This is a genomic window from Nocardioides sp. (assembly GCF_964228225.1).
In the GTDB taxonomy this organism is placed as follows: domain Bacteria; phylum Actinomycetota; class Actinomycetes; order Propionibacteriales; family Nocardioidaceae; genus Nocardioides.
The window spans coordinates 112,979-196,140 of record NZ_CAXQZB010000016.1 but is presented as its reverse complement, the minus strand read 5'-3'; the positions used below and the strand labels follow the sequence as shown (position 1 = coordinate 196,140).

At 75.1% G+C, this 83,162-nt stretch carries 79 protein-coding genes and 1 riboswitch (1 of these 80 cut by a window edge); of the genes, 45 read left to right on the top strand and 34 right to left on the bottom strand.

Annotated elements, in window-relative coordinates:
* Positions 1-92 precede the first annotated feature (92 nt).
* Positions 93-3,851, top strand: a complete 3,759-nt coding sequence (locus ACERUJ_RS04500) for a hypothetical protein (RefSeq protein WP_370247253.1) — start codon at positions 93-95, stop codon at positions 3,849-3,851.
* Positions 3,852-3,881: 30 nt separating this feature from the next.
* Here ACERUJ_RS04500 and ACERUJ_RS04495 read toward each other — a convergent pair whose 3' ends face one another.
* Complete coding sequence (locus ACERUJ_RS04495; protein ID WP_370247252.1) at positions 3,882-4,874, bottom strand: GNAT family N-acetyltransferase; 993 nt, start codon at positions 4,872-4,874, stop codon at positions 3,882-3,884.
* 117 nt (positions 4,875-4,991) lie between these two features.
* Between ACERUJ_RS04495 and fdxA the strand changes: the two genes are divergently transcribed.
* Genes fdxA through ACERUJ_RS04475 form a run of 4 tightly spaced genes read left to right on the top strand, consistent with a single transcriptional unit; the run spans position 4,992 to position 9,213 of the window.
* On the top strand, positions 4,992-5,318 hold the full coding sequence (fdxA, locus tag ACERUJ_RS04490) for a ferredoxin (RefSeq protein WP_370247251.1): 327 nt from the start codon (positions 4,992-4,994) through the stop codon (positions 5,316-5,318).
* A gap of 49 nt (positions 5,319-5,367) precedes the next feature.
* Positions 5,368-6,477: a succinyldiaminopimelate transaminase gene (dapC, locus tag ACERUJ_RS04485; protein WP_370247250.1), complete on the top strand. Its 1,110-nt coding sequence runs from the start codon at positions 5,368-5,370 to the stop codon at positions 6,475-6,477.
* The gene (locus ACERUJ_RS04480) at positions 6,474-7,334 is read left to right on the top strand and encodes a hypothetical protein (RefSeq protein WP_370247249.1); all 861 of its coding nucleotides are present in this window, start codon (positions 6,474-6,476) and stop codon (positions 7,332-7,334) included. The genes dapC and ACERUJ_RS04480 overlap by 4 nt, the downstream gene beginning before the upstream one ends.
* Before the next feature lie 16 nt (positions 7,335-7,350).
* On the top strand, positions 7,351-9,213 hold the full coding sequence (locus ACERUJ_RS04475) for a prephenate dehydrogenase/arogenate dehydrogenase family protein (RefSeq protein ID WP_370247248.1): 1,863 nt from the start codon (positions 7,351-7,353) through the stop codon (positions 9,211-9,213).
* Here ACERUJ_RS04475 and ACERUJ_RS04470 read toward each other — a convergent pair.
* From ACERUJ_RS04470 to ACERUJ_RS04460, 3 genes are all read right to left on the bottom strand, one after another.
* A complete protein-coding gene (locus ACERUJ_RS04470) occupies positions 9,148-10,116 on the bottom strand; it encodes a hypothetical protein (RefSeq protein WP_370247247.1) in 969 nt (322 codons plus the stop codon). The genes ACERUJ_RS04475 and ACERUJ_RS04470 overlap by 66 nt on opposite strands.
* A 98-nt stretch (positions 10,117-10,214) precedes the next feature.
* A complete protein-coding gene (gene dapD, locus ACERUJ_RS04465; protein WP_370247246.1) occupies positions 10,215-11,195 on the bottom strand; it encodes a 2,3,4,5-tetrahydropyridine-2,6-dicarboxylate N-succinyltransferase in 981 nt (326 codons plus the stop codon).
* A gap of 20 nt (positions 11,196-11,215) precedes the next feature.
* Positions 11,216-11,995 carry an aspartate/glutamate racemase family protein gene (locus ACERUJ_RS04460; RefSeq protein ID WP_370247245.1) on the bottom strand — a complete coding sequence of 260 codons (780 nt, stop codon included), beginning with the start codon at positions 11,993-11,995 and terminating at the stop codon, positions 11,216-11,218.
* Positions 11,996-12,066: 71 nt separating this feature from the next.
* Between ACERUJ_RS04460 and ACERUJ_RS04455 the strand changes: the two genes are divergently transcribed.
* Entirely contained in the window at positions 12,067-13,020 is a 954-nt protein-coding gene (locus ACERUJ_RS04455; protein ID WP_370247244.1) for a LysR family transcriptional regulator, read from the top strand.
* A gap of 34 nt (positions 13,021-13,054) precedes the next feature.
* On the opposite strand, the gene ACERUJ_RS04450 is transcribed toward ACERUJ_RS04455, so the two are convergent.
* A complete protein-coding gene (locus tag ACERUJ_RS04450) occupies positions 13,055-13,546 on the bottom strand; it encodes a hypothetical protein (protein WP_372715298.1) in 492 nt (163 codons plus the stop codon).
* 7 nt (positions 13,547-13,553) lie between these two features.
* The gene (locus ACERUJ_RS04445) at positions 13,554-14,090 is read right to left on the bottom strand and encodes a DUF664 domain-containing protein (protein WP_370247242.1); all 537 of its coding nucleotides are present in this window, start codon (positions 14,088-14,090) and stop codon (positions 13,554-13,556) included.
* Positions 14,091-14,149: 59 nt separating this feature from the next.
* Between ACERUJ_RS04445 and ACERUJ_RS04440 the strand changes: the two genes are divergently transcribed.
* From ACERUJ_RS04440 to ileS, 3 genes are all read left to right on the top strand, one after another.
* The gene (locus ACERUJ_RS04440; RefSeq protein ID WP_370247241.1) at positions 14,150-15,034 is read left to right on the top strand and encodes a hypothetical protein; all 885 of its coding nucleotides are present in this window, start codon (positions 14,150-14,152) and stop codon (positions 15,032-15,034) included.
* Positions 15,035-15,116: 82 nt separating this feature from the next.
* Positions 15,117-15,740 (top strand): AAA family ATPase, encoded by a 624-nt coding sequence (locus tag ACERUJ_RS04435; protein WP_370247240.1) that lies wholly within the window; start codon positions 15,117-15,119, stop codon positions 15,738-15,740.
* Positions 15,741-15,966: 226 nt separating this feature from the next.
* Positions 15,967-19,245: an isoleucine--tRNA ligase gene (ileS, locus tag ACERUJ_RS04430; protein WP_370247239.1), complete on the top strand. Its 3,279-nt coding sequence runs from the start codon at positions 15,967-15,969 to the stop codon at positions 19,243-19,245.
* On the opposite strand, the gene ACERUJ_RS04425 is transcribed toward ileS, so the two are convergent.
* From ACERUJ_RS04425 to ACERUJ_RS04415, 3 genes are read right to left on the bottom strand one after another with little or no spacing between them, the layout of a single operon-like run.
* Positions 19,226-20,044 carry a hypothetical protein gene (locus ACERUJ_RS04425; RefSeq protein ID WP_372715297.1) on the bottom strand — a complete coding sequence of 273 codons (819 nt, stop codon included), beginning with the start codon at positions 20,042-20,044 and terminating at the stop codon, positions 19,226-19,228. The two genes, ileS and ACERUJ_RS04425, sit on opposite strands and share 20 nt — an antisense overlap.
* Positions 20,022-21,341 carry a hypothetical protein gene (locus tag ACERUJ_RS04420; RefSeq protein WP_370247237.1) on the bottom strand — a complete coding sequence of 440 codons (1,320 nt, stop codon included), beginning with the start codon at positions 21,339-21,341 and terminating at the stop codon, positions 20,022-20,024. Before ACERUJ_RS04420 ends, ACERUJ_RS04425 begins: the two co-directional genes overlap by 23 nt.
* A gap of 44 nt (positions 21,342-21,385) precedes the next feature.
* Entirely contained in the window at positions 21,386-21,559 is a 174-nt protein-coding gene (locus tag ACERUJ_RS04415; protein WP_370247236.1) for a DUF5999 family protein, read from the bottom strand.
* A gap of 172 nt (positions 21,560-21,731) precedes the next feature.
* On the opposite strand from ACERUJ_RS04415, the gene dapE reads away from it, so the two are divergent.
* The 4 genes from dapE to ACERUJ_RS04395 are packed head-to-tail and all read left to right on the top strand — an operon-like array spanning position 21,732 to position 24,330.
* Positions 21,732-22,820 carry a succinyl-diaminopimelate desuccinylase gene (gene dapE, locus ACERUJ_RS04410; RefSeq protein ID WP_370247234.1) on the top strand — a complete coding sequence of 363 codons (1,089 nt, stop codon included), beginning with the start codon at positions 21,732-21,734 and terminating at the stop codon, positions 22,818-22,820.
* The gene (locus tag ACERUJ_RS04405; protein ID WP_370247233.1) at positions 22,817-23,536 is read left to right on the top strand and encodes a TIGR00730 family Rossman fold protein; all 720 of its coding nucleotides are present in this window, start codon (positions 22,817-22,819) and stop codon (positions 23,534-23,536) included. Before dapE ends, ACERUJ_RS04405 begins: the two co-directional genes overlap by 4 nt.
* A gap of 7 nt (positions 23,537-23,543) precedes the next feature.
* Positions 23,544-23,867 (top strand): DivIVA domain-containing protein, encoded by a 324-nt coding sequence (locus ACERUJ_RS04400; RefSeq protein ID WP_370247232.1) that lies wholly within the window; start codon positions 23,544-23,546, stop codon positions 23,865-23,867.
* Positions 23,868-23,892: 25 nt separating this feature from the next.
* On the top strand, positions 23,893-24,330 hold the full coding sequence (locus ACERUJ_RS04395; RefSeq protein WP_370247231.1) for a hypothetical protein: 438 nt from the start codon (positions 23,893-23,895) through the stop codon (positions 24,328-24,330).
* 15 nt (positions 24,331-24,345) lie between these two features.
* On the opposite strand, the gene ACERUJ_RS04390 is transcribed toward ACERUJ_RS04395, so the two are convergent.
* Positions 24,346-25,161, bottom strand: coding sequence for an enoyl-CoA hydratase/isomerase family protein (locus ACERUJ_RS04390; RefSeq protein WP_370247230.1), 816 nt, complete (start codon positions 25,159-25,161; stop codon positions 24,346-24,348).
* 151 nt (positions 25,162-25,312) lie between these two features.
* Between ACERUJ_RS04390 and ACERUJ_RS04385 the strand changes: the two genes are divergently transcribed.
* Both ACERUJ_RS04385 and ACERUJ_RS04380 read left to right on the top strand, forming a co-directional pair.
* The gene (locus ACERUJ_RS04385; protein WP_154614071.1) at positions 25,313-25,480 is read left to right on the top strand and encodes a DUF3117 domain-containing protein; all 168 of its coding nucleotides are present in this window, start codon (positions 25,313-25,315) and stop codon (positions 25,478-25,480) included.
* Positions 25,477-27,072, top strand: coding sequence for a M17 family metallopeptidase (locus ACERUJ_RS04380; protein ID WP_370247229.1), 1,596 nt, complete (start codon positions 25,477-25,479; stop codon positions 27,070-27,072). Before ACERUJ_RS04385 ends, ACERUJ_RS04380 begins: the two co-directional genes overlap by 4 nt.
* A 31-nt stretch (positions 27,073-27,103) precedes the next feature.
* Here the strand turns inward: ACERUJ_RS04380 and ACERUJ_RS04375 are convergent, their stop codons facing one another.
* Positions 27,104-27,751, bottom strand: coding sequence for an O-methyltransferase (locus ACERUJ_RS04375; RefSeq protein WP_370247228.1), 648 nt, complete (start codon positions 27,749-27,751; stop codon positions 27,104-27,106).
* Between the two features lie 151 nt (positions 27,752-27,902).
* On the opposite strand from ACERUJ_RS04375, the gene sigE reads away from it, so the two are divergent.
* The 3 genes from sigE to ACERUJ_RS04360 all read left to right on the top strand — a co-directional run bounded on the left by sigE (position 27,903) and on the right by ACERUJ_RS04360 (position 30,450).
* A complete protein-coding gene (gene sigE / locus ACERUJ_RS04370) occupies positions 27,903-28,514 on the top strand; it encodes an RNA polymerase sigma factor SigE (protein ID WP_370247227.1) in 612 nt (203 codons plus the stop codon).
* Entirely contained in the window at positions 28,511-29,050 is a 540-nt protein-coding gene (locus ACERUJ_RS04365) for a hypothetical protein (RefSeq protein WP_370247226.1), read from the top strand. The genes sigE and ACERUJ_RS04365 overlap by 4 nt, the downstream gene beginning before the upstream one ends.
* 107 nt (positions 29,051-29,157) lie before the next feature.
* Positions 29,158-30,450 carry a trypsin-like peptidase domain-containing protein gene (locus tag ACERUJ_RS04360; RefSeq protein ID WP_370247225.1) on the top strand — a complete coding sequence of 431 codons (1,293 nt, stop codon included), beginning with the start codon at positions 29,158-29,160 and terminating at the stop codon, positions 30,448-30,450.
* A gap of 25 nt (positions 30,451-30,475) precedes the next feature.
* Here the strand turns inward: ACERUJ_RS04360 and ACERUJ_RS04355 are convergent, their stop codons facing one another.
* A complete protein-coding gene (locus tag ACERUJ_RS04355) occupies positions 30,476-30,703 on the bottom strand; it encodes a helix-turn-helix domain-containing protein (protein WP_370247224.1) in 228 nt (75 codons plus the stop codon).
* A gap of 120 nt (positions 30,704-30,823) precedes the next feature.
* On the opposite strand from ACERUJ_RS04355, the gene ACERUJ_RS04350 reads away from it, so the two are divergent.
* Both ACERUJ_RS04350 and ACERUJ_RS04345 read left to right on the top strand, forming a co-directional pair.
* Positions 30,824-31,576 (top strand): hypothetical protein, encoded by a 753-nt coding sequence (locus ACERUJ_RS04350; protein ID WP_370247223.1) that lies wholly within the window; start codon positions 30,824-30,826, stop codon positions 31,574-31,576.
* Between the two features lie 8 nt (positions 31,577-31,584).
* Complete coding sequence (locus ACERUJ_RS04345; RefSeq protein WP_370247222.1) at positions 31,585-32,958, top strand: CpaE family protein; 1,374 nt, start codon at positions 31,585-31,587, stop codon at positions 32,956-32,958.
* Here the strand turns inward: ACERUJ_RS04345 and ACERUJ_RS04340 are convergent.
* Positions 32,921-34,348 carry a hypothetical protein gene (locus ACERUJ_RS04340; RefSeq protein ID WP_370247221.1) on the bottom strand — a complete coding sequence of 476 codons (1,428 nt, stop codon included), beginning with the start codon at positions 34,346-34,348 and terminating at the stop codon, positions 32,921-32,923. The genes ACERUJ_RS04345 and ACERUJ_RS04340 overlap by 38 nt on opposite strands.
* A 7-nt stretch (positions 34,349-34,355) precedes the next feature.
* Positions 34,356-34,751, bottom strand: a complete 396-nt coding sequence (locus tag ACERUJ_RS04335; RefSeq protein ID WP_370247220.1) for a hypothetical protein — start codon at positions 34,749-34,751, stop codon at positions 34,356-34,358.
* A 132-nt stretch (positions 34,752-34,883) separates the two neighbouring features.
* Here ACERUJ_RS04335 and ACERUJ_RS04330 point away from each other — a divergent pair, with 132 nt between their 5' ends.
* The 3 genes from ACERUJ_RS04330 to pruA all read left to right on the top strand — a co-directional run bounded on the left by ACERUJ_RS04330 (position 34,884) and on the right by pruA (position 38,434).
* Positions 34,884-36,374 carry a wax ester/triacylglycerol synthase family O-acyltransferase gene (locus tag ACERUJ_RS04330; RefSeq protein ID WP_370247218.1) on the top strand — a complete coding sequence of 497 codons (1,491 nt, stop codon included), beginning with the start codon at positions 34,884-34,886 and terminating at the stop codon, positions 36,372-36,374.
* Positions 36,374-36,736, top strand: a complete 363-nt coding sequence (locus ACERUJ_RS04325; protein ID WP_370247217.1) for a hypothetical protein — start codon at positions 36,374-36,376, stop codon at positions 36,734-36,736. Before ACERUJ_RS04330 ends, ACERUJ_RS04325 begins: the two co-directional genes overlap by 1 nt.
* Before the next feature lie 69 nt (positions 36,737-36,805).
* Positions 36,806-38,434, top strand: coding sequence for an L-glutamate gamma-semialdehyde dehydrogenase (gene pruA / locus ACERUJ_RS04320; protein WP_370247216.1), 1,629 nt, complete (start codon positions 36,806-36,808; stop codon positions 38,432-38,434).
* A gap of 72 nt (positions 38,435-38,506) precedes the next feature.
* Here pruA and ACERUJ_RS04315 read toward each other — a convergent pair whose 3' ends face one another.
* The 3 genes from ACERUJ_RS04315 to ACERUJ_RS04305 are packed head-to-tail and all read right to left on the bottom strand — an operon-like array spanning position 38,507 to position 40,603.
* Complete coding sequence (locus ACERUJ_RS04315) at positions 38,507-38,992, bottom strand: DUF2505 domain-containing protein (protein ID WP_370247215.1); 486 nt, start codon at positions 38,990-38,992, stop codon at positions 38,507-38,509.
* 1 nt (position 38,993) lies between these two features.
* A complete protein-coding gene (locus ACERUJ_RS04310; protein WP_370247214.1) occupies positions 38,994-39,464 on the bottom strand; it encodes a DUF2505 domain-containing protein in 471 nt (156 codons plus the stop codon).
* On the bottom strand, positions 39,461-40,603 hold the full coding sequence (locus ACERUJ_RS04305) for a PT domain-containing protein (RefSeq protein ID WP_370247213.1): 1,143 nt from the start codon (positions 40,601-40,603) through the stop codon (positions 39,461-39,463). Before ACERUJ_RS04305 ends, ACERUJ_RS04310 begins: the two co-directional genes overlap by 4 nt.
* Before the next feature lie 143 nt (positions 40,604-40,746).
* Between ACERUJ_RS04305 and ACERUJ_RS04300 the strand changes: the two genes are divergently transcribed.
* From ACERUJ_RS04300 to ACERUJ_RS04270, 7 genes are read left to right on the top strand one after another with little or no spacing between them, the layout of a single operon-like run.
* Positions 40,747-45,939: an NAD-glutamate dehydrogenase gene (locus ACERUJ_RS04300; protein ID WP_370247212.1), complete on the top strand. Its 5,193-nt coding sequence runs from the start codon at positions 40,747-40,749 to the stop codon at positions 45,937-45,939.
* A 46-nt stretch (positions 45,940-45,985) separates the two neighbouring features.
* Positions 45,986-47,605 (top strand): FHA domain-containing protein, encoded by a 1,620-nt coding sequence (locus ACERUJ_RS04295; protein ID WP_370247211.1) that lies wholly within the window; start codon positions 45,986-45,988, stop codon positions 47,603-47,605.
* The gene (locus ACERUJ_RS04290; RefSeq protein ID WP_370247210.1) at positions 47,602-48,543 is read left to right on the top strand and encodes an SDR family NAD(P)-dependent oxidoreductase; all 942 of its coding nucleotides are present in this window, start codon (positions 47,602-47,604) and stop codon (positions 48,541-48,543) included. Before ACERUJ_RS04295 ends, ACERUJ_RS04290 begins: the two co-directional genes overlap by 4 nt.
* Positions 48,544-48,568: 25 nt before the next feature.
* Positions 48,569-49,186 carry a DUF6801 domain-containing protein gene (locus tag ACERUJ_RS04285; protein WP_370247209.1) on the top strand — a complete coding sequence of 206 codons (618 nt, stop codon included), beginning with the start codon at positions 48,569-48,571 and terminating at the stop codon, positions 49,184-49,186.
* 46 nt (positions 49,187-49,232) lie between these two features.
* On the top strand, positions 49,233-50,408 hold the full coding sequence (locus ACERUJ_RS04280; RefSeq protein ID WP_370247208.1) for a cysteine desulfurase family protein: 1,176 nt from the start codon (positions 49,233-49,235) through the stop codon (positions 50,406-50,408).
* The gene (gene mnmA, locus ACERUJ_RS04275) at positions 50,405-51,544 is read left to right on the top strand and encodes a tRNA 2-thiouridine(34) synthase MnmA (RefSeq protein ID WP_370247207.1); all 1,140 of its coding nucleotides are present in this window, start codon (positions 50,405-50,407) and stop codon (positions 51,542-51,544) included. The genes ACERUJ_RS04280 and mnmA overlap by 4 nt, the downstream gene beginning before the upstream one ends.
* Positions 51,541-52,632 carry a methionine synthase gene (locus ACERUJ_RS04270; RefSeq protein ID WP_370247206.1) on the top strand — a complete coding sequence of 364 codons (1,092 nt, stop codon included), beginning with the start codon at positions 51,541-51,543 and terminating at the stop codon, positions 52,630-52,632. The genes mnmA and ACERUJ_RS04270 overlap by 4 nt, the downstream gene beginning before the upstream one ends.
* Before the next feature lie 60 nt (positions 52,633-52,692).
* Here the strand turns inward: ACERUJ_RS04270 and ACERUJ_RS04265 are convergent, their stop codons facing one another.
* The 3 genes from ACERUJ_RS04265 to ACERUJ_RS04255 all read right to left on the bottom strand — a co-directional run bounded on the left by ACERUJ_RS04265 (position 52,693) and on the right by ACERUJ_RS04255 (position 55,882).
* The gene (locus ACERUJ_RS04265) at positions 52,693-54,327 is read right to left on the bottom strand and encodes an MFS transporter (protein WP_370247205.1); all 1,635 of its coding nucleotides are present in this window, start codon (positions 54,325-54,327) and stop codon (positions 52,693-52,695) included.
* 83 nt (positions 54,328-54,410) lie between these two features.
* A complete protein-coding gene (locus tag ACERUJ_RS04260) occupies positions 54,411-55,037 on the bottom strand; it encodes a TetR/AcrR family transcriptional regulator (RefSeq protein ID WP_370247204.1) in 627 nt (208 codons plus the stop codon).
* Positions 55,038-55,207: 170 nt separating this feature from the next.
* Positions 55,208-55,882, bottom strand: a complete 675-nt coding sequence (locus ACERUJ_RS04255) for an alpha/beta hydrolase (RefSeq protein WP_370247203.1) — start codon at positions 55,880-55,882, stop codon at positions 55,208-55,210.
* Between the two features lie 76 nt (positions 55,883-55,958).
* On the opposite strand from ACERUJ_RS04255, the gene ligA reads away from it, so the two are divergent.
* Both ligA and ACERUJ_RS04245 read left to right on the top strand, forming a co-directional pair.
* Entirely contained in the window at positions 55,959-58,043 is a 2,085-nt protein-coding gene (gene ligA / locus ACERUJ_RS04250) for an NAD-dependent DNA ligase LigA (protein ID WP_370247202.1), read from the top strand.
* Positions 58,044-58,054: 11 nt separating this feature from the next.
* Positions 58,055-58,579: a MarR family winged helix-turn-helix transcriptional regulator gene (locus ACERUJ_RS04245; RefSeq protein WP_370247201.1), complete on the top strand. Its 525-nt coding sequence runs from the start codon at positions 58,055-58,057 to the stop codon at positions 58,577-58,579.
* A gap of 22 nt (positions 58,580-58,601) precedes the next feature.
* On the opposite strand, the gene ACERUJ_RS04240 is transcribed toward ACERUJ_RS04245, so the two are convergent.
* From ACERUJ_RS04240 to ACERUJ_RS04225, 4 genes are read right to left on the bottom strand one after another with little or no spacing between them, the layout of a single operon-like run.
* A complete protein-coding gene (locus ACERUJ_RS04240; protein WP_370247200.1) occupies positions 58,602-59,666 on the bottom strand; it encodes an ABC transporter ATP-binding protein in 1,065 nt (354 codons plus the stop codon).
* Complete coding sequence (locus tag ACERUJ_RS04235; RefSeq protein ID WP_370247199.1) at positions 59,663-60,535, bottom strand: ABC transporter permease; 873 nt, start codon at positions 60,533-60,535, stop codon at positions 59,663-59,665. Before ACERUJ_RS04235 ends, ACERUJ_RS04240 begins: the two co-directional genes overlap by 4 nt.
* Positions 60,532-61,470: a hypothetical protein gene (locus ACERUJ_RS04230; RefSeq protein ID WP_370247198.1), complete on the bottom strand. Its 939-nt coding sequence runs from the start codon at positions 61,468-61,470 to the stop codon at positions 60,532-60,534. Before ACERUJ_RS04230 ends, ACERUJ_RS04235 begins: the two co-directional genes overlap by 4 nt.
* On the bottom strand, positions 61,467-62,765 hold the full coding sequence (locus ACERUJ_RS04225; RefSeq protein WP_370247197.1) for an ABC transporter substrate-binding protein: 1,299 nt from the start codon (positions 62,763-62,765) through the stop codon (positions 61,467-61,469). Before ACERUJ_RS04225 ends, ACERUJ_RS04230 begins: the two co-directional genes overlap by 4 nt.
* A 189-nt stretch (positions 62,766-62,954) precedes the next feature.
* Between ACERUJ_RS04225 and ACERUJ_RS04220 the strand changes: the two genes are divergently transcribed.
* A complete protein-coding gene (locus ACERUJ_RS04220; protein WP_370247196.1) occupies positions 62,955-63,599 on the top strand; it encodes a CDP-alcohol phosphatidyltransferase family protein in 645 nt (214 codons plus the stop codon).
* A gap of 56 nt (positions 63,600-63,655) precedes the next feature.
* A complete protein-coding gene (locus ACERUJ_RS04215) occupies positions 63,656-64,336 on the top strand; it encodes a TVP38/TMEM64 family protein (protein ID WP_370247195.1) in 681 nt (226 codons plus the stop codon).
* A gap of 32 nt (positions 64,337-64,368) precedes the next feature.
* On the opposite strand, the gene ACERUJ_RS04210 is transcribed toward ACERUJ_RS04215, so the two are convergent.
* From ACERUJ_RS04210 to ACERUJ_RS04180, 7 genes are all read right to left on the bottom strand, one after another.
* Positions 64,369-65,544 (bottom strand): NAD(P)/FAD-dependent oxidoreductase, encoded by a 1,176-nt coding sequence (locus ACERUJ_RS04210; RefSeq protein ID WP_370247194.1) that lies wholly within the window; start codon positions 65,542-65,544, stop codon positions 64,369-64,371.
* Between the two features lie 8 nt (positions 65,545-65,552).
* Positions 65,553-67,040, bottom strand: coding sequence for an NAD(P)/FAD-dependent oxidoreductase (locus ACERUJ_RS04205; protein ID WP_370247193.1), 1,488 nt, complete (start codon positions 67,038-67,040; stop codon positions 65,553-65,555).
* A 313-nt stretch (positions 67,041-67,353) separates the two neighbouring features.
* Positions 67,354-67,581, bottom strand: a complete 228-nt coding sequence (locus ACERUJ_RS04200) for a ferredoxin (protein ID WP_370247192.1) — start codon at positions 67,579-67,581, stop codon at positions 67,354-67,356.
* Positions 67,578-68,774 carry an NADH-ubiquinone oxidoreductase-F iron-sulfur binding region domain-containing protein gene (locus tag ACERUJ_RS04195; RefSeq protein ID WP_370247191.1) on the bottom strand — a complete coding sequence of 399 codons (1,197 nt, stop codon included), beginning with the start codon at positions 68,772-68,774 and terminating at the stop codon, positions 67,578-67,580. The genes ACERUJ_RS04200 and ACERUJ_RS04195 overlap by 4 nt, the downstream gene beginning before the upstream one ends.
* Positions 68,771-69,355, bottom strand: coding sequence for a ferric reductase-like transmembrane domain-containing protein (locus ACERUJ_RS04190; protein ID WP_370247190.1), 585 nt, complete (start codon positions 69,353-69,355; stop codon positions 68,771-68,773). Before ACERUJ_RS04190 ends, ACERUJ_RS04195 begins: the two co-directional genes overlap by 4 nt.
* The gene (locus tag ACERUJ_RS04185; RefSeq protein ID WP_370247189.1) at positions 69,352-70,368 is read right to left on the bottom strand and encodes an FAD:protein FMN transferase; all 1,017 of its coding nucleotides are present in this window, start codon (positions 70,366-70,368) and stop codon (positions 69,352-69,354) included. The genes ACERUJ_RS04190 and ACERUJ_RS04185 overlap by 4 nt, the downstream gene beginning before the upstream one ends.
* Complete coding sequence (locus tag ACERUJ_RS04180) at positions 70,365-70,733, bottom strand: hypothetical protein (RefSeq protein ID WP_370247188.1); 369 nt, start codon at positions 70,731-70,733, stop codon at positions 70,365-70,367. The genes ACERUJ_RS04185 and ACERUJ_RS04180 overlap by 4 nt, the downstream gene beginning before the upstream one ends.
* Before the next feature lie 100 nt (positions 70,734-70,833).
* On the opposite strand from ACERUJ_RS04180, the gene ACERUJ_RS04175 reads away from it, so the two are divergent.
* Positions 70,834-71,295 carry a hypothetical protein gene (locus ACERUJ_RS04175; protein ID WP_370247187.1) on the top strand — a complete coding sequence of 154 codons (462 nt, stop codon included), beginning with the start codon at positions 70,834-70,836 and terminating at the stop codon, positions 71,293-71,295.
* Positions 71,292-71,666 (top strand): hypothetical protein, encoded by a 375-nt coding sequence (locus tag ACERUJ_RS04170; protein WP_370247186.1) that lies wholly within the window; start codon positions 71,292-71,294, stop codon positions 71,664-71,666. Before ACERUJ_RS04175 ends, ACERUJ_RS04170 begins: the two co-directional genes overlap by 4 nt.
* Before the next feature lie 6 nt (positions 71,667-71,672).
* Here the strand turns inward: ACERUJ_RS04170 and ACERUJ_RS04165 are convergent, their stop codons facing one another.
* Both ACERUJ_RS04165 and ACERUJ_RS04160 read right to left on the bottom strand, forming a co-directional pair.
* The gene (locus ACERUJ_RS04165; RefSeq protein ID WP_370247185.1) at positions 71,673-72,632 is read right to left on the bottom strand and encodes an esterase/lipase family protein; all 960 of its coding nucleotides are present in this window, start codon (positions 72,630-72,632) and stop codon (positions 71,673-71,675) included.
* Positions 72,633-72,689: 57 nt separating this feature from the next.
* Complete coding sequence (locus ACERUJ_RS04160; protein WP_370247184.1) at positions 72,690-73,898, bottom strand: DUF222 domain-containing protein; 1,209 nt, start codon at positions 73,896-73,898, stop codon at positions 72,690-72,692.
* Positions 73,899-74,165: 267 nt separating this feature from the next.
* On the opposite strand from ACERUJ_RS04160, the gene ACERUJ_RS04155 reads away from it, so the two are divergent.
* Together ACERUJ_RS04155 and ACERUJ_RS04150 are read left to right on the top strand one after the other, a co-directional pair.
* Positions 74,166-74,447: a hypothetical protein gene (locus tag ACERUJ_RS04155; RefSeq protein WP_372715296.1), complete on the top strand. Its 282-nt coding sequence runs from the start codon at positions 74,166-74,168 to the stop codon at positions 74,445-74,447.
* A 124-nt stretch (positions 74,448-74,571) separates the two neighbouring features.
* Positions 74,572-74,940 (top strand): hypothetical protein, encoded by a 369-nt coding sequence (locus ACERUJ_RS04150; protein WP_370247181.1) that lies wholly within the window; start codon positions 74,572-74,574, stop codon positions 74,938-74,940.
* 234 nt (positions 74,941-75,174) lie between these two features.
* On the opposite strand, the gene ACERUJ_RS04145 is transcribed toward ACERUJ_RS04150, so the two are convergent.
* Positions 75,175-76,326, bottom strand: coding sequence for an acyl-CoA dehydrogenase family protein (locus tag ACERUJ_RS04145; protein WP_370247179.1), 1,152 nt, complete (start codon positions 76,324-76,326; stop codon positions 75,175-75,177).
* A gap of 114 nt (positions 76,327-76,440) precedes the next feature.
* Between ACERUJ_RS04145 and ACERUJ_RS04140 the strand changes: the two genes are divergently transcribed.
* The 7 genes from ACERUJ_RS04140 to ACERUJ_RS04110 form a co-directional block, all read left to right on the top strand.
* Positions 76,441-77,121: a TetR/AcrR family transcriptional regulator gene (locus ACERUJ_RS04140; RefSeq protein WP_370247177.1), complete on the top strand. Its 681-nt coding sequence runs from the start codon at positions 76,441-76,443 to the stop codon at positions 77,119-77,121.
* A 470-nt stretch (positions 77,122-77,591) separates the two neighbouring features.
* Positions 77,592-77,990 (top strand): hypothetical protein, encoded by a 399-nt coding sequence (locus ACERUJ_RS04135; protein WP_370247176.1) that lies wholly within the window; start codon positions 77,592-77,594, stop codon positions 77,988-77,990.
* Positions 77,991-78,012: 22 nt separating this feature from the next.
* Positions 78,013-78,495, top strand: a complete 483-nt coding sequence (locus tag ACERUJ_RS04130) for a hypothetical protein (protein WP_370247175.1) — start codon at positions 78,013-78,015, stop codon at positions 78,493-78,495.
* A 140-nt stretch (positions 78,496-78,635) separates the two neighbouring features.
* Entirely contained in the window at positions 78,636-78,935 is a 300-nt protein-coding gene (gatC, locus tag ACERUJ_RS04125) for an Asp-tRNA(Asn)/Glu-tRNA(Gln) amidotransferase subunit GatC (RefSeq protein ID WP_370247174.1), read from the top strand.
* Positions 78,932-80,473, top strand: coding sequence for an Asp-tRNA(Asn)/Glu-tRNA(Gln) amidotransferase subunit GatA (gene gatA, locus ACERUJ_RS04120; protein WP_370247173.1), 1,542 nt, complete (start codon positions 78,932-78,934; stop codon positions 80,471-80,473). Before gatC ends, gatA begins: the two co-directional genes overlap by 4 nt.
* The gene (gene gatB, locus ACERUJ_RS04115) at positions 80,470-81,969 is read left to right on the top strand and encodes an Asp-tRNA(Asn)/Glu-tRNA(Gln) amidotransferase subunit GatB (RefSeq protein ID WP_370247172.1); all 1,500 of its coding nucleotides are present in this window, start codon (positions 80,470-80,472) and stop codon (positions 81,967-81,969) included. Before gatA ends, gatB begins: the two co-directional genes overlap by 4 nt.
* A gap of 103 nt (positions 81,970-82,072) precedes the next feature.
* Positions 82,073-82,190: riboswitch (cobalamin riboswitch) on the top strand.
* 71 nt (positions 82,191-82,261) lie between these two features.
* Positions 82,262-83,162 carry the 5' portion of a prenyltransferase/squalene oxidase repeat-containing protein gene (locus tag ACERUJ_RS04110; RefSeq protein ID WP_370247171.1) on the top strand. Its footprint extends 740 nt past the window's final position, so the window shows 901 of its 1,641 coding nt (coding positions 1-901); the start codon lies at positions 82,262-82,264; the stop codon falls past the right edge of the window.

The window sequence follows — 83,162 nt, the reverse complement described above, 5'->3', positions numbered from 1 at the left end:
CCGGGGGCGCCCCCCCCGCGCCCGGGGCCGGTCCCGTTCCGCTGCGCCCACCCGCCCCGCCTTCCCCCTCCCGTCGAGACTCCGAGGTCCTCGTGAACCGACTCCCCGCTCCCACCCGCCGTCCCCGAGGCCTCGTGCTGCGCCTGCTGGGTGCCGCCCTGCTCGGCGTCACCCTGCTCGCCGTACCCCCGGCCGCGCCCGCCACGGCCGCGACCGCCCCGGAGACGTACCTGCTCGCGGTGCCGCCGACCTCGTCGACCCAGGCGATCGCGTACTTCTACTTCGGGAGTGACCGGACCACCGACGTCAAGTACGACTGTCGGGTGTCGATCAACGGGACGAACCCGTTCGTCTTCACCGACTGCCCCCGCGCCTTCGGCTTCCTCCACCACAATCCCGGCGACACGGTGACGGTCACCGTGGCCGCGTACTCACCGTCCTCTGGCCTCCAGGACCCGACGCCCGCGACCTACGAGTTCGAGCGGCTCACCGGGACCGAGCAGGCGCCCACCCAGTTCCTGTCCGGACCCGAGGCCCGGGACTTCTCCACGGACGCGACGTTCTCCTTCTCGGGAGGGACGCCGTACGTGTGCAGCCTCGACGACGCGCCGTACGGCGCCTGCACCTCGCCGCTCACCGTCTCGGGCCTCTCGCTCGGCGATCACCGACTCCGGGTCCGGTCGACCAGGTTCGACGGCGTGCTGGCCGATCAACCCTCCACCTACCGCTGGACGGTGGTCCCCGACACCGCGGTCCGACCGCCCACCTACATCCTCAGCGGGCCACCGGCGTCCGGGCCGGGCACCACCGCCGGATTCGTGCTCGCGAGCAACGGCGACGACGTGACCTTCCAGTGCGACCTCGTATCTGGACCGGCGAGCCAGACGACCGGGCCGACCTCCGGGGCGCCCTGCGCCCGCGCGGTCCAGTTCGGACCGCTCGCCCCCGGCACGTGGACACTGCGGGCCGCAGCGGTGCGTGACGGCAACCGGGATCTCACCCCGGCCACCTACGAGTTCGTGATCACCGGTGACACGCCCCAACCCTCGGTTTACTTCACCTCCGGCCCGCCGCGCATCACAGCGGAGGAGCAGTCCGTCCTGTCCTTCACGGCCGTGCCCGCCGTCGACGGCTTCGAATGCGCCTTCGACGGTCGGCCCTTCACCGCTTGTTCCTCGCCCCACACCACCGTCCCCGCCGCTGCCGGCGGCCACCGTCTCCAGGTCCGTGCCGTCGTGAACGGCTTCCCCCAGCCCGCTGTCACCTCCTACGAGTGGAACAGCGTCCCGTTCTACGAGACGCCCACGGTCACCGCATCCGGCGGGAACTCGGTAGACCAGACCTTCACCTGGGCCCAGGACCCCAGCTTCGTCACCTTCGACTGCCGCCTCGACACCGCGGCCTTCGCCCCGTGCTCGCCGCCGGTCACCATCACCGGCTTGGCTCCGGGCACGCACACGTTCGAGGTGCGCAGCGGTGACCTCTATCGCGCGCCGTTCGATCTGGAGTACTTCCGGTTCGTCGACCCGACACCCTCGAGCGTCACGGTCACGGTCGGGGCCCCGGACACGAGCATCACCCTGGCCCCCGCGGCGGTCAGCGCCCTCACCTCCGCCTCCTTCCAGTTCGGGTCCGACACCCCCGGCGCGACCTACGAGTGCTCCTTGGACGACGCCACCGAGTCCGCCTTCGCCGCCTGCGTCTCGCCGCGCACCTACACGGGCCTCGCACCCGGCGACCACACGTTCCGGGTTCGCGCCGTCGTGGCCGGATTGCCGGATCCGACGCCGGCGACCCACGTCTGGCGCATCGCGCCCGTCCCCGAGACGACGCTCCTCACCCGGCCCGCGGCGGTGACCGGCGCCTCGACCGCGACGTTCACGGTCTCCTCCGACCTCGCGGGCGCGACCTTCGAGTGCTCGCTCGACGATGCCGCCTTCGCCGCCTGCACCAGTCCCCGTGCGCTCACCGGCCTCGCGCCCGGCGCCCACTCCTTCCAGGTGCGGGCCACGCTCAACGGGCAGACCGACGCCACGCCGGCGTCGTACACCTGGACGATCACGGGCACCCCGGACACGACGATCACCGACGGCCCGCCGGCCACCACCGGGGCCACGACCAACAGCGTGAGCTTCGGCTCCGACCTGCTCGGCGCGACCTTCGAGTGCTCGCTCAACAACGCCGCGTACGCCGCCTGCACCTCCCCGCGCACGCTGCGCAACCAGGTGCCGGGCACGTACACGCTGCGGGTGCGGGCCACCCTCAACGGCAACGCCGACGCCACCCCCGCGAGCCGCAGCTGGGAGGTGCTGGCGGTCCCGAACACGACCATCCGCACCAGGCCGGCGGCCAGCAGCACCGCGACCACGGGCACCTTCACCTTCGACGCCAGCGTCGCCGGATCCACCTTCGAGTGCGCTCTGGACGGCGAGGCGTTCTCGGCGTGCACGAGCCCGGTGTCCCTCACCGGCCTCGACGTCGGGTCGCACACCTTCGACGTGCGAGCCCTCAACCGCAGCGTGCCCGACCCGACGCCCGCGACCTACACCTGGTCGGTGACCGCGCCCCCACGCGCGCCGCAGACCACGATCCTCACGGGTCCGGAGTCGCCGTCGGCGAGCCGGACGGCGGGGTTCACCTTCGAGGCCGACGTCGCCGGCGCCACCTTCGCCTGCTCGCTCGACCAGGCGGCCTTCACCGCCTGCACCTCGCCGTACTCGGTCACCTCCCTCGCCGAGGGCGACCACACGCTGCGGGTACGGGCCACCGCTGGCGGCCTCACCGACGCCACGCCCGACTCCTTCGCCTGGACCGTCGACCTCGCGCCGACGGTGACCCTGGGCTCGCGGCCCGCGAAGACGACCGGCAGCACCGAGGCGGCCTTCACCTTCAGCAGCGGCGACCCCCAGGCCACCTTCGAGTGCGAGCTCGACGACGTCGTCGACGACTGCACCTCGCCGTTCAGCGCGTCGGTGGACCTGGGCGACCACACCTTCGGCGTCACCGCCGTCGACGCCGGCGGTCTGCGCAGCGCCCAGGCGGTCTACACCTGGACCGTGGAGGAGGTCGTGGTGCCGGAGGCGCCCGACACCCTCATCACCGTCGGGCCGGTGCTCCTCAGCAACAGCCGCACCGCCACCTTCGAGTTCGCCGCCGGCGGCGACGCCACCGGCTACGAGTGCCGCCTCGACGGTGCCGCGTTCACCGACTGCGCCTCGCCGTACGAGGTGAGCGGGCTGGCCGACGGCGGGCACACCCTGCAGGTGCGCGCCCGCAACGGCGACCTCGTCGACGCCACCCCGGCCGGCTACACCTGGGACGTCGACGCCACCGGACCGCGGGTGCGGATCAGCGGGCTCAACGGCGAGGTGCTGCAGGGCACCCGGGTCACCGCGGTGTTCTCCAGCCGCGACCTCGACGTCGTCGAGTACCGCTGCGCCCTGGACGACGCGCCGCTGGTCACCTGCGCCTCACAGGTGACCTACGCCGACCTCGCCCCCGGCCGCCACCGCATCACCGCCGTCGCCGTCGACCGGCTCGGCAACGTGACCCCGCAGGTGGAGGAGCGCGGGTTCACCGTCGAGGTGAAGCTGCCCGAGACCCGGCTGCGTGGGATCGACGGCGCCCGCTTCGCCGGGGGCGTCGTGGTCGGGCAGGTCGCCAGCCCGGCCGACGACGTCCGGTTCTACGAGTGCCGTCTCGACGGTGGCGCGTGGCAGCGCTGCGGGGCCCCGCGGGTGCGGTTCACCGGCGTCGCCCCGGGGCGCCACGTGCTGCTGGCCCGCGCGGTCGACGGACGCGGCTACCGCGACGCCACCCCGGCCCGCGCGAGGTTCCGCATGGGGGCCTGAGGACGGGATCCCCGGGGGTCGGGGCCGGGCTCAGCCCGGTCCCGGCACCCCCGGCACCCCCGGCACCAGGTAGCGGTAGACGTGATGGGTGCGGAACCCGAGGCGCTCGTAGAGCGCGACGGCGGGGTCGTTGTCGGCGCGCACCTGCAGGTGCACGGTGTGGGCCCCGGCGGCGCCGGCCCAGTCCACGAGCTCGGCCAGGATCGCGCGGGCCAGGCCGCGACGACGCTCGGCGGGCGCCACATGCAGCCCGCCCACCACGAGCCAGTCCTCGGCCAGCCCGCCGCGCCCCGACGCCGCCGCCGCGACGCGCGCGACGGCCGCGGTGGGGGAGTGCTCCTCCACCACGACGTCGTCGTGCCGGGGGGCGTCGCGCAGGGCGCGGGCGAGGGTCGCCAGGGACGCGACCTGCACCAGCACCGGCGGCTCGTCGGCCTCCTCCGGCGTCCAGCCGGCGGAGCGGAACAGCTCCTCCTCGGCCGAGTCCGCCACGACGGTCACGCGCGGACCGTGCGGGGCGGGCACGGCGTGCGCCGCGGCGGCGACCAGGCCGGGACGGTCCGGGGGCGTCAGCGCGAGCACCGTGCGGGCCCGCCGCGGGCTGGTCGACGCCGAGGACGGGTCCAGCCGGGTCCACCAGTCGGCCGAGTCCGCCAGCGGCGTGTCGACGGCGTCGGGGAACAGCGCCCCGGCGCGGCGGTGCACGGCCTGCGGGGGCACCCGGTCGCGCACCGAGGCGCGCGGCGGCACGGGCTTGCCCGAGACGATGTCGGCGATCGGCACCCGGCGCACCTCGCCGTCCTCGCGCCGGATCACGCACGCGCCCCCCGACGACTCCTCCCACGCCTCGCAGGTGCCGAGCACGTCGGTGAGCGCCGGTCCGCCGGAGGGGCCCCGCCGTCCGGGCAGCAGGTGTCGCACGACCACGCGCAGACCCACGACGTGGGGACCCAGACCGTGGCGACCCGGGCGGTGCTCGGCGGCCTCGGCGGGCCCCGGGTCCGACGCGCCGGGCGTGTTCACCTGATGGGGTTCTGCCGACTGCGTCACATCGACACACTAGGCTCAGCATCGCTCTCGCACTGCTGTGTCCCACCCGGGGCCGGCATCCCGCCCCCTCGCCTGTGTTCGGAGGAATCGATGACCTACGTCATCTCGCAGCCCTGCGTCGACCTGAAGGACCGTGCCTGCGTCGACGAGTGCCCCGTCGACTGCATCTACGAGGGCAAGCGCATGCTCTACATCCACCCCGACGAGTGCGTCGACTGCGGTGCGTGCGAGCCGGTGTGCCCCGTCGAGGCCATCTTCTACGAGGACGACGTGCCGGAGGACTGGAAGGAGTTCCACACCGCCAACGTGGGCTTCTTCGACGACCTCGGCAGCCCCGGCGGTGCCGCCAAGAAGGGCGTCATCGAGAAGGACCACCCCTTCGTGGCCGCGCTGCCGCCGCAGGAGCACGACCACTGAGTTGAGCCCCTCGCTCTCGCGTCGGCTCCCGGTTGCCGTCCAGACCGCCGTGGCGCTCCTGCGGGAGCGCGCGGCGGCCCAGGGTGGCCCCGTGGTCGACCTCTCCATCGGTGCGCCCGTCGATCCGACCCCCGAGGTCGTGCGGCGGGCGCTCGGCGTTCACGCCGACTGGCCGGGCTACCCCCTCACCACCGGCACCCGCGCCCTGCGCGAGGCCCAGCTGGGGTGGCTGGCGCGCCGGCACGGCGTCGTCGGCGTCACCGGGCTCGACGCCGCGGCGGTGCTGCCGGTGCCCGGCACCAAGGAGGTCATCGGCTCCCTGCCGCTGCACCTGGGCCTGACCCCCGACGACGTCGTCGCCCTGCCGCGCCTGGCCTACCCCACCTACGCCGTGGGGGCCGCGGTGGTGGGCGCGCGGATCGAGCGGGTCGACGACCTCGCCGACCTGCAGGCGCTGGAGGCCGCCGGCGTCGTGCCGCGGCTGCTGTGGCTCAACTCCCCGAGCAACCCGACCGGCCGGGTGCAGCCCGCCGCCGCCCTGGCGGCCCTCGTGGCCTGGTGCCGCGCCCGCGGCACGCTCGTGGTCAGCGACGAGTGCTACCTCGACCTCGGCTGGGAGGCCACGCCGGTGAGCGTGCTGCACCCCGACGTGAGCGGCGGCGACCCCGCCGGCCTGCTCGCCGTGCACTCGCTGTCCAAGCGCTCCAACCTCGCCGGCTACCGGATCGGGTTCGTCACCGGCGACCCCGCCCTGGTCGCCGACCTCACCAGCATCCGCCGCAACCTCGGCCTCGGGGTGGCCGGTCCGCAGCAGGGCGCGGCCGTCGCCGCCCTCGAGGACGAGGACCACGTCACCGCCCAGCGCGCCCGCTACGCCGCCCGTCGGGCGGTCCTGCTGCCGGCGCTGCGCCACGCCGGTTTCCGGGTCGAGCACAGCGAGGCCGGCCTGTACCTGTGGGCCACCCGCGACGAGCCCGCCACCGTCACCCTCGACGCCCTCGTGGGCCTCGGGATCGTGGCCATCAGCGGCGCGGAGTACGGTCCGGAGGGCGCCGCGCACGTCCGCTTCGCCCTCACCGCCCCCGACGCCGACGTCGCGCTGGCCGCCCGCCGGCTCGCCGACGCCCCCGCACCCCGCTCTCCCGAGGAGTCCGCATGAGCACCCCGACCCTCCCGCTCGCCGTGGCGCGCTCGCTGGCCCACCCGGCCACCGACCCGCCCACCCTCGTGGCCCGCGTGCGCGAGGCCCTGGGCTGGCAGGGCAGCGACTTCCTGGTCGGGCTGGCCGGCTACGACGAGCTGATGGCCACCCTCGACGTCGCCTCCGACCTCGAGGCGATCGTGCGCATCGGCGACCCCACCTCCCCGCCGCTGCGGCTGCTGCGCGCGCTCAACGCCGCCGACCCCGCGGTGCGGCTGGTCCGGGTCACCGCCGTGCCCGCCCCGTGGCGCTGGACCCGGCTCGGCGGCGGCGCGGGCGATGCCGAGGGCGTGGCGCTGCGCCAGCAGACCTACTCCGACGTCGTGGCGGCGATGGGCCGGGCCGGCGTCGCGTTCCGCGTGCTGCCCGACGACACCACCGCCGAGGAGCTCCTCGCGATCGGTGCCGAGCTGGGCTCGGCCGTGGTCGACGTCGACGAGCTGCGCCCCGAGGACCTGCTCATCGTGGGGTTCCTCGAGCTGCAGCCCGACCTCACCTACGGCCTGCTCAGCCGCGACCACGCGGTGTCGGTGGCCGCGGGCGAGCGCGCCCAGGTGTGGCTCTCGATGAGCGCCGCCCAGGAGTCCGCCGGCACCCTGATGACCGCCCTGGAGCGGATCAGCGCCCTCGGCATCGACCTCGACTTCCTGCACAGCGACCCGGTCCCGCAGGCCGGCGGCGTGGGAGGGGACACGGCGCGCCACCACTTCCACCTCGGCTTCCGCTCCGACCTCGCCGTGCTCCCGCAGCTGCAGGCCGCCCTCGCGGCGGTCGGGTTCGCCAGCCGGGTGCTGGCGACCTTCGGCCCCGTCTGAGTCCGCGGGCGCGGCGATGGCGCGGGCGGTCACGACCTTCCTCGGCCCGGAGGGCACCTTCACCCACCAGGCCGTCGTCGCGCTGCGCCCCCACGACGCCGCCCGGGCCGTGGCCACCGCGGCCGACGCCCTCGACGCGGTGCTGGCCGGCGACGCCACCCACGCGGTGGTGCCGATCGACAACGCCGTCAACGGCGTCGTCGTGCCGACCCTCGACGCCCTGCTCGACCGGCCCGCGCTGGCCGTGGTCGACAGCGTGGTGGTGCCGATCTCCTTCGACGCCTTCACCCCGGCCGGTTCTGATCCCGCGCAGGCGACGGTGGTCGTGAGCCACCCGCACGCCCTCGCCCAGTGCCGGGCCTGGATCGAGGCGCGCGGCCTGGCCACCCGCGAGGCCACCTCCACCGCCGCCGCCTGCCGCGACCTCACCGACGGCGAGATCGGGCTGGGGCCGGCGCTGTGCGCCGACCTGTACGGCCTCGACGTCGTCGACCGTGCGGTCGAGGACAACGCCGGCGCCCACACCCAGTTCGCCCTCGTGGCCGCCGACTCGCTGCCCCGCGACGCGGCCGGGGACGTCGGGCTGCTGGTCTCGCTGGTGCCCGACGAGAACGCCCCCGGCGGGCTGCGGCGGCTGCTCGCGGTGCTGGAGGAGCGGGGGGTCAACATGACCAACCTCGTCACCCGGCCGCTGCCGCACACGCCGGGACTGTTCCGCTTCCTGCTCTTCCTCTCCGGTTCCTTCACCGCCGACGACTTCGCCGCGCTCGCCGCCGCTTGGCGCGCCCTGGGCGCGGAGGCCCGCGCCATCGGCCGGATCGCGCCCCTGCACGAGCTGGTGGAGCGTCGCGCCGAGCCCGACCGCGTGCCGAGCGGGCCCCGTAGCGCCGATCCCGGCTTCGCCCGCGTCGCGGTGGTGGGCGGCGGCCTCATCGGCGGCTCGGTCGCGCTGCGCCTGCAGGCCCTGGGCCACGACGTCACGCTGGTCGACCCCGACGACGTCACCCGGCGCCGGGCCGAGTCCGCGGGGCTGCGCAGCGCGCTCGCCGCCCCCGCCGACGCCGACCTGGTCGTGGTGGCCACGCCGCTGGACGTGCTCGAGCAGGTGTTGGGCGAGGTCGCCCGGCAGGCGCCGCACGCCACCGTCGTCGACCTCGGGAGCGTGAAGGCCGGCGTGGCGCGGGCCGCCGCCCGCGCCGGCCTCGGCGAGCGCTACGTCGGGGTGCACCCGATGGCCGGCACCGAACGGTCCGGGTTCGCCCACGCCAGTGCCGCGCTGCTCGTGGGCGCCACCTGGGCGGTCACCCACGGTGCCGACCAGACCGCACCCCCGCCGCGGGTGGCGGCGGTCGTCGCCTGGGTCACGGCCTGCTTCGCCGCGCGGGTGGTGGTGCTCGACGCCGCCGAGCACGACCGCGCCGTCGCGCTGGTGAGCCACACCCCCCACGTCCTGGCCCACGTCCTGCTCGGCCTCGCCGAGGACGCCACGGTGCCGGCCGCCCGCTTCCTCGCCGCCGGCTCCTTCGACAGCGGCACCCGCGTGGCCGGCCGCAACCCCGTGCGCACCTACAACATGCTGGCCGACAACGCCGAGGCGCTCGCCGTCGTGCTCGCCGACGTCGCGGCCAGCCTGGCCGCTTACACCGACGCGGTGCGCCGCCCCGACGACGGCCGCCTTACCCGCCTGCTCACCGCGGTCGCCGACCGCGCCGCGGAGGTGCGCGAGGCGAGCGCGGTCGGCGCGCCCTGCGCCGACCTCGCGCAGGCGGTCGACCAGGCCCGCGCGCAGGGGCGCACCCTGCTGGTGAGCCGGTCAGTCGACGACGTCGACGTGCACGTGGTCGCGGTGCTCCAGGACGGCCCGGTCGCCGGCGCGTGACGGCGCGTCGTAGTCGCGCCAGGAGTCGTCCTTCCCGGCCACCCAGATGCGGTCGTCGAAGATGACCGTGCGCACGTCGAGCCGGTCCGCCTGACTCACCAGGTACTGCGCCACGGCCCAGCCGCGGCGCTGGTTGGCCTCGGTGATCGGGCGGAAGAACACGTCGATCGCCCGACCGTCGTAGTGGGCCGAGCCCGCCATGTGGCCGGTGCTGACCCCGCCGGGTTCGAAGCCGCCCAGGGACAGGTCGCCGAAGACGCCGTCGAGGTCGTCCAACACCCGCTGGGCCCGCGGCACCAGGCCCGAGCGGGTCAGCTCGTCGGACCCGGCGGCGGCGTTGCCGGCGATCGAGCAGGCGAACGCGCCGGGGGAGTAGCCGGTCAGGGCCGAGGCCAGCACCCGGGCGTCGTCCTCGTGGTCGGCGTAGGCGCCGGGGAACGCCGAGCGCTGCACCTCCTGCGCGGCCACCGTGATCTCGAGGTCGGCGTAGCCGGGCACCCGCTCCAGGGCGTCGTAGAAGGCGTTGGCGGCGTAGACCGGGTCCTGCACCTGGGCCGGCGTGCCCCAGCCCTGCGACGGACGCTGCTGGAACAGGCCCAGGGAGTCGCGGTCGCCGTAGTCGATGTTGCGCAGGTCCGACTCCTGGTAGGCCGTGGCCAGCGCGATCGAGACCGCCCGGGCGGGCAGGCCCCGCGCCACCGCGATCGCGGCGATCACCCCGGCGTTCTCAGCCTGCTCGAGGTCGAGCGTGACCGACCGGCCGTCCGCCGTCGCGGTGCAGGTCTCGGAGGCGAACAGACCCGGCGCCACCTGGCGCAGCGTCACGAACGCGAGCCCCGCCACCAGGGCGAGGCTCGCGACGACGACGATCAGCGGGAAGGCGGCCCGGCCGGGAGCGCTCATGCAGCCAGTGTGGCCAGCGGTGCCAAGACCGTCCGGCTCCCGGCGCGGCGCGTCGGGAGCCGGGCCCGGCGGGCCCGGCGGGCCCGGAGGCCGTGCCCTCAGTTGGCGTGCAGGTCGGCGTTCAGCGCGATGCCGGCGCCCTTCCACGGCACGGCCTCGATCGCGCCGGTCACCGAGTTGCGGCGGAACAGCACGTTGCTGGCCCCGGACAGGGTGAGTGCCTTCACGACCTCCGGCGCCTGGTCGCCACCGCGGTGCAGGGTCACCTTGGTGCCGGCGGTGACGTAGCAGCCGGCCTCGACCACGCAGTCGTCGCCGAGCGAGATGCCGATCCCGGCGTTCGCCCCCAGCAGGCAGCGCTCGCCGATGGAGATCACCTGCGTGCCACCGCCGGACAGGGTGCCCATGATCGAGGCGCCGCCGCCGATGTCGGAGCCGTCGCCCACCACGACGCCGGCCGAGATGCGGCCCTCGACCATCGAGGCGCCCAGCGTGCCGGCGTTGAAGTTCACGAACCCCTCGTGCATCACCGTGGTGCCCTCGGCCAGGTGGGCGCCCAGCCGCACACGGTCGGCGTCGGCGATCCGCACGCCGGCGGGCACCACGTAGTCGACCATGCGCGGGAACTTGTCGACGCCGTACACCGCCACGGGACGGCCCGCGGCGCGCAACCGGGCGCGGGTGAGCTCGAAGCCGGCCACGGCGCAGGGGCCCTGCGAGGTCCACACCACGTTGGTGAGCAGCCCGAAGACCCCCTCGAGCGACTGGCCGTGCGGGCGCACCAGCCGGTGCGAGAGCAGGTGCAGGCGCAGCCACGCCTCCGCGGCGGACGTCGGCGCGGCGGCGAGGTCGGCGATCTCGACCAGGCGCACCTCGCGGGTCACCCCGCGCGCCTCGTCGGGCGTGGCCAGCGCCGCGAGCTCGGCCGGGGTCGCGGCGCCGCCGCGCTCGCCCAGGGCGGGGGCGGGGAACCAGCAGTCGAGCAGGGCGCCGTCGGCGTCGAGGGTCGCGAGGCCGAAGCCCCAGGCACTGGTCGGGGCACCGGTCGGAGCGGAGGTGGGCGTCGAGGAAGTCGTCACGGCCCCGGACTCTACGGAAGTCACGCCGGCACCTCCGACCACGTCCCTGGCCGCGGGACCGGCGGGAGGACCGGCGGGAGGACCGGCGGGCGGGCCGGGGACGGGCCCGGGGCCCGCAGCGCCCAGGCCGCCGCGTACTCGGCGTGCACGCGCAGGGAGTCCAGCAGTGGCAGCGGCGACGTCGCCGGCGTCACGGCGAGCTGGATCTCGGTGCACCCGAGGATCACGGCGTCCGCGCCCCGGCCGCCGAACTCGTCGAGCAGCCGGTCGAAGGTGGCCCGGCCGCGGGGGCTGACGACGCCGAGGGTCAGCTCCTCGAAGACCAGCCGGTCCACCTCGGCGCGGTCGGCGGCGTCCGGGGTGAGCACCTCGAGGCCGCCGGCGCGCAGGGCGTCGAGGTAGAACGCGCCCTCCATCGTGCCGCGGGCGCCGAGCAGCCCCACCCGCCGGTGACCGTCGTGCTGCGCCCGCGCGGCGAGGGCGTCGGTGATGCGCAGCAGCGGGACGTCGAGCCCGGCCTGCACGTGGTCGGCCACGCGGTGCATGTAGTTGGTGCAGATCAGCACGGCCTCCGCGCCGGCGTCGCGGGTGCGGCGGGCGGCGTCGAGCAGCAGCGCGGCGGCGTCGTCCCACCGACCCTCCACCTGCAGGGCCCGCACCTGCGCGAAGTCGAGCGACTGCACCGCCAGGGGCGCGGAGGCATGGCCGCCACGGGCGGCGTGGGCGATCTCGTTGAGGACGCGGTAGTAGTCGACGGTGCTGTGCCAGCTCATGCCGCCGAGGAGTCCGAGGGTGCGCATGGCACCAGCGTCACGGATGTGGTGACCCAAGAGAATCCTCGATCTGGTTCGGTCTGCCATTATCTGTGCTTATGACTGAGATCGTCGCCGACGCCGGGCCCGCCGAGGAGGGGCCGGCGGGCCTGGATCCGCGCCGCGTGCTGCTGTTCCGCGACGTCGTGCGGGCGGGGTCGATCTCCGCCGCCGCCCGCGCCCGGGGCTGGACCCAGCCGGCGCTGAGCCAGCACCTCGCGGCCCTGGAGCGGTCGATCGGCACACCGCTGCTGCTGCGTGGTGCCGGCGGCGTGCGGCCCACCGACGCCGGGCGGCTGCTGCTGGCGCGCGCCGACACCATCGCCGGCGAGCTGCACCTGGCGGCCGAGGAGCTGGCCGCCGTCGCGGGAGGGCGGCGCGGCCGGGTGCGCATCGCCGCCTACCCCTCGGGCGCCGCCACGCTGCTGCCCCGGGCCCTCGCGGCGCTCCAGGCCACCCGTCCCGACCTCGACGTCGCCGTGGTGGAGGCCGAGCCGCCCGAGGCGCTGGCGGCCCTGGAGGCCGGGGAGGTCGACCTCGCCCTGGTCTTCGACTATGACGGCGACCTGCGCCCCGGCCCGCCGGACGACCGGGGCGGGCGCACCCGCGTCGCCCTGGGGGAGGAGCCGGTCGACCTGGTGCTGCCGCCCGGGCACCCCCTTGCCGACGTCGTGCCGCTGCGCCTGGCCGATCTCGCCGACGCCCCCTGGATCGTGGGCTGCGCCCGGTGTCGGCGTCACACCGACGAGCGCTGCGCGCAGGCGGGCTTCGTCCCGCGGGTGCGCCACGTCAGCGACGACTACGTCGTGGTCCAGCGGCTGGTCGCCCTCGGCGTGGGCGTCAGCCTGCTGCCCCGCTCGGCGCTGGAGGCCTACCGCGCCCCGGAGGTCGTGGTGCGCGCCGACCCCGCCCTCGGCAGCCGCGGCTACGGGGTGGTGCTGCGCACCGGCGCGCTCGCCGGGCCCGCCGTCGCCGCGCTGGTGGCGGAACTGCGTGCGGCCGCCGAGCACTGAGCCGGCCCGCTGCGGCGCGTGGGGAGGTAGACCCTCAGCGGGAGTCGCGCGTGCCGCAGCAGGCGGCGCGGGCCGCCGGGCCGCGGTTCTCGCAGACCCAGCACGAGGGACCGTCGTCCGCCACGGGGGACGCGGCCGCCTCGACCGCCGGCACCCGCGCGGCGGCGGCCAGCGCCAGGCCCGTCGCCGACCCCACCGCGACCCCGGACAGCACCACCGTCGCCGCGACGATCCCGACCTCGATCCCGGCCTCGATCCCGGCCCGGGCGCCCGCGAGCGCGCCCGCACCCGTGGCCTCGGCCAGTGCGAGCAGGCCGAGAGGGGCCCGCGGCCACGGCGGCAGGCCGCGCCACAGCGGCACCGCCACCGCGTGCGCGATCGCGATCACGACGAAGGCGATCACGGCGTCGCGGTGCGGCGCCTCGGCGAGGTCGCGACCGGACGCGCCGACCGCGGCCACGCTGGATCCTGCGGCGAGCAGCAGGCCGCCCACCGCCCGTCCCCTGCGGCCCTGGGCGGGTCTCACCGGGCCCTCACTGGCCCACCCGGCCGTCCACGCACTCGCGCAGCAGGTCGGCGTGACCGCAGTGGCGCGCGTACTCCTCGATGAGGTGCACCAGGATGTCGCGCACCTGCGTGCCCTCCCCGCGCACGTCCACCACCTCGTCGAGCCCGCGCGTGGCCAGGTGCTCCTGCGCGGCCGCCACCTCGCGGCGCCAGACCTCCCAGGCCTGCGCCACGACGGCGTCGTCGGCCACCGCGCCGTCGAAGTCGGCGTCGCGCACGTCGTCGCAGCCGTAGAGCCGCGGCTCGGGTCGCGCCTGCAGCATGATCACGTTCCAGACGTGCTCGACCTTGCCGAGGTGGCGCAGCAGCCCCAGCAGCGACAGGGTCGACGGCGGCACCGCACGCCGGGCGAGCTGCGCGGCGTCCAGGTCGGCCAGCTTGGCCTCGAAGGTCAGCCGGAAGTGCCGCAGGTAGTGCTCCAGCACCGCGCGTTCGCCGCGCAGCGGCGGGGCGGGGGCGAAGCGCGGATCGGTCGTGGGGTCGGTGAAGAAGTCGGCGGGCACGCACCAGACATACCCCCGCCCGCCTGCGTCCCATGCCTCGGCTGCCCTAGCGTGCCCCCATGGCCCGCCCCCCGATGCCGTCCGCGCCGTCCTCCACCCCCGGTCCGCGCCCGCAGGGCCGCCGCCACACCGCCCTGGTCGGTCCTCTGGTCGGTGCTCTGGTCGCCGGCTTGGTCGCCGCCCCGCTCGACGCCGCCGCCCCGGCCTCCGCCGCCGCACGCCCCGAGCCCGGACCTGCCGCCACGTGGACCCTCACCCGGCCCGCCGGCACCTCGCCGGTCTCCGCCGACGCCTCGCAGCAGTTCGCCGGCACCCTCGACGTGCCGCCCGTCGGCGTCGGCGAGGTCGTCACGCTCCTCGTCCGGCTGGCCGGCACGCCGACCCGGGAGAGCCGCACCGTGCTGGCCTTCGGCTTCGGCGACGTCGTCGACGGCGACTGCGTCGCGGGTGCCGTCACCACCGCCCCCACGTGGCGGCGCCGTGGCGACGACGACGTCGTGCGGCTGGAGCACGTGCGCCTGCGCAACGACGGCCCGTGCGCCGTCGCCGAGCTGCGCGACCGTCGCACCGGGGCCCTGCTGGACCGCCTCGTCGACCTCACCCCCACGCAGGCCCCGCCGGCGGCTCTGGCCGAGGTGGTCCGCACCCTCGGCGTGCGCCCCGACCTCGGCGTCAGCGACGTGCTCCAGGTGGTCGTGCGCACCCTCGACGTCCAGCGCGGACTGCGCAGCGTGACCATCGGCGGTCACCGCGCCCCCGGGGTCACGGTCGACCCGACCCGCTGGGACGCCCGTGCCGAGTCCGGCGAGCGGTTCCGCGTGCGCCTGGACGTGCTCGTCACCCGGCCCCGCCCGGTGCTCGTGCCGCTGCGGGTGCGCGTGCAGGACGGTGCCGGGCGCGTCGAGGTCGTCGACATCCAGGTGACCCTCACCCCGCAGGCCTGACCGGCCTGCTCCCGTGGGGCCGACAGCCCCCCGCGACGCAATCGCGTTGCGCGACCCCACCGGGTCGCGTGAGGGTGGCGGGGTGGGTGAGCGGGACGGGGAGCTGCTGCTGATCATCGGTCCGCCGGCTGCGGGCAAGATGACGGTGGGGCGCGCACTGTGCGCGGCCTCGGACTTCCGGCTGATGCACAACCACCACACCATCGAGCCGCTGCGCGAGATCTTCGGTCACGGCACCCGCGCGTTCGGGGTGCTCAACGACGAGTTCCGGTGCCGCGTGGTGGCCGAGGCCGCCGCCGACGGCCTGCGGTTGGCGTTCAGCTTCGTGTGGGACCTCGCCCTGCCCGAGGACGTCGCCGCGGTGACCCGGCTCGTCGCGCCCTACCGCGACGCCGGACGGCGGGTCTCGGTGGTGGAGCTGGTCGCCGACCTCCCCACCCGGCTGGCGCGCAACGGCGGCGCCGACCGGCTCGCGGCGAAGCCCTCCAAACAGGACCTGGCGTGGTCCGACGCCCACGTGCGCGAGATCGAGGGGGAGTGGCTGATGAACCTCCCCGACGGCCACGACCCCGCGCGGGGCGCGCTGCCTGCCGACGCGCTGCTGGCGACGACGCCGCTGCTGCGCCTGGACACCGCCGCGCTGGCGCCCGAGGAGTCCGCCGCTGCGATCCTGGCCTGGCTGGACGGAATCGATTCGCGGGGGTGAGCGAGCGCGCCCTACGATGGCGCCACAGGCGTTCGAGCCGTCATCAGCGGCGAGCCTCCGGAAGAACGGCCCGCCCGGCGGGCCCAGTAGAACCGGACGGGTGGGCCCGTCACAGCCCGCGAACGAGTGGTCCGTCGCCCCCGGGCGTCGGGCAATCGAGGTGGTACCGCGGCACACGTCGTCCTCGAACCGGTCCGGTTCGACCCACGTGACGCAGGAGCCCCCGATGACCTACCCCAAGGCCAGCACCGACCCCGCCGGCCCGTCCGCCGTCCCCTCCTCCCCGCGCTTCCCGGCGCTGGAGGAGCAGGTGCTGGCCTACTGGGACGCCGACGGCACCTTCCAGGCCAGCATCGACGCCCGCGACGCGGGGGAGAACGGCGCCAACGAGTTCGTGTTCTACGACGGCCCGCCGTTCGCCAACGGCCTGCCGCACTACGGCCACCTGCTCACCGGCTACGTCAAGGACCTCATCCCGCGCTACCAGACCATGCGCGGCAAGCGGGTCGAGCGCCGCTTCGGCTGGGACACCCACGGCCTGCCCGCCGAGCTCGAGGCGATGCGCCTGAACGGCATCAAGACCACCGACGAGATCGTCGAGATGGGCATCGACCGCTTCAACGCCGCGTGCCGCGAGTCGGTGATGACCTACACCGGCGAGTGGCGCGACTACGTGACGCGCCAGGCCCGCTGGGTGGACTTCGAGAACGACTACCGCACCTACGAGCCCGGCTACATGGAGTCGGTCATGTGGGCCTTCAAGTCGCTCTTCGACCAGGGCTACATCTACGAGGGCTTCCGTGTGCTGCCCTACTGCTGGAACGACGAGACGCCGCTGTCCAACCACGAGCTGCGCATGGACGACGACGTCTACCAGCAGGTGCAGGACCCCGCCGTCACCGTCGGCTACCGCCTCGACGACCTCGGCACCGACCCGGTGCTGGACGGCGCCCACATCCTCATCTGGACCACCACGCCCTGGACGCTGCCGAGCAACCTGGCGGTGATGGTGGGCTCCGACATCGACTACGTGGTGGTGGAGGCCGCCGTCCCCGGGGCCGCGGACACCGGGCGGACCGCCCGGTACGTGCTCGCCGAGGCGCGCCTGGGCGCCTACAAGCGCGAGCTGTTCCCCGACGCCGAGGAGCCCACGATCGTGGGCCGCTACCGCGGCGTCGACCTGCTGGGCCGCACCTACACCCCGCCGTTCGCCTACTACGCCGGGCACCCCAACGCCTTCCGCGTGGTGGCCGCCGACGACGCGGTGACGACCACCGACGGCACGGGCGTGGTGCACACCGCCGGCGCGTTCGGTGAGGTCGACAAGGAGGTGACCGACCGCGAGGAGATCGAGGCGGTCATGCCGGTGGGCAAGGACGGCCGGTTCACGGCCCCCGTCGTCGACTACGAGGGCCTGCAGGTCTTCGAGGCCAACCTGCAGATCATCGACCACCTCAAGGCCGCCACCCGCGGCGAGGGCGCCACCGGCTCGGTGAGCCCCGGCACGATCCTGCTGCGCCGCGAGACCTACGACCACTCCTACCCCCACTGCTGGCGCTGCCGCGAGCCCCTGATCTACAAGGGCGTGTCGTCGTGGTTCGTCGAGGTCACCGCCATCAAGGCGCGGATGCTCGAGCTCAACCGCGAGATCAACTGGGTGCCCGACCACATCCAGCAGGGCCAGTTCGGCAAGTGGCTGGAGAACGCCCGCGACTGGTCGATCACCCGCAACCGGTTCTGGGGCAGCCCCGTGCCGGTGTGGAAGAGCGACGACCCCGCCTACCCCCGCCTCGACGTCTACGGCTCGTTCGAGGAGATCGAGCGCGACTTCGGACGGCTGCCGCTCAACAACGACGGCGAGCCGGACCTGCACCGGCCCTTCATCGACGACCTCACCCGCCCCAACCCCGACGACCCGCGCCCCGAGGGCGAGCGCTCCACCATGCGCCGGGTGCCCGACGTGCTCGACGTGTGGTTCGACTCCGGGTCGATGTCGTACGCGCAGGTGCACTACCCCTTCGAGAACGCCGAGTGGTTCGAGCACCACTTCCCGGCCGACTTCATCGTGGAGTACATCGGCCAGACCCGCGGCTGGTTCTACACCCTGCACATCCTGGCCACCGCGCTGTTCGACAAGCCGGCGTTCAGCAACTGCATCAGCCACGGCATCGTGCTGGGCAGCGACGGCAACAAGATGAGCAAGTCGCTGCGCAACTACCCCGACGTGCGGGAGGTCTTCGACCGCGACGGCGCCGATGCGATGCGCTGGTTCCTCATGAGCAGCCCCATCCTGCGCGGCGGCAACCTGATCGTCACCGAGCAGGGCATCCGCGACGCCGTGCGCCACGTGATGATCCCGCTGTGGAACAGCTGGTACTTCTTCCAGCTGTACGCCAACGCCGCCGGCCACGACGCGCGGGCCGCGACCGACTCGACCGACCCGCTGGACCGCTACCTGCTGGCCAAGTGCCGCGACTACGTCGTGGAGATGACCGAGGCCCTGGACACCTACGCCGTCGCCGAGGCGTGCGAGGCCACCCGCGGCTTCCTCGACGTGCTCACCAACTGGTACATCCGGCGCAGCCGTGACCGGTTCTGGGGCGACGCCCCGGCCGCGTTCGACACGCTGTTCACGGTGCTCGAGACGGTCTGCCGCACCACCGCGCCGCTGCTGCCGCTCACCACCGAGGAGGTCTGGAAGGGCCTCACCGGCGGCCGTTCGGTGCACCTGGCCGACTGGCCGGTGGCCGACGACCTCCCCGCCGACCCCGCCCTGGTGGCGGCGATGGACCAGGTGCGCGAGGTGTGCTCGGCCGCCTCCGCGCTGCGCAAGGCCGCCGGCCTGCGCAACCGGCTGCCGCTGGCCTCCCTCACCGTGGTCGTCCCCGACCCCGCCGCGCTGGCGGGCTTCGAGGGCATCGTCGCCGACGAGCTCAACGTCAAGGCCGTGCGCCTGGTGGCCGTCGACTCCGAGGAGGCGGCCGGCTACGGCGTCGAGCAGCGGCTCACCGTCAACGCCCGCGCCGCCGGTCCGCGGCTGGGCAAGGACGTGCAGACGGCCATCCGGGGCAGCAAGAGCGGCGACTGGTCGGTGCAGCCCGACGGCACCGTGGTCGCGGGCGGCCTGCCGCTCGTGGAGGGCGAGTACACCCTCGAGACCGTGGCCGGTGCCGGTGCGTCCGACGACGTCGCCACCGGCGTGCTGCCCGGCGGCGGGTTCGTCGTGCTCGCCACCGCAGTCAGCCCCGAGCTGGCGGCCGAGGGCCTGGCGCGCGACCTCGTGCGTGCGGTGCAGCAGGCCCGTCGCGACGCCGGCCTGGAGGTCTCCGACCGGATCGTGCTCACCCTGGACGGCACCGAGGCCGCCCTCGCGGCCGCCCGCGCCCACGAGGAGCTGATCGCGGCCGAGGTGCTGGCCACCACCGTGACCCACGCGCCGCTCGACGCGACGGAGGTCGCCCTGGCCGACGGCGAGTCGGTGCGGATCAGCGTGACCCGCGCCTGACCACGCGCCCCAGCAGGCCGCGGCGCCCGTCCGTGTCCCCACCCGGCTTCCCGCCCGGCTCTCCGTCGACCTCCGGGTCGGCGGGGAGCGGGCGGCGCCAGTCGCGCAGGTGCACCAGGACCCGCTCCTCGCCCGAGCCCGACCACGCGACGTCCAGCCCGTGGCGCCGCAGGGTGCCCGCGACGAGCTGGCCGGTCATCGTGGTCCAGGCGTCCATGGCCTCGCGGCGGGCCGCCGCGCGGTCGGGGGTGTCGGCCTCGGCGTACGCGCGGGCGAGGATCCCGGGGTCCACCTCGGGCCAGGGACCGAACGCGCCGAAGGCCAGGAAGAGGGTGCCGTCGGGGATCCGCTCGGTGTCCTGGCGGTGGAAGAAGGCGTAGCCGCGCTCGCGGCGCTCCGGGCCGCGCTCGTCGCCGATCTCGTCGTGCCCGCAGGTGGAGCAGCAGGTGAAATCGGGGCGCACGAGGATGGTGTCGCGGGCCAGGTCGGCCACCGCCGCCTCGAAGCGGGCGTGGTCGTCGGGTCCCGTCGCGCTCGCCTCCGCGGCCCGCAGCTCCGCCTCACGGGCGCGCCACGCCTCCTCCACGACCGGGACCACCCGCCGCTCGTCGTCGGGCCCGGTGAGGTCGAAGTACTCGAGCATCGCCTCGACGACCTCGGCCCGGGTGAGGAACCCCGGGAACACCAGCGTCCGGGCGTGGGACCGCAGCTCGTCGAACGGGGTGCCGGCGCCTCGTCGTCGCTCATGACGGTGCTGGTGCCCGTTCCGGGTGCGATCACACCCCGGCGGGCAGGTCACCGGCCAGGGGGTGTCGCCAGTCGGGGACGAGGACGCGCAGGCGGGGCTCCTCCGGTGTGCCGGTGTCGTCGGCGACCACTGTCAGGCCGGCCTGCTCCAGCCGCGCCGCCACCAGGGCGAGCACCGCCGTCGCCGAGGCCGACCGCTCGGGGAACGCGCCCACGCTCAACGTCAGCGGGCCCGCCGCCGAACCCGCCGCCAGCGCGTCGGTGTCGCCGGCGTGGAAGGAGGTGTAGCCGATCTCCTCGCGGGACGGTCCGCGCTCGTCGCGGATCTCCACCCGGCCGCAGCCCTCACAGCACGTGAAGTCCATCCGGCCCACCACACCGTCGGCGCTGAGGGCGGTGAACGCGGCGCGCAGACGGGCGCTGTCGTCGGGTTCGTCGGGGTCGTCGGGGTCGTCGGGGCCCGTCCGCTGCGCCGTCACGGCGACGTGTCGGCGTCGCTGCTCCCAGGCGACGAGCACCTCGTGGCGGACCCCGCGCGCCTGCTCGCGCGGCACGGCGACGGCCCGAAGCACCTCCGACACGATCCGGTCCGGTCGCCGCAGGCCCGGGAACACCGCCGCGCGGACCCGGTCGAGGGCCTCGGGGGAGTCCAGCACCGCGGGCCAGGGCGGACGGCGGTCGTCCAGCGGCGGGCGACGGCGCCAGTCGGGCACGGCGATCTCCACGACGTCGTCGTGCTCCGCGGTCACGCTCAGGCCGACCTGGTCCAGTCGTGCCACCAGCGCCCGGCGCAGCAGGTCGGTCGCGAGCCGCTCGACCTCGTCACGCGCGGCGTCGCGGGTCGGCGGATCGGGGTCGTGGCGGGCCCGGGCCACCAGGTCCGCGGGGAGGGCGTCGAGGGGGATCGCGGTGAGCATCAGCGTGAGTGCGAGCCGGCCGTCGGGGAGCGTCGCGCGCTCCTGCCGGGTGGTGTAGACGACGCCGACGCCGTCGAACTCCGCGCGCTCGAGGGCGTCCGCGGCGCAGGTGTGACAGCACTCGAGGTCGAGCAGGCCGATCATGCCGTCCTCGGCGAGCAGGTCGAGCGCGACCGCGAGCCGGTCGTGGTCGTCGGGGACGGCCGGGTCCTCACGCTGCGCCAGGTGCGCGTCCCGCGCGTCCCAGGCCGCCCGGGCGATGCGGGCCAGGGCCGTCCCGGCGGCGCCGCCGGCCGTCTCGTCGAGGTCCAGGCCGCGGTCGATCAGCATCCGTTCGACGAAGGTCTCCCGGTCGTCGAACCCGGCGAGGGCGGCGCGGTCGCACGCTCGTGCCAGGGCGGCCGGGTCGGGCTCCGCCGGCGGTGGGGTCATGGCGCCGTCGTTCCCCCGCGAGGTGCGGGGAAACCGGGCGTCGCTCAGCTGGCCAGCATCAGGGCGCGTCCGTCAGGGGTGAGGTACCAGCCGTCGTCGAAGAGGATCACGCCGTTGCACAGCCGGCACCAGCCCTGCTCGCTGTGGTCGGCCACGACGTGGGCGCGGCAGCAGGCGGTGGAGGTGGTGTCGGGACAGGCCGGGGTGTGATCGCACATCGTCGAGCTCCTTCGTCGTGACCGCCCCGGGGGTGGTGGGACGGGATCGGGTTCTGGTGCTTCCATGAGACGCCCGTCACGTCCGGCGCGCAGCAGGTTGGGCGCATTCGCGCTCACCGCGGGGGAGAACCACCCGATCGGGCCAGGTGGGGATGGCTGGTTGACTACTGGTGTGGAACTCGATCTGGCCGCCGACCCCGTGACGCTGACCCGACACCTGGTCGACATCGAGTCGGTGTCGCACCACGAGGGGCCGATCGCCGACGCCGTGGAGGCCGCACTGCGCCGGTGCGGGCACCTGGAGGTCGTGCGTCGCGGCCACACGATCGTCGCCCGCACCCGGCTGGGCCGGCCCGAGCGCGTGGTGATCGCGGGCCACCTCGACACCGTGCCGGTCAACGGCAACCTCCCGAGCCGGCTGGACGAGGAGGCCGGGATCCTGCACGGCCTGGGCACCTGCGACATGAAGGGCGGCGACGCGGTGCTGCTCCACCTCGCCGCCACCCTGCCCGAGCCCAACCGCGACCTCACCTTCGTGCTCTACGACGGCGAGGAGGTCGCGTCGGTGCACAACGGCCTGCGCAAGCTGGCCGAGTCCGAGCCCGACCTGCTCGCGGCCGACTTCGCGATCCTGATGGAGCCCTCCGACGGCGTCGTCGAGGCCGGCTGCCAGGGCACCCTGCGGGTGGAGGTGCGCACGCGCGGCGAGCGCGCCCACTCCGCGCGCTCGTGGCGCGGCGTGAACGCCATCCACGCGGCCGGCGAGGTGCTGGCCCGGCTGGCCGCCTACGAGCCCCGCCAGCCGGTCATCGACGGACTGCGCTACCACGAGGGTCTCAACGCCGTGCGCATCCGCGGCGGCGTCGCCGGCAACGTCGTGCCCGACGAGTGCGTGGTCGAGGTGAACCACCGCTTCGCCCCGGACCGCTCCGAGGCCGAGGCGCTGGCGTTCGTGCGCGACTTCTTCGACGGCTTCGAGGTCGAGCTCACCGACACCGCCCCCGGCGCGATGCCCGGGCTGGACCGGCCGGCCGCGCGGGCGTTCCTCGCGGCCGTGGGCGGGGTGGCCAACCCGAAGTTCGGCTGGACCGACGTCGCCCGCTTCACCGTGCTCGGGGTGCCGGCGGTGAACTTCGGCCCGGGCGACCCGCTGTTCGCCCACAAAGCGGACGAGCACGTGCCGATCGCGCAGATCCGCCACTGCGAGCAGGTGCTGCGGTCCTGGCTCACGGCGCCGCTCCCCGAGGGCCCGGGCGCATGACCCGCTCGCACCGCAAGGGCCCGGTCACCCAGCGCCGCGACCGGATCGACCCCACCACCACCGACCAGCGGCTGCTGGACTCCCACGGCCGGCTCGACACGCACTCCGACCACTGGCGCGTGCTCCGCATCCAGGCCGAGTTCGTGGAGGGCTTCGACGCCCTGGCCGACCTCGGTCCCGCGATCGGCGTGTTCGGCTCGGCCCGCACGGCGCCCGAGGACCCCTTCTACGCCCGGGCCGAGGCCGTGGGCCGGGGCCTCGCGGAGGCCGGCTTCGCGGTGATCACCGGCGGCGGGCCCGGCGTCATGGAGGCCGCCAACAAGGGCGCGAGCCTCGCCGGCGGGCTCAGCGTCGGGCTCGGCATCGAGCTGCCCTTCGAGTCCGGCCTCAACGAGTGGGTCGACATCGGGGTGGACTTCCGCTACTTCTTCGCCCGCAAGACCATGTTCGTCAAGTACGCCCAGGGGTTCATCGTGCTGCCCGGCGGGCTCGGCACCCTCGACGAGCTCTTCGAGGCCGTCACCCTGGCCCAGACGCAGAAGGTCACCACCTTCCCCGTCGTGCTCGTCGGCGTGGCGTACTGGTCGGGGCTGATGGCCTGGCTGCGCGACACCGTGCTGGCCGACGGGAAGATCTCCGCGGCCGACCTCGACCGCTTCGTGCTCACCGACGACCCCGCCGAGGCGGTCGCGCTGATGGGGGAGCCGCGGGCATGATCGCCCGATGATCTGGCTCGCCGCGATCGTGGTCGTGCTCGTGCTCGGCGGCGTCGCCCTGGCCGCCGCCGGGATCGGCGCGCCCATGGTGGAGGAGTACGACGACCGCCCTGACGTCGTCGTGCCGTCCGGTCCGCTCACCGGCGCCGACCTGCGCCGTGTGCGCTTCTCCCTCGCCTTCCGCGGCTACCGGATGAGCGAGGTCGACGCGCTGCTCGACCGGCTCGCCGCCCAGCTCCCCGACCCGCAGCTCCCCGACCAGCAGCCCCCCGGCCAGCAGCCCCCCGAGGCCCGGCCCGAGCCCGGATCCGACGGGGGCGCCCCCGCCTGAGCGGCGGTGGTGTCAGACTCCCACTGTGTCGAACCAGGCCCTGGCGTACCTCGTGTACGCACTCACCGCCGCCGCGGCGCTCGACATCGCCCTCACCCGACGACGCCTGAGCGACACCGGCGCGGCCGCGGGCCGGTTCTCGATCGCCGCCGGACCGGTGCGCGTACACACCGTCGCCGGCGTCGGTGCGCTCCTGACCTGGGTGGTCCTCCTCGTCGGGGGCGACGGCCTCGGCGAGGACGCCGCCAGCCTGCTCGGGCTGGTCTCGCTGGTGCTGTGGTGGACCGTCACGCTCGCCGGCCTGCTGCTGCTCCTGCGCTGGCTGCCCGCCCGCGGCCGCCATGCCGCGCCCGCGGCCAGCGACACCTGGTCGCGCGGGCCCGGGCTCTCGCTGCTCGCCCACCTCGGCATGCTCGGCGGGGCGCTGGTCTTCACCTGGGCCTACCTCGTCGGCGCGGTCTGAACCCCGGTCCTGAGGTCAGCGGCCCTCGAAGACCGGCTTCTGCTTGGCCACGAACGCCGCCACCGCCGCGCCGTGGTCGCGCGTGGCGCCGGTGCGCAGCATGAGCTCGCTCTCCAGGGCCAGCGCCTGCGGCAGCGTGGCCCGCTCGGCGTGCCGCACCGCGCGGCGCATCGAGGCGTAGGCCACCGTCGGGCCGCTCGCCAGCCGGGCCGCCAGGGCCGCCACCTCGGCGTCGAGGTCGGCCGCCGGCACGACGCGGTTGGCCAGCCCGAGCTCGGCCGCCTCGGCCGCCGGGATCGTGCGCGGCAGGTAGAGCAACTCCAGCGCCCGCCCCGCGCCCACGAGGCCCGGCAGGAAGTAGGAGGCGCCGGTGTCGCAGGACAGCCCGACCCCGGCGAAGGCGAGGTTGAACCCTGCCGTGTCGGCCACGATCCGCAGGTCGCAGGCGAAGGCCAGCGAGGCCCCCGCCCCGGCCGCCACCCCGTTGACCGCGGCGATCACCGGCTTCGGCATCGTGGCCAGGGCCGTGACCACGGGGTTGTACTGCCGCTCCACGCACGAGAGCGCCTCGTCGCTGCCCACGGTCTCCAGCAGCGTGACGTGCTCCTTGAGGTCCTGCCCGGTGCAGAACGCGCGGCCGGTGCCCTGCAGCACCACGCAGCGCACGGCGTCGTCGGCGGCCACCGCCGTGAGGGTCTCGAGCAGCAGGGCGCGGGTGGCCTCGTCGAGGCTGTTCATCGCCTCGGGCCGGTTCAGCGTCACGGTCGCGGTGCCCTCGGCGACCGTGAGCAGGACGGTGGGGGAGGGGGTCGGCGGCGTGGCGGAGGTCATGCCCGGAGTGTGCCAGCGGTCCCGCTCGCCCGCGCCGCCGTCCGCGCCCGGCACGGCCGTGTGGTGGGCACCGTGGTCGATAGGGGATACTGGGGCTCTGTGCAGCCCCGCCGACGGGTGGGGCGGGAATCGACGAGGAAGTGGGTGCCGCATGGCGGCGATGAAGCCGCGGACCGGCGACGGTCCGCTCGAGGTCACCAAGGAAGGTCGCGGCATCGTCATGCGCGTGCCGCTCGAGGGCGGTGGTCGACTGGTGGTCGAACTCAACGCCGACGAGGCCGGTGCGCTGGGCGACGCCCTCAAGGCCGTCGTCGGGTGACCCTTCGGGCCACGCTCCCGTCCCAGGTCTCCCCGCCGGAGATCGCCCTCAGCGCGTCCGGCCCGCACGCCCTGGCAGGCTGCGACGTCGTCGCGCTGCCGGTGCTGCCCGCCGAGCCGCGTCCGCAGGACGAGCCCGGGGGCGAGGCCGGTGCCCCGTTGCTGGGGCCCGGTGCCGACGCCGTCGCCGAGGCGCTCGGGATGGATCTCGTGGCCCTGGCCGATGCTCTGCGCGTCACCGGCACCGTGGGCGAGATCGCCACGGTGCCGGTGCCGCTGGGCGGCCCCGACCAGCCCGACCTGCGGGCGGTGCTGCTGGTGGGCGTGGGCGCCCACACCCCCGACGACCGGCGCCGCGCGGCCGCCGTCGTCGCCCGCGCCACGCGTGACCGCGCCTGCGTGGCCACCACCCTGGCCGCGCTCGACGCCGAGCACGGCGTGGAGGCCGTCACCACCGGGCTGATGCTCGGCTCCTTCGACTTCGCCTGGCGCTCCGCGCCGCCCGAGCACGTGCCGGTGCGCCGCGCCGTGCTGGCCGGGCTGCCCGACGCCGTGGACGGCAGGGCGGGGCAGCCGCTGCGCGACCGGCTCGCGCGCGCCGTCGCCGTGGCCGGCGCCTCCTGGCAGGCCCGCACGTTGGCCACGGTGCCCAGCAACCTGAAGAACCCCGCGTGGCTGGCGGAGCAGGCGCAGGCCGTCGGCGAGGCCGCCGGCCTCACGGTGGAGGTCTGGGACGAGCACCGGCTCGCCGAGGTCGGCTTCGGCGGCGTGCTCGGCGTCGGGCAGGCCTCGGCCACCCCGCCGCGCCTGATCCGCCTGGACTACCGCCCGCGCAAGGCCGGCCGGAAGACCCCCACCGTCGTGCTGGTCGGCAAGGGCATCACCTTCGACACCGGCGGACTCTCGATCAAGCCCGCGCAGGGCATGACCACGATGAAGCGCGACATGACCGGCGGTGCCGTGGTCATCTCGGTGCTCGCCGCCCTGGCCGCCGTCGACTGTCCGTTCAAGGTCGTGGGCCTGGTGCCCGCCGCCGAGAACGCCATCTCCGGGCGCGCGATGCGTCCGGGCGACGTCATCCGGCACTACGGCGGACGCACCAGCGAGGTCACCAACACCGACGCCGAGGGCCGACTGGTCATGGCCGACGCCCTGGCCTGGGCCGCCGAGCAGCTCGACCCGGTCGTGATGGTCGACGTCGCCACGCTCACCGGCGCGGTCAAGGTCGCCCTCGGCCAGCAGGTCGGCGGCCTGTTCGCCACCCACGACGCCCTCGCGGACCGCCTGCTCGAGGCCGGCACCCGCAGCGGCGAGCCGCTGTGGCGCCTGCCGCTCTACGCGGGCTACGAGGACCGGCTCGCCTCGAAGGTGGCCGACGCCGACAACGCCGCCGGCGGCCCCGGCGCCATCACCGCCGCGCTGTTCCTGCAGCACTTCACCGGCGGCCTGCCCTGGGCCCACCTCGACATCGCCTCGGTCGGCGACTCGCCCACCGACGCCTACGAGTACGTCGAGGGCCCCACCGGCTTCGGTGCCCGGCTCCTGCTCGACTGGCTCGCCGACCCCACCGCCCTCGACGGCCTCGCCGGCTGACGGTCCCTCCCGGGCTCCCGGGGGTGTGGTGTCAGGCGTCGCGCTTGCGCGCGAGCAGCAGGCCGTCGCCGACGGGCAGCAGCAGGGGCACGAGGTCCTCGTGCTCGGCGACGAGGCGGCCCAGCTCGCGCACCGCGACGGTCTCCTCGTCGCGCACGGCGGGGTCGGCCACGCGGTCGTGCCACAGGGCGTTGTCGAACACCACGACGCCGCCCGGGCGCAGCAGGCGCAGCGCCTCGGCGAGATAGGCGCCGTACTCGGTCTTGTCGCCGTCGGCGAACACCAGGTCGTAGCCGCCGTCGGTGAGACGGGGCAGCACGTCGAGGGCCGCGCCGGAGATGGTGCGGGCGCGCTGGGTGGGCACCCCGGCCTCGGTGAAGGCCTGGCGGGCCAGGCGCTGGTGCTCGGCCTCGAGGTCGACGGTGGTGAGCACGCCGTCGGGCCGCATGCCGCGCAGCAGCCACACCCCGGAGACGCCGGTGCCGGTGCCGATCTCCACCACCGAGCGGGCGTCCAGGACGGCGGCGAGGAACCGCAGCGTCGCGCCCCCGCCCGGGCCGATGGGCACGACGCCGACCTCGGTGGCGCGGGCGCGCGCGGCGAGGAGCACGGCGTCCTCGGCCACGAAGTCCTCGGCGTACGCCCAGCTGGCGGATGAGAGCGGATCGGTGGTGGGCACGGGAGAAACCTAGCCGTCCGCGACCGGCCGGGGAACGAACCCCGCGGGCCGGGCGTTGGGTTGGTCGAGAGGTTCACAGGGAACCCTCAGCCGCAACCCCTACGGTGGAGGTCGAACACCGCCCATGTCGGTCCGGAACGGAGAAGCAGCGATGAGCGAGGCGAACGCGGGTGTCCCCGGCGCGCCGGCGTCGCCGCCGTCCGAGGTGCCCACCTGGCAGGAGATCGTCGAGCGGCACTCCGACCGGGTCTACCGGCTGGCCTACCGCCTCACCGGCAACCGGCCCGACGCCGAGGACCTCACCCAGGAGGTGTTCGTCCGGGTCTTCCGCTCCCTCGACACCTACACCCCCGGCACGTTCGAGGGCTGGCTGCACCGGATCACCACCAACCTCTTCCTCGACCAGGCCCGGCGCCGGCAGCGGATCCGCTTCGACGCCCTGTCCGACGAGCGCACCGACCGCCTCACCAGCAGCGACCCCGCCCCGGACATCGCCCTGAGCGAGCGCACCTTCGACGACGACATCGAGGCGGCGCTGGCCACCCTCCCGCCCGACTTCCGTGCCGCCGTCGTGCTGTGCGACGTCGAGGGCCTGTCCTACGAGGAGATCGCCACGATCCTGGGCGCCAAGATCGGCACGGTGCGCTCCCGCATCTCCCGCGGGCGCGCCATGCTGCGCGACGCCCTGGCCCACCGTGCCCCCGGTGCGGGCCGACAGCGCTTCCGCGGCCCGCGGCGGCGCGCCGCGGGGGAGGCCCGATGAGCGGGCTGGGATCCTTCGGCGTGCCGCTCGGCGGCCACCTCCCCGGCCCGCGGGTCACCGCCCTGCTCGACGGGCGGTTGAGCGCGGCCGAGGCCGAGGAGGCCTGGGCCCACGTGCACGGCTGCCACCAGTGCCGCGACGCCGTCGAGCGCGAGGGCTGGGTCAAGACCCGCCTCGCCGGGCTCGGTGCCGAGGCCGCCCCGGCGCCCGACTACCTCAAGGGCGCGCTGCTCGGGGTCACCCCGGGCGAGGCGCTGCTGCGTCCCCGGCCCGCCCCCGATGCCGCCTCGCAGCGGGTGCGCCGCGCGGTCGGTCTCACCGCGCTGGGCGGCGGTGCCGCCGGAGCCGCCGTGATGGGCGTCCTCGCGCTCGGGGCGGCCCCCGCCGAGGTCCCGCCGATCCCCACCCGGGCCCCGGCCGGCCCCACCCCGGTGCTCACCACCCCGGGTCCCCGGCCCGCGCCCGCCGCGGTGCGGCGCGACGTCGGCCCCACCGTGCCGTTCACCGTGGGCTCGGCCGACGCCCGCCGGCCCTGATCCAATCCTGATCCTGGGGCCTGATCCCGGGGCCTGATCCCGGGCGGTCCGCGCTCGCGGACCGTCGGAGGTAGTGGCCGTCACCGCCCACCAGGGATGATGGAGCGGTGCAGCACGACGACCAGCGTCCCGAGTCCGCTCCCGACGCACCTCCGCCGGGGATGCCCGACTTCCAGGCCCCCGGTCCGGTGGACCCGCAGCCTGCGCTGCCGCCGCCCGGCAGCTGGCCGGCCCCCGGCGCGCCGCACTGGCAGGACTACGGCGGCACCGCGCCCTGGGGGGCGCCGGTGGCGCCTGCGCCTGCGCCCGCCGGTCGCGTCGTGTGGCCGTTGGTCTCGGTGCTCGCCCTCGTGCTCGGTCTCGTGGGCGGCGTGGCCGGCAGCGTGGTATACCGCGAGGCCGCCGGCGACCTCCCGATCTACGGCAACGGCCTCTCCGACGACACCGTCACCGAGCTGCCGCCGGTGAAGATCGGCGGCGTCTCGGCCGTCGCCGAGGCCGTGCTGCCCAGCACCGTGCAGATCATCGCCGAGTTCGGCGGCGACCAGTCCGGCGCCACCGGCTCGGGGTTCGTCCTCGACGACCAGGGCCACATCATCACCAACAACCACGTCGTCGCCGACGCCGCCGAGACCGACGGGCGGATCCGCGTGGTCGACCACGAGGGCAACACCTACGACGCCTCGCTGGTGGGGCGCAGCCCCGTCTACGACCTCGCCGTGCTCGAGGTGCCCGAGGCCACCGCGCTCAAGCCCGCCGCGCTCGGCGCCTCCCGCGCGCTGCGCGTCGGCGACGGCGTCGTCGCGATCGGCTCGCCGCTGGGGCTCTCGGCCACCGTCACCGCGGGCATCGTCAGCGCGCTGAACCGACCGGTGACCACCGGCGACTCCGCCGACCAGTCCTCCTACATCAACGCCGTGCAGACCGACGCCGCCATCAACCCCGGCAACTCCGGCGGCCCGCTGGTCAACCTGCGGGGCCAGGTCGTGGGCGTCAACTCCGCCATCGCCACCAACGGCGGCGGCTCGATCAGCGGGGAGGCCGGCAACATCGGCGTCGGCTTCGCCATCCCGGTGGAGCAGGTGCGCACCACCGCCGACCAGATCCTGCGCACCGGCGAGGCCCGCTACCCGGTGATCGGCGCCCAGGTGCAGACCGGGGGCGACGACAGCGTCAACGGCGCCACCATCAACGAGGTCCTCGACGACACCCCGGCCTCCGACGCCGGCCTGCAGGCCGGCGACGTCGTCACCGAGGTGGAGGGCCAGCGGGTCTCCGACGGCATCTCGCTGATCGTCAGCATCCGCACCCACCAGCCGGGGGAGACGATCGAGTTCACCTACCTGCGCGACGGGCAGGAGCGCACCGCCCGGGTGCGGCTGAACGGCGAGGTGGGCTGAGCGCGTCCCGCCGCGGGGGCCGGGCTCAGTCCTGCTCGACGAAGGGGTGCTCGGCCACGAACTGCGCCGCCTCCCGGTAGGCCCGCGCGATGTACTCCTCGAGCTTCTCGGCCTCGACGCGCCACTGGCCGCGCCCGCCGATCTTGATCGCCTCGAGGTCGCCGCGCCGCACCAGGGCGTACACCTGGGCGCTGGAGGTGTTGAGCACCTCGGCGACGTCGGCCAGCGTGAGGAAGCGTGGGGTGGCGGCCATGGGTCCATCGTGGCACCCGCACCCGCGCGAGGGGAGTCGCGGGGCGCGATCTGTTGACGCCCGTCCCGTGCCTGGGGACGAGGGGGTGCCGGATCGCGCGGATCGGGGAAGACTGAGCACGTGCGCTCCGATCTCGGGAACCACGGTGGCGCCGGCGTCCCTGCGACGCCGCCGACCGCCGACACCGCTGTGCCCACCACGACCGGCCCTGCCGCCGGTCCTGTCACGGGTGCCGTGCCCGCCCTGCGGGCGCGACGGCCCGGCTGGCGCGATCCGCGGTTGTGGACGGGGGTGGTGCTCGTGGTCGGCTCGGTCGTGCTGGGTGGCCGGGTGGTCGCTTCCGCCGACGACACGGTGGCGGTGTGGTCGGTGCGCACCGACGTCGTGCCCGGTGCCGTCCTCGGGCCGGCCGACCTCGTGCCCGCCGCCGTGCGGTTCCGGGAGGCCGCCGACGCCGCCCGCTACCTCCCGGCTGACGCCCCGCCGCCCGCCGACCTCGTGGTGCGCCGGCCGCTGGGGGCCGGGGAGCTGCTGCCGCGCGCCGCGCTCGGACCGGCGGCGGAGGCCGGGGTGCAGGAGATCTCGGTGCCGGTCGCGCCGTTGCGGGTCCCGCCCGGGGTCGGCCCCGGTGCGGTGGTCGACGTCTACGTCCTCGGGCTCGCCCCCGCCGACGGGCGCGCCCGGAGCGAGGAGCCGGGGCGGCCCGCGCTCGCCGACGTCGGCGTCGTCGCGGCCCCGCCGCCCTCCGACGCCTTCGCGGCGGGCGGCGAGCGGCAGCTGGTCCTCGCCGTCCCCGAGGCCGACGTGCCCGGCTTCTACGCCCTGCTGGCGGGGGCCGCCGATCCCGTGCTGGCCGTGGCCCTCCAGCGATGACGGCACCGATGACGGCAGGGACGACGGGGTCCCCCGGCCCGCTGGTGGTCCTGGTCCTGGCCGACGGGGCCGGTTGGGAGCCCGCCCTGCTCGCGGCGCTCGACCGCGAGCGTCGCACGGTCGTGCTCAAGCGGTGCCTCGACCTCGAGGAGCTCCTGGCCACCGCCGCCTCCGGCCAGGCCGGGGCCGCCGTCGTGCCCGCGGCCACCCCCGGACTCGACGGACCCGCGCTGGCGGGGCTGCGCGACCAGGGCGTCCGCCTGGTGGCCGTCGTCGACGACGCCCGGCCCGACGCCGACGCGGTGCGCGCCCGGCTGCGGGCGCTCGGGGTGCGGTCGTGGGTGTCGGCCCCGCAGGTGGCCGAGGTCCCGTCGCTGCTGCTCGCGCCGGAGCCCCCGCCCTCCGCCCCGTCCCCGCAGTTGCCCGGGCTCCCCGGGACCCCACCCCCGTCCCCGGCGGGTGTCGGGGGAGCGCCGCACGCCCCGGGGCGGGTGGTCGCGGTGTGGGGTCCGCGCGGGGCGCCCGGACGCAGCCTCGTGGCGGCCACGCTGGCCGCGGGGCTGGCCCGGCGCGGCCGGCCGGTGCTGCTCGTCGACGCCGACCCCGCCGGCGGCTCCCTCGCCGCCCAGCTCGGCGTGCTCGACGACGTCAGCGGACTGCTGGCCGCGGCCCGCGCGGCCGCGGGGGACACCCTCGACCCGGCGGGTCTCGCGGCCGCCGCGCGGCTGATCGCGCCCGGCTGGGCGCTGCTCACGGGGCTGCCCCGCGCCGAGCGCTGGTCGGAGGTGCGCCCCGGCGCCATCACCGGGATCGTCGGCGTGGCGCGCCGCCACGGCGACGTCGTGCTCGACACCGGGGCGGTGCTGGAGGAGGTCGGGGCGGGTGCGCCGGGTGCGACCGGTGGCCTCGGCGGGATCGGCGCCCGCACCGCCCGCCACCAGCTCACCGCCGAGGCGCTGGCCGCCGCGCAGGAGGTGGTCGTGGTCGGTGCGGCCGATCCGGTCGGTCTCGGACGCTTGGCCCGCGGCCTGGTCGAGCTGCGCGACCGGGTGCCCGGCACCCCGCTGCGCGTGGTGGTCAACCGGGTGCGGCCGACGCTGGGCTGGTCCGAACGGCAGATCGTCGACCTGCTCGCCGACGTCGCCGCCCCGCTCGCCCCCGTGCACGGCCCCCACCTCGTGCCCGAGGACCGCGCGGCCACCGATCGCGCGCTGGTGCGCGGCACGGCGCTGCACGAGGCCGGCGACGGCCCGGCGCTGCGCGCGCTCGAGTCGGTGCTCGACGCGGTGCTGGGCGTGCCCCCAGGCGTGCGGCCGGGCGCGATGCGGTCGGGGGCGGCGCGCGCTAGGACGAGAACAGCAGGTAGAGCCCGCCGCCGGTGAAGAAGACCATCACCGCGAGCAGGGGCAGCTGCCCCGTGAGGTGGTGCCGGGGAGGCAGCACCCGCAGCGCGCGGTCGTGGGCGGCGACGGCCGCCACGACATGGCCCAGCACCACGGCCAGCACCTTGATGGTGGCCAGCAGCGTCGGGTGGTAGCTGAGCCAGACGATCTCGGGGAAGCCGCTCAGGCCCAGCAGGTCGTCGCCGCGGCTGAGCGGGTCGGCGGCCTGGGCCACCGTGCGCGAGCCGAGCTCGAGGAAGTAGGTGAGGTAGTGGGCCACGATGTAGCCCACGATGATCGGTACCACCGAGAAGGCGAACAGGCCCGGCAGCGCGCGTCGCGGCACCCCGGCCCGCACGCCGGTGAGCGCGCAGGCGCCCGCGAACAGCAGCCCGGCGCCGAGGCAGAACGTGAGCAGTGCCAGGTTCTCCAGGGTGTAGGGCGAGATCGTCTGGCCGCGTACGAAGTCGACGAACGTGGGTGACTCCCCGAAGGAGTCGTAGCCGGTGCTGCCGAACAGCACCGCGACCACCGCCACCAGCCCCGGCACCGCGGGGATCGTGGCGAGGTGGGCCAGCGGGCTCACCAGGCGCAGCACGCCGTCGTCGTCGACCCGCCACGGCGAGAGCCGGGCGACCAGGGAGGAGTAGACCTCGAAGGGGTCGCAGTGGGCGAAGAAGGTGTTGCCGAACACCGCGCCGCCCACGACCATCACCGCGAGGTAGATCGCGCACCAGGTGCGCACCGGCCCGAGTTCGGCCATGTGGGGGTAGACCAGCTCCATCCACACGAATGCGAACAGCCCCAGCGCCGCCGGCCAGTAGCCCAGCCGCGCGGGGTAGCGGTAGAGGCCCTCGTCGGGGTCGGTGCCCGCCAAGCGGGCCAGCCCTGCGTTGATCGCGCGCACCGGGCTGATCGCCCGGTAGAACGGCCCGAAGAACAGCGAGGCGGGCACGATGCCGACCCACAGCCAGACGTAGAAGATGCCGAACAGCGGGTTGATCGTGAGGTCCCGGCCGAAGATCGCCGCCACCCCGGCCAGGGTGAGCACCAGCAGCCCGAAGACCCGCAGCGCCGCACGGCCGCCGCGGCTGCGCACCGCGGCCCCGAGGGCGGCCAGGACCCGCACCGGCACCGGCGTCCCGGCCGGGGCCGGCCACACCAGCGCGAGGCCCGAGCCGACCGCGGCCTCCGGGGTGGGGTCCTCCGGCACGACGTCGGTGGCGTAGCGCGGCCGGCGCCAGGCCAGGGCGAGGACGAGGAAGCTGAGCAGCAGCGCGGCCACGCCGCCCGCGATGGCGCCCCCGAGCGGGATCGGCAGGTCCTGCTGGCCGCCGATGCCGTGGGCGGAGAGGTCGGTCGGGGCGGTCAGCGGGACCAGCGCGATCACGCCGGGCTCACTGCACGGTCAGGGTGGCGACGACCTGCTGGGGGTCGTGGGTCTCGACCTCGACCACCCCCGGCCGGTCGATCTGGAGCTTGATGGTGGTGGTCTCGCCGTCGCCGGCGTACTCGAACTCCTGCTCGGGGGAGGAGTGCACGTGCAGCTCGCCCGCGACGTCGGCGGTGACCACGAGGTCGATCGGCTGGCCGGGCGCGACGTCGATGCGCTCGTCGGCCGGCGTCACGGTGCCGCCCGAGACCGTGATCTCGATCGTGCGCACGTCGGTGGGCGCGGGCGCGTCGTCACCCCCGCCGCAGCCGGCGAGGGTGACGGCGAGCAGCAGCCCCGCCGCGGGCAGGAGGAACCGCCGCGCGGAGGCGGCGGGACGACGGACGGTGCGGACGGCCATGGTGATCCTCTCCTCGGGACGGCGGCGGGAGTCGTGACCGCCTCTGTCAGAATCCCACGTGGCGGCAACGTGGCCGGCCCCGACCCCCGGGGCCGCGGACCGGGGTCGTCGGGGAGCCGAAGGGAGGGGTCGATGAGCGAGCGCCTGAGCCCGCGCGACCTCGCGTTCCTGACCGCCGAGACCCCCACCGCGCCGCGCCACAACGCGACGGTGGAGATCTTCGAGCCCGGCGACAGCGGGTTCGGCTACGACCGGTTCCGCGACCTCATCGGCGACCGGATCGCGCTGGTGCCGCGGTTCCGCCAGCGGCTGCTGGACGTGCCGGGCCACCTCACGACCCCGCGCTGGGTCGACGACCCCCACTTCGACCTCGGCTACCACATCCGCCGCTCCGCGCTGCCCCGTCCGGGCACCGACGCCCAGCTGCGCGAGCTGGTGGGCCGCATCGTCTCCCGGCCCCTGGACCGCACCCGGCCGCTGTGGGAGGTCTACGTCGTCGAGGGGCTGGCGGGCGACCGTCTCGCGGTGCTCTCCAAGACCCACCAGGCGCTGGTCGACGGCGTGCACACGGTCGACCTCGGCCAGCTGCTCCTCGACCTCTCGCCCGAGCCGCGCGAGCTGGAGCCCGACGACTGGTCGCCGCGCCGGGCCCCCTCGCCGCTGATCGTGGCCGCCGGCGGCGCGAAGGAGGTCCTCACCTCCCGCACCGCCGCGGTCGACACCGCCGCGATGGCCACCGCCGCTGCTCGCCGCCGGATGCGGGAGTCGCGGGCCCGGGTCGGCGCCGTCGCCAGCGCCCTCACCGGTCGCCGACCGAGCACGGGCTCGGCCGTCGGCGGTCCGCTGTCGCAGCACCGGCGCATCGTCACCCTCGAGACCGCGCTGGCCGACTACCGCACGGTGCGCGCCGCCCACGGCGGCACGGTCAACGACGTCATCCTCGCCACGATCACCGGCGGGGTGCGCGCGTGGCTGATGACCCGCTCGGAGTCCCTGGGCGGGCTGCGCACGGTCAAGGTGGTCGTGCCGGTCTCGGTGATCGACGAGGAGCGCGAGGCCACCTCGCTGGGCAGCCAGATCGCCCCCCACGTCGTGCGGCTCCCGGTGGCCGAGCCCAGCCCCGTCGTGCGGCTGCACCAGGTGTCCTACTCCTTCCAGGCCCACCAGGAGACCGGGCGCAGCGTCGCGGCCAACCGGCTGGCCGGGATCGCCGGGTTCGCGCCCGCCACCTTCCACGCCATCGGGGCGCGGGTGGCCTTCGAGGAGGTGCGGCGCGGCTACCACCTCTCGGTCACCAACGTGCCCGGCCCGCAGGCGCCGCTCTACGCCGCGGGCGCCCGGATGGTCGCCACCTACCCCGTGCCGCCGCTGGTGGAGCACCACCCGATCGCGGTGGGCGTGACCTCCTACGACGGCAAGGTGTTCTACGGACTCACCGCCGACCGCGACCAGATCCCCGACGCCGACGTGCTGGCCAGCTGCCTGCGGGAGTCGCTGGACGAGCTGCTCGACTCCGCCAACCCCACCACCCGCAGCCGGGCGCCGCGCGGACGCCGTCGTCCGGCCCGCCGGACCGAGGCCGCGGACGCTCCGGCCGGCCAGCAGGCGGGTCAGGAGTCCTGATGCGCCTGTACGTGCCCACCACCCTGGCCGACCTGCGCACCGCGCTGGCCCAGGCTCCCGTGCCCGCCGAGGCCCTCATCGACGGCCGCGGCGACACCGTCGTGCCCGAGGGGGAGGACGAGGAGCAGGAGTACGACGCGCTGATGACCGCCGCCGACGCCTCGCAGGAGCGGCTCGCCGGGCCCGGCCGGCGGGTGGTGGTCGTGGCGGAGGTTCCGGCGGGCACCGATCCCGACGCACCGGTCGCGCTGCGCGACGTCGTGGCCCTGCACGCCGACGACGCCGATCGCGGCCCGGACGCCGACCCCGACGACGAGCTGTCCTGGTACGCCACCCAGGAACTGGACGATCTCCTGTCCTGAGGCGCGCGTCCCGCAACCCCTCCGGCGTCGGGTCGGCGCACGCGCGGGCGGCCCGTTACAGTCGCGGCCATGGACGCCCTCACGCACCCTCCGGCTCCGATCAACGAGCCGCCGCTGACCTACGCACCGGGCACGCCCGAACGGGACGCCCTGCTCGCGGAGGTCGCCCGGCTCGAGGCCACCGACCGCGACCTGCCCGCCCGGATCGGCGACCAGTGGCGCGCGGGCGGTGGACCCGAGTTCACCGTCGTGCAGCCCCACGACCACGCCCACGTGCTCGGCACCTCGCGCGGGGCGAGCGCGGCCGACGCGCAGGCCGCGATCGCCGCAGCGGCCGACGCCGCCCCCGCGTGGCGGAACCTGCCGTTCGACGAGCGGGCCGCGGTGCTGCTCAAGGCCGCCGACCTGCTCGCCGGCCCGTGGCGCCAGCGGCTCAACGCCGCCACCCTGCTCGGGCAGTCCAAGACCGCGGTGCAGGCCGAGATCGACTCCGCCTGCGAGCTCATCGACTTCTGGCGCTTCAACGTGCACTACGCCCGGCAGATCCTCGCCGAGCAGCCCATCGCGAACTCCCGCGGCGTGTGGAACCGCACCGACCACCGCCCGCTCGAGGGGTTCGTCTACGCCATCACGCCGTTCAACTTCACCGCGATCGCCGGCAATCTCCCCACCGCCCCGGCCCTGATGGGCAACACCGTCGTCTGGAAGCCCTCACCCACCCAGCAGCTGGCGGCCTCGCTCACGATGGAGCTGCTCACCGAGGCCGGCCTCCCGCCCGGGGTGATCAACATGCTCCCCGGCGACGGCCTCGAGGTCTCGCGGGTGGCCCTGGCCCACCGCGACCTCGCGGGCATCCACTTCACCGGCTCCACCCCCACCTTCCAGCACCTGTGGCGCACCGTGGGCGAGCACATCGCCGACTACCGCTCCTACCCGCGGCTCGTGGGCGAGACCGGCGGCAAGGACTTCGTGGTGGCCCACCCCTCGGCCGACCCCGCGGTGCTCGTCACCGCCCTGGTCCGCGGCGCCTTCGAGTACCAGGGCCAGAAGTGCTCCGCGGCGTCGCGGGCCTACGTGCCCCGCTCGGTGTGGGAGCGCATCGAGGACGACCTCGTGGCTCGCACCGAGTCGCTCTCGGTCGGCGACCCCACCGAGCTGAGCCACTTCATGGGGGCCGTGATCGACGAGCGGGCCTTCGCCAAGCACCGCGCGGCGATCGAGCGGGCGCAGCAGACCCCGCACCTGCGGGTGATCGCCGGCGGCGGCACCGACGACACCGTCGGCTGGTTCGTGCGACCCACGATCGTGGTCAGCAGCGACCCCACCGACGCGATGTTCACCACGGAGTACTTCGGCCCGATCCTGGTGGTGCACGTCTACGAGGACGCCGACTTCGAGGCGGTCGTGCGAGGCATGGAGTCGATCGCCCCCTACGCCCTCACCGGGGCGATCATCGCCCAGGACCGGCACGCCATCGCCTGGGCGCGCGCCGAGCTGCGGTTCGCGGCCGGGAACTTCTACATCAACGACAAGCCGACCGGCGCCGTCGTCGGCCAGCAGCCCTTCGGCGGCGGCCGCGCCTCGGGCACCAACGACAAGGCGGGGGCAGCGGCCAACCTGCTGCGCTGGGTCAGCCCCCGTTCGATCAAGGAGACCTTCGACCCGCCCACCGAGCACGGGTACCCCCACCAGGCCTGAGCCGGTCCTGGGCCGGGCCCGGGTCGGGCCTGGGCCGGGCCCGGGTCGGGCCTGGGTCGGTCGGGGACCGGGTCAGCGGGCGAGGTACTCCCGGCCGACCCGGTTCTCGGCCTTGAGGGCCTTGAGCAGCAGGTCGCCGATGAGGTTCTCGATCTTGCCCGCCACCACGGGGATCTTGACCTTGATCGTGAGGGTGACGGTCTCGACGGTGCCGCCCTCGGGGGTGGGCTCCAGCACGGCCGTGCCGGTCATGTCGCCGGGCTTGCCGGGGATGGTCACGGTGATGTCGCCGCGGGTGGGGGAGGTCCACACCTCGTCCTGGACGATGTTGGTGCGGTCGCCGACGATCTTCTTCGCGAAGCTCGGGATCCCGGCGGTGGGCTGCCACTGGTCGACCTTGACGATCGTGCGGCCGCCCTCGGTGCGCACCGTGGCGTTCACCTCGGTGACGTGCTGCGCGCGGCACACCTCCTCGCGGAACGCGGGGTCGGCGAGCATCGCCGCGACCGCCTCGACCGGTGCGTCGTAGGTGAGTCGGTGGGTGATCGTGTGGGTCATCTCAGTGCTCTCCGCTCAGCCAGGCTGCGGCCACGCGCTCCTCGTCGCGCAGGCCGGTGGTGATGTTCTCGGCCATGAGGGCCTCCAGCTTGCCGCCGATGAGCGGCACCTTCACGACGACGTCGAGCTCGATCACGACGACCGTGCCCGCAGGCCCGTCGGGGCGCAGGGTGCGCGTCCCGGTCGCGGAGGTGGGCTTGCCGGGGGTGGTGATCGAGAAGGAGGCGACGTCGCCCTGCCAGTCCTCGACGATCACGGCGCGGGTGGTGGCGCCGGCGATCTTGGCCGCGATGGCGGGCAGGTGGTCGGTGCGCTGCAGCTGGTCGAGCTCGATCCGCTCGCCGGCGACGCTCACCTCGCCGGACACGATGTCCTGGGCCTCCCCGACGCGGCGTCGGAAGGCGGGGTCGAGCAGCATCGCGCGCACCTGGGCGGGTGCGGCGGCGTAGCGGCTCTCGTGGCGCAGTCTCACGGCAGGTCGGCTCCGTCGGGCTCGGGGGCGCCGAGCGACGGCTCCCCGGTGAGCCCCTCGGTGGGCTGGTCGGTGGGCTGGTCGGTGGGCTGGTCGGTGGGCTCGTCGGTGAGCCCGTCGGTGAGCCCGTCGGTCGGCTCGTCCGTGATCCCGTCGGTGGGCTCGTCGGTCGGGCTCGCGGGGTCCTCGATCACCGGCACGATGTCGGGGCAGGCCTCCACGAGCGCGGCGATCTTCTTCGGGTTGGCCTCGGCGTTGATCGTGCGCTCCGAGGGCGGCGCGCTGAAGTCGCGGTCGTCGCCCGGCTCGGCGAAGGTGGCGCTCACCTCGCCGAACTCGCTGGCCCCGACCAGTGCCGCGGGGTCGGGGTTCTTGGCCTCGGCCACGACGTCGGCCAGCGAGGCGCTCCAGCCGACGATGCGGCCCTCGTCGTCGAGGGTGACCGTGACCGGCACGTCGACGCGACGCCCGGGCAGGCGCAGGTCGCGGGCGGTGCGGTAGCCGAACGCCGAGGCGACCGCGCGGGCGTTGGCGTCGGCCAGCAGCGTGCCGTCCTCCTGCTCCTCGCCGCCCCGCAGGCTGAGCACGACCTCCACGGCCGCCCCCACCAGCGGCAGGTCGCCCGCCTCGAGACCGGCCTTGCGGGCCGCGCTGCGGATGTTGCCCTTGGCCCAGCAGGCCTGCCGGATGTCGCCGGTGACGGTGTCGGGCAGGGCGAGGTAGACGTCGTTGAGCAGGCGCAGGTAGCGCGCGTCGACCAGACCGGTGACGGCGTTGAAACCGGTCACCGTGCGCACCGTGCCGCTCGCGTCGGGGCTGACCCGGTAGTAGCCCTGTTCGTCGATCGTGCTCGTGCCGAGGTCGAGGGTGAGGTCGTAGAAGCCGGTGTTGTCGCGCTGGAACCGGTCGATGGCGTCGGCCAGCCGCTCCTCGGGGGACCGGGTGAGCTCGGTGTTGGCGCAGCCGACGAGGGTGGCGCCGAGCACGGCGGCGGTCAGCAGCGGCACCAGCGCCACCGGCCGGGCCGAGGACAGGCCGGCGCGACCCCGCGCGGGGGTGGCGGCCGGAGGAGCGGAGGGGCCGGCGGCCGTGGCACGCACGAGGCGGCGACGGAGGGCGGCGAGGGGAGTCGAGCGCATGACGGGGCCGATGATCCCACGTCCGCGCGGGCGCCTCCGCATCCGCCCGCCGGGGCGGGCGGCGTGTCCTCCTCCGGCGATCCCCCGAGGGCATCGGTGCGTTCCGGTTGAGACCGTCGCCCGGCCGCCCTAGCGTGGCAGGTGTGTCAACGACGACGCACGCTTCCGACGCCCCCACACCCGATCGCTCGACCGAGCCCGACCCGCTCCGCCAGCCCGACCAGCCCGACCGGCCTGATCGCCCCGGCCCCCGCCCCGACGGCTGGAGCTCGGCCGAGGGTGCCCGCGAGGACCTGCTCCGCGCGGCCGTGGAGGTCGGCCGCGGTCGCCGCGGTTCGGGGGCCGTGCCGCCGGACCAGGTCGAGGAGCTGATCACCGGCTACTTCCGGCACGTCCCGGCCGACGACCTCGCCGGCCGCACCGACGTCGACCTCTACGGCACCCTGGCGCGCCACGTCGCCCTCGCGCGCCGACGTCCCGCCGGCACCGCGCTGGTGCGGGTCGAGACCCCCGACCCGGCCGAGCAGGGCTGGGGGGCGGCCGGCCACACGGTCGTGCAGGTCGTCGTCGACGACATGCCGTTCCTCGTCGACTCCCTCACGATGGAGCTGGGCCGCCAGTGGCGCGACGTGCACCTGGTGATCCACCCGCTGCTCGACGTCGTCCGCGACGCCGACGGCGTGCTGCAGCAGGTGCACGCCGTGCCCGACGAGTCGCGCGAGCCGGCGCCCGGGGCGGTCCGGGAGTCCTGGATGCACCTGGAGATCGACCGGGTCCCGGCCGGCGGACCCGAGGACCCGGGCGCCCCCGGGAGCGTCGAGTCGATCGCCGCGGACCTCGAACGCGTGCTGGACGACGTCCGCGCCGCCGTGACCGACTGGGACGCGATGCACGCCCGCGCCCGCGAGATCGCCGCCGACCTGCTCGCCGCGGCCCCGGGCACGACCACCGGCACGGCCCCCCTTCCAGGCACGATCCCGGGCACGATCCCGGTCGAGGAGGCGCGCCAGACCGCGGAGCTGCTCACCTGGCTGGCCGAGGGTCACTTCACCTTCCTCGGGGCCCGCGACTACACCCTCGAGCGGGTCGCTCCTGAGGGGGACCCGGGAGCCGAGGGAGCGGCCGCGGAAGACGTGCTGCGCCCGGTCGCGGGCTCGGGCCTGGGCATCCTGCGGGAGCGCGGTGCCGGTTCCCCGGGCGGCACCGGTACCGGCACGGGGCCGGTGTCGGCGTCCTTCGCGCGGCTGCCCGAGCCCGTGCGGGCGCGGGCCCGCGAGCCCCGGCTGCTCGTGCTGGCCAAGGCCAACTCGCGCGCGACCGTGCACCGGCCCGCCTACCTCGACCACGTCGGCATCAAGACCTTCGACGCCGCCGGGGAGGTCACCGGCGAGCGCCGGTTCCTGGGCCTGTTCTCCAGCGCCGCCTACACCGAGTCGCTCCTGCGCATCCCGGTGCTGCGCGAGAAGGTCGCCGCGGTGCTGCACCGCAGCGGCTTCGACCCCCAGGGCCACGCCGGCAAGGCGCTGCTCGACACCCTGGAGACGTATCCGCGCGACGACCTGTTCCACACGCCGGTGGAGGAGCTCGCCCCGCTGGCCGAGGCCGCCATGCAGGCCCGGGAGCGGCGCCGGCTGCGCGTCTTCGCGCGGGCCGACACCTACGGCCGCTACGTCTCGGTGCTGGTCTACCTCCCGCGCGACCGGTACAACACCGCGGTGCGCGAGCGGTTCAGCCGCATCCTCGCCGAGGCCCTGCAGGCGGAGTCGGTGGAGTTCAACGTCCGGATCGACGAGTCCACCACCGCCCGCGTGCACTTCGTGGTGCGGCTGCCGCGGGGGCGGGCGCTGCCGGAGGTCGACACCGCCGACCTGGAGCGGCGGTTGGCCGAGGCCTCCCGCAGCTGGCGCGACGACCTGCTCGCCGCCGTCGTGGCCGACCACGGCGAACAGGTGGGCTCGCGCCTCGCGCGCCGCTACCTCGACGCCTTCCCCGAGGCCTACAAGGAGGACTTCGGCCCGCGCACGGCTTCGGCCGACCTCGCCCGGCTGGAGGCGCTCGTGCAGTCCGGCGACGGGCCGGACGGGACCGGGGCCGACGGGACCGGGGCGGGCACCGGAGGCACGCCCGGTACGGACCGCTCCGGGCGCGTCGACCTCGCGCTGTACCAGGACGTCGACGCCGGGCCGGGGGAGGCGCGGCTGAAGATCTACCGGATCGGTCCGGCGCTGAGCCTGAGCACGATCCTGCCGGTGCTCTCCTCGCTCGGGGTCGAGGTGGTGGACGAGCGGCCCTACGAGCTGCTGCCGGCCGGCGACGCCGCCGACGGGTGCTGGATCTACGACTTCGGGCTGCGCTACCCGGGGGTGCTGCCCGCGCGGGCGCGCGACCTGTTCCAGGACACGGTGCGGGCGCTGCTCTCGGGGGCCGCGGAGGTCGACGGCTTCAACGCGGTGGTGCTGCGCGCGCAGGTGACCTGGCGCGAGGCCACGGTGCTGCGGGCCTACGCCCGCTACATGCGCCAGGGCGGCAGCCTGTTCTCCCAGGAGTCGATCATCGACGCGCTGGTGAGCAACGTCGACCTCACCCGGCTGCTCGTCCAGGCCTTCGCGCGCCGCTTCGACCCCGACCGCCCCGGCGACGCCGAGGCGCGGGCGCGGTCGGAGGCCGAGGTCGAGGAGCGCATCCGAGCCGCACTCGACGACGTCGTGAGCCTGGACCACGACCGCATCCTGCGGTCCTACCTCACCCACGTGCGGGCCACGCTGCGCACGAACTACTACCAGCGCGACGCCGCGGGCCGCCCGCACGACTACCTCTCGCTCAAGGTCGAGCCCTCCGCGATCCCCGAGCTGCCGGCGCCGCGGCCCCGCTTCGAGATCTTCGTCTACTCCCCGCGCGTCGAGGGCGTGCACCTGCGCTTCGGGTCCGTGGCGCGTGGCGGACTGCGCTGGAGCGACCGGCGCGACGACTTCCGCACCGAGGTGCTCGGGCTGGTGAAGGCCCAGATGGTGAAGAACAGCGTCATCGTGCCGGTCGGCGCCAAGGGCGGGTTCTACGCCAAGGACCTCCCCGACCCCACCGATCGCGACGCGTGGCTGGCCGAGGGCGTGGCCTGCTACCGCACCTTCATCCGCGGCCTGCTCGACGTCACCGACAACCTCCACGACGGCGTCACCGTGCCGCCTGAGCGCGTGGTGCGCCACGACGGCGACGACTCCTACCTCGTGGTGGCCGCCGACAAGGGCACGGCCACCTTCTCCGACATCGCCAACGACGTGGCCCGCGAGTACGGCTTCTGGCTCGGCGACGCCTTCGCCAGCGGCGGGTCGGTGGGCTACGACCACAAGGCGATGGGCATCACCGCCCGCGGCGCCTGGGTCTCGGTGCGCCGCCACTTCCGTGAGATGGGGATCGACTGCCAGCGCGAGGACGTCACGGTGGTCGGGGTCGGCGACATGAGCGGCGACGTGTTCGGCAACGGCATGCTGCTCTCCGAGCACCTGCGCCTCGTGGCGGCCTTCGACCACCGCCACGTGTTCCTCGACCCCGATCCCGACGCCGCCACCTCCTTCGCCGAGCGCCAGCGGCTCTTCGCGCTGCCGCGCTCGAGCTGGCAGGACTACGACCCGTCGCTGATCTCGGCCGGCGGCGGTGTCTGGCCGCGCTCGGCGAAGTCGATCCCGATCAGCCCGCAGGTGCGCGTCGCGCTCGGTCTGGAGGAGGACGTCCCCGACCGGCTCACCCCCACCGAGCTGATGCGGGCGATCCTGCTGGCGCCGGTGGACCTGCTGTGGAACGGCGGCATCGGCACCTACGTCAAGGCCTCGGGCGAGACCCACCTCGAGGTCGGCGACAAGTCCAACGACGGCCTGCGCGTCGACGGCGCCGACGTGCGGGCGCGCTGCATCGGCGAGGGCGGCAACCTCGGCGTCACCCAGCGGGGGCGCATCGAGTACGCCGCGGCGGGGGGTCGGATCAACACCGACTTCATCGACAACTCCGCCGGGGTCGACACCTCCGACCACGAGGTGAACCTCAAGATCCTGCTGGACCGCGTGGTGCTGGGCGGCGACCTCACGCTCAAGCAGCGCAACGCCCTGCTCGCCCGGATGACCGACGAGGTCGCCGACCTCGTGCTGCGCGACAACGAGGAGCAGAACCTGGCGCTGGCCAACGCCGTGCACAACGCCCCCGGCCTGCTGCACGTGCACGAGGCCTGGATGCGCGCGCTGGAGAAGCGGGGGGTGATCGACCGTGCGCTGGAGGCGCTGCCCACCAGCAAGGAGGTCGCCCGGCGCCAGGAGCAGGGGCTGGGGCTCACCCCGCCCGAGCTGGCGGTGCTGCTGTGCTGGACCAAGATCGTGCTGGCCGAGGAGCTGCTCGACTCCGACGTGCCGGAGGACCCCTACCTCGACATCGACCTGCAGGCCTACTTCCCCCGGCCGGTGCAGGAGGGCTTCGCCGAGCAGGTGCGCGCCCACCCGCTGCGCCGCGAGATCATCGTGACCCAGGTGGTCAACGACCTGGTCAACGGCGCCGGGCTCACCTACTGGCCGCGGCTGGCGGGGGAGACCGGGGCGAGTGCGGCCGAGCTGACCCGGGCCAACTTCGTGGCCCGCGAGATCTTCGGCTCCCTGGAGCTGCGCGAGCAGGTGCGGGCGCTGGACAACCGGATCGACGCCGGGGTGCAGACCCGGATGCGCCTGGAGATGCGCACCCTGGTGGAGCGCGGCTCGCGCTGGCTGCTCACCACCCGGCGTCCCCCGCTGGACTCCGCGGCCCTGGTGGCGCGGTTCCGCGAGCCGGTCCTGGCGGCGATGGCGCAGCTGCCGACGCTCCTGGTCGGCACCGAGGCCGCGGACTGGGAGGAGCGGCGCGCGGCGCTGGTCGCCGACGGGGTGCCCGAGGACCTGGCATCCCGGGTGGCCGGTCTCCCGCCGGCCTACGCGCTGCTCAACGTCGTCGACGTGGCCCTGCGCGAGGAGCGGGAGGTCGAGGAGGTCGCCGCCGTGCACTTCGCGCTCGGTGACCGTCTCGGGCTGCCGATGCTCGCCGGTCGCATCCTGGCGCTGCCGCGCGCCGACCGCTGGCAGACCATGGCGCGCGCCACGCTGCGCGACGACCTGCACAGCGTGCACGCCGCGCTCACCAGCCAGGTCCTCGCCGCCACCGACGCCGCGCTGCCCGCGGGCGAGCGGGTGGCCGCCTGGGAGCTGCAGCAGGGCGAGGCCCTCGAGCGCGCCACCGGCACGCTGGGCGACATCTGCTCCGACGAGGTCACCGACCTGGCCCGGATGGAGGTGGGCCTGCGGGTGGTGCGCAGCCTGCTCGCCTGAACCGGGCCGCGGGGCGACGGGTGGGACACGGCCTAGGATGCCGGGCATGGTCCCCCTGTCGGTCACCGTCGACGGCCGCACGCTGGAGTTCGACGGCACGCGACCCCTGCGGGTCGGGCGCTCGATCGACGCCGACGTGCTGCTCACCGCCGGCTCGGTCTCGCGGCTGCACGCGGAGCTGCGCCCCACGCCCGCGGGCTGGGTGGTCGTCGACGCCGGCAGCCAGTACGGCACCTTCGTGGCCGGCGTGCGGATCAGCGAGCACCTCGTGGCCGGCCCCACCACCGTGCAGTGCGGCCCCGAGGTCGCCGGCTCCACCGTGACCCTCACCCCGCGCCCCGCCGTGCCCACGCCGGAGCAGACCTCGCTGCCACCCGAGGGCGCCCCCGGGCTGCCTGGGATGCCGCCCCCGCCCCCGGCGCCGCTGGACCAGACCCAGATCCTGGCGGTGGCCGGACCGCCGGGCCACACCGGCGCCCCGATGCCGCGCAGCGGACCCGACCTGCTCGTGATCGCGGGCGGCCGCGAGTACCGCTACCGCCACCCCGCCACCCTGCGGATCGGCCGGGCGCCGGAGAACGACATCGTCATCGAGGACCCGGTGTGCTCGCGCCAGCACGGCCAGATCACCGCGATGCCCGGCGCCTGGGTGTACACCAACGGCTCGGCGGAGGGCAGCTTCGACGACGGCCGCCGCGTCGCCTCCACCCGGTTCGACGAGCGGCTCGACCTGCGGCTGGGCCACCCCGTGGCGGGCCCGGCCGTCAGCCTGGTGCCGATCCTCTCGGCCGCGGAGGAAGAGCGCCGCTTCGCGCGGCGTCGCCGGCGCCGCGCGCGCGCCGCCACCGGCGGCGTGCTCGGGGTGCTCGTGCTCGTGGTGGGCATCGTGGTGGTCGCCACCCGCGTCGGCGGCGACGAGCCGGCACCGCCCGCGGCCGACGACTCCCTGGCGGTGCTGACCCGCGACGAGCTCGACCGCGCGAAGGCCGCCACGGTGCTGCTGCTCGCCGAGACCGAGGACTCCTTCGGCGGCACGGTGCAGTACAGCGGGTCGGGCTCGATGATCACCCCGCACGGGCTGATCCTCACCAACGCCCACGTCGCCGCGCCGTCCTCGCCCGGCCTGGCCGAGTACTACTCCGAGGACGAGCAGATCGCCGACCCCGACTACCTGCTGGTGGCCCTCACCGGCTCCGACGACGCCCCGGCCGAGCCGGAGTACCGGGCCCGCCCGGTGGCCGCCGACGGCGTCACCGACGTCGCGGTGATGCAGATCTACGCCACCGCCGACGGCACGGAGATCGAGCCCGACGACCTCGACCTGCCGACGATGCCGCTGGGCGACTCCGACGAGATGTCGAGCGGGGAGGACATCACGATCCTGGGCTTCCCCGGCATCTCGGAGTCCGCGCGGATCACCGTCACCACCGGCGTGGTCTCGACCTTCATCGACCGCCCCGACCTCGGCGAGCGCTCCGAGATCGACACCGACGCGCGCATCGCCCCCGGCAACTCCGGCGGCGCGGCGATCAACAACGACGCCGAGATCATCGGCATCCCCTCGGCCTACTTCAGCTCCGGCGACTCCCCGATCGTCAGCGGCCGGGTGCGCCCGATCAACTTCGTGCGCGACTTCATCGACGCCGCCGAGGAGAGCGCCCGATGACCCTCCCCGTCCGGTCGCTGCCCGACCCGCTCGGGCTCGCCACCGCCGCGCAGGCGCTGCTGATCACCCCCACCGCGCTCGCGCGTCGGGTCGTGCGCGGGGCCACCGGCGCCCCGAGCCCGCTGCGGGGACGCACCGTGCTGGTCACCGGCGCCTCCTCCGGCATCGGGGAGGCCACGGCGGAGGCGGTCGCGGCCCGCGGGGCGCGCGTCGTCGTCGTGGCGCGCCGCGCCGCGGCCCTGGCCGCCGTGGCGGGCCGCATCGAGGCCGCCGGTGGCGAGGTCGTGGTGCACCCGGCCGACCTCACCGACCCCGACGCCGTCGACGCGCTCGTGGCGGGGATGGAGGCGCTCGGGGGCGTGGACTACCTCGTCAACAACGCCGGCCGCTCGATCCGCCGCTCCCTGGTGCTCAGCGAGGACCGCTTCCACGACGTCGAGCGCACGATGGCCATCAACTACCTCGCCCCCGTGCGGCTCACCCTCGGGCTGCTGCCGGGCATGCGCGAGCGCGGCTTCGGTCACGTCGTCAACATCGTGACCTGGGGCGTCACGCTCAAGGCGCCGAAGTTCTCGGCCTACATCGCCTCCAAGGCCGCCCTCGACACCTGGGCGCGCATCGCGGCCCGGGAGAGCTACGCCGACGGCGTCACGTTCACCAACATGCGCTTCGGCCTGGTGCGCACCCCGATGGTCGCCCCCACCGAGGAGTACGACGGGCGTCCGGCGATGACCTCGGCCCAGGCCGCCCGGCGGGTGGTGCGGGCGCTGGAGGACCGCCCCGTCACGTGGAGCGTGCCGCTGGGTGTCGTGGGCGAGATCGCGGGCCTCGTGGCACCGCGCACGATGGACGTCGTGATGCACCAGCTGCACCGCTGGACCCCCGACTCCGCCGCCGCCCGCGGCGAGGGCCGCGTGCCGGTTCCCGCGCGAGGGTGAGGCGCGCCGACGTAGGCTCTGGCCCGTGATCCGATCCCGCCTGCTCCGCTCCGCGTCCCTGCTTGCCGTCGCCGCCCTGGCCTGCGCCGGTGCCGTCTCGGCACCCGCGGGCCCCGCCTCCGCCGCCCGCGCCGCGACGGCCGAGCGTGCCGTCACGACCGCCTACACCTGCACCACGACGGCCGGCGGGCGCACGACCACCTACACCGGTCGGATCACCCTCGACGTCGCCCTGCCCCGTTCGGTCGGCACGGGCGACCGCGTGGCGGCCCGTCGGGTGTCGGGCTCGGTCGTGGTGCCCGACGAGGTCGCCGACATGCTGCGCCAGTTCGGCGTCGACGCCGTCTCGGCCGACATCACCTCCTCCGCGGCCCGTTTCGGTCCGGCGAACATCCCGGTGCGGGCCTTCTCGGTGCCGCGGACGCGGATCCCCGCCGACGGTCCGTTCACGCTGCGCGCGGCCACGCGCACCCGGGCCTTCACCGCGCCGGCCCAGCCCGGTCGCTACCGGGTGCTCGTGCCCACCCGGGTGACGCCGGCCATCACCGCCTTCAGCGGCTCCAGTTCCTTCGGCCCGATCGTGTCGCAGTGCCGCCCTGCCCGGGCGGGCACGTCGCTCGGCACGGTGCGCGTCACCCGCTGATCACCCCGACCGGGCGCGCCGCCCGGGTGCGTAGGCTGGGCGGGTCATGACCGAGTCCGTGCACTACCTCGACCACGCCGCGACCACCCCGATGGTCCCGGCGGCGGTGGAGGCGATGGTCGCCGAGCTCACCCGGGTGGGCAACGCCTCGTCGCTGCACGCGCCCGGGCGTCGTGCCCGCCGCGTGGTCGAGGAGTCCCGTGAGGTCCTCGCCGACGCGTTGGGCTGTCGTCCCAGCGAGATCGTGCTCACCTCCGGCGGCACCGAGGCCGACAACCTCGCGGTGAAGGGGGTGGCCTGGGCCCGCCGCGACGCCGACCCCGCCCGCCGCCGGGTGCTGGCCACGGCCGTCGAGCACCACGCCGTGCTCGACCCCGTGCACTGGCTGGGCCGCCACGACGCCGAGGTGGAGCTGCTGCCGGTCGACGCCCACGGCCGGCTCGACCTCGCCGCCCTCGAGGAGAGCCTCGCGCGCGATCCCGGCTCGGTCGCCCTGGTCACCTGCATGTGGGCCAACAACGAGGTCGGCACGCTGCAGCCGATCGCCGACGTCGTCGCGCTGGCCCGCCGCCACGGCGTGCCGGTGCACACCGACGCGGTGCAAGCCCTGGGCCAGGTGCCGGTGAGACTGCACGACAGCGGCGTCGACGCCCTCACGATCACCGCGCACAAGGTGGGGGGACCGCTCGGGGTGGGGGCGCTGGTGGCCCGTCGCGAGCTGGCGATCACCCCGCTGCTCCACGGCGGTGGGCAGGAGCGCGACGTGCGCAGCGGCACCCTCGACGTGCCCGCCGTGGCCGGTTTCGCGGCCGCCGTGGCGCACGCCGTCGCCGAGCGGGAGGCCCACGCGGCGCGGGTGCGGGTGCTGCGCGACGCGCTGGTGGCCGGCGTCCTGGAACGCGTGCCCGACGCGCACCTGCACGGCGCCCCGCTGGACGGCGAACGACTGCCCGGCAACGCCCACCTCGGCTTCCCCGGGTGCGAGGGCGACTCCCTGCTCATGCTGCTCGACGCCCGCGGCATCGCCTGCTCCACCGGCTCGGCCTGCTCGGCCGGGGTCGCCCAGCCCTCCCACGTGCTCCTCGCGATGGGCTGCAGCCCCGAGGCGGCGCGGCACTCGCTGCGCTTCTCCTTCGGCCACACCTCCACCGAGGCCGACGTCGCCGCGGTGCTCGACGCCATCGGCCCGGTCGTGGAGCGCGCCCGGGCCGCGCGCCGATGAGCGCGGGGACCTCCGCCGCGCCGCTCCGCGTCGTGGCGGCGATGTCGGGCGGCGTGGACTCCGCGGTGGCCGCGGCGCGGATGGTGGCCGCCGGACACGACGTCACCGGCATCCACCTCGCGCTCTCGCGCAACCCGGCGTCCTACCGCACCGGCGCCCGCGGGTGCTGCACCATCGAGGACAGCAACGACGCCCGCCGCGCCGCCGACGTGCTCGGCATCCCGTTCTACGTCTGGGACCTCTCGGAGGAGTTCCACGACGAGGTGGTGGTCGACTTCGTCGAGGAGTACGCCGCCGGCCGCACCCCCAACCCGTGCCTGCGCTGCAACGAGCGGATCAAGTTCGCCGCGGTGCTCGACCGCTCCCTCGCGCTGGGCTTCGACGCCGTCGCCACCGGCCACTACGCCCGCCTGGTGCCGCGGGGGGCGGGGGTGGAGCTGCACCGGGCGGTCGATCCGGCCAAGGACCAGTCCTACGTGCTCGGGGTCCTCGACCAGCACCAGCTGCGCCACTCCCACTTCCCGCTGGGCGACTCCACCAAGACGCAGGTGCGCGCCGAGGCCGCCGCGCTCGGTCTGCGGGTGGCGGCCAAGCCCGACAGCCACGACATCTGCTTCGTCGCCTCCGGGGACCATGCGGCGTTCCTGCGCAGCAGCGTGGGGGAGCGGGAGGTGCCCGGGCTCGCCCCCGGCGACATCGTCGACGACGCCACCGGCGAGGTCGTGGGCCGCCATGACGGCACCCTCGGCCTGACGATCGGTCAGCGCAAGGGCCTGCGGCTCGGGCGCCCCGCGCCCGACGGTCGCCCGCGCTACGTGCTCGACATCGAGCCGGTGCAGGGCACCGTCCGCGTCGGCCCGCGCGAACGGCTCGCCGTGCACGGCCTCACCGGTCGGCGGCCGCGCTGGTGCGACGACGTCCCGGCACCCGGGACGCGGTTCGAGGGCTCCGACGTCGCGGTGCAGCTGCGGGCCCACGGGGCTCCGTTGCCCGCCCGCGCGCAGGTGTCCCACGACGGCGACACCCTCGAGGTCACCCTCCTCGAGTCCGCCCACGGCGTGGCCCCCGGCCAGGCGGCGGTGCTCTACACCGGTTCCCGGGTGGTCGGCTCCGCCACGATCGCGAGCACGCGATGACCGCCGAGCAGGCCCCTGAGCAGGCCCCTGAGCAGGCCCCTGGGCAGGCCGCTGGGCAGGGCGTGCGGGCCACCGGCATCGGGTCCTGGCCGGGGGAGGACGAGCGCGAGGCGATCCGGGTCGTGCTCGGCGAGCGGGCCGAGCAGGACGACCCGGCCGCCCCGACCCGGCTGCCGCACCTCCCCGAGCTGCCCGCGCGCGGGGTGACCGCCGCGATGACCGGTCGTGCGCTGGCGCTGGTGGCCGAGCTCGGCGTCGACCTCCAGCCCGCCGGCTGGCGGCTCACCGGTGGGGGCTCGGGCGTGGACCACCGGCGTGCGCGCAGCCTGCTCGCCCAGGACCTCGACGCGCTGGAGGAGCTCGCCGCCGACTACCGCGGCCCGCTGAAGGTGCAGGTGGCGGGGCCGTGGACCCTGGCCGCCACCACCGAGAAGCCGCGCGGCGACCGCGTGCTCGCCGACCACGGCGCCCGCCGCGACCTCGCCGACGCCCTCGCCGCCGGGGTGGCCGACCACCTCGCCGGACTGCGACGCCGGCTGCCCGGCGTCAGCGACTGGACGCTGCAGGTGGACGAGCCGGTGCTGGCCGCGGTGGTCGCCGGCCGTGTGCCCACCGCCAGCGGCTACGGCCGCCACCGGTCGGTCGACCTGCCCGAGGCCCGCGAGCTGCTCGGCCGGGTGCTCGCGCCGGCGCGCGAGGCCGGCGCGGCGGCCTGGGTGCATTCCTGCGCCGCCGACACCCCGTGGCGGCTGGTGCGCGAGGCCGGCGCCGACGGCCTGCTCGTCGACGCCGCGCAGCTGGGCCCCGCCGACCACGACGTCCTGGCCGAGGCGCTGGAGGCCGGCACCGTCGTCGGGCTCGGCGTCGTGCCGAGCACCGACCCGCTCCCGGGGACGGCGCCCGACGAGCGCGCGCTGGTCGAGCGGGTGCTGCGCTGGCTGGACCTGGTAGGGCTGGACCCCGCCGAGGTGGGCCGGCACCTCGTCGTCAGCCCCTCCTGCGGGCTCGCGGGTGCGACACCGGCGTGGGCGCGTCGGGCGCTCGCCCTGAGCGCGGCGACGGCCCGCCACCTCCGATCGGGAGGATGACGGGCCGTCGCGGATGCCCGCGGGTGTCGGGCGGATCGGGTGGAATCAGCTCCCGGGGACTCAGCCCAGGTGGGCGGGCGCGCCCTCGGCGCCGTCGGAGGCCAGCTCCTCGGGGCGCACGCGCAGCTGGGTCCAGATGATCGCCGAGGCCACCAGCATCAGCCCGGAGGCCACGAGCAGGGCATGGGTGGCGCCGGTGGTGTAGGTGCTCTGGAACAGCGACTGGCCGAACAGGGCCTGGTCGCCGCCGGTGGCCCGGGCCAGCTCGCCGGCCACCTCGTCGCCCCGGTTGTTGGCGAAGTGCAGCGACACGGTGCCGAGGACCGCCAGGCCCAGGGCGCCGCCGACCTGCTGCATCGTGTTGAGCACGCCCGAGCCGATGCCGGAGTCCTGCGCCGCGACGCCGTGCACCGCGGTGAGGGTGAGCGGCACGAACACCATGCCCATCCCGATCGCCATCAGGACGATGAACGGGAAGATGTGGGTGAAGTAGTTCACGTCGGCGCCCACGGCCTGGCCCGACCGCAGCGCGGCGACCACCGCGGAGGGCGAGTCGTCGACGTCGAGCCGGGAGAAGGCGAACAGCCCGATCGCGGCGAACAGCGTGCCGGTGCCGGAGATGACGCGCGGGGCGATCCGGTTGACCAGGTTCGAGGCCAGCCCGGCACCGATCACGATGCCGAAGGAGAAGGGCAGGAACGCGAAGCCGGCCTTGAGCGAGGAGAAGCCCATGATCTGCTGGATGAACAGGCTGAGGAAGTAGAAGTTGGCGAACATCGCGGCGGGGGCGAACATCATCGCCGCGAAGCTGGCCGCCCGGGTGCGGTCGCGGAAGATCCGGGTGGGCAGCAGCGGGTGCGCCACGCGCGACTCCACGAGCACGAACGTCGTCAGCAGGGCGACGCCGGCGGCCAGGCTGGCGATCGTCCAGGTGTCGCCCCAGCCGTGGGCCTCCTCGCCGGCGCGGGTGATGCCGTAGACCAGGGCCAGCAGGCCCAGGGTGCCGGTGATGGCGCCGGGCACGTCCAGGCCGCCCTCGGTGCGCTCGGACTCCACGAGGAAGCGGGGCGCCAGCGCGGCCGCGACGAGACCGATCGGCACGTTGATGAGGAAGGTCAGCCGCCAGCCCTCGACGTCGAGCCCGGCGAGGCCGTCGAGGCCGGTGAGCCATCCGCCGAGGATCAGGCCGACGGCCGCACCGGCCCCGGACATGGCGGCGTAGACCGCGAAGGCCCGGTTGCGGGCGGGACCGGCCGGGAAGGTCGTGGTGATCAGCGCCAGCGCCGCGGGGCCCGCGAGCGCGGCGCCCAGGCCCTGCAGGGCGCGGGAGGAGAGCAGCATGGCCTCGCTCTGCGCGACGCCGCCGATCGCCGAGGCGACGGCGAAGACCAGCAGGCCGGTCATGAACACCCGGCGGCGGCCGAGCAGGTCGCCCAGGCGGCCGCCGAGCAGCAGCAGGCCGCCGAAGGCGAGGGCGTAGCCGGTCACGATCCAGGTCAGGTTGGCCTGGTCGATGTCGAGGTCGCGGCCGATGTAGGGCAGGGCGATGTTGGTGATCGTGCCGTCGAGCACGACCATCAGCTGGGCGATCGAGATGACGATGAGCGCCCAGGTCAGGTTCGGGGTCTTCCCGCTCTGTGCGGCCGCGCGGTCGGGGCCGCCGGCGTCGGTGGCGGTGTCGGTGAGGTCGGTCATGGTGAACCTTCGTGATCGTCGGCGGGTGTGCCGTGGATGGAGACAGGCGTGCGTGACGCCGGGGACCCGAGGTCGTGGGTGGGTCAGCGGGGATCGGTGGAGCCGGTGGAGCCGGTGGCTCCGGCCGGGCAGGCGAGCGGGAGCACCACCTCGTCGACGACGCGCGCGATGAACTCCTCGTCCACCGGCAGGCCGACCATGAGGTGGCGGTGGATCGCGACGCTGGGCAGCAGCGGCGCGATGAGGTCGGTGTCGAGGTCGGCCCGCACCTCGCCGCGCTCCTGGGCGCGCCGGAAGACGGCCGTCGCGAGGGCGAGCTTGGGCTCGAGGAAGCGGGCGCGGAACTCGGTGGCGAACTCCTCGTCGCGGGTGACCGCGGTGAGGACGGCGGCGAGCATGGCGGTCTGGGAGCCGTCGGTCATGCCGTGCGGCCCGCAGAACATCGCCACCAGGTCGCCGCGCAGGCTGCCGGTGTCGGGGGTCTGCAGGGGGCCGCGGCGGCTGACGAGCGCCTCGGAGACCAGGGCGGCCTTGGAGTTCCACCGGCGGTACAGGGTGGCCTTGGAGGCCCGGGCCGCGGTGGCGACGGCGTCCATCGTGAGCCGGTCGTAGCCGACCTCGACGAGCACCGCGAGGGCGGCGTCGAGGATCTGCTGTTCGCGGTCGCCCTCGATGCGGGGGCGGACCTGGTCGACCGGCGGGGGTGTCATGGGCGGGCTCTCGGGATCGGGGACGGGTGTCCGGGGTGGTACGACGGAACGACATCGTTCCATCCCGCAGAACGGTACGGAACAGTTTCGTTCTATGTCAACACCCGGACGGATCCCGCCGGATCCGGGAGCAGCGGCCCCCGGTACGTGGTTCGTGGAGCCGGGGCGGCTCAGTCGCCGTGGTGCTCCCCGGCGCCGTGCCCGGGCACGGTGATCGCGCCCGCGTCGGCGAGGAAGCGCAGCGGCCGGCTGGTCGCGAACTCGTTCCACACCGGCACCCGGCGCAGCATGTAGTGCCCCACTCGCCCGGGATCCAGGAACTCCACCTCGGTGGCCAGTGGCCGGGCGCGCTCGAGGAAGTCGCGGGTCATGCGCGCGGAGGTGATCTTGTCGGTGCGCCCGTGCGCGGCGGCCACCCGGCGTCCGGTCAGCGCCCGCACCGGGTCGTCGGGCTGCCACCACGGCGCGAGGCCCACCACGCCGACGACGTGCTCGTCGTCGGCGACGTAGGCCGAGGTGCGCGCGCCCATCGAGTGGCCGAGCAGGACCACCGGCAGCGGGCCGAGCTCGCGGCGCACCTGCTCCAGCGCCCAGCGGGCGTCGCGGGTGGGGGCGCCGCCGTTCCAGCCGCGCTGGGTGTAGCGCAGCAGCCAGGTCGACACGCCCGCGGCGTGCGCGGCGGGGGTCACCGCGCGCTGCACCGCCGCCATCCGCCGCCAGGAGGCGCTGCGGGCGTCCACCGGCGTGGTGCTGCTGGGCTTGCCGCCGTGCAGCAGGAGCACGACCGCGCGGGGGTCGGCGACGTCGAGGCGGGTGAGGGAGGGTCCGGGCGCAGTCGCGGGCATGTTGCAAGATTCGCAGCCGAGGCCCCCGGCGGATGCCTCCGAAGGGAGTGTCGGTGCTCACCGCCACAATGGGCCCATGACCGGCTCACCCGACCCCCGCGAGGAGCACCGTCTGCTCGCCGAGGAGGTCCAGGACGCCCGCTACCGCTACTTCGTGCTCGACGAGCCGACGCTCTCCGACGCCGACTACGACGCCCGGCTGCGCCGGCTCACCGAGCTCGAGGAGGCGCACCCCGAGCTGCGCACCCCCGACTCGCCCACCCAGCAGGTGGGCGGTGCGGTGTCCACCGAGTTCACCCCGGTCCAGCACCGCCAGCGCATGGAGAGCCTCGACAACGCCTTCTCCGCCGAGGAGCTGGCGGCCTGGCACGCGCGGCTGTTCCGCGACGGCGTGCCCGAGGGCACCACGCCGGCGCTGCTGTGCGAGCTGAAGGTCGACGGTCTGGCCATCAACCTGCTCTACGAGCACGGGCGCCTGGTGCGCGCCCTCACCCGCGGCGACGGCACCACCGGTGAGGACGTCACCCCCAACGTCAAGACGATCGCCGCCATCCCGCACCGGCTGGTCGCCGACGCCGGGGTGCCGGTGCCCGCGGTGGTGGAGGTGCGCGGCGAGGTCTTCATGAGCCACGAGGCCTTCGAGGCGCTCAACCGGGCCCGGGGGGAGGCCGGGGAGTCGCTGTTCGCCAACCCCCGCAACGCCGCCGCCGGCAGCCTGCGGCAGAAGGACCCGCGGGTCACCGCCGGCCGCGCGCTCGGCATGGTCTGCCACGGCATCGGGTTCCGCGAGGGCTTCGAGCCGGCCGCGCAGTCGCAGGCCTACGAGGCGCTGCGGGCGTGGGGGCTGCCGACGTCCACCCGGGCGCGGGTGTGCGGGTCGCTGGCCGAGGTCGAGGAGTTCATCTCCTACTACGGCGAGCACCGCCACGACGTCGAGCACGAGATCGACGGCGTCGTGGTCAAGGTCGACGACGTCGCGCTGCAGCGCCGGCTCGGCTCCACCAGCCGCGCGCCGCGCTGGGCGATCGCGTTCAAGTACCCGCCCGAGGAGGTCAACACGCTGCTGGTGGCCATCGAGGTCAACACCGGCCGCACCGGGCGCGTCACCCCCTTCGGTCGGATGGTGCCCACCAAGGTCGCCGGCTCCACCGTCGAGATGGCCACCCTGCACAACGCCCACGAGGTGGCCCGCAAGGACGTGCGCCCCGGCGACACCGTCGTGCTGCGCAAGGCCGGCGACGTGATCCCCGAGATCGTCGGCCCGGTGCTCGCGCTGCGCCCCGAGGGCCTGCCGGCCTGGGAGATGCCCACCGCCTGCCCCAGCTGCGGCACCGGGCTGGTGCAGCAGAAGGAGGGCGACAAGGACCTGCGCTGCCCCAACCACCGCGAGTGCCCGGCGCAGGTGCGCGAGCGGGTCTTCCACGTCGCCGGCCGCGGCGCCTTCGACATCGAGGGCCTGGGGTACGAGGCCGCCGTCGCGCTCCTCGACTCCGGGGCGATCACCGACGAGGGCGACCTGTTCGACCTCGACGAGGCCGCGCTGCTGCGCACCCCGCTGTTCACCCGGGCCCCCAAGAAGGGGGAGGAGGGGCCGCAGCTCACCGCCAACGGCGTGAAGCTGCTGGCCAACCTCGCCGAGCGGCGGGCCGCACCGCTGTGGCGGGTGCTCGTCGCGCTCTCGATCCGCCACGTCGGCCCCACCGCCGCCCGCGCCCTGGCCACCGAGTTCGGCTCGATGGCCGCCGTGCGCGAGGCCACCCACGAGGCGCTCGCCGCCGCCGACGGGGTGGGCCCCACCATCGCCGACGCCGTCATCGAGTGGTTCGCCGTCGACTGGCACGCCGCGATCGTCGACCGCTGGGAGGCGGCCGGGGTGGCGATGGCCGACGAGCGCGACGAGAGCATCGCCCGCACGCTGGAGGGCCTCACCGTCGTCGTCACCGGGTCCCTGGTCGACTTCAGCCGCGACTCCGCCAAGGAGGCCATCCTGGCCCGCGGCGGCAAGGCGGCCGGCTCGGTGTCGAAGAAGACCGACTTCGTGGTCGTGGGCGAGAACGCCGGCTCCAAGGCCGACAAGGCCGAGCAGCTCGGCGTCCCCGTGCTCGACGAGGCCGGGTTCGTGGCGCTGTTGGAGCACGGGCCGGAGGCCGTGATGCCCTAGGGTGGGCGCCGATGACCATGCCGCTCAACGGACCGGCCGCCCCCGGCCGCGACCCGATCGCCGAGGCGCGCCGCCAGTGGCTCGCCCACGGCTGGCACGACGCCGCGGACGGCATGGCGGCGGTCACCTCGGTGATGCGGGCCCAGCAGCTGCTGCTCACCCAGATCGACGCCCTGCTGCGGCCCTTCGGTCTCACCTTCGCCCGCTTCGAGCTGCTGCGGCTGCTGAGCTTCGCCCACGGCCGGCGGATGACGATGCGCAAGGCCGGCCAGCGGCTGCAGGTGCACCCGACGTCGCTCACCAGCCTCGCGGCCCGGCTCGCCTCCGACGGCCACATCACCCGCGAGGCCAACCCCGACGACGGCCGCTCGGCGATCCTGGTGCTCACCGACACCGGCGCCCGCCTGGTCGAGGACGCCACCGCCGTCCTCAACGACGACGTGTTCTGCGGCCTGGGCCTGGCGCCGCAGGACATCGCGGTGCTCGTCGACGTCCTGGGGCGCTTCCGCGCCACCCGCGGCGACTTCGCCCCCTGAGCCGATCGGCCCGGGGCCCGCATCAGGCTGTCGGGACGGCCCAGCCGCGTGTGAGGGGTGCGTTCAGGGCCACCGCGGCGCCCGTCGGCACCGACTCCCCGGCTGCCAGCGGCACCTCGACCGTCGTGCCGTCGGCCCCGACGAGGGCGAGGGAGCGGCCGTCCCGGATCCGGAGACGCTCCATCACCCCCTGCAGGTGCAGGCCGGGGCCGGCGTGCAGCACGGCGTCGGTGGGGGCGAGTGTCAACCGCCAATGGGTCGTGGGACACAGCAGCACCGCCGCGCCCTCGGTGATCGGGCAGCTCGGCTCGATCACCACCCGGCCCCAGGTCGAGTGGTGCACGCCGTCTCGCACCGTGCCCGGCACCTCGGTCCACCCGCCGAGCAACCGGGCGACCCCCACGGTGGCGGGCCGCGACCGGAGCTCCTGCCAGGTCCCGACCTGGACGACGACACCATCGATCAGCACCGCCACTCGGTCGGCGCCGGCGGCCTCGTCGAGGTCGTGGGTGACCAGCACTACGGTGGGCGCGTCCTCGCGACGCAGGTCCGCGAGCAGGTCGTGCATCTGCTCCCGGGTCTCGCGGTCCAGGGCGCTGAAGGGCTCATCCAGCAGCAGCACCGGCCGGGCGGCCGCCAGCGCGCGCGCCAGCGCCACCCGTTGCTGCTGACCGCCCGAGAGCCGGTCGGGTCGGCGTCGGGCCAGTGCGGACAGGCCGACCCGTGCCAGGTGGAGGGCCGCCCGCTCCCGTGCCGCCCGGCGACGGTGGCCGGCGGCCCGCAGCGGGAAGGCGACGTTGTCGAGGACGTCGAGGTGGTCGAACAGCAGCGGGTGCTGGAACAGCATCGTCACCGCACGACGCTCGATCGGGACACCGGTGACGTCGACGCCGTCCTGCACGATCCGGCCCGCGTCGAGCGGGGTGAGGCCGGCCGCGACCCGCAGCAGCGAGGACTTGCCCGAGCCCGACGGGCCGATCACCGCCAGCAGCTCGCCCGAGGCGACGCTCAGATCGACCCCAGCCAGCGCGGGAGCGGTGCCGCCGGGATAGCGCAGCACCAGCTGGTGCAGGTCCAGGCTGCTCATGTCGCCCCCGCGTGCCGCAGGCTCAGGGTCGCCGCCAGACGCCGGATCGCGAGCGTGAGCGTGAGGCCCGTCGCGGGCAGCAGGACGGTCATCAGCGCGAGCGCGGCAGTGGTGTTCTCGTTGCCGGTGCCGGCGGCGCTGGCGCCCAGCAGGATCGGAAGGGTGAGCGTGCGACCGCCGCCGAGCAGCAGGGTGACGGCGTAGTCGCTCCATCCGACGAGAAACGCCAGTCCGGTGGCGAGCAGCAGGCTCCGGCGCATCGCGGGCCGCACGACCCACCGATGCGCCTGGCGGGGGGATGCGCCCAGCGCGCGGGCCTGATCGTGCCACTGCGGTGTCACGCGGGTGTAGCCGGTGGCCGCTACGGCGGTCGTGTACGGGAGGGCGAACAGCACGAGCACCGCCGTCACCGCGACCGGTGCGGGCACGCCGATCCGCAGGATCACCACGTCGAGCCCCATCGCGATCCCGACGGGTGGGAGCAGCAGCGGTGCGAGCAGGATCGTGAGCAGCCGGCGTGGTGACCCGGTGAGCCCCCAGGCCAGCACCCGCCCCGCCGCCAGGCCGAGCGGTACCGCGATCGCCGCCACCGCTGCGCCGAGCAGCAGTGACCGTCCGGCAGCGGCGAGTGCGCCGTCGCGCAAGGCCTGCTCCCACCCGTCGGTCCCCCAGTCCTGGGGGAGCGGAGCGCGCAGGCTCCAGCGGTCGGTGGCCCCCCACAGCAGCAGCGGGATCAGCGGAAGCACCAGCCACACCACCCCCAGCGCGCCGAGGACTCCGACGGGACCCGGTGGTGCTGGACGGTTCGGCGGTGCGGGACGGTCCAGGAGGGCCCGACGTCCCGGCAGGGCCCGCGGCGAGCGGTTCATCGGCGGCCCCTCGGTGCGGGTGAGGTGTGCAGGTCGCCGAGGAGCGGTCCGACCAGGCGCGGGAGCAGGAGGAGCGTCAGGGCCACGGCGGTGAGGGCGAGCCCGGCCGTGGTGAGGACGGCGGCCGCCGCGGCCGGGCGGTCGAGCAGGTCGAGGGAGCGGAACAGCCGGACCGACAGCACCGGGAGCGGCTCGGGAGCCGCCCGGCCCAGCAACCACGCGACCTCGTAGTTGCCCAGGGTGAAGACCATCGCGACCAGACCGCCGGCCAGGGCGGAGGGGAGGGCCGCCGGGGCCACTCCCCAACGCCACCACGCGACCGTGCCCGCGCCGAGCGAGCGCGCGGCGTCGCGGCGCGCGGAGTGCCCGGGGGCGAGGGCGGCCACCACCACGAGGGCGATGAAGGCCGACTCCTTCCAGGCGAAGGTGAGCACGACCGCGGTGGGGACGTCGCCGGCCACGAGGGCGGGCCAGTCGCCGGGGCCGATCCCCAGACCGGTGCCCAGGCCCGAGCCCAGGGTACGGGCGGCCACCCCGCGATCCTCGAGCAGCAGGCCCATCGCACTGGCCCCCACCAGGTGCGGCACGAGGAGCACCGCGACCAGCGCGCTGCGCAGCAGCGCAGCGCGCCGGGGCGCGAGCACCGCGGCGTCGAGGAGCACGAGCGCGAGGAGCAGCCCCATCACCACCGCGAGGGCGGTCGAGGCCAGCGCGAGCCGCAGGCTCTCGACCACGCCGGGGCCCAGGTCGGCGGCGACCTGACGCCAGCCGGCGGCGGTGAGCTCGGGCTGCCCGAACAGCGGGAGCAGGCCCACCGAGGTCAGCAGGACCGCGCCCATCCCGGTGCCGGCCACCACGAGGGAGACCGCGACGGCCGGGCCTGCCGGCGCCGCCGGTACCGCCGCACGCAGGGCCGGCCTCGTCGGGGCTCTCATCGGCGCCCGAGGACCTCGCGCCGCCAGCCGTCGTCGAGGGGACCGACCCAGTCCGAGGCCAGCTCGGGCACGGCGCCCTTCGACAGCACCTCGTAGGGCGGCACGACCGGGGACCGGGGGAGTGCGGCGAACAGCGCGGCGTCGGCCGCGTCGAGCCGGCCGGCGTCGAGCACGGTGAACTGGCCCCAGACGGCGGGATCGGCCTTCGCCGCCTGCTGGGCGGGGGAGAGCGCTAGGTCGGCCACCACCATCGCTCCGGCCTGGTCGGGGGAGGTCGCGGGGATCCCGAGGAAGCTGGCGTTGCCCACCGTCCCGTCCTCCAGCGTGAGCACCCGGGTGGTGGCCGGGAAGGTCCCATCGGCCACGAGCGCCGTCAGGGTAGCCGGGCCGTAGGTCATCGTGACGTCCACCTCGCCCCGCGCGTAGAGCCGCTCCAGCGCGGCGACGTCGCGCGGGTACGTGCGGCCCTCGCGCCACAGCGACGGCGCCAGGCTCCGCAGCCGCTCCCACAGAGCGGGGGTGAGCCGGTCCGCGGCGGCCTGCTCGAAGCGGGGCGGGACCCGGGTGGCCCCGCCCGCCACCGCGTAGAGCGCCTGGCGCACGAACACCGAGCCGGTGAAGTCCGGCGGTGCGGGATAGGTGAAGCGTCCGGGGTGGTCCTGGGCCCAGTCGAGCAGGCCCTCCAGGGTGCGCGGCGGCTCGGGGATCGCGGCGCTGTCGTAGGCGAAGGTGAACTGCGCCTTGTGCCAGGGCGACTCGCAGCCGTCCACGGGCTCGCCGAAGTCGGCGGTCAGCAGGGGGTCCTGCGGGTCGAGGAATCGGGCGTTCGGGAGGTCGTCGGCCCAGCCGCACAGCCAGGCGCCGGCCTGTTTGCCGGTGGCGAAGTTGTCGCCGTTGACCCACACCAGGTCGACGGCGCCGTCGGTGCTGCCGGCCGCCCGCTCGGCCAGCATGCGCTGCAGCGCCTCGGAGGTGTCCGCCACCGGCACCCGCCGCAGGGTCACGCCGAGATCGGCGGCCGCCGGAGCCAGGACGTCGTCGACGTAGGCGTTGCCGCGCTCGTCGCCCCCGAACATCCACAGGTCGACCGTCTGGCCCTGCGCCTCCTGCAGGACCTCGGTCCAGGGCCGGTCCTCGCTGCGGGGCGCGACCGGGTCGGGGGCCGCGCAGCCGGTGATGCCGAGCACCGCGGCGCCCAGGGCCAGGGCCCACCTCGCCCGCCGGCGGCCGCGCCGGGCCCGCGAGGGGTGGTCCGGTCGGGTGTCGCGGGCGGTCGGAGCGTGCGGGAGCGGCATCACGGGCGGGATCTCTCTGGGAGGGGACGGAGCCGAGCGTCCCGGATCCGGCGGTGGTTCGATGGCCGGCGGGCACACGGATGGGTCCGGAGGTTCGGGTCGAGTGTGCGGGATCGCCACGGCGGGCCGGGTGGGGGCCCTCGGTAGGGTCGTGGACGTCCCGAGCCCCCGGGCCGGAGGAGGAACGAGATGTTCGACGCCCGGGTGCGGGTGGTCCTGGCCGCGCCGCTGGAGCGCGGGGCCGCGTGGCTCGACCGACCGGGGATCACCCCGGGCCGGCTCACCGCGGCCGGTCTCGCCCTCGGGCTGGCGAGCGCGGTCGCCGCCGCGTCGCAGTGGTGGGTGGTCGCGTTCGTGCTGTGGGGAGGCTCGCGGCTCGTCGACGGACTCGACGGTCCGCTGGCCCGGCGGCGCGGCGCCACGGAGGCGGGCGGGTTCGCCGACATCATGGCCGACTTCGCCGCCTACGCCGCCGGGGTGGTCGGCGTGCTCCTGGGCGTGACCGCGACCCAGGGCTGGTCGGCCGGCACCGCCCTGCCGTTCGTCGCCGTCCTGGTGGCCTACTACCTCAACGGTGCGGCGTTCCTGGCCTTCTCCTCCCTGGCCGAACGGCGGGGGCTGGCGCAGGACGATCCCCGGTCGCTGCGTTTCCTCGGCGGTCTCGCCGAGGGCACCGAGACGGTAGTCGTGCACAGCGTGTGGCTGCTGTTGCCGCTGGTCGATCCCGACCTGTCCGTCGTGGTCGCGGTGGGCTGGGCGGTCGTGGTGGGGCTCTCGGCGGCCGGTCGCGTCCCGGCGGCGCTGCGGGCACTGCGCGCCGGAGCGACGGCATGACCGATCACGACCCCGGGCCGGATCAGGGGCCGGATCAGGGGCCGGACCCCGGGCAGGTGGACGACGAGGCTCGGGGTGGGGCCGGCACCCGTGCCGATCTGGCTCGCGTCCTCGCCCTGCTCGCCGCGGTCGTCGCGGTCGCGGTCGGCATCCGGGTCAGCGGCTGGGACGGACCGGCGCAGCTGCGCGACGCCGCCGAGGGCCTCGGGCCGCTCGGGGCCGTCGCGTTCGTGGCGGGCTACGCCGTGCTGGTGACGCTCCCGGTCCCGGCCTCCGTGCTCACGCTCGCGGCCGGGGCGCTGTACGGCGTCGCGGGCGGCGCCGTCGTGGCCTGGGCGGGCGCCCTGCTCGGGGCGCTCGGCGGCTTCGCCTTGGGGCGCCGCGTCGGTCGGGGACCGGTGGACCGGCTGCTCGGCGGTCGCCTGCAGGAGGCCGACCGCGTGCTGGGCGAGCACGGTCTCACGGCCGTGCTCCTCCTGCGACTGGTGCCGCTGTTCCCCTTCACCCCGCTCAACTACGCGTGCGGTCTGCTGAGCCTGCGCGCCCGCGACTACCTGCTCGGCACCGCCCTCGGGATCGTGCCCGGAGCGCTGGCCTACGCCGCGCTGGGCGCCTCGGGCAGCGACCCGGTCGGCATCGTCGTCGGTGCCACCGCGCTGGTGCTGCTCACCGTGGGTGGCGGCTGGTGGGGACGGCGCTTGCGGCGCAGATCCGACGACGTGCCTCGCTGCCCCTGACTGACCCCGTCACTGACCCCGTCACTGGCCCGTCACTGCCACCGGCGCAGCCAGCGTCGGTCCAGGTGCGCCTTCAGCGGCCCCGCCCCCCGCTGCCACCAGCGCTCGCCGCGCACGGCGAGGGCGGCCCCCGCACCGAGGTCCCAGACCGCGAGCGACGTCGCTCGGGGGCGGTAGGCCGGCGGCCGGCGGTCGGGGCGCAGCAGCCCGGCCAGCAGCACCGGCGCCTGGCGCACGCCGTGCACCCCGATGCGGGGCAACGGGCCGGGCAGGAAGTGGGCGCAGTCGCCGACGGCGTAGACCTCCGGTCGGGCGGGGTGCTGCAGGTGGGCTGTGACGGGCACCCCGCGGTGATCGCCGAGTCCCCACCGCTCCAGTTCCGGGGCGGCCCGCAGACCGGTGGCGACCACGGCGAGGTCGTGGGCCATCCGCTGCGTGTCGCTCGTACCCGAGCCGGCGGCGTCGGAGGTGGCCCAGCGGCCCGTCACGGCGTCGCGCTCGACGGCCTCGATCCGGGCGTCCAGGTGCACCGCGATCCCCAGCGCGGCCAGCCGTGCGGCGACGACGCGGCGCGCCCCCGCGGGCAGTGAGGGGCCCAGCACCGGGCCCGACTCCAGCAGCCGCACCCGCGGCCGTTGCGGGTGTGTGGCGATGCCGCAGGCGAGCTCGATGCCGCTCCCGCCGCCGCCGATCACCGTGACGCTCGACGGCCTCGCCGGGCTTCCGGCGTCGAGGAGCGTCCCGAGCCGCATCAGGGGGGCCAGCGGTTTGACGGGGATCACGGCGTCGGGCACCGCCGCCCAGGGCGAGGTCGTCGTGCTGCCGAGGTTCAACGACACCAGGTCCCAGGCTAGGTCCGCCCCGCTGTCGATGCCGTCGGTGGCGTCGGTGCGGGCGGTGCGGGCGTCGAGGTCGAGGTCGGTCAGCCGCCCGACGTGATGCCGCACCCCGTGGCGGCGGGCGAGGGCGGCGACGTCGATCCGCCCGGGCGCGTGGCCGGCGGTCGCGGCGGTGCGGGTCGCGAGGGCGGCCACGGTGCCGGAGTAGTGGAACGCTGCGGGGGCCACGAGCACCGGCTCCACCCCCGCTGCCCGGAGCCGATCGGCGGCGGCGATCAGCGGCAGATGGGCGTGCCCGGCGCCGACGAGCAGGAGTCGCACGGGGCGACCCGCCGGCCCGTCCATCGTCCCGGTCATCGTCCCGGTCATCGGCCCGGTCATCGGCCCGTCCATCGGCCCGGTCGCGGCAGGCGCCGACGCCGCCAGCGCACGAGGGTCCCGGTCGCCCGCCGGGTGCGCGGCGACTCCAGGCCGGTGCGCAGGTCGGCCAGCGCGGCCTGCCAGGGCCCGTCGGTCCAGGCCGGATAGGGGTGCGTGACCGCGCCGAGCTGGCGGGTGCGCAGGCCACGGGCGACGGCGACGCTGAGCTCGCCGAGCATCTCCCCGGCCCGCGGCGCCACGATCGTGGCGCCGACCACCCGTCCTCGGCGATCGATCGCGAGCCGGGAGAATCCGTCGGTGCGGCCTTCGGCCACCGCACGGTCGAGGTCGGTGTGGGGCAGGCTCACGACCCGGCCTCCGGGCGGGGGCGCCGCGGTGGGCGCACCGACGGCGGCGATCTCGGGGTCGGTGAAGACCACGCGCGGTGGAGGTGCGGGAGCGACGCGGCGTCGCAGGCCGAGCACGGCGTTGGAGGCGGCGAGGCTGCCGTGGGTTCCGGCCACGTGGGTGTGCTGCGGATGGCCGGTGAGGTCGCCGGCCGCCCACAGCCGGGGGTTCGTGGTGCGCAGCCGCGGGTCGACCTCGACCGTCCCGTCCGGGCGGGTCCGCACGCCGGCGGCCTCGAGGCCCAGGTCCGCGGTGCGTGGGGTGCGTCCGAGCGCGAGCAGCACGCGGTCGCACGGGATCGAGGCGCCGTCGTCGAGCACCACCGCCGTCGCGGTGACCGCGACCGCGCGTCGTCCGGTGCGCACGTCGATGCCGTCGGCGAGCAGGCCCGCGGTGAGCACCGCCGCGGCATCGGGGTCGACCCCCGGCAGGATCCGGTCGGCCGCCTCCACGAGCGTCACCCGGGAGCCGAGCCGCTGGAGCGCCTGGCCGAGCTCGACGCCGATCGCACCGGCACCCAGCACGACCAGACGCGCCGGCAGTCGCTCCAGCTCCCACACGGTCTCGCTCGTGAGCGCCGGCGGATCGAGCGTGTCCAGGCCGTCGAGGGTGGCCGGCACGGTGGGCGAGGCGCCGGTGGCGAGCACGCCGCGCAGGAACCGGTGCCGTTCCGGCTGCCCTCCGTCGGTCGGTGCGACGATGATCTCGTCCGGCCCGGTGAATCGGGCACGGCCCCGGCGCACGCTCACCCCGACCTCGACCAACGACGTCACCGAGTCGTGCGGCTCGATGGCGGCGATCGTCGCGCGCACGTGGGCGCGTACCCGGCCGAGGTCCACCGCGAGGGCCCCGACGTCGATCCCGAGGTGTCCGAGTCCCCGGGCGCGGGCGACGCCGTGGGCCGCCGCCAGCAGCGCCTTGGACGGCACACATCCGGTCCAGAGGCAGTCGCCGCCGGTGCGGTCGGACTCCACCAGCAGCACCCGCGCCCCGAGGCGTGCCGCGGTCTTGGCCGCGACCAGCCCGGCGGTGCCACCGCCGACCACCACCAGGTCCCACGGCTCGTGCGTCGCGTCCGCCGCCTCGGCCGTGCTCATCGGTGGTGACCCGGGCCCACGACCACGGCGTGGACCGATCCCGTCCTCATCGTGCGCCCTCTCGTCGACCGGTGCTCCCGCCCCATCCTGGCAGGTGGGTACCCACCGTGACGCAGTCCGTTTCCGGGTCTGTTCCGGGTCCGGGTCGGAGTGTCGACCTCAGCCCGAGTCCACCGATCTGCGGCGCCGAGCCCCACGATCCGGGCACGCGGGTGGCGTCGCCGACGCTCGACGACCGAGCGGGGTGCCGGCGCATCGGGCGCCTGCCCTCCCGTCCGTCGGGAGACACCGAGGACGCCGGACGTCGATGGACTCAGGCTGTGCCGTCGAGCAGGCGCAGGGCCGCGCGCGGGCAGGCGCGCGCCGCGTGACGTACGGCCGACTCCGTGCCGCGGGGCACCTCGGCGTCGCGGTCGGCGCCCGGGCCGGTGCCGCGCAGCAGGGGGTAACCCCACGGATCGAGGGTCAGCAGGTCGGGCAGCAGCTCGGCGCAGCCCCCGTGCCCGTCGCAGCGGGTCCAGTCCAGGTGCAGTCGGGTCATCGTGTCGCTCCTGACGGGTGCGGGGTGCTGGTCGGGGTGGGGCAGTGGCCGGCGAGGTGGGCGCGGACGTGGTCGCCGAACGCCGACCACGCGCTGCGCACCATCCGCACCGTGCCGTCGGGGTGGGCGCAGGCGCCGCGGCCGTCCACCAGCGCCGCCACGCGGGCGACCTCGGCCTCCAGCCGGGGGTCGGGGTGGGCGTCGGCGAGGTGGCCGAGGGTGGCGGCGAGGTGGGGCAGCCCGTTCACGCACGGGCCGCACTGGCGGGCGCTCTGGTCGGCCAGCCAGCGGGCGATGTCGGCGGTGGCGCGCACCGGGCACGTCGTCGCATCGAGCACGTGCACCACCCCGGCGCCGGTGCGGGGGTCACCCACCGGGATCCCCAGCTGCGACGGCGCCAGCCAGGTGCCGTGGTAGCCGCCGAGCAGGACGGGTCCGCAGGTCGTGGGGTCACCCCCCGCGCGTCGGATCACCTCGACCAGGGGGGTTCCCCGCGGCACCTCGAGCACGCCCGGGTGGCGGATCGCGCCGCCGGTGCCGCTGATCGTCAGCAGCTGCGGCGCGGCCGCACGGTAGGCGGCGGCGCCGTGGCGCGCGACCAGGGCGACGTGCGCCAGGGTCTCGGCGTTGAGCACGAGGGTCGGCCGGCCGTCGAGGCCGCGCTCGCCCACCCGCACGGCGGGGTCCCGGGGCACGCCCGGTCGCCCTCCGAGGGCGGCGACGACGGCCGACTCCTGGCCGGCGACGAAGCCGCCCGGCAGCCGGCGTACGGCGATGCTGCGGGCGGAGGCGGCGGCGCGCACCGCGCGATCGTCGACCTCGGGGCCGACGGCGAGCAGGCGGTCGCGGGTGCCGAGCGCGTGGGCCACGACGTCGAGACCGTCGAGCACGAGCCCGGGGGCCAGTCCCAGCAGGGCGGCGTCCTTGCGGCTCAGCGGCTCGCCCTCCATCGCGTTGCCGACCACCACGGGCCGACGCCGGCGACCGGCGGCCGCGGCGACGGCCCGCACCTTGCGTGCGGTGGGGAAGCCCGCGCCCCCGCGACCGGTGAGGCCGGCCTGCTCCACGACGGCGAGCAGGGCCGCCAGGTCGAGCAGCGGGACGGGCCCGTCGGGAGTGGCACCGAGCAGGCGGACGCCGGTACCGGTGGTGGTGGCGGAGGGGGTGGCGGGATCGAGCGTGGGCGCGGTCATGCGAGGACCTTCCGGGGGACGCGCTGCCGACCGCGCTGGTCGACGGCGGGGCTCAGGCGCCACAGCAGCGCCAGGACGACGGCGGCCGTGCAGGCCACCGCGAGGGCCACGAACCAGGCGTGCCCGGCGTCGGTGCCGTTGCCGAGGCCGTGGGCGAGGGCGACCGGCCAGAGCAGGTAGGTGAGCAGGTGGACGCCGCGGAACACCCGCGGGCCCACGCGGTGGCGCAGCAGGCTCACCGCCACGATCACGACCAGCAGGTCGACCGCCACGGTCCCGAGGCCCTGCCACAGCGGGCGGTACTCGCCGAAGAACGGCACCAGCCAGTCGAGCAGGGTGAGCTGGGCGTAGGGGTCGAGGGTGAGCGTGGTCAGGTGCAGCACCACCAGTCCGGTGGCGGTGAGCGACGCCGTGCGGTGCAGGTCGCTGGCGCCGACCCGGCCGAGGCCCGGCAGCGTGGCGCCCGCGCGGGTGCCGATGCCGAGCACGACGGCCACGGTGAACAGCACCAGGGCGGCCACTCCGGTGCCGCGTCCCAGCGCCCACATCGCCTCCGCGCTGAGCGGGGTCAGGCCGCTCATGACGCGAGTCCCGAACGGCCGTGGTCGGAGTCGAGGGGGCGCACCTCGGCGGGCCAGCCGCCGAGCCGCACGACCTCGGCGTCCGGGGCCACGACGCGCGCCGGCACGCCCTGCGCCTGCAGCCACCCCAGGCCCTCGGTGCCCATCACCAGGGCGGCGGTGGCGCAGGCGTTGGCGGCCAGGCAGGTGGGGGTCACGACGCTGACGCTGGTCCACGGGGTGCGTGCCGGGCGGTGCGTGCGGGGGTCGATGAGGTGGTGGCGCTGCTCGCCGTCGCGACGCCACGTGCGGCGCGCGATGCTCGACGTCGCGAGCGCCTGACCGCCGGGCAGCGACACGATCGTGCCGGGGTCGGGTGATCCGGCGGGGCCGCCGTCGCGCACCAGCACCTGCCAGCCGCCGTCGGGGGCGGGACCGGCGGTGGCGATGTCGCCGCCGAGCTCCACGAGCACACCGACGCCGGTGCGGGCGTGGGCGCGGGCGGCGGCCAGGTCGGCCGCGCGGGCCTTGGCGGTCGCGCCGAGGTCGAGCACCACGCCGCCGGACAGGCGCAGCCGGGTGCCGTCGAGGGCGACGCGGCGCCAGCCCGGCACGGGGCGCACGACGACGCGGGGCCGGTCGCCGTCCAGGTGGAGCCGGCCGATCTCGTGCGGGATCGTGCGCACCTCGCGCAGGTCGCGGTCGTAACCGAGGTCGCTGAGGGTGGCGCCGACCGTCGGGTCCACCGCGCCCCGGGTGGCCGCGGCCATCGCCAGCGCGTGGCCCAGCAGGTCGGCGAGCAGCGGCGACACCTCGGTCTCAAGCTCGCGGTCGCGGGCGGCCACCGTGAGGCGGGACAGCTCGCTGTCGGGACGAAACCGGCTGGCGGCGTGCTCGACGGCGTCCAGCACCAGCTCCACCTCGTGCCGGGCCTCGGCCAGGACCGCGGGATCGGTGACGGCCACCGCCATGTCGCAGCTCCAGCGCTCCCAGTCGCTGCGGGCTACCTTGCGGGCCACCGTGCGGGTGCTCACGAGCCGGCCGATCGGGCGTCGGGGGCCTGCGAGCCCTGGCCGGGGTCGACCTGGCCCTGACCCCAACTGTTGCTGCTGCCCGGGTCGGTGCTGCCCGAGTCGGTGCTGCCCGAGTCGGTGGTGGTGCCGGTGCTGTCGGTGCTCGTGTCGGTGCTCGTGTCGGGGCTGGCGGCGGCGGTGCCGGTGTCCACCAGCGCGGCCACGGCGACGGCGCCGACGAGGGCGCTCCCGGCGAGGCCGACCTGCGCGGCCCGGAGTCGGGCGCGGTGGCGGCGTCGTCGCTCGGTCTCGGCGGTGACACCCCCCGGGCCGCCGGGTGCGGCGGCGTGGTGGGCCTGCGGCTGGTACGGGTGCGGGAGGGTCATGACTCGAGACTGCGGCGGGAGTCTGTGTGTCACCTGTGGCAGGGCCCAGGGGTGCCCGTGGCTTCGGGGCGGGTGGTGGGCGCGGCCCTAGGCTGGGCGCATGACCGGGGACGAGGCGGATTCGGCTCCGTGGCGGGTTGACCTCGACGCACTGATCGCGGAGTTCGAGGGTGCGGTGCGCGACCTGCATCCGGTCGACGAGTTCCCGCCGGGGGCGTTCGGCTGGGTCGTCCTGCCGCGGGGAGTCGAGCCGCTGGGGCTCGGGCGTCCCGACGAGCCGGACGAGGCCGCGTGGGGAGTCCTCGCCGAGCATGCCCGACGTGCCTCCGCGGCGCGGGCCACCCTGCTCGGACGGGCGACCACAGACGACGCCGGTCGACCGACCGTCTACGTGCTGCACCTCGAGCACGCGGATCCTGCGGTCGAGGCGTCGGAGTACACCGTCCCGATCACCCTCGGCGACCGGCCGCCGAAGCCGTCGCGGTTCCGGGCCGCGTCGCCTCGCTCGGTCCTGCTCGGCACCCCCGAGGTCGAGCCCGTCCCGCGCCGGGTGTGGCGATGAGCGACCCGTTCACCCCCGACGAGCGCGGTCATCGGCTGCGGGTGCAGGCGTTCGTGCTCCACCTCAGCGAGGTGGCGGGCTTCATCGTCGCGCTCCTGGTGGCGGCGGGCGCGGTGCTGCTCGGCGTCATCCTGCTGGGTCAGGGTCGCCCGCTGGGCGCGGTCGTGCTCGTGGCCGGTGCGGTGATGCTGCTGTGGTGCGGACGCGCGCTGATCACGCCGTTCCGCACCGACAACACCCCGCTCACGCTGGCGCTCGCCGGGGCGGCCGTCCTGCTCGCTGCGGCCGAGGGGGCGCGGGTGCTGTGCCTGCTGCCGCTGGCGCTGCTGGTGATCCGGCTCGGCGTGCAGTCGCACGGCCGGCGGATCTAGCGGTCGTCACCGACCCCCGGCGCCGGTCCCGCGGGCGTAGCGCGGCAGGGCCGGCTCGGCGTCCACCCAGCCGGTGGGGTTGGCCAGACCGAGCGCGAACCGCAGGATGCTCTGCACGAACACCGGCGAGCCGGCCGGATCGCCGTGGGGGATGAACGCCTGCTGGCAGGTGGCGGGGTCGATGCGCGCGGGGTCGCCCGGGCCGGGGTGGGTGAGCGCGTCGAGGGTGAGCGCCCAGCCGACCGGGTCGCCGAGGATCAGGCCGTGCTCGGAGGGGTCGGCGGGACACACCTGGTTGAGCACGATGTTCACCGCGCCGGGGAGCTCGCTGGCCTGCGGCTGCGGGCGCACGATCTCGTCGTAGGGGCCGGCGAGCGAGGTCACCGACACCCGGGCCGGCAGGGGAGCGCGGCGCAGTGCGGCGACGGTCCGCGAGCCCTGGCGCAGCTGCCAGGCCAGGGGGGAGCAGCGGTTCAGCAGGCACAGCTCGTTGCCCAGCTGGGTGCCGCCGAACGGGCCGGCCAGGCTGACGACGTCGTCCACCACCGCGGCCGCCGCGGGCCAGTACTTGACCGCCCACACCGGCAGCGCGCCGCCCTGGCTGTGGCCGATCACCGAGATTCGGCGACCGGCGAGGGCGGCGGTGACGCGGATCGCCCTGCGCACCCGCACGGCGGCGCGGGTGAAGCTCGCCAGCCCGTCCTTCGCGAGCGACACCGTGCAGGTGGCGTAGCCCTCCGCTGTCAGCGCCCGCTGGTAGCCCCACGAGAACGCCTCGTCGGGGCGCGACCCGGTGCCGGGCACCAGCAGCACCACCCCGCGCGCGTCGCGCAGCGTCGCGGCGTCCGGGCAGGACAGCCACGACGGCGTCGATGTGGATGCGGGTGCGGCCGCACGTGCCGGTGAGGGCAGCGGACTGCCGACCACGAGGCCGACCATCAGGGCGATCAGGAGCAGGGTGCGCACGAACGGCGATGCGTGTGGGGGTCGCATACCCCGCTCAACGAGCCGCCGGCTGATGTGTCACGGATCACTCCCGCGGTGCCCGTTCGCGTCGCCCCGATGTCGTGCGCGGTGGTGGCGGGGACATCGTGGCTTGCCGGTGAGGTCGGTGCCGCCGCCGGACTCCCAGGGCGGGTCGTGGTCGATCTCGCAGTGACTGGCGGGGACGTCGCAGTCGGGTTCCTGGACGCAGGTGGGGTGCATCGTGGCGATCGCCATCCGCTGTGCCTTGGTGTGGAAGCGGCGGGTGCGTCCCCAGTCCAGCACCATGCCGACGCCGTCGAGGACGGCGGGGAGGATTCCGGCCTTCGCAGCGAGCCGGCGGGCGGCAGTGGCGGAGATCCGCTCGCCGGTGTCCAACAGGCCCGCTTGGTCCAGCTGAGAGGTGAGGTTCTCGATCGTCATCGTCACCACCACGGTGGCGCCGCACCCGGCGCGGTCGGGCAGGTCCTTGTCCTCGATGCGTTCGAGCAGGTCACAGAACGCCTGCCCCCAGCGCTTGGGGGTCCGCAGGGTCGGGTCGTAGGACCCCGCACCCTCCGCCGCACGACGAGCCTTCGGGGCACCGATCGCGATCAGCATCTTGCGCAGCATCGCGCCATGCAGCACCGGGACCCGGAACCAGCCCTCGACCGTGCCGTCGTCGTGCTCCACCATCGAGAACCGCGTGCGCTGCGCAGCACGCGCCTCCTGCCGCTCGAGAGCCGCCGACTCCCGTGCATCCGCGGCCACCGGATCCAGCAACTCCCAGATCCGCCGCCCCAGGACCCGCAGGTCTTTCGCGTGGTGTGTCTCGGCCTTCTCCAGCAGATACGTCGAGGCCTGCTCGCGGTCCTCCTCCGGGACCTCCGCGACCGCGTCGACGATCACCTTCGCCTGCGCCTGACTGATCCCACCCGCCGCCAGAGCCGCGGCGACGTCGGGCCGCGCCTCCAGCGCGACCGCCTCCCGCAGCGCCGCCCGCCCCTGGGCCACCGTGGTCCGGGTCGCGCGGGCGTGCCAGACGGCGACCGATTCCGCTCCCGACTCCTGGTGGGCTCCGATCTCCTCGGCGTGCACCAGCACCCGCGCCCGCAGAGCCGTGGTGACGGCCTCGAGCTCAGCGAGCTCCTGGAGCACCATCAGGCTCTCGGCCGCCCCGAGCCGCCACACCTCCCCACCCGCCGCCGCGCCCAGCGCGGTGCGAGCGGCGTGAGTCAACGCCGCAACGCTCACGTCCGGGGTGGCCATCTCCATATGAGGAGTCAACACGAGAGCACCGACAGTTCCGCGACGCCCGATCGAGGCGGTGGAGAACCTCGAGGGGCCCCTGGCTGGGGATGATCCGTGGTCGTGTCGACGCGGCGGGAGAAGGGACACTGCTGCGCCCGTCGAGCCGGAGGTCCAGGGCCGAGCCGCAGGCAGAGTCCCGATCAGTGAAGTCGGCGCCCTGAGGGCTGGGCGGGAGTAGGGTGCGCGACATCGCGTCGGATCCGCCGACACAGCTTGGAGATCGAGGTGGCGACGATGGGCCATCGCTTCGCCAAGGCCGTTCTCTCCCTGGCGCTCGCCCTCGCGTTCGTCTGCGTGGGCCTGGGCGTGTTCGTGATGGTGTCGGCTGACACGCAAGGGGTGCCGAGCGACGTCGGGATCATTGGGCTCTGGCTCGCGGCGGCCGTCCTGGTCGTCGTGGTGGTCCTGTTCTTCCTGATCCGAGCGGTCTTCGCGCTGGGCGTCAGGAGGGGCGCTGCGGAGAGCCCGTCCCGAGACGCTGAGGGAGCCACCGGGCCACGCCCATGACGAGCGGGGTCCCCTCGGCATCTTGCCGGGGCGCCCCGTGCCCGGTGCTCGCGTGGCCGCCTGATGTCTGGTCCGAGGAGGAGGTCCTGATTCGCGGACCCGTCGACGGATTCGGCGCGATCCCATGACCACATGGATCGAGCCGTCCGACCTGCTGGCCCTTGTGGCGGGCCTTCGCGTGCGCGGTGCTGAGGCTGTCACCGACGTGGTCATGCGACGACCGACCGAACTGATCCCTGTCACTGAGCCGGCCCTGCCGCCGCTCGACATCGCGACCTACGAGGTCAGGCTCGAACGTTGGCAGCAAGGAGAGGGACCTCACCTGACGGGGATCGAAGACCTCGTGGCTGCGCTGCGCACGCTCCGTGAGCCGGCGCGGGCCGCGTGTGTCTCCGGGAAGGTCACCACCTACGCCTACGTGCTCGACTCCGCCTTGACGCGCGCAATCGCCGCTGTTGCCATCGACCCGCCGATGACGGGAACCGGCCCGTGATGAGGAGGCTGCTCGTCACCGTTCTCGCGTCGCTCCTCGGCGTGCTGTGGGGCGGGTTCCCGATGGCTCCCGAGGCGGTTGCCACCCCAACGCTGCATCTGGCGACGTACCTCCACGACTGCCGCCACCAGTGTGGTGCGGGTGCCTGTCGCGCCGTCGTCGACGGTGAGACGCGCAACGGCCGGTCGGCGCCCCCCGGCGGCCGACCGGCCGTGGCCGATGAGGTGAGGTCGCTCAGCGTGCGAGGACCGAGCGGGCCATCACGATCCGCTGCACCTGGTTGGTGCCCTCGTAGATCTGGGTGATCTTGGCGTCGCGCATCATGCGCTCGAGCGGGAAGTCGGCGGTGTAGCCGGCGCCGCCGAGCAGCTGGACGGCGTCGGTGGTGATGGACATGGCGGTGTCGGAGGCCAGGCACTTGGCGGCGGCACCGAAGAAGGTGAGGTCGTCGTCCTCGCGCTCGGACTTGGCGGCGGCGACGTAGACCATCTGGCGGGCGGCCTCGAGGTGCATGGCCATGTCGGCGAGCATGAACTGGATGCCCTGGAAGTCGGCGATGGCCTTGCCGAACTGGCGGCGCTCCTGCACGTAGGCGGTGGCGACGTCGAGGGCGCCCTGGGCCAGGCCCACGGCCTGCGCGCCGATGGTGACGCGGGTGTGGTCGAGGGTGCGCAGCGCCAGCTTGAGGCCGGTGCCGGGCTCGCCGATCATCCGGTCGCCGGGGATGCGGACGTCGTCGAAGAGCAGCTCGCGGGTGGGGGAGCCCTTGATGCCGAGCTTGCGCTCCTTCTCGCCGAACCCGAAGCCCGGGTCGTCCTTCTCCACCACGAACGCCGAGATGCCCTTGCCGCGACCGGCGTCGGGGTCGGTGACGGCGAGCACGGTGTAGAACGACGACTCGCCGGCGTTGCTGATCCACGCCTTGCGGCCGCGCAGGATCCAGTCGTCGCCGTCGCGCACGGCGCGGGTGGTCATGGCGGCGGTGTCGGAGCCGGCCTCCCGCTCGGACAGGCCGTAGGAGAAGCCCTCGCCGGCGGCGAGGCGGGGCAGGTAGCGGCGCTTGATCTCCTCCGAGCCGCCCAGCTGCACCGGCAGCGAGCCGAGCTTGTTCACCGCGGGGATGAGCGAGCTGGACACGCAGCCGCGCGCGATCTCCTCGATGACGATGCAGGTGGCGAGCGCGTCGGCGCCGACGCCGTCGTACTCCTCCGGCACGTGCGGGGCGTGGAAGTCCGAGGCCACGAGGGCGTCGTGGGCCTCGCGGGGGTAGCGGGCCTGCTCGTCCACCTCGGCCGCGTACGGGGCGATCTTGTTCTCCACCAGGTCGCGGACGGCGGCCCGCAGCTCCTCGTGGTCGTCGGTGGTGCGGAACAGGTCTGCGGTCATCGCGGCGTCGCCTCCGGTCGGGAATCGATACTCGGTCTCACAAGGGTGATACCGAGTCTCACATGTTCGTGTGGCGCACACAACTCCGCGGCGCCGACCTGCCAGAGTGGGGCCGTGAGTTCGCGCGACCGCCTCGTCGAGGCCGCCTTCGCCCTGTTCGAGGAGCAGGGCTACGACGCCACCACCGTCGAGGCGATCGTCGAGCGCGCCGGCGTCAGCCGGGCCACCTTCTTCCGGACCTTCCGGTCCAAGGAGGAGGTGATCTTCCCTCGCCACGAGGAGGTGCTGGGCCGGATCGAGGCGCGCCTGGCCACCGGCTCGGCCGCCACCATGGGCCTGGCGCTCACCGAGGCCTCGCGGCTGGTGCTCGAGCAGTACCTGGAGGAGGGCGAGCTCGCCCACATCCGCTACCGGCTCACCCGCACCGTGCCCGCCCTGCGCGACCGCGAGCGCGCCAGCATGGCCGACTACCAGCGCCGCTTCCGCGAGGCGCTGCGCGGCTGGATGCCGCCGGGCGCCGACGCCGACCTGCACGCCGAGCTCCTCGCCGGCGCCGTCGTGACCGCCCACAACGCCGTGCTGCGCCGCTGGCTGCGCGGCACCAGCGCCGACCCCCGCGCCGAGCACGACGACGCCATGGCCGCCGTGCTCGCCATGACCCGCGTGTGGGGCGAGCCCGACGGGCCCGCCGCCCCCGCCCGCGTCGTCGTGCTGCGCAGCGACCTGCCCGACGACGTCCTGCTCGCCCGGCTCGACGCCGCCCTGGCCGGCGAGCCCCGGCCGCCGTCGGAGTAGGGCCACCCCGCCGCACTACCCGCCCACCGGTCCGGCGGTCGGACTCGTTGGTGCGTTGTTCACGTGGAGGGTCCGGTGAGTGTCGGTGGGTTCTGCGACGGTGGGAGACGTCGTCGACTCGGGGGTCCACCATGCATCATCTCGGCCTGTTCATCGCCGGTCTCGCCTGCAGCGTCGCGCTCGGCGCCACAGGCTTCACGTCAGCGCATGCGGAAGGCGCCCCGGGGCGATCCGCCGGGTCGCCGCGGCCGGCCGCCGTCGATCCACGACAGTGCGCGCGGGCCGTCACGGACCGGGTCGGCCCCTGGTGGTGCGTCGAGGACGCGTCCGAGACCGTGGTCCGCTCCTCCCGGATCGCCCCGCCCGAGGGGTTCTGTCGTGGATCCGGATGCTGGACCTGGATCAGCGTCTTCGAGTCGAAGGCATCCGTGCTCGGCCCGTACGGATACGGAGCGCGGACCCTGGGCGATGTGAGTCTGACCGCTCTCGACACCTACTCGGGGAGTGCACTGAAGTCGCGCTTCACGTTCCGGTCCTCCGGAGCGGCCGTCCGGGACCTCGAGTTCACGCTCCGCAGGCTCGACGCGAGTCGGGACGGGTCAGGAACCCCCATCACGGACGACTTCGTCCGGAGTGTCGATCCACTGACGTCGCAGTACACCTTCAGGCTCCCTCCGAATGCCCGGGGCATCGAGCAGAGCAGCTACCACGAGGCGGAGTGGTCGGTCCCGGGATATCCGGGCACGTGGTACGTCTTCGTCCGTGGGCTCCAAGCCTTCCGTGACGCCAACGGCGGATACCGGTTCTACGACTCCCCGATCGAGATCATGGAGTCACTCCCCGCAGGCGGCGGGTATGCCGCCCCCTGACGGCGGGCTCGACCGTGCCGCTGTGCTCCGGTGGGTTGCGCTGCGGGTGTGCGACGACGTCGTCGACGGCTGTGGTCTGGCGGTCTCGTGGTCGCTGATGTCGTGGCGGGACGGCACCCCCGTGCTCGAGTTCCTGCTCGGCAGCGGGCCAGGGGAGGTCATCGAGGGTCGGATCGGGCCCTCGCCCCGCGGGTCCGCCGGGTACGTGGTGATCCGGGGCGACTCGAGCGAGCCCGATGACGCGCGGATCGCCCTGGCCCTCGACGACGCTGCCGACACGCTGCGGGCGATGGTCAGTCGGCGACGCCGGAGTGAGGGGATCGGAGGTGACTGGCCCCCGTGCCCGCGGCACCCCGACGACCGCGATGGTCACGGTGCCGAGGTGTTCTTCGATCATCGGCTGGGGGTGCCGGTGTGGATCTGTCCTCGGACGGAGGGCGACCCCGCCGGTCCTGACGTGATCGCGCGCGTCGGCGAGCTCGCTCCTCGCCGCGGTGACGGCTGAGCCACGCGACCCTCACGACGACTCGTGACGAACCGTGACGACGCGTGACGCGGGGTCCGCCGGGTGTGCGCTCCCCGGGCTCGGCCCACGCCGGTGTCCCCCGGCTGCCGGCCCGCGGCGGCGTCACTAGGATCGAGCCCATGCCCGAGATCACCAGAGACGAGGTCGCCCACCTGGCGAACCTCGCCCGGATCGACATGTCCGACGCCGACCTCGACCACCTGGCGCCGCAGCTGTCGGTCATCCTCGAGTCCGTGGCCTCGATCCGCGGCGTGGCGGGCGACGACGTGCCGCCGACCTCGCACGCGCTGCCGCTCACCAACGTCTTCCGCGAGGACGTCGTGACGCCGAGCCTCACCGCCGAGCAGGCGCTCTCGGGCGCCCCCGAGGCGCAGGACGACCGCTTCGTCGTGCCGCGGATCCTGGGGGACGAGCAGTGAGCGACACGCCCCTGATCCGGCGCAGCGCCGCACAGCTGGCCGCCGACCTCGCCGATGGCACGACCACCTCGGTCGCCCTCACCCAGGCCCACCTCGACCGGATCGCTGCGGTGGACGGCGACGCCGACGCCGGCGTGCACGCCTTCCTCCACGTCGACGCCGAGGGCGCGCTGGCCCAGGCCGCGGCCTCCGACGCCCGCCGCGCGGCCGGCACCCCGCTGCACGAGCTGGACGGCGTACCGATCGCGGTCAAGGACGTGCTGGCCACCACCGGCCTGCCCACCACCTGCGGCTCGAAGATCCTGCAGGGCTGGACCCCGCCCTACGACGCCACCGTCGTGACGCGCCTGAAGCAGGCGGGCCTGCCGATCCTGGGCAAGACCAACATGGACGAGTTCGCGATGGGCTCCTCCACCGAGCACTCCGCCTACGGCCCCACCCGCAACCCCTGGGACCTCACCCGGATCCCCGGCGGCTCGGGCGGCGGCTCGGCGGCCGCGCTGGCCGCCTTCGAGGCGCCGCTGGCGCTCGGCACCGACACCGGCGGCTCGATCCGGCAGCCCGGTGCGGTCACCGGCACGGTCGGGGTCAAGCCCACCTACGGCGGCGTCTCCCGCTACGGCCTGGTGGCGATGGCCAACAGCCTCGACCAGGTGGGCCCGGTCACCCGCACCGTGCTCGACGCCGCGCTGCTGCACGAGCTGATCGGCGGCCACGACCCGCGCGACTCCACCTCCATCGACGCCCCGCTGCCCGGCCTCGTGGCCGCGGCCCGCCAGGGCGCAGGCGGCGACATGAGCGGGGTGCGCATCGGCGTCATCACCGAGCTGGCCGGCGACGGCTGGCAGCCCGGGGTGATGGCCCGGTTCCAGGAGTCCCTGGACCTGCTGGTGAAGGCCGGTGCGGAGGTCGTGGAGGTGTCGTGCCCGCACTTCGTGCACGCCCTGGCCACCTACTACCTGATCATGCCGTGCGAGGCCTCCAGCAACCTCGCCAAGTTCGACGCCATGCGCTACGGCCTGCGCGTCGCCCCCGAGGGCGTCGCGAGCCCGAGTGCGGAGGAGGTCATGCGCGCCACCCGCGACGCCGGCTTCGGCGACGAGGTCAAGCGGCGCATCATCATCGGCACCTACGCCCTGTCCAGCGGCTACTACGACGCCTACTACGGCCAGGCCCAGAAGGTGCGCACGCTCATCGCCCGCGACTTCGCGGCCGCCTTCGAGCAGGTGGACGTGCTCGTCTCGCCCACCGCGCCCACCACCGCGTTCAAGCTGGGCGAGAAGCTCGACGACCCGGTGGCGATGTACCTCAACGACCTCGCCACCATCCCCGCCAACCTCGCCGGCGTGCCGGGCATCTCGCTGCCCAGCGGCCTCGCCGACGAGGACGGCTTGCCCGCCGGGTTCCAGATCCTGGCCCCCGCCACCGCCGACGACCGCTGCTACCGCGTGGCCGGCGCCCTCGAGGCGCTGCTGGAGCAGCAGTGGGGCGGCCCGCTGCTGGACCGTGTCCCCGACCTGGAAGGACCCTCGGCATGAGCGCCCCCACCACCGACCTGGTGCCCTTCGACGACGTCCTGGCCGCCTACGACCCCGCGCTGGGGCTGGAGGTGCACGTCGAGCTGAACACGAACACCAAGATGTTCTGCGGCTGCCCCGCCACCTTCGGCGGCGACCCCAACACCCAGGTCTGCCCCACCTGCCTGGGCCTGCCCGGCGCGATGCCGGTGGTCAACGGCAAGGCCGTGGAGGCCGCGATCCGGATCGGCCTGGCGCTGAACTGCTCGATCGCCGAGTGGTGCCGCTTCGCCCGGAAGAACTACTTCTACCCGGACATGCCGAAGAACTTCCAGACCAGCCAGTACGACGAGCCGATCGCCTTCGACGGCTACCTCGACGTCGACGTCGACGGCGAGACGTTCCGCGTCGAGATCGAGCGCGCCCACATGGAGGAGGACACCGGCAAGTCCACCCACATCGGCACCTCGGGCCGCATCCACGGCGCCGACTACTCGCTGGTGGACTACAACCGCGCCGGCATCCCCCTGATCGAGATCGTGACCCGCCCGATCCTGGGGGCGGGGGAGAAGGCGCCCGACGTCGCCCGCGCCTACGTGCAGCAGCTGCGCGACCTCATCGTGGCCCTCGGGGTGTCCGAGGCCCGGATGGACCAGGGCAACCTGCGCGCCGACGTCAACCTCTCGCTCTCCCCGAAGGGCAGCGGCGTGCTCGGCACCCGCACCGAGACCAAGAACGTCAACTCCTTCCGCTCCGTGGAGCGGGCCGTGCGCTTCGAGATGCAGCGCCACGCCGCGGTGCTGAACGGCGGCGGCAGCATCCTGCAGGAGACCCGTCACTGGCACGAGGACACCGGCATCACGACCTCGGGCCGGGAGAAGTCCGACGCCGAGGACTACCGCTACTTCCCCGAGCCCGACCTGGTGCCCGTGGCGCCGTCGCGGGAGTGGGTGGAGCAGCTGCGCGGCACGCTGCCGGAGAACCCGACGGTCAAGCGGGCCCGGTTGCAGGCCGCCTGGGGCTTCTCCGACCTCGAGATGCGCGACACCATCGGCGCCGGCGCGCTCGGGCTGGTGGAGGAGACGATCGCCGCGGGCGCGTCGCCCCAGTCCGCCCGCAAGTGGTGGCTCTCCGAGCTCGCCCGCCGCGCCAACGACACCGGCGTGGAGATCGGCGAGCTCGGCGTCAGCCCGGAGCAGGTGGCGCAGGTGCAGGCCCTGGTCGACGCCGGCACGATCAACGACAAGCTGGCCCGCCAGGTCTTCGACGGCCTCCTCGCCGGTGAGGGCAGCCCCGCGGAGATCGTCGAGGCCCGCGGCCTGGCCGTGGTCTCCGACGACGGCGCCCTCTCGGCCGCCATCGACGCCGCCATCGCGGCCAACCCCGACGTCGCCGACAAGATCCGCGACGGCAAGGTGGCCGCGGCCGGTGCGCTGATCGGTGCGGTCATGAAGGAGATGCGCGGCCAGGCCGACGCCGGCCGGGTGCGCGAGCTGATCCTGGAGAAGCTCACCTGAGCCCTGCTGACCTGGGCTGATGCGGCTCGCCGAGACACGACTCGGCGCTGGCGCCTCACCCCTTGTAGGGTGCTGCCCGCGGCGGATCGCCGCATCCATCTGAACAATCCACTTCGCCCGTGGTGGGGGAAGCCGGTCCGAAGCCGGCGCTGACCCGCAACCGTAGGTGGGGCCCGAGGGCCCCACGAGCCGGAATGCCCGTCACGGTGCGTCCTACCCCATCGCTGTCGTGGATCGCAGCGGGGCGGCCCCGGTGCCTCCCCGTCCTTGCATTGCAGCGGGAAGGAACCCCATGAAGCACCGTCTCCCCGGTCCGGCCCTCGGTGGCCTGGCCCTGTCGCTCGCGGGCGTCGCGCTCAGCGTCGTCCCGTCCGCCCCCGCGGTCGCCGCGACCCCCGGCACCCTCACCGAGCCGGCCCGGCACGCCGCCGACTGGCTCACCGGCGAGCTCACCAACGGCCTGATCTTCAACAACCAGTTCGACTTCACCGACTACGGCCGCTCGATCGACGTCGGCCTGGCCCTGGCCGCCGCCGGGCGCAGCACGACGGTCACCCAGATCGCCGACGCGCTCGCCCCCAACGTCGGCGACTACTACAGCTACAGCGTCGGCAGCAGCGGCACCAAGACCCACGTCCTGGCCGGCTCGCTGGCCAAGGCCGCGGTCTTCGCCCGGATCGCCGGCAAGAACCCGCTCGACTTCGGCGGCCGCGACCTGCTCAGCGAGCTCGAGGGCCGGGTCTCCACCGACACCGCCTCCGCGGGCCGGATCGGCGACGTCTTCTTCCCCGAGGAGCAGTTCGAGGCCGACTACGCCAACACCTTCGGCCAGGCCTTCGCCGCGCGTGCGCTGAGCGAGGCCGGCAGCACCCTGGCCCCCAGCGCGCTGGCGTTCCTCGACGCCCAGCAGTGCTCGGGCGGCTGGATCCGGCTCGACCTCGGCGCCACCCTGGCGGGCACCTGCGACGAGGAGGGCGGCCTGCCCTCGATCGACGCCACCGCCAACGCGATCATCAACCTCGTCGACGTGCCGGCCGCGGCCGACCTCGTCGACGGCGCCGTCGCCTGGCTCAAGGGCGCCCAGCGCGAGGACGGCAGCTACCCCGCCGGCGACGGCCTGAACAACAGCAACGCCAACAGCACCGGCCTCGCGGCCCAGGCCCTCGGCCTCGCCGGCGAGACCGCCGCCGCCG

What these genes read in the sequence shown, in the direction of transcription:
- fdxA (WP_370247251.1), top strand. Translation starts at nt 4,992, where the DNA reads ATGACCTACGTCATCTCGCAGCCCTGCGTCGACCTGAAGGACCGTGCC.
- ACERUJ_RS04480 (WP_370247249.1), top strand. Translation starts at nt 6,474, where the DNA reads ATGAGCACCCCGACCCTCCCGCTCGCCGTGGCGCGCTCGCTGGCCCAC.
- ACERUJ_RS04475 (WP_370247248.1), top strand. Translation starts at nt 7,351, where the DNA reads ATGGCGCGGGCGGTCACGACCTTCCTCGGCCCGGAGGGCACCTTCACC.
- ACERUJ_RS04470 (WP_370247247.1), bottom strand. Translation starts at nt 10,116, where the DNA reads ATGAGCGCTCCCGGCCGGGCCGCCTTCCCGCTGATCGTCGTCGTCGCG.
- ACERUJ_RS04460 (WP_370247245.1), bottom strand. Translation starts at nt 11,995, where the DNA reads ATGCGCACCCTCGGACTCCTCGGCGGCATGAGCTGGCACAGCACCGTC.
- ACERUJ_RS04455 (WP_370247244.1), top strand. Translation starts at nt 12,067, where the DNA reads ATGACTGAGATCGTCGCCGACGCCGGGCCCGCCGAGGAGGGGCCGGCG.
- ACERUJ_RS04440 (WP_370247241.1), top strand. Translation starts at nt 14,150, where the DNA reads ATGGCCCGCCCCCCGATGCCGTCCGCGCCGTCCTCCACCCCCGGTCCG.
- ileS (WP_370247239.1), top strand. Translation starts at nt 15,967, where the DNA reads ATGACCTACCCCAAGGCCAGCACCGACCCCGCCGGCCCGTCCGCCGTC.
- ACERUJ_RS04420 (WP_370247237.1), bottom strand. Translation starts at nt 21,341, where the DNA reads ATGACCCCACCGCCGGCGGAGCCCGACCCGGCCGCCCTGGCACGAGCG.
- ACERUJ_RS04415 (WP_370247236.1), bottom strand. Translation starts at nt 21,559, where the DNA reads ATGTGCGATCACACCCCGGCCTGTCCCGACACCACCTCCACCGCCTGC.
- ACERUJ_RS04405 (WP_370247233.1), top strand. Translation starts at nt 22,817, where the DNA reads ATGACCCGCTCGCACCGCAAGGGCCCGGTCACCCAGCGCCGCGACCGG.
- ACERUJ_RS04400 (WP_370247232.1), top strand. Translation starts at nt 23,544, where the DNA reads ATGATCTGGCTCGCCGCGATCGTGGTCGTGCTCGTGCTCGGCGGCGTC.
- ACERUJ_RS04390 (WP_370247230.1), bottom strand. Translation starts at nt 25,161, where the DNA reads ATGACCTCCGCCACGCCGCCGACCCCCTCCCCCACCGTCCTGCTCACG.
- ACERUJ_RS04385 (WP_154614071.1), top strand. Translation starts at nt 25,313, where the DNA reads ATGGCGGCGATGAAGCCGCGGACCGGCGACGGTCCGCTCGAGGTCACC.
- sigE (WP_370247227.1), top strand. Translation starts at nt 27,903, where the DNA reads ATGAGCGAGGCGAACGCGGGTGTCCCCGGCGCGCCGGCGTCGCCGCCG.
- ACERUJ_RS04365 (WP_370247226.1), top strand. Translation starts at nt 28,511, where the DNA reads ATGAGCGGGCTGGGATCCTTCGGCGTGCCGCTCGGCGGCCACCTCCCC.
- ACERUJ_RS04355 (WP_370247224.1), bottom strand. Translation starts at nt 30,703, where the DNA reads ATGGCCGCCACCCCACGCTTCCTCACGCTGGCCGACGTCGCCGAGGTG.
- ACERUJ_RS04345 (WP_370247222.1), top strand. Translation starts at nt 31,585, where the DNA reads ATGACGGCAGGGACGACGGGGTCCCCCGGCCCGCTGGTGGTCCTGGTC.
- ACERUJ_RS04335 (WP_370247220.1), bottom strand. Translation starts at nt 34,751, where the DNA reads ATGGCCGTCCGCACCGTCCGTCGTCCCGCCGCCTCCGCGCGGCGGTTC.
- ACERUJ_RS04330 (WP_370247218.1), top strand. Translation starts at nt 34,884, where the DNA reads ATGAGCGAGCGCCTGAGCCCGCGCGACCTCGCGTTCCTGACCGCCGAG.
- ACERUJ_RS04325 (WP_370247217.1), top strand. Translation starts at nt 36,374, where the DNA reads ATGCGCCTGTACGTGCCCACCACCCTGGCCGACCTGCGCACCGCGCTG.
- pruA (WP_370247216.1), top strand. Translation starts at nt 36,806, where the DNA reads ATGGACGCCCTCACGCACCCTCCGGCTCCGATCAACGAGCCGCCGCTG.
- ACERUJ_RS04315 (WP_370247215.1), bottom strand. Translation starts at nt 38,992, where the DNA reads ATGACCCACACGATCACCCACCGACTCACCTACGACGCACCGGTCGAG.
- ACERUJ_RS04305 (WP_370247213.1), bottom strand. Translation starts at nt 40,603, where the DNA reads ATGCGCTCGACTCCCCTCGCCGCCCTCCGTCGCCGCCTCGTGCGTGCC.
- ACERUJ_RS04295 (WP_370247211.1), top strand. Translation starts at nt 45,986, where the DNA reads ATGGTCCCCCTGTCGGTCACCGTCGACGGCCGCACGCTGGAGTTCGAC.
- ACERUJ_RS04290 (WP_370247210.1), top strand. Translation starts at nt 47,602, where the DNA reads ATGACCCTCCCCGTCCGGTCGCTGCCCGACCCGCTCGGGCTCGCCACC.
- ACERUJ_RS04280 (WP_370247208.1), top strand. Translation starts at nt 49,233, where the DNA reads ATGACCGAGTCCGTGCACTACCTCGACCACGCCGCGACCACCCCGATG.
- mnmA (WP_370247207.1), top strand. Translation starts at nt 50,405, where the DNA reads ATGAGCGCGGGGACCTCCGCCGCGCCGCTCCGCGTCGTGGCGGCGATG.
- ACERUJ_RS04270 (WP_370247206.1), top strand. Translation starts at nt 51,541, where the DNA reads ATGACCGCCGAGCAGGCCCCTGAGCAGGCCCCTGAGCAGGCCCCTGGG.
- ACERUJ_RS04265 (WP_370247205.1), bottom strand. Translation starts at nt 54,327, where the DNA reads ATGACCGACCTCACCGACACCGCCACCGACGCCGGCGGCCCCGACCGC.
- ACERUJ_RS04260 (WP_370247204.1), bottom strand. Translation starts at nt 55,037, where the DNA reads ATGACACCCCCGCCGGTCGACCAGGTCCGCCCCCGCATCGAGGGCGAC.
- ACERUJ_RS04255 (WP_370247203.1), bottom strand. Translation starts at nt 55,882, where the DNA reads ATGCCCGCGACTGCGCCCGGACCCTCCCTCACCCGCCTCGACGTCGCC.
- ligA (WP_370247202.1), top strand. Translation starts at nt 55,959, where the DNA reads ATGACCGGCTCACCCGACCCCCGCGAGGAGCACCGTCTGCTCGCCGAG.
- ACERUJ_RS04245 (WP_370247201.1), top strand. Translation starts at nt 58,055, where the DNA reads ATGACCATGCCGCTCAACGGACCGGCCGCCCCCGGCCGCGACCCGATC.
- ACERUJ_RS04240 (WP_370247200.1), bottom strand. Translation starts at nt 59,666, where the DNA reads ATGAGCAGCCTGGACCTGCACCAGCTGGTGCTGCGCTATCCCGGCGGC.
- ACERUJ_RS04235 (WP_370247199.1), bottom strand. Translation starts at nt 60,535, where the DNA reads ATGAACCGCTCGCCGCGGGCCCTGCCGGGACGTCGGGCCCTCCTGGAC.
- ACERUJ_RS04230 (WP_370247198.1), bottom strand. Translation starts at nt 61,470, where the DNA reads ATGAGAGCCCCGACGAGGCCGGCCCTGCGTGCGGCGGTACCGGCGGCG.
- ACERUJ_RS04225 (WP_370247197.1), bottom strand. Translation starts at nt 62,765, where the DNA reads ATGCCGCTCCCGCACGCTCCGACCGCCCGCGACACCCGACCGGACCAC.
- ACERUJ_RS04220 (WP_370247196.1), top strand. Translation starts at nt 62,955, where the DNA reads ATGTTCGACGCCCGGGTGCGGGTGGTCCTGGCCGCGCCGCTGGAGCGC.
- ACERUJ_RS04210 (WP_370247194.1), bottom strand. Translation starts at nt 65,544, where the DNA reads ATGACCGGGACGATGACCGGGACGATGGACGGGCCGGCGGGTCGCCCC.
- ACERUJ_RS04205 (WP_370247193.1), bottom strand. Translation starts at nt 67,040, where the DNA reads ATGAGCACGGCCGAGGCGGCGGACGCGACGCACGAGCCGTGGGACCTG.
- ACERUJ_RS04200 (WP_370247192.1), bottom strand. Translation starts at nt 67,581, where the DNA reads ATGACCCGACTGCACCTGGACTGGACCCGCTGCGACGGGCACGGGGGC.
- ACERUJ_RS04195 (WP_370247191.1), bottom strand. Translation starts at nt 68,774, where the DNA reads ATGACCGCGCCCACGCTCGATCCCGCCACCCCCTCCGCCACCACCACC.
- ACERUJ_RS04190 (WP_370247190.1), bottom strand. Translation starts at nt 69,355, where the DNA reads ATGAGCGGCCTGACCCCGCTCAGCGCGGAGGCGATGTGGGCGCTGGGA.
- ACERUJ_RS04180 (WP_370247188.1), bottom strand. Translation starts at nt 70,733, where the DNA reads ATGACCCTCCCGCACCCGTACCAGCCGCAGGCCCACCACGCCGCCGCA.
- ACERUJ_RS04175 (WP_370247187.1), top strand. Translation starts at nt 70,834, where the DNA reads ATGACCGGGGACGAGGCGGATTCGGCTCCGTGGCGGGTTGACCTCGAC.
- ACERUJ_RS04170 (WP_370247186.1), top strand. Translation starts at nt 71,292, where the DNA reads ATGAGCGACCCGTTCACCCCCGACGAGCGCGGTCATCGGCTGCGGGTG.
- ACERUJ_RS04160 (WP_370247184.1), bottom strand. Translation starts at nt 73,898, where the DNA reads ATGGCCACCCCGGACGTGAGCGTTGCGGCGTTGACTCACGCCGCTCGC.
- ACERUJ_RS04150 (WP_370247181.1), top strand. Translation starts at nt 74,572, where the DNA reads ATGACCACATGGATCGAGCCGTCCGACCTGCTGGCCCTTGTGGCGGGC.
- ACERUJ_RS04145 (WP_370247179.1), bottom strand. Translation starts at nt 76,326, where the DNA reads ATGACCGCAGACCTGTTCCGCACCACCGACGACCACGAGGAGCTGCGG.
- gatC (WP_370247174.1), top strand. Translation starts at nt 78,636, where the DNA reads ATGCCCGAGATCACCAGAGACGAGGTCGCCCACCTGGCGAACCTCGCC.
- gatB (WP_370247172.1), top strand. Translation starts at nt 80,470, where the DNA reads ATGAGCGCCCCCACCACCGACCTGGTGCCCTTCGACGACGTCCTGGCC.